At 43.4% G+C, this 115,343-nt stretch carries 96 protein-coding genes, 3 tRNA genes and 1 pseudogene (2 of these 100 cut by a window edge); 74 read left to right on the top strand and 26 right to left on the bottom strand.

The window, feature by feature from the left end; all coding sequences use genetic code 11:
- From cls to GJU82_RS10980, 4 genes are all read right to left on the bottom strand, one after another.
- A protein-coding gene (cls, locus tag GJU82_RS10990; RefSeq protein WP_153632182.1) for a cardiolipin synthase crosses the window boundary here: on the bottom strand, positions 1–1,226 show its 5' portion. The gene continues 232 nt to the left of window position 1, outside the view; 1,226 of the gene's 1,458 nt are visible here — the first part of the coding sequence; it begins with the start codon at positions 1,224–1,226; its stop codon lies beyond the left edge, outside the window.
- A 181-nt stretch (positions 1,227–1,407) separates the two neighbouring features.
- On the bottom strand, positions 1,408–1,950 hold the full coding sequence (locus GJU82_RS10985) for an isochorismatase family protein (protein WP_153632181.1): 543 nt from the start codon (positions 1,948–1,950) through the stop codon (positions 1,408–1,410).
- A gap of 11 nt (positions 1,951–1,961) precedes the next feature.
- Positions 1,962–2,117 (bottom strand): hypothetical protein, encoded by a 156-nt coding sequence (locus GJU82_RS17200; RefSeq protein WP_194831034.1) that lies wholly within the window; start codon positions 2,115–2,117, stop codon positions 1,962–1,964.
- Between the two features lie 163 nt (positions 2,118–2,280).
- Entirely contained in the window at positions 2,281–3,201 is a 921-nt protein-coding gene (locus GJU82_RS10980; protein WP_153630358.1) for an IS1595 family transposase, read from the bottom strand.
- Positions 3,202–3,233: 32 nt separating this feature from the next.
- Between GJU82_RS10980 and tnpB the strand changes: the two genes are divergently transcribed.
- From tnpB to GJU82_RS10955, 5 genes and pseudogenes are all read left to right on the top strand, one after another.
- Complete coding sequence (gene tnpB, locus GJU82_RS17765) at positions 3,234–3,422, top strand: IS66 family insertion sequence element accessory protein TnpB (protein ID WP_228488786.1); 189 nt, start codon at positions 3,234–3,236, stop codon at positions 3,420–3,422.
- 43 nt (positions 3,423–3,465) lie between these two features.
- Positions 3,466–3,706 (top strand): annotated as a pseudogene (locus GJU82_RS17500) (IS66 family transposase); the annotation flags it as partial.
- Positions 3,707–4,239: 533 nt separating this feature from the next.
- A complete protein-coding gene (locus GJU82_RS10965; RefSeq protein WP_153632163.1) occupies positions 4,240–4,407 on the top strand; it encodes a hypothetical protein in 168 nt (55 codons plus the stop codon).
- Between the two features lie 18 nt (positions 4,408–4,425).
- Positions 4,426–4,599 (top strand): hypothetical protein, encoded by a 174-nt coding sequence (locus tag GJU82_RS10960; RefSeq protein WP_153632178.1) that lies wholly within the window; start codon positions 4,426–4,428, stop codon positions 4,597–4,599.
- 173 nt (positions 4,600–4,772) lie between these two features.
- Positions 4,773–5,102, top strand: coding sequence for a hypothetical protein (locus tag GJU82_RS10955; RefSeq protein WP_153632177.1), 330 nt, complete (start codon positions 4,773–4,775; stop codon positions 5,100–5,102).
- A 186-nt stretch (positions 5,103–5,288) separates the two neighbouring features.
- Here the strand turns inward: GJU82_RS10955 and GJU82_RS10950 are convergent, their stop codons facing one another.
- Positions 5,289–5,426: a hypothetical protein gene (locus GJU82_RS10950; protein WP_153632169.1), complete on the bottom strand. Its 138-nt coding sequence runs from the start codon at positions 5,424–5,426 to the stop codon at positions 5,289–5,291.
- Positions 5,427–5,818: 392 nt separating this feature from the next.
- Here GJU82_RS10950 and GJU82_RS10945 point away from each other — a divergent pair, with 392 nt between their 5' ends.
- From GJU82_RS10945 to GJU82_RS10905, 10 genes are all read left to right on the top strand, one after another.
- On the top strand, positions 5,819–6,097 hold the full coding sequence (locus GJU82_RS10945) for a hypothetical protein (RefSeq protein WP_153632176.1): 279 nt from the start codon (positions 5,819–5,821) through the stop codon (positions 6,095–6,097).
- A 428-nt stretch (positions 6,098–6,525) separates the two neighbouring features.
- Positions 6,526–6,759, top strand: coding sequence for a LytTR family DNA-binding domain-containing protein (locus GJU82_RS17970; RefSeq protein WP_153632175.1), 234 nt, complete (start codon positions 6,526–6,528; stop codon positions 6,757–6,759).
- A 286-nt stretch (positions 6,760–7,045) separates the two neighbouring features.
- Positions 7,046–8,725 (top strand): nucleotidyltransferase domain-containing protein, encoded by a 1,680-nt coding sequence (locus GJU82_RS10935; RefSeq protein ID WP_153632174.1) that lies wholly within the window; start codon positions 7,046–7,048, stop codon positions 8,723–8,725.
- A gap of 261 nt (positions 8,726–8,986) precedes the next feature.
- The gene (locus GJU82_RS10930) at positions 8,987–9,334 is read left to right on the top strand and encodes a hypothetical protein (protein WP_153632173.1); all 348 of its coding nucleotides are present in this window, start codon (positions 8,987–8,989) and stop codon (positions 9,332–9,334) included.
- 244 nt (positions 9,335–9,578) lie between these two features.
- Positions 9,579–10,229 (top strand): CPBP family intramembrane glutamic endopeptidase, encoded by a 651-nt coding sequence (locus GJU82_RS10925; RefSeq protein WP_153632172.1) that lies wholly within the window; start codon positions 9,579–9,581, stop codon positions 10,227–10,229.
- 11 nt (positions 10,230–10,240) lie between these two features.
- The gene (locus tag GJU82_RS10920; protein WP_153630358.1) at positions 10,241–11,161 is read left to right on the top strand and encodes an IS1595 family transposase; all 921 of its coding nucleotides are present in this window, start codon (positions 10,241–10,243) and stop codon (positions 11,159–11,161) included.
- 372 nt (positions 11,162–11,533) lie between these two features.
- The gene (locus GJU82_RS10915; protein WP_255473965.1) at positions 11,534–13,312 is read left to right on the top strand and encodes a peptidase domain-containing ABC transporter; all 1,779 of its coding nucleotides are present in this window, start codon (positions 11,534–11,536) and stop codon (positions 13,310–13,312) included.
- Positions 13,282–13,716, top strand: a complete 435-nt coding sequence (locus GJU82_RS17690) for an ATP-binding cassette domain-containing protein (protein WP_255473964.1) — start codon at positions 13,282–13,284, stop codon at positions 13,714–13,716. Before GJU82_RS10915 ends, GJU82_RS17690 begins: the two co-directional genes overlap by 31 nt.
- Positions 13,717–13,783: 67 nt before the next feature.
- Complete coding sequence (locus GJU82_RS10910) at positions 13,784–14,143, top strand: hypothetical protein (protein WP_153632171.1); 360 nt, start codon at positions 13,784–13,786, stop codon at positions 14,141–14,143.
- A gap of 363 nt (positions 14,144–14,506) precedes the next feature.
- The gene (locus tag GJU82_RS10905) at positions 14,507–15,895 is read left to right on the top strand and encodes a CPBP family glutamic-type intramembrane protease (protein ID WP_153632170.1); all 1,389 of its coding nucleotides are present in this window, start codon (positions 14,507–14,509) and stop codon (positions 15,893–15,895) included.
- 155 nt (positions 15,896–16,050) lie between these two features.
- On the opposite strand, the gene GJU82_RS10900 is transcribed toward GJU82_RS10905, so the two are convergent.
- On the bottom strand, positions 16,051–16,188 hold the full coding sequence (locus GJU82_RS10900) for a hypothetical protein (RefSeq protein ID WP_153632169.1): 138 nt from the start codon (positions 16,186–16,188) through the stop codon (positions 16,051–16,053).
- An 874-nt stretch (positions 16,189–17,062) separates the two neighbouring features.
- Here GJU82_RS10900 and GJU82_RS10895 point away from each other — a divergent pair.
- From GJU82_RS10895 to GJU82_RS10850, 10 genes are all read left to right on the top strand, one after another.
- On the top strand, positions 17,063–18,217 hold the full coding sequence (locus tag GJU82_RS10895; protein WP_153632168.1) for an HlyD family secretion protein: 1,155 nt from the start codon (positions 17,063–17,065) through the stop codon (positions 18,215–18,217).
- Between the two features lie 14 nt (positions 18,218–18,231).
- Entirely contained in the window at positions 18,232–20,403 is a 2,172-nt protein-coding gene (locus GJU82_RS10890; RefSeq protein ID WP_153632167.1) for a peptidase domain-containing ABC transporter, read from the top strand.
- Positions 20,404–20,442: 39 nt separating this feature from the next.
- On the top strand, positions 20,443–21,363 hold the full coding sequence (locus GJU82_RS10885; protein WP_153630358.1) for an IS1595 family transposase: 921 nt from the start codon (positions 20,443–20,445) through the stop codon (positions 21,361–21,363).
- A gap of 150 nt (positions 21,364–21,513) precedes the next feature.
- Positions 21,514–22,782 carry a transposase gene (locus GJU82_RS10880; protein ID WP_194830920.1) on the top strand — a complete coding sequence of 423 codons (1,269 nt, stop codon included), beginning with the start codon at positions 21,514–21,516 and terminating at the stop codon, positions 22,780–22,782.
- Positions 22,783–22,842: 60 nt separating this feature from the next.
- The gene (locus GJU82_RS10875; protein ID WP_153632166.1) at positions 22,843–23,175 is read left to right on the top strand and encodes a hypothetical protein; all 333 of its coding nucleotides are present in this window, start codon (positions 22,843–22,845) and stop codon (positions 23,173–23,175) included.
- A gap of 74 nt (positions 23,176–23,249) precedes the next feature.
- Positions 23,250–23,402 carry a bacteriocin gene (locus GJU82_RS10870; RefSeq protein WP_153632165.1) on the top strand — a complete coding sequence of 51 codons (153 nt, stop codon included), beginning with the start codon at positions 23,250–23,252 and terminating at the stop codon, positions 23,400–23,402.
- Positions 23,403–23,517: 115 nt separating this feature from the next.
- Positions 23,518–24,711, top strand: coding sequence for an aspartyl protease family protein (locus tag GJU82_RS10865; protein ID WP_153632164.1), 1,194 nt, complete (start codon positions 23,518–23,520; stop codon positions 24,709–24,711).
- A gap of 651 nt (positions 24,712–25,362) precedes the next feature.
- Positions 25,363–25,530, top strand: coding sequence for a hypothetical protein (locus GJU82_RS10860; RefSeq protein WP_153632163.1), 168 nt, complete (start codon positions 25,363–25,365; stop codon positions 25,528–25,530).
- 18 nt (positions 25,531–25,548) lie between these two features.
- The gene (locus GJU82_RS10855; protein ID WP_153632162.1) at positions 25,549–25,722 is read left to right on the top strand and encodes a hypothetical protein; all 174 of its coding nucleotides are present in this window, start codon (positions 25,549–25,551) and stop codon (positions 25,720–25,722) included.
- A gap of 173 nt (positions 25,723–25,895) precedes the next feature.
- Positions 25,896–26,225, top strand: a complete 330-nt coding sequence (locus tag GJU82_RS10850; protein ID WP_153632161.1) for a hypothetical protein — start codon at positions 25,896–25,898, stop codon at positions 26,223–26,225.
- 186 nt (positions 26,226–26,411) lie between these two features.
- Here the strand turns inward: GJU82_RS10850 and GJU82_RS10845 are convergent, their stop codons facing one another.
- Entirely contained in the window at positions 26,412–26,627 is a 216-nt protein-coding gene (locus GJU82_RS10845; protein WP_153632160.1) for a hypothetical protein, read from the bottom strand.
- A 99-nt stretch (positions 26,628–26,726) separates the two neighbouring features.
- On the opposite strand from GJU82_RS10845, the gene GJU82_RS10840 reads away from it, so the two are divergent.
- From GJU82_RS10840 to GJU82_RS10830, 3 genes are all read left to right on the top strand, one after another.
- A complete protein-coding gene (locus tag GJU82_RS10840; RefSeq protein WP_153632159.1) occupies positions 26,727–26,918 on the top strand; it encodes a hypothetical protein in 192 nt (63 codons plus the stop codon).
- Between the two features lie 83 nt (positions 26,919–27,001).
- Positions 27,002–28,273: a radical SAM/SPASM domain-containing protein gene (locus GJU82_RS10835; RefSeq protein ID WP_153632158.1), complete on the top strand. Its 1,272-nt coding sequence runs from the start codon at positions 27,002–27,004 to the stop codon at positions 28,271–28,273.
- Complete coding sequence (locus GJU82_RS10830) at positions 28,270–30,081, top strand: hypothetical protein (protein ID WP_153632157.1); 1,812 nt, start codon at positions 28,270–28,272, stop codon at positions 30,079–30,081. Before GJU82_RS10835 ends, GJU82_RS10830 begins: the two co-directional genes overlap by 4 nt.
- Before the next feature lie 72 nt (positions 30,082–30,153).
- Here GJU82_RS10830 and GJU82_RS10825 read toward each other — a convergent pair whose 3' ends face one another.
- Complete coding sequence (locus tag GJU82_RS10825; RefSeq protein ID WP_153632156.1) at positions 30,154–30,336, bottom strand: hypothetical protein; 183 nt, start codon at positions 30,334–30,336, stop codon at positions 30,154–30,156.
- A 133-nt stretch (positions 30,337–30,469) separates the two neighbouring features.
- On the opposite strand from GJU82_RS10825, the gene GJU82_RS10820 reads away from it, so the two are divergent.
- The 5 genes from GJU82_RS10820 to GJU82_RS10800 all read left to right on the top strand — a co-directional run bounded on the left by GJU82_RS10820 (position 30,470) and on the right by GJU82_RS10800 (position 32,781).
- Complete coding sequence (locus GJU82_RS10820; protein ID WP_153632155.1) at positions 30,470–30,607, top strand: bacteriocin; 138 nt, start codon at positions 30,470–30,472, stop codon at positions 30,605–30,607.
- Between the two features lie 85 nt (positions 30,608–30,692).
- Positions 30,693–31,820: a hypothetical protein gene (locus GJU82_RS10815; protein WP_153632154.1), complete on the top strand. Its 1,128-nt coding sequence runs from the start codon at positions 30,693–30,695 to the stop codon at positions 31,818–31,820.
- A 145-nt stretch (positions 31,821–31,965) separates the two neighbouring features.
- Positions 31,966–32,151, top strand: coding sequence for a bacteriocin (locus GJU82_RS10810; protein WP_153632153.1), 186 nt, complete (start codon positions 31,966–31,968; stop codon positions 32,149–32,151).
- A 23-nt stretch (positions 32,152–32,174) separates the two neighbouring features.
- Positions 32,175–32,336: a hypothetical protein gene (locus GJU82_RS10805; protein ID WP_153632152.1), complete on the top strand. Its 162-nt coding sequence runs from the start codon at positions 32,175–32,177 to the stop codon at positions 32,334–32,336.
- A 97-nt stretch (positions 32,337–32,433) separates the two neighbouring features.
- Positions 32,434–32,781, top strand: coding sequence for a hypothetical protein (locus tag GJU82_RS10800; RefSeq protein WP_153632151.1), 348 nt, complete (start codon positions 32,434–32,436; stop codon positions 32,779–32,781).
- Positions 32,782–33,028: 247 nt separating this feature from the next.
- Here the strand turns inward: GJU82_RS10800 and GJU82_RS10795 are convergent, their stop codons facing one another.
- Positions 33,029–34,693: a peptide MFS transporter gene (locus tag GJU82_RS10795; RefSeq protein WP_153632150.1), complete on the bottom strand. Its 1,665-nt coding sequence runs from the start codon at positions 34,691–34,693 to the stop codon at positions 33,029–33,031.
- A gap of 232 nt (positions 34,694–34,925) precedes the next feature.
- On the opposite strand from GJU82_RS10795, the gene GJU82_RS10790 reads away from it, so the two are divergent.
- From GJU82_RS10790 to GJU82_RS10775, 4 genes are all read left to right on the top strand, one after another.
- On the top strand, positions 34,926–36,443 hold the full coding sequence (locus tag GJU82_RS10790; RefSeq protein WP_153632149.1) for an NAD(P)H-hydrate dehydratase: 1,518 nt from the start codon (positions 34,926–34,928) through the stop codon (positions 36,441–36,443).
- A 221-nt stretch (positions 36,444–36,664) separates the two neighbouring features.
- Positions 36,665–37,789 carry a DUF4831 family protein gene (locus GJU82_RS10785; RefSeq protein WP_194831032.1) on the top strand — a complete coding sequence of 375 codons (1,125 nt, stop codon included), beginning with the start codon at positions 36,665–36,667 and terminating at the stop codon, positions 37,787–37,789.
- Between the two features lie 246 nt (positions 37,790–38,035).
- Positions 38,036–39,724 (top strand): MFS transporter, encoded by a 1,689-nt coding sequence (locus tag GJU82_RS10780; RefSeq protein WP_228488667.1) that lies wholly within the window; start codon positions 38,036–38,038, stop codon positions 39,722–39,724.
- Between the two features lie 206 nt (positions 39,725–39,930).
- The gene (locus tag GJU82_RS10775) at positions 39,931–41,391 is read left to right on the top strand and encodes an aminoacyl-histidine dipeptidase (protein ID WP_153632147.1); all 1,461 of its coding nucleotides are present in this window, start codon (positions 39,931–39,933) and stop codon (positions 41,389–41,391) included.
- Positions 41,392–41,472: 81 nt separating this feature from the next.
- On the opposite strand, the gene GJU82_RS10770 is transcribed toward GJU82_RS10775, so the two are convergent.
- From GJU82_RS10770 to GJU82_RS10730, 9 genes are all read right to left on the bottom strand, one after another.
- Complete coding sequence (locus GJU82_RS10770; protein WP_153632146.1) at positions 41,473–42,573, bottom strand: alanine racemase; 1,101 nt, start codon at positions 42,571–42,573, stop codon at positions 41,473–41,475.
- Positions 42,573–44,018, bottom strand: a complete 1,446-nt coding sequence (locus GJU82_RS10765; RefSeq protein WP_153632145.1) for a nicotinate phosphoribosyltransferase — start codon at positions 44,016–44,018, stop codon at positions 42,573–42,575. The genes GJU82_RS10770 and GJU82_RS10765 overlap by 1 nt, the downstream gene beginning before the upstream one ends.
- Before the next feature lie 367 nt (positions 44,019–44,385).
- Positions 44,386–45,663 (bottom strand): adenylosuccinate synthase, encoded by a 1,278-nt coding sequence (locus tag GJU82_RS10760; RefSeq protein WP_153632144.1) that lies wholly within the window; start codon positions 45,661–45,663, stop codon positions 44,386–44,388.
- 227 nt (positions 45,664–45,890) lie between these two features.
- A complete protein-coding gene (locus GJU82_RS10755; RefSeq protein WP_025864342.1) occupies positions 45,891–46,337 on the bottom strand; it encodes a Fur family transcriptional regulator in 447 nt (148 codons plus the stop codon).
- Between the two features lie 82 nt (positions 46,338–46,419).
- The gene (locus tag GJU82_RS10750; protein ID WP_153632143.1) at positions 46,420–48,609 is read right to left on the bottom strand and encodes a bifunctional (p)ppGpp synthetase/guanosine-3',5'-bis(diphosphate) 3'-pyrophosphohydrolase; all 2,190 of its coding nucleotides are present in this window, start codon (positions 48,607–48,609) and stop codon (positions 46,420–46,422) included.
- Positions 48,610–48,863: 254 nt separating this feature from the next.
- A complete protein-coding gene (locus GJU82_RS10745; RefSeq protein WP_153632142.1) occupies positions 48,864–49,580 on the bottom strand; it encodes a nucleotidyltransferase family protein in 717 nt (238 codons plus the stop codon).
- 51 nt (positions 49,581–49,631) lie between these two features.
- The gene (locus GJU82_RS10740) at positions 49,632–50,210 is read right to left on the bottom strand and encodes an SIS domain-containing protein (protein ID WP_153632141.1); all 579 of its coding nucleotides are present in this window, start codon (positions 50,208–50,210) and stop codon (positions 49,632–49,634) included.
- Positions 50,211–50,229: 19 nt separating this feature from the next.
- Positions 50,230–51,252 (bottom strand): dehydrogenase, encoded by a 1,023-nt coding sequence (locus GJU82_RS10735; protein ID WP_153632140.1) that lies wholly within the window; start codon positions 51,250–51,252, stop codon positions 50,230–50,232.
- Between the two features lie 3 nt (positions 51,253–51,255).
- Positions 51,256–52,395, bottom strand: a complete 1,140-nt coding sequence (locus GJU82_RS10730; RefSeq protein ID WP_228488666.1) for a glycosyltransferase — start codon at positions 52,393–52,395, stop codon at positions 51,256–51,258.
- A gap of 215 nt (positions 52,396–52,610) precedes the next feature.
- Here GJU82_RS10730 and surE point away from each other — a divergent pair, with 215 nt between their 5' ends.
- The 7 genes from surE (at position 52,611) to GJU82_RS10695 (ending at position 60,133) form a co-directional block, all read left to right on the top strand.
- Positions 52,611–53,372, top strand: coding sequence for a 5'/3'-nucleotidase SurE (gene surE / locus GJU82_RS10725; protein ID WP_025864348.1), 762 nt, complete (start codon positions 52,611–52,613; stop codon positions 53,370–53,372).
- Between the two features lie 2 nt (positions 53,373–53,374).
- On the top strand, positions 53,375–53,689 hold the full coding sequence (locus tag GJU82_RS10720; RefSeq protein WP_153632138.1) for a hypothetical protein: 315 nt from the start codon (positions 53,375–53,377) through the stop codon (positions 53,687–53,689).
- A gap of 64 nt (positions 53,690–53,753) precedes the next feature.
- Complete coding sequence (lpxB, locus tag GJU82_RS10715) at positions 53,754–54,878, top strand: lipid-A-disaccharide synthase (protein WP_153632137.1); 1,125 nt, start codon at positions 53,754–53,756, stop codon at positions 54,876–54,878.
- Between the two features lie 24 nt (positions 54,879–54,902).
- Positions 54,903–57,320: a gliding motility-associated ABC transporter substrate-binding protein GldG gene (gene gldG / locus GJU82_RS10710; protein WP_153632136.1), complete on the top strand. Its 2,418-nt coding sequence runs from the start codon at positions 54,903–54,905 to the stop codon at positions 57,318–57,320.
- 150 nt (positions 57,321–57,470) lie between these two features.
- A complete protein-coding gene (gene dnaN, locus GJU82_RS10705; RefSeq protein WP_153632135.1) occupies positions 57,471–58,598 on the top strand; it encodes a DNA polymerase III subunit beta in 1,128 nt (375 codons plus the stop codon).
- Between the two features lie 78 nt (positions 58,599–58,676).
- Positions 58,677–59,486: a 3'-5' exonuclease gene (locus GJU82_RS10700; RefSeq protein WP_153632134.1), complete on the top strand. Its 810-nt coding sequence runs from the start codon at positions 58,677–58,679 to the stop codon at positions 59,484–59,486.
- A 32-nt stretch (positions 59,487–59,518) separates the two neighbouring features.
- Positions 59,519–60,133, top strand: coding sequence for a fumarylacetoacetate hydrolase family protein (locus tag GJU82_RS10695; protein WP_153632133.1), 615 nt, complete (start codon positions 59,519–59,521; stop codon positions 60,131–60,133).
- A gap of 55 nt (positions 60,134–60,188) precedes the next feature.
- Here the strand turns inward: GJU82_RS10695 and GJU82_RS10690 are convergent, their stop codons facing one another.
- Positions 60,189–60,887 (bottom strand): hypothetical protein, encoded by a 699-nt coding sequence (locus GJU82_RS10690; protein WP_153632132.1) that lies wholly within the window; start codon positions 60,885–60,887, stop codon positions 60,189–60,191.
- A gap of 238 nt (positions 60,888–61,125) precedes the next feature.
- On the opposite strand from GJU82_RS10690, the gene GJU82_RS10685 reads away from it, so the two are divergent.
- A complete protein-coding gene (locus tag GJU82_RS10685) occupies positions 61,126–62,415 on the top strand; it encodes an LVIVD repeat-containing protein (protein ID WP_153632131.1) in 1,290 nt (429 codons plus the stop codon).
- A gap of 76 nt (positions 62,416–62,491) precedes the next feature.
- On the opposite strand, the gene GJU82_RS10680 is transcribed toward GJU82_RS10685, so the two are convergent.
- A complete protein-coding gene (locus tag GJU82_RS10680; RefSeq protein WP_153632130.1) occupies positions 62,492–63,907 on the bottom strand; it encodes a nodulation protein NfeD in 1,416 nt (471 codons plus the stop codon).
- An 80-nt stretch (positions 63,908–63,987) separates the two neighbouring features.
- On the bottom strand, positions 63,988–64,743 hold the full coding sequence (locus GJU82_RS10675) for a menaquinone biosynthetic enzyme MqnA/MqnD family protein (protein ID WP_153632129.1): 756 nt from the start codon (positions 64,741–64,743) through the stop codon (positions 63,988–63,990).
- 321 nt (positions 64,744–65,064) lie between these two features.
- On the opposite strand from GJU82_RS10675, the gene purB reads away from it, so the two are divergent.
- Both purB and GJU82_RS10665 read left to right on the top strand, forming a co-directional pair.
- The gene (gene purB, locus GJU82_RS10670) at positions 65,065–66,414 is read left to right on the top strand and encodes an adenylosuccinate lyase (protein WP_153632128.1); all 1,350 of its coding nucleotides are present in this window, start codon (positions 65,065–65,067) and stop codon (positions 66,412–66,414) included.
- Between the two features lie 233 nt (positions 66,415–66,647).
- Positions 66,648–68,471, top strand: a complete 1,824-nt coding sequence (locus GJU82_RS10665; protein ID WP_228488665.1) for an ABC transporter ATP-binding protein — start codon at positions 66,648–66,650, stop codon at positions 68,469–68,471.
- Between the two features lie 88 nt (positions 68,472–68,559).
- Here the strand turns inward: GJU82_RS10665 and GJU82_RS10660 are convergent, their stop codons facing one another.
- The 4 genes from GJU82_RS10660 to GJU82_RS10645 form a co-directional block, all read right to left on the bottom strand.
- Positions 68,560–70,509 carry a dihydrofolate reductase gene (locus GJU82_RS10660; RefSeq protein ID WP_153632127.1) on the bottom strand — a complete coding sequence of 650 codons (1,950 nt, stop codon included), beginning with the start codon at positions 70,507–70,509 and terminating at the stop codon, positions 68,560–68,562.
- Positions 70,510–70,638: 129 nt separating this feature from the next.
- Positions 70,639–71,385, bottom strand: a complete 747-nt coding sequence (locus GJU82_RS10655) for a LytTR family DNA-binding domain-containing protein (protein WP_153632126.1) — start codon at positions 71,383–71,385, stop codon at positions 70,639–70,641.
- 90 nt (positions 71,386–71,475) lie between these two features.
- Positions 71,476–72,156 (bottom strand): RNA methyltransferase, encoded by a 681-nt coding sequence (locus GJU82_RS10650; RefSeq protein WP_153632125.1) that lies wholly within the window; start codon positions 72,154–72,156, stop codon positions 71,476–71,478.
- A gap of 55 nt (positions 72,157–72,211) precedes the next feature.
- Positions 72,212–72,484 carry an HU family DNA-binding protein gene (locus GJU82_RS10645; protein ID WP_153632124.1) on the bottom strand — a complete coding sequence of 91 codons (273 nt, stop codon included), beginning with the start codon at positions 72,482–72,484 and terminating at the stop codon, positions 72,212–72,214.
- Between the two features lie 320 nt (positions 72,485–72,804).
- Here GJU82_RS10645 and GJU82_RS10640 point away from each other — a divergent pair.
- The 22 genes from GJU82_RS10640 (at position 72,805) to GJU82_RS10540 (ending at position 107,526) form a co-directional block, all read left to right on the top strand.
- Positions 72,805–72,889 (top strand) — tRNA-Ser (locus GJU82_RS10640).
- Positions 72,890–72,894: 5 nt separating this feature from the next.
- Positions 72,895–72,967, top strand: a tRNA-Trp gene (locus GJU82_RS10635).
- 187 nt (positions 72,968–73,154) lie between these two features.
- Complete coding sequence (locus tag GJU82_RS10630; RefSeq protein ID WP_153632123.1) at positions 73,155–73,874, top strand: (Fe-S)-binding protein; 720 nt, start codon at positions 73,155–73,157, stop codon at positions 73,872–73,874.
- A 142-nt stretch (positions 73,875–74,016) separates the two neighbouring features.
- Positions 74,017–76,065 carry a molecular chaperone HtpG gene (gene htpG / locus GJU82_RS10625; protein WP_153632122.1) on the top strand — a complete coding sequence of 683 codons (2,049 nt, stop codon included), beginning with the start codon at positions 74,017–74,019 and terminating at the stop codon, positions 76,063–76,065.
- A gap of 117 nt (positions 76,066–76,182) precedes the next feature.
- The gene (locus GJU82_RS10620; protein ID WP_194831031.1) at positions 76,183–79,056 is read left to right on the top strand and encodes a two-component regulator propeller domain-containing protein; all 2,874 of its coding nucleotides are present in this window, start codon (positions 76,183–76,185) and stop codon (positions 79,054–79,056) included.
- A gap of 369 nt (positions 79,057–79,425) precedes the next feature.
- Positions 79,426–82,458: a TonB-dependent receptor gene (locus GJU82_RS10615; protein ID WP_153632120.1), complete on the top strand. Its 3,033-nt coding sequence runs from the start codon at positions 79,426–79,428 to the stop codon at positions 82,456–82,458.
- 27 nt (positions 82,459–82,485) lie between these two features.
- A complete protein-coding gene (locus GJU82_RS10610) occupies positions 82,486–83,940 on the top strand; it encodes a RagB/SusD family nutrient uptake outer membrane protein (protein ID WP_153632119.1) in 1,455 nt (484 codons plus the stop codon).
- Positions 83,941–84,032: 92 nt separating this feature from the next.
- A complete protein-coding gene (locus tag GJU82_RS10605) occupies positions 84,033–85,370 on the top strand; it encodes a glucoamylase family protein (RefSeq protein ID WP_153632118.1) in 1,338 nt (445 codons plus the stop codon).
- 84 nt (positions 85,371–85,454) lie between these two features.
- Positions 85,455–87,080, top strand: coding sequence for a glucoamylase family protein (locus tag GJU82_RS10600; protein ID WP_194831030.1), 1,626 nt, complete (start codon positions 85,455–85,457; stop codon positions 87,078–87,080).
- A complete protein-coding gene (gene bglX / locus GJU82_RS10595) occupies positions 87,067–89,352 on the top strand; it encodes a beta-glucosidase BglX (RefSeq protein ID WP_153632117.1) in 2,286 nt (761 codons plus the stop codon). Before GJU82_RS10600 ends, bglX begins: the two co-directional genes overlap by 14 nt.
- A gap of 61 nt (positions 89,353–89,413) precedes the next feature.
- Positions 89,414–91,684 (top strand): glycoside hydrolase family 3 N-terminal domain-containing protein, encoded by a 2,271-nt coding sequence (locus GJU82_RS10590; RefSeq protein ID WP_153632116.1) that lies wholly within the window; start codon positions 89,414–89,416, stop codon positions 91,682–91,684.
- A 275-nt stretch (positions 91,685–91,959) separates the two neighbouring features.
- Positions 91,960–93,126, top strand: coding sequence for a M13 family metallopeptidase N-terminal domain-containing protein (locus GJU82_RS17495; RefSeq protein WP_255473958.1), 1,167 nt, complete (start codon positions 91,960–91,962; stop codon positions 93,124–93,126).
- On the top strand, positions 93,113–94,006 hold the full coding sequence (locus GJU82_RS17490; RefSeq protein ID WP_255473957.1) for a M13-type metalloendopeptidase: 894 nt from the start codon (positions 93,113–93,115) through the stop codon (positions 94,004–94,006). The genes GJU82_RS17495 and GJU82_RS17490 overlap by 14 nt, the downstream gene beginning before the upstream one ends.
- Before the next feature lie 237 nt (positions 94,007–94,243).
- A complete protein-coding gene (locus GJU82_RS10580; protein ID WP_153632115.1) occupies positions 94,244–94,828 on the top strand; it encodes an RNA polymerase sigma-70 factor in 585 nt (194 codons plus the stop codon).
- Positions 94,829–94,933: 105 nt separating this feature from the next.
- Positions 94,934–95,920, top strand: coding sequence for a FecR family protein (locus tag GJU82_RS10575; protein ID WP_153632114.1), 987 nt, complete (start codon positions 94,934–94,936; stop codon positions 95,918–95,920).
- 175 nt (positions 95,921–96,095) lie between these two features.
- Positions 96,096–99,524, top strand: a complete 3,429-nt coding sequence (locus tag GJU82_RS10570) for a SusC/RagA family TonB-linked outer membrane protein (protein WP_194831029.1) — start codon at positions 96,096–96,098, stop codon at positions 99,522–99,524.
- Positions 99,525–99,536: 12 nt separating this feature from the next.
- Positions 99,537–101,063, top strand: coding sequence for a SusD/RagB family nutrient-binding outer membrane lipoprotein (locus tag GJU82_RS10565; protein WP_153632112.1), 1,527 nt, complete (start codon positions 99,537–99,539; stop codon positions 101,061–101,063).
- A 127-nt stretch (positions 101,064–101,190) separates the two neighbouring features.
- Positions 101,191–101,958 (top strand): family 16 glycosylhydrolase, encoded by a 768-nt coding sequence (locus tag GJU82_RS10560; RefSeq protein ID WP_153632111.1) that lies wholly within the window; start codon positions 101,191–101,193, stop codon positions 101,956–101,958.
- Between the two features lie 52 nt (positions 101,959–102,010).
- Positions 102,011–102,634 carry an endonuclease/exonuclease/phosphatase family protein gene (locus GJU82_RS10555; protein ID WP_153632110.1) on the top strand — a complete coding sequence of 208 codons (624 nt, stop codon included), beginning with the start codon at positions 102,011–102,013 and terminating at the stop codon, positions 102,632–102,634.
- 271 nt (positions 102,635–102,905) lie between these two features.
- Positions 102,906–105,533: a glycoside hydrolase family 2 TIM barrel-domain containing protein gene (locus tag GJU82_RS10550; protein ID WP_153632109.1), complete on the top strand. Its 2,628-nt coding sequence runs from the start codon at positions 102,906–102,908 to the stop codon at positions 105,531–105,533.
- A gap of 32 nt (positions 105,534–105,565) precedes the next feature.
- Entirely contained in the window at positions 105,566–106,528 is a 963-nt protein-coding gene (locus GJU82_RS10545) for an alpha/beta hydrolase (protein ID WP_153632108.1), read from the top strand.
- Between the two features lie 158 nt (positions 106,529–106,686).
- Positions 106,687–107,526: an endonuclease/exonuclease/phosphatase family protein gene (locus GJU82_RS10540; RefSeq protein WP_153632107.1), complete on the top strand. Its 840-nt coding sequence runs from the start codon at positions 106,687–106,689 to the stop codon at positions 107,524–107,526.
- Positions 107,527–107,685: 159 nt separating this feature from the next.
- On the opposite strand, the gene GJU82_RS17965 is transcribed toward GJU82_RS10540, so the two are convergent.
- On the bottom strand, positions 107,686–107,874 hold the full coding sequence (locus tag GJU82_RS17965; protein ID WP_373921460.1) for a serine dehydratase beta chain: 189 nt from the start codon (positions 107,872–107,874) through the stop codon (positions 107,686–107,688).
- 221 nt (positions 107,875–108,095) lie between these two features.
- Between GJU82_RS17965 and GJU82_RS10530 the strand changes: the two genes are divergently transcribed.
- From GJU82_RS10530 to GJU82_RS10510, 5 genes are all read left to right on the top strand, one after another.
- Positions 108,096–108,182 (top strand) — tRNA-Ser (locus GJU82_RS10530).
- Between the two features lie 141 nt (positions 108,183–108,323).
- The gene (locus GJU82_RS10525; RefSeq protein ID WP_228488664.1) at positions 108,324–108,731 is read left to right on the top strand and encodes a co-chaperone GroES family protein; all 408 of its coding nucleotides are present in this window, start codon (positions 108,324–108,326) and stop codon (positions 108,729–108,731) included.
- Positions 108,732–108,778: 47 nt separating this feature from the next.
- Positions 108,779–111,679 carry a triple tyrosine motif-containing protein gene (locus GJU82_RS10520; protein ID WP_153632106.1) on the top strand — a complete coding sequence of 967 codons (2,901 nt, stop codon included), beginning with the start codon at positions 108,779–108,781 and terminating at the stop codon, positions 111,677–111,679.
- Positions 111,680–112,120: 441 nt separating this feature from the next.
- Positions 112,121–115,186: a TonB-dependent receptor gene (locus tag GJU82_RS10515; RefSeq protein WP_153632105.1), complete on the top strand. Its 3,066-nt coding sequence runs from the start codon at positions 112,121–112,123 to the stop codon at positions 115,184–115,186.
- A 26-nt stretch (positions 115,187–115,212) separates the two neighbouring features.
- A protein-coding gene (locus GJU82_RS10510; RefSeq protein ID WP_194831028.1) for a RagB/SusD family nutrient uptake outer membrane protein crosses the window boundary here: on the top strand, positions 115,213–115,343 show its 5' end (the start). The gene runs 1,405 nt beyond the window's last position; only the first 131 of its 1,536 coding nucleotides appear in the window; it begins with the start codon at positions 115,213–115,215; its stop codon lies beyond the right edge, outside the window.

The raw sequence follows: 115,343 nt of genomic DNA, 5'->3' as shown, positions 1-115,343 counted from the left end.
ACGACAATTGTTTTCGAGTGAAGCATTCCTTTCTGGTAAAGGTGAATTTCCACATCGCTTTTTATCAACTCGCCCAGGTAGGTGTAGCTTGCCGCCGAAACAAAAAATGAATCACTCTCCTGGGGAAGAAGAAGAACTACCCGTATGCCCGATTTTGCAGTGGTTTTTAGCGCTGTGATGATGCTTTCGTTAGGGATGAAATAGGGCGTAGCAATAAATAATTCCTTCTGTGCAAGCGAGATTAACTGGAAGTAGGTTTCCATAATGTTAGGGCTGTCAGAATCGGGTTCGCTTCCCACGATAAGCGTTGGCGATGTCCCCTCGCTGTTTCCAACCGGGAAATAACGGGGGCCAATATTCAGCGCGATATTGCGGACGAAATACCAATCGAGGAAAAAAAGCAACTGCAATGAATAGCAGGCGTTACCTTCAATCATGCAGTGAACATCGCGCCACATCTTGGGACGCTGGGGCCATTTTCGTTTACCGTTCACATAGTTGTCTGATAGATTGATGCCGCCAGTGAATCCAACTTCCCCATCAATGATGACAATTTTTCTGTGTGTCCTGTAATTCAGTCGATTGGCAAAGCGTGGAAATAATACCGGGTTGTATTCGCCCATTTGTATTCCAGCCTTTTCCAGCCGTCTGAGTGTCTTATTTTTTACTTTTCGACTGCCGTAACTGTCATAAATCAACCTGACTTCCACCCCTTCACGTGCTTTCTGTTCCAGGATTTCACAAATCCGGTCAAATATTTTTCCTTCGGTAATGATGTAGTATTCAATATGAATGTGATGCCGGGCTGCCAGTAATTTTTCAAATAGTACGGGATATTTTTCCTCGCCATTGTTCAGTATGGTGACCGTATTCTGCAGAAAGAGCGGGGCAAAACTATTTCGCCACGACAGAAATGGAATTCGCCACTTATCCTGAAGTAGCTCGACCATGTCTGATTTGTTTTTCGACAGAAAGTCAGTATAATACCGGCTCCATTCTTTCAATAATCTCTGATCGGCGATAGCTTTTCGGGAGAAAAGTTTTCGTTTACGGGTATCAACACCAAAAAACAGGTAGATGATGATACCTAATATGGGCAGTAAAACCAGCAATAGCAGGTATGACTGAGTTTTGAGCGGGTTCTTGTTCCTCAGCAGGATAGAGAAGAAAAAAACGATAACGATTAAATAGTACAGAACCGTTAGATATGGTATTACTCCGGTCATTCAGGCGTTTGATGTGTCTTTTGTTTTCATAAAGATAAAGTAAATCGGGGAAACTGCTCTCACTTCAACGAAAGTAATCGATAGAGAGAATGAAGTAACATGGATTTGGAGAGGAGTATATAAAAGAAATGCCGCATCAGCATTTGACACGGCACACCGAAAGTACCTGAGGAGATAATTTTTATTTAATCAATTTCGATATGGTCTTAAATTCGGCAGCTTTGGCCGATGCAGTTAGTTCAAACAGGATGGATTCATAAGAGGTCATCATGATGCCTTCGTGCCGGAACCGCTCCATGGCCAGTTGTTTGGTGGCATTGGTCCGTGAATCGGTGCAATCCGTTACCACGATAGAATTATAACCTGATTGCTTCAGATCCACTGCGGTTTGAAGAACGCATACGTGCGATTCGATTCCGGCGATGATGACGTTCTCACAATTTTGCTGCTCCAGAAAGAGTTGGTATTCGGGCACATTATAGCTGCTGAAGTCCGATTTTTCGAAATACGCAAATCCGGGCGCCAGACTGGATATTTCATCCAACGTCTTTCCCAGGCCACTTGTGTATTGCTGCGTAAAAACGGTCGAAATTCCTAGTACCTGTAAGCCTTTTACAAGTATTTTTGAGTTTTTAAGTAATGTTTCTTTGTTATTCATCACCGGAAACAAACGTTCCTGGATATCAATGATTAACCCTGTTGTGTTTTCTCTTGTTATACGCATGATTCGTTGATTTATGATTTTTCGTTTGCCAGCCGTTCCATTCCGATGGACAACCAGCGTGATTTGTGTCTTAAGTAACCTCCGTGATGACGCTTGGCATATTCTTCGGCCGTAAATTCGGTTCTAAGCATTATCAGGTTTACCAGTGCGTCTTCAATAACTGTCATGACAGTCGTCGAAGTCGAAGGAGTAAGGCCTAACGGTCAAAGCGCTTCCGGATTTCCGATAGGCAGGACCACATCAGCCGTTAAGGCCAGTTGGCTTCCTTTGTTACCTGTTATTACGATGAGTGGTAGATTGGGATACAAATATTTTTATTGAATTAGGCATTTAAATAATACTTTGTTTATAAGGGAAGGGCTCTGCATTAACCATTCTGGTTAAAAGGCTATCGAAGATTCTTTCCTTCATATTACTTCGGTTAAACCGGTAGCAGTATTCATCAATATAGGCTTGCAAATTTTCGACTTGGTGGTGCATGCCCCGGAGCCAGCCTTTGAAGCCCATAATACACCTGTGCAAGTCAGGGAAGTTGCCGCCCTTTTTCCCTGAATCAACCTGCACAAGATTACTGAAGTCTTTTACCAAAGGGGAATATCCTCGCCATTTATCTGTCTTTATTTGTGCACTTGTCTCAATGGTCATTTTCATAAACCCACCAAGTTCCTTCGAACTGCTCTGCTTGATGACCTTTCCGTACATACGGCTAACTCCTTTGCCGTTTCTCTCAATGGCAAATACAACCAACTTCTTTTTGCCGTTTTTTCTCCCCACAACCCCTTCTTCCTGGCCGCCGACAACTGTTTCATCAACTTCGGCCTTGCCATCGATTTTATGGTTGCCACTGCTTTCCATGGCTTTCATTACCTTGCCTTTGAACTTCCAGCAGGTCTTTTGTCTTAACCCAAGCTTTCTGCTTAGTTCCGTACTGCTGATCCCTTTTTTACTCGTACTTACATAATAAACAATGTAAAAGGCCTTTAATACCGAGAACTTTAACTGGTGAAACAATGTCCCGCTCGTTGGGGAGGAGATTCGGTGGCAACTGGTACACTGTCTGTCGAATAGGCGCTTTCCGTTACAATAATTGGTGTGTCCACAATTGGGGCAAACAAAGCCAGTCCCCCATTTTAGTTCAGTCAAATATTGATAACAAGAATCTTCGTCAGGGAAACGTTCCTGAAACTCAAAAATAGTAAGGCTTCTGAATTTGTTCTCCATTTTTATAATATTTCCCCCTAAAGTAGACATTTCTATTGTATTTACAAAGAGCCTAATTCAATATTTTTATTTTTATCAACCGGAAATGTACCATCATGAAGATCCTGCATATGGAATGTGACGGGTTGGTCATCTACCACATGAAACTGGAATCAGGCTCTTTTAACCTGCCCGTTTTTGACCCTGGCACCAACACGTATCCAGACTACCAAAGAAGAACTTTTTGTACAGCAATTATTAGAGGAACGTGACGCTTTTTACCGGGAGACATCCAGGCTAAAAAGCCAATTGTCCGATTTCGATGGACTGGATTTATTGCCGGCAGAGAAAGAACAGGCCGAAGCAGCCCGGGCCGGGATTGAAAGCTACAAGACAGTTCGTGTAAAGGTAAAAGAAAAAAACACCCTGGAGCAAGCCCCTGCCGGAAAGTCTTCCCAGGGAAGAAGTCCATCTCTACCCGGAAAATATTGATCGTGAAAACAGCACCGAACTGCCCCCGGAAGTTACAGAAGTACTGGAACGTGAACCATCCAGGGCGATGAAATAACGGTCCCCATCATTAACGATAACGGTTACAGCAAAGACCTGGCAGAATTACTTCCCCACAATTTTAAGCCACACACCGGGAGCCTCTTAACAACGACGCTTAAATCGCTCAAAATCCCCTGAACATTTTAGGGAAACTACTAATCTAAACCGTATCTACTCTGAAACAAGACGTGGTTGGCCGAATGCTTACCCTCTTTTGGTACAAACGAAATGCCGACAGGGCCCCAGGAACAACCCGGCCATGGTGAAGGGAAAGTACGTGTTGATACGCCAGTAGGGTAAGTCAGTGCGTTGGATAGACTTTAATTCGTCCGAATCCCACCTTGAATCTTAACATCAAGATGTTGGTAGAAAGCTGACGATGTATGAATAAAAGGTGATTCTCTAAAAATAATTTTCCACAGTGCTTTTTTTGTGCACGCTACCCGGTTAATTTAGTAGATGAGTAACGTGCACAAAACTCAGGCGGAATCTGAAAAGCCTGGATAGAGTAGGAATTGTAATTAAACCTTTTATGTTATGAAAGAACTAACTAAAGTAGAATTGAAAAATGTTTCCGGAGGATATTTAGGGCCTATTGCTGCATTTTTCGCAGGAGTGGTTTTGTCCGGATTAGTTGGAGAGGTAATTCTTGATGGTCCATCAAAATGTATTGCCGAATTTAAGGATGGCTGGAATAATTATTAATCAAAAAATGTAGTTGCTATGGAAAAATACAACAATCATTCGTCGTTTTGTGAATTAGCTAAGGTCGAATTAGTTCATATTATTGGAGGTAAAACTTGGTGGTTTTGGCTGGGGCAGAATTTACATCGACTTAGTGATATGATGGCTAGTACCGATTGGGAGGCACCTCCGACATCAGTTGCTGCTTATTAGTGAGCGGATGTTTAGGGATACAATTGAGAAATGCCTATAAACTATCTGGTTAAATGCCCTTGGCCTCCGTTCCAAGGGCATTTGAAAAATCAATAATGAAAATATAATGACACCTAATCTTGAGACTTGAGTATTAGTATAAAAAAATCAACTATCAATCTAAAATTGAAGAGATGAAGGGCCAAAACACAAGAAAAAGATATTTGCTAATTGCGGGATTATATGTCATTACTGCGGTACTTTTAAAATTTATCATTGTCCATATAAATTTTTTCAGTAATGTAAGTTTTACTTCTTTTTTGCCATTAATCACGTTGGTTCCAATATTGTATTACTTCAGTGTTGGGACGGGGCTACTAGGTGAAAAGATAAAGAATGTTGTTGTTTTGACATTTGCAGCATTGTTGAGTCAACTATTTTGGGCTGATTTATATGATGTTGACTTTTTATATAAGGAACTAATAGTATTACTTGGAGGAGTTTTATGCAGATTCGGCCCTTGATATGAATAAATCATAGTGAAAAATCAAACCATCTCAGGGCTGTGTGGTGCTTTCGATGGGGGTTAAATGCAGCATACCTTTGGCTTTAGCCCATGGTAATTTAGTCAGGTATTATTCCTGTTTAGGCAAAAGAGAGGCACTCTGACAGTTCATGAGACCTCTCTTTCAATAATATAATCATATAGATTAAGCTTCGGATGCTCTTTCCAGCCTTTTCAGGATCATGAAAATAAAGGCTGCGGAGACCAGGCACATCACTACGAGGATGAGGAAGGACTGCCAAAGTTCCAGGGTATCCCAGAATTTGCCAATCAATCCGGCCATCAGGTTTCCAATTGCAGTTTACCTGATGGCTATAAGAAAAGAGGCCCTGGTGTTCCTGTCCCCTTAAAAAGTAGTTTGTTCTGTTGTTGTGGGTTAATATGCAGAATAATATGCTGTTATGTGGGGGTTATACTGTGTGGGTTGTGTGATTCTCAAAATATTTTCGAAAGAATGGGGTAACCTTTTCCCGAAAAAAGGTATTAATACACAACGGGAAGATAGATGTTTAAGGAGTTCTCCACTTCAATTTTTCCCGAATAGCATGTGTATTTAGAAGGGAAAGCTTTTTAGGATTTGAAGAAGGTTGACAGCTTAATAAAGGGCTTCACAAGCATGTCAGCCATGATTCTTTTCTGATGTTAATAATGAAGTGTAATCTTAAAATAAACAAGATGAAACGAAAATTTAATTACAATGACTTGCCGATATTGATTGCTGCTCAATTACGAACAGCTCGTGAGCCGGAAAAGGAATTTTTCATGGTCGAACACACATCAAGGACCAATTCACTCTTCTCTTATTTCAGTGAAAAGAAACAGATTGAGCGCGGTTATCACGCGAATTCGATTACTGGGGAAGATCTGCTGGATGAACTTGGTTATGCCGATTTGTGGGCAGTTACCGAAATTATCAATCTCGGCTGCCAATTTAGTCATCACTTTCCGTCATAATCTCACTGAAGAGTGGTGCACCGACATGGAAGTTCACGATGTGAACGCTGGCTGACATTAAGCATATTGTTGGTTATGTGGTCCTCTACGAGGTCAACATTCCCCAGTAAGGCCTGAAAAGGCAGTATCTGTAACATAGTTACTCATTTGAACAAGAAGTACCGGATATTTAGTTGCTTTTCTGGGCAAGTTAGTTGGAATTTGGACTAGAATATTTGAGCTATGTAATAGCTGTGTTGTTTTTTGGATCTGACGATTTCTATGCAAAGAAGGCAGAGATGAGTAGTTAATAAATGAGTTTTTGTAAAAATTAGGATAAGTATGATAGTTAATAATGTGATGGGTGATACATTTATTGTCGTTCGTAATTCAGATGTTATAAAGAGAATGGACACAAGGAAGATCTTGTTTGTGTCAGTTGATGGAGATTGTTCTACTTTTTGCTTGGAAGAAGGGGAGCGATTTTCATTTTCGAAATCACTAAAGGAGGTTTTGAAGGTATTTTACCGCAGCAATTTCTAAGAGTTCATCGTAATTATATTGTCAATGAGAAGAAAGTTTCGGAAGTCAACGTAAAGCAGCGTTGGGTTAAGTTATTTGACGGTACAAAATTGCCTGTTTCTTTTCGCAATATTAGAGAGACAGTTGTACGCCTGTCGTGAAATCTCCTACGCTTATCGATAGAATAATGTACGCTTACAGAATACTTACGACGGTTTACCCATTGAAGCTGCTGGTGGGGTATTTTTATACTTATTCTGTGGACAAATGGGCGGTTAGCTTCGGTAGTAAGTGAAGTTGTGTGTAGTTGCTAGATTGTTATTCAATAGTTCTTATATGACAGACATGATGGTATTTGAATAATAAGCTAATAGGATGTAAGGTTTCTTACAGGGTAGTTTGTATGCGTTAAGAAGTATTTAAATATAATTTTAATAACATATAGAAATGCAGGAAGAAATAGAAGAAATATCATTGAGCTTTATTGCAGAATATGCGCCGAATTGTTACTCAGCGATGGTGACAGGAAGCGCGTCTGTCGAGAATATGACTTTGAATTCAGATATTGATATCTTAATCATTGATAGCGTGATTTCAAGGGATTATTTTGAAAGCTTCTTTCATCGGGGGCGTAAAATCGATTGTATCGTAATGCCATTGATTGCCATTAAAGATATTTTAAAAGAGGAAAGTGAAAAAAATAGCATTACCTATATAGATATGCTATATAAAGGGACGGTCATAAAAGATACAAATCAATATCTACAGGAGCTAAAAAAATATGCGATAGAATTAAGAAAAAAAGGCCCTAAGCCTGTGAGTTTGTTTCATCAAAAGATGATGTTGTTTTATGCATATAACCTTTATGAAGATTTAATAGATGAGAGGGATTGGGGAGAATTATTATTTATTGCAGTTGACTTATTCAATCAACTAATTATTCTAAATAATGTACGACATAATTATTGGACGACCCACGGCAAATGGAAATATCGATATTTGGTTAACTATGACAAGAAATATGCAGAAGAACTTGTAAAAAGCTTTAATTCTTTTGTAGCAGAAAGAAATAAAACAGACTTTCTTCTGTTGGCAAAAGAGAATCTTACTGCGCTCGGACCAAAGCCCAGGCATATTTCATCTCGACTTAATTCTTTGACGGTAGGGAATGATTTTTTAACCGTTTCAATTAAAACTACATTGATAAACAAAGACGTTTATGAAGTTTTTTTGAAAGAAATAAAAAAGGAACTAGCACTGTATGATTGTTCTTTAGCAATGTTTTATATGAGGAATGATGGAGATATTCGTGATGAGAGTAGTTACCTCATTTTCATTCATGGAGATGAAGAAATACTGAATTTCGTGGTAAGGCCATTGATTGTGAGTTATATAAAGGGTAGAGGGGAGCATCTTGCTAAAAACGATATGGTTTTATCGTTGCCATATTATTTAGAACCTCATTCTTTATTTACCAATCAAGGAACATATGAATTAACTAAGTCGCTATTAATGCATTTCAATTCGATCTATGAATATGTCGGTGAATATGATGAGAATTTATTGTTAACCTATCTAATGAAATTTCATTTCCATGTTGGGATGAAATTAGGTTTCTCTATTGAGAATTATATTCAATTCAATGAATATCTGACCCAGTTGTGGCTCCCCTTTATGCTAGATAAAGAGTATAGAAAGAGTTTCAGAGAATTAGAAGAAGACAAGGCCGTCAAAATTGGAGAGTACAAACAGCTCTATGGTCAACAGAAAGAAGCATTTGTTGAAAACTATTCTGGCATATTAAAAAACTGGAAAGAAGATCAGGAGAATGACAGGCTAATTGATGATTATACGGCAAAGGCATTAAGCTTAATGCGTGATATATTTGATACTCTGAATGATGATTTTTTCCGAAGAAATCAAATACCTCAATTTAAACTTAATCAAATTACGGCAGATATTAGTGACTTGGAGAAAACGCGTTGGTTATCACTATCTGAAATACTTAATAGATTATACGGTTCCGTTTTGCTTTCCTCAAACCAGAAAACCTATTTAGCCTTTGCCTGCAGTTCAATGCTTGGTGGAGTTATGGAATTGAACATTATCGTTGAGAATGAGAATTAGCAAAAAGAGATAAAGAACCACGACAGGCTGGCCATCTGTCGTGGTTTAACTGCACAAAATAATTGCAATTTAAATAATTACCGGCAAACATTTGAACATGGACAATAAGTTATCTAGTAGACAATGATTTGTATTACAAGTAGCCATGGTGAGCTTTCTGCCATGTGAGCAAAGAAGCCGGGTATTAGAAATTTCCTTCGTTACGTGAAATCCCCGTGTGCCGAAAAAGGGTAAGAGTAGGTTTCCTATAAATTTAAACTAATGAAAAACAATAGACTTGAGAAGTTGAGAATAAACAAAACGATAGATTTTACAATTATCGGTGAAGCAGAACAAAAATCTATCAAAGGAGGATATACTGTTGCTCAACTTGAGCAGATGTTGTATGATGGCACCTGGGAAGGTGGCTATGTTGATGGTATGGGGTATGTTTTTGGAACAGTAACCATTACGGCCACAGAGCATTGTACGATTTGCGAAACTTTCGATAACTATGGGAGTTTCACCTCTGGTGGGTGGTACAATGAGGCGGGAAATAGGTTTTTCCATATGTTAGGTTTACATGACAATCAGAGTACTACCTACTATACGTATAGTACTAATCCTTAGTGAATCATTGTAACGAGGTTGTTCATAAAGGACAAGACGATAAATTGAAAGCTGCTTAAATTTTACTCAACACCAAGGTTTTGGAACCATGAATATGGGTTAAAACAATATTATAGTGGAGGTTTGTAAGAGTAATCATTAGGTAGTTTTAAATTCATAAATTGAATTTTTCTAGTGTTCTATTTATTGGACAACCTCGTATGAACAATATTATTGTCAAACCTTATTATGTTATTAAATTCAAATGGAAAAGCAAATATATCCCAATTTCAAACAGGCTCTATTTCTTTTTTTAATCTTGGTTTCTTCTTTCTTTATTTTTTTCCTGATAGCGTCCGGCATTCCAAAGCTATTTGATTGTGATGTATCATTGTTGTACATGAATACCGTTAAAAATATTGCTGCGTTTATTCCACTTTTCTTTATTTTATACGGACAGAAACGGGCTAAGGTCAACGTTTGGAAGATGATTGACCTTAGAACTATTTCCTTTCAAAAATTTATATTCCTTTTTCTTATTGCAGCTTCGATTGGAATAATCATTCACCCCTTAGCGAAACCTATATATTTTTTTAAATCTTTATTTGTCAATAAACTGTGGGTTTTTACCCTCATGAGACCAGCAGTTGACGCCAGTTCTATATTTAGTTTTTTAAGCTTGGTAGTGGTTACACCAATATTTGAAGAAGCTTTGTTGAGGGGAATTATTTTAAGACAATTCTTGAAAAGATATTCGGTTCCTTTTTCCATCTTAATAACCAGCTTCTTTTTCGCATTAGGACATATAAGTCTTCAGCATTTTCTTGAGTATTTTGTTTGGGGAGTAATTTTAGGCATCTTATATTTCAAACTAAGGTCATTATCATTTTGTATTATTGAATTAGGCTCTTTGTAAATACAATAGAAATGTCTACTTTAGGGGGAAATATTATAAAAATGGAGAACAAATTCAGAAGCCTTACTATTTTTGAGTTTCAGGAACGTTTCCCTGACGAAGATTCTTGTTATCAATATTTGACTGAACTAAAATGGGGGACTGGCTTTGTTTGCCCCAATTGTGGACACACCAATTATTGTAACGGAAAGCGCCTATTCGACAGACAGTGTACCAGTTGCCACCGAATCTCCTCCCCAACGAGCGGGACATTGTTTCACCAGTTAAAGTTCTCGGTATTAAAGGCCTTTTACATTGTTTATTATGTAAGTACGAGTAAAAAAGGGATCAGCAGTACGGAACTAAGCAGAAAGCTTGGGTTAAGACAAAAGACCTGCTGGAAGTTCAAAGGCAAGGTAATGAAAGCCATGGAAAGCAGTGGCAACCATAAAATCGATGGCAAGGCCGAAGTTGATGAAACAGTTGTCGGCGGCCAGGAAGAAGGGGTTGTGGGGAGAAAAAACGGCAAAAAGAAGTTGGTTGTATTTGCCATTGAGAGAAACGGCAAAGGAGTTAGCCGTATGTACGGAAAGGTCATCAAGCAGAGCAGTTCGAAGGAACTTGGTGGGTTTATGAAAATGACCATTGAGACAAGTGCACAAATAAAGACAGATAAATGGCGAGGATATTCCCCTTTGGTAAAAGACTTCAGTAATCTTGTGCAGGTTGATTCAGGGAAAAAGGGCGGCAACTTCCCTGACTTGCACAGGTGTATTATGGGCTTCAAAGGCTGGCTCCGGGGCATGCACCACCAAGTCGAAAATTTGCAAGCCTATATTGATGAATACTGCTACCGGTTTAACCGAAGTAATATGAAGGAAAGAATCTTCGATAGCCTTTTAACCAGAATGGTTAATGCAGAGCCCTTCCCTTATAAACAAAGTATTATTTAAATGCCTAATTCAATTGTATTATTATTCATTCATTGTTGAATTTATTTAGTATGATTGTTGATTCCAAACCTGTTGCAGTTTCTCTTGATAAGCTGTCGATTAGTATCCTTACCTACTGTTTGGCTATTGTTGTGGTAGTTGTTGGAATATTTTTGTTGAAAAAGATAGAACGGAAACAACATAACCGATCCTTATAGATCGCGATGATTTCCTAATTCGTTAACCGGTTCTTGGTTTTCATATGTCTTAGTTGAGCTTTGTATCAGAACAACACATGGATTATGGTTTTTATCCCAAATGATAGATATTCACTTTTTGATAATATTTACTAATCCCAGGATTATAAAAAATGGAATTATCTTTTTGTAAAATATGATAAAATTTTCTAGCTATATACAATATGACCAAATGGACTGTGGCCCTGCTTGTCTTAAAATTGTATCAAGGTACCATCAAAAAAACTTTTCATTAAAATACCTGCGCGATCGCTGTTACATAACACGGGAAGGTGTTTCACTGTTTGATATTGCCAGGGCTGCTGAAGATATCGGGTTTCGGACACTTGCTATAAAAATGCAATTTGAAGACTTGGTACTTCGAGCTCCACTACCAGTGATTGTACACTGGGAGAAAAATCACTTTGTTATTGTATATAAAATTAAAAAGGGTAAAGTTTTCGTTGCTGATCCTAAGAAGGGAAGATTATCATATAGTGTTGATGATTTTAAAAGAAAATGGCTCCCTAATGGTGCAGATGTTGGATATGTACTGTTTGCTGAGCCCACTCCTCATTTTTATGAAATTGATGAACCAGGGACTAAAAGCTGGACCTATTTTTTTAGGTATTTACAACCTCATCGAAAACTTCTCTATCAAATATTTTTTGCTCTAATTTTTTCCAGTTTAGTTAGTTTAGTCACTCCTTTTTTTACCCAATCACTCGTCGATGTTGGAATTAGTGGTAAAAATATGGAATTTATTTACCTGATTCTGCTATCTCAGATATTACTTATTATTGGAGGTGCATTTGTCAGTTTTATACAAAGCTGGATCGGTTTGCATGTTGGAACCAAAATCAGCATAGAGTTTATCTCTGATTTTTTACAAAAGCTTTTAAAGCTTCCACTTTCTTTTTTTGAGACAAAGTCAGTTGGAGACATTCTTCAGCGAATGGGAGATAATTCCAGAATACAATCTTATATTACCGGTTCGTTATTTACTATTGTTATTTCTATTATTAATTTTATAATATTTAGCATTATATTGCTTTATTATAATGTGGTTTTGTTCTCTGTCTTCTTGTTGGGCAATATATCATATGTGGCCTGGATATTGATCTTTATGAAAAAGAGGAGACAATTTGATTTTAAGAAATTTGATCTTAATTCAAAGAGTAAGAATGTTTTGCTTCAGCTTTTTAATGGGATTGAAGAAATAAAATTAAATAATATAGAGCAGGTAAAAAGGTGGGAATGGGAAAATATACAAGCAAAAAAATTTAAACTGGGGATAAAGATATTAACTTGGGGGCAGATTCAATCATCCGGCTCTTTATTAATTAATAGCTTAAAGAACGTTCTGATTTCATTTATCTCGGCGAAGGCTGTGATTGATGGTGAGATGAGTTTAGGGATGATGATGTCAGTTCAGTTTATAATCGGACAATTGCAAGGTCCTATTAAAGCTTTTATTTCGTTAGCCTATTCACATCAAGATGCGAAGATAAGTGTAGAGCGATTGAGTGAGGTTCATGATACTGAAGATGAGGAGAAAAGTTCAAATTCCATTAACTGGAAAATTAAAACTAGTTCGATACATCTGAAAGATGTTAGTTTTCAGTACGAAGGTCCGGAATCTCCATTCGTTCTTAAAAATGTTAGTCTTGAGATTCCTAAGAATAAGGTAACTGCAATTGTTGGAGAGAGTGGGAGCGGAAAAACAACATTAGTAAAGCTGTTGCTTAAGTTTATTGAACCGACAACGGGTTCCATTAAAGTTGGGGATACTCATTTCACGAGCATTAAAAATTCAGTATGGAGAGCATATTGTGGGGCAGTTTTGCAAAGTGGATTCCTGTTTTCTGATACAATTAGAAACAATGTATTGCTTGGGATAAGAATGTGGATTTTAATCGCTTTCTCGAAGCACTAAAGAATGCAAATATACTGGAGTGGGTTGAATCATTGCCTTTAAAATACGAATCGTTAATTGGTGCTGGTGGACAGGGACTCAGCCAGGGCCAAAAACAGAGAATACTTATTGCGAGACTGTTTTATAATAATCCTGACTTTGTATTCTTGGATGAAGCGACAAATTCTTTAGATGCTAACAGAGAATACGTTGTTATGAATAACCTTCATGAATTCTGCAAGAATAAAACAACCGTAATAATTGCACATAGATTGAGCACCATAAAGAATGCGGATCAAATTATTTTGTTGGATAATGGAGAGATATCTGAGGTAGGAACACATGACGAATTGATTAAAAAGAATAGCGCATATTTAAAGCTAATAAAGAAGCAATTGAATAATTTACAATATGAAATATATTGATTATGACGTCTATCATATATGGTTTATCGATGAACTATTTATTAATCTTTAACTTAAATTAAACAAAATGAAACGTTTAAAATCGTTAATTGAAGTGGATTTTGCTCCCTTATCGAGCGTTGAGGCGCTAGCCGCAAAGGGGGGAGGCCAATGGGTTATGATGAATGGGCAATACACCTATTTACTTGATGAGGTTACCGTAACCGGACAGGACCAATCTTTTGATTATGGCGAGTTTTTCACTGCAATGGCGGCAGGTGCTGCTGGTGGAGCAGTAAGCGGAGCTATGTATGGAGGTGCTGCAGGTTCCACAATGGGACCAGCAGGAACAGTCGGAGGTGCAGTCGGAGGAGCCATAATTGGAGGAGTAACCATTGCAGTTGGAGCTGGAATTACTGACTACATTATGCAGCAATACGGTTATTGATTGTTAAAAAAGAGGGTGTCCGAAAAGTTGAATTGGAAAAGTGTTTACTTTCAAATTGAAAGCAATCTTGGATTTACCCCTCCAAACCTCCCCTAAAGGTGAGGCTTAAAGTCCCCTTCAGGGGATTTAGGGGTAAATAACTAAAGCTGTACTTACAATTTGATAGTTCTGAAAATGCTCTTTGGACTTTTCGGACACCCTCTTAAATTTTGAGATCTCCTTCTTATTACAAATATTTACTTATTTTTAATAGATATTTAGTGATGGCGTTTCAGATATCATGAGTATAGTAACAGGGGTATGTATTCTTTTAAGGGCGGATACCTATCTTTGAAAAACTATTAAAGCATTTGAAATATACATATGAATAGTTTAAAGAATTATTGGGATTTTCTTTTACAACCAAATCTGGAGCAGAATACGTTCCGATTCAGGATTAAGCTTTGGAATTTTTTAGTTGTGTTGGGATTGGATGTGGTTATTGTCGCTATACTGTTAGGAGTCATCTATAGCGTTAAATATTTTGGGTGGCTTGATATTAATTTATATAATGAGCCTGATGTTCCGAATATGATAATGTTGGTTTCATGGGTGTTGTCTGTTACGCTAGTCATCCCTTTAATTGAGGAGTTAGTTTTTAGATTACATCTACGACCCACGAAAGTTAATTTAGGCATATCTGTTGTTGCCATTATTATCTACCCCATTGTAAACTTCTTTCCAAAGAATTGTTCAGCTGCGCTTATGACCATTATTGGGGCATCGGTAGTTCTGCTTTTGGTCTTATACTTCGCTTTTTCGGGAAGAATTAATCGCATGATAGAGGAGCAATGGCATAAAAACTATTTAATTGTATTTTGTATTACGGCTTTGGTTTTTGGTGGAGTTCATATTTTAAATTACAAGCTAACCCTATCCCTCTTAATTTTTTCTCCGCTTGTTGTTGCGCCTCAACTCTTTTTAGGGGTGAATATTGGTTATTTAAGAGTTCGTTATGGATTTGGTTGGGGCCTGCTACTGCATATTGTACACAACATAGTTTTTGCTGTCATTCCTATTGTATTGATTAATCCGGCGATACTTGGTTTCTCTTCCAATAAAAATGCTCTTGTGTTAGGATATCCGCCAGAGGTAGCTGCTCCTGTCGCTTATCATTTAAGAATAGAGGAGGGTAGAGAGAGTATTTTTAATACTTACAAGTTATCTCCAGAAGAAATATTGTTTGAGGGAACGAAAATGAAAGCGGTTTTTTCCCGGTTAGCAAATGCAGATAGCGCAAAAGTGTTTTTTGAAGAGCCAGCCATAGGAAGAAAGATTTTGAATGTAAAATTCCTCAATGAATCTCAAGGTACTCCCATGAGCTACACAAAAACACGTCATTTTCTTATTGGGAGATTACTTAAGAAATACAATCTTAAAGGAGAACTGTTTATTATTCCTGCAGGGAACTGGATATTAACTTGCAAGCAGTATTCAGAAATAATACCTGGTTTGCCTGACAAGGGAAATATAAAAGCGAAGTCAGGTAATATTACTGTTAAAGATGCAACAATAAGCGATTTGGCAGAAAAGATTGAGTCGCTGTATCACGTGAGGATTACCAGTCTGGCAAATAATAGGGAGGAGCATACGTTCATTATTCCAAAGAATGATATCATGGCACTTCGGGAGGTGCTATCAAGGAATTATGGTCTTGATATGAACAAAACAGAAACAAAAACAACGAGATTTTATATTAGTTCCCGGGAATGAAAATCGTATTTAATCAGGACGGGACAGGTGTATCTTTTAAAAGGCCGTCAACTGATTGGGGCAGTCAATTACAGATGTTAGTACTTGAATAGAATAAAAAAAGGTCGCTCGATGGTTCAGAGCGACCTTTTTCAGTAAAAATATAATCATATAGATTAAGCTTCGGATGCTCTTTCCAGCCTTTTCAGGATCATGAAAATAAAGGCTGCGGAGACCAGGCACATCACTACGAGGATGAGGAAGGACTGCCAAAGTTCCAGGGTATCCCAGAATTTCCCAATCAATCCGGCCATCAGGTTACCAATGGCAGTTTACCTGATGGCTATAAGAAAAGAGGCCCTGGTGTTCCTGGCCCCTTAAAAAGTAGTTTGTCCTGTTGTTGTGGGTTAATATGCAGAATAATAGGATGTTATTGGGGGTTATGCTGTGTGGGTTGTGTGATTCTCAAAATATTTTCGAAAAAATGGGGTAACCTTTTCCCGAAAAAAGGTATTAATACACAACGGGAAGATAGATGTTTAAGGAGTTCTCCACTTCAATTTTTCCCGAATAGCATGTGTATTTTGAAGGGAAAGCTTTTTTAGGATTTGAAAAAGGTTGACAGCTTAATAAAGGGGTTCACAAGCATGTCAGCCATGATTCTTTTCTGATGTTAATAATGAAGTGTAATCTTAAAAATATACTACATGCGAAGAATATTCAATAACAGTAATTTTCCAAAGTGGATAGTCGTCACTGGGGGGACGGGCAATTTCGGGCATAAAAAGGCCCTTTGTTACTCAAAGGACTTTGTTGTCCAAATTTATTTACGTCCTTCTTCCGGGGGAAAATCCAGCAAATTTATACTCCGTCATACGTCTCAATCCTAAATTTCTGTTGCGAGCTCACATCATGTGGAACAATTCCTGGTCTAAACCCAATTAAGCAGACCATAATTCTGATTTGTCCTTTGGCTCCAACCTTCCTATTCCTATCAGGATTTTTCTCCAGCTCGGGGATGGGAATCTGATAAGAGCTGTTGCCTGGTGGCCTGGAGTACTCCGGTTAGAGGGTGCTATGGTTATTGGAGCCAGGAGCAAATGATGTTGTAAGGATGATGATTCCAGACGTTTCCGAAACTAACAAAGACAGGACAATAAGAATAAACTAAAAGCCAGTAAACCGATTATGAAACAAAACATTTTTCCCAAAGAAATTATCCAATTCTCATTGGAAAACCACTATTTCCGGTTTTCCAGGCATTCAAAAGCAATTTATATTCTACTGGTTGGAATGGTATTCATCAGTTTGGTGCTACTGCCTTTTATTATGGTGGATGTTACCGTTCAATCAAGGGGCGTAATTCGTTCACGGGAGGAGGTTACCACCATACAGGCCCCCATAACCGGGCAGGTAGAGAAGGTATTTATTATGGAAAATATGAAAGTGGCAGTAGGAGACACGATACTTCGACTGGCACCTGAAAAAATCTCCGACCAATTACGGGTACTCGAAGAGAAGATAAAGCTGTATTCCGGCTACATCAAAGACATTCAAAGCCTGTTGCATAAAAGCAAACCACAACTTCATACCGACCTGATGCGAAGCAGTTACCAGGAATACGGGCAGAAATTAATGGGATATAAACTTAGGCTGGAAACGACAAAAAAGGATTTTCAGCGAACGCAGTTGCTGTATAAAAAGGAATTGATAGCGGCTGCTGAGTTCGAAAAGAAGGAGCTGGAGTTGAATCAGCTCCTGAAAGAGCGTGATTTTTACATTAGCCAGAAGAAAGCTGACTGGCAGCAGAAGCTTTTTCAGTACAAAATTGAAAGAAAGAATCTCAGTAATAATCGCGATCAGCTGGCTTTTGAAAAACGGTTTTATGTGGTACTTGCCCCGGCAACTGGATATATTTCCAATTTCCAGGGCATCCATACAGGTAGCTTTATCCTCACAAATCAAAACATTGCCAGTATCACACCAACCGATAGTCTGATTGCGGAATGCTATGTGGGGCCCGAAGATATTGGTTATCTCCGTACTGCTATGTCTGCAGCTTTTCAGGTGGATGCTTATAATTACAATCAGTGGGGGCTCGCTCACGGCAAAATCATTGATATTTCCAACCAACCTTACCAGAAAGAGAATGCGGTTTATTTCAAAGTAAAGTGCCGGTTGAGTCAGGAGTATCTTTCTCTGAAATCTGGTTACCGGGGAGAATTAAAAAATGGTCTGACATTGACCTCCCGTTTTAAAGTAACCCGCCGGAGTTTATACGATATGTTATTCGACAAAGCCGATGACTGGTTGAACCCTAAAATCCTTACTGCTAACAACTAAAACTGAAGAGAGATATGAGTGTGAAGATTAAACAACATGATATTACCGACTGCGGAGCTGCCTGCCTGGCATCCGTTTCGTCTCATTATAAATTGAAAATCCCCATAGCACGAATCCGGCAGTGGGCCGGAACCGATAAAAAGGGAACAAATGCCTGGGGCTTGATTAAAGCGGCAGAGAAGCTGGGATTTTCGGCCAAGGGGGTGAAAGGCGAAGTGGAAGCATTGAGTGAAGTGCCCCTGCCTGCCATTGCGCATGTTGTTGTGAAAAAGGTCCTGCAGCATTATGTAGTGATATACAAATTCACAAAAGATTATGTAGAATATATGGATCCGGGAGACGGGCAAATTCATCGTAAATCACATGAGGAATTCAGGGAAATGTGGACTGGTGTACTGATCCTTTTGTCACCCAACCAGGAATTTATTGCCCGGAATGAAAAGGTTCCGGTTTTCACCCGTTTTCGTTTTTTACTCCATCCGCACCGGAAAGTCTTGGTCCAGGCATTGATAGGAGCCATCGTTTACACGGTTTTAGGATTGTCGACATCCATTTATATTCAAAAGATTACCGACTTTGTTCTTCCGGATGGGAATCGAAATCTGCTCAATCTGCTGAGTGTGGGAATGGTCATTATTTTACTGTTGCAAATTGTCATCGGTTCCATTCAGACGGTGTTTGTGCTTAAAACCGGTCAGTTAATCGATGCCCGTCTAATTCTGGGATATTATAAACACTTGTTAAAGCTCCCTCAGCGCTTTTTCGATACCATGCGTACTGGTGAAATCATTTCACGTATTAACGATGCCGTCAAGATTCGGGCGTTCATCAACGACAGCATGATTACCATGTTGGTGAATATCTTTATTATCGTTTTTTCATTTACCCTGATGTTCATTTACAGTATGAAGCTGGCATTGATTATGGCCATTGTTATTCCGCTTTATGCGTTGGTGTACTGGGGAACCAATGTGCTTAACAAAAAGCGGGAGCGGAAAATCATGGAAAATGCGGCGGAACTGGAAACACAACTTGTAGAGTCGCTCAATTCCGTCAAAACGATAAAGCAGTTAAACCTGGAAGAATTTAACAACCTGAAAACGGAAACCCGTTTTATCCGGTTACTCGACAGTACATACAAATCGGGTTTGAACAGCATATTCACGGGCAATGCCTCGCAATTTCTTACCCGCAGTTTTACCATTGTCCTGTTATGGGCCGGCAGTTACCTGGTAATTGACCATACCATTACTCCGGGAGAACTGATGTCGTTTTACGCCATCATCGGGTATTTCACCGGGCCGGTAAGCTCATTGATTGGAATGAACAAAACAATACAGAATGCCCAAATTGCAGCGGACCGCTTGTTTGAGATTATGGACCTGGAACGGGACGGGGAGATGGAAAATGCCATTGAGCTAACCGAAGAAATGCGTGGCGACATTGTTTTTCAGAATGTCTCATTCAGCTATGGTACCCGTACTGATGTTTTCGAGGAATTTAACCTGAGATTAAGGCAGGGGCAGTTAACTGCCATCATTGGCGAGAGTGGTTCGGGGAAGAGCACGATTGCTTCTTTAATCCAGGGACTTTATCCATTAAACAGCGGGCAGATATTCATCGGAGATGTAAATATTCGTTATGCCAGTTCCGAAAGCCTCCGGAATATGGTAGGAATTGTTCCGCAAAATCTTCAACTGTTTGCCGGGAATGTGGTCGAGAATATTGCCGTTGGCGAAGTAGCTCCTGATATGGAGAGGCTGGTGAAAGTGTGTAAGCAGTTGGCCATTATAGATTTTATTGAAAAACTGCCTAACGGATTTCAAACCTACCTGGGAGAGAACGGCGCTACCTTATCTGGCGGACAAAAGCAACGACTGGCCATTGCCCGTGCACTATACCGTCAGCCTCACATCCTGATAATGGATGAAGCCACCTCTAACCTCGATTCGGAGTCGGAACAAGTCGTGCAGGAAACAATCCATGAGTTAATTGCGGATGGCAAGACGGTCATATTGATTGCACACCGGTTAAGTACAGTAGTGGATGCCGATGAAATTATCGTATTGAGAGAAGGGCAAATCATCGAAAAAGGAGATCATACAACCCTTTACAAAAGGGAAGGCTACTACTATCACATGTGGAAGCGGCAAATGCCGCTAGTCGGGCAATTGAAAGTCAGTTAAAAAATTAATTGAATTAGGCTCTTTGTAAATACAATAGAAATGTCTACTTTAGGGGGAAATATTATAAAAATGGAGAACAAATTCAGAAGCCTTACTATTTTTGAGTTTCAGGAACGTTTCCCTGACGAAGATTCTTGTTATCAATATTTGACTGAACTAAAATGGGGGACTGGCTTTGTTTGCCCCAATTGTGGACACACCAATTATTGTAACGGAAAGCGCCTATTCGACAGACAGTGTACCAGTTGCCACCGAATCTCCTCCCCAACGAGCGGGACATTGTTTCACCAGTTAAAGTTCTCGGTATTAAAGGCCTTTTACATTGTTTATTATGTAAGTACGAGTAAAAAAGGGATCAGCAGTACGGAACTAAGCAGAAAGCTTGGGTTAAGACAAAAGACCTGCTGGAAGTTCAAAGGCAAGGTAATGAAAGCCATGGAAAGCAGTGGCAACCATAAAATCGATGGCAAGGCCGAAGTTGATGAAACAGTTGTCGGCGGCCAGGAAGAAGGGGTTGTGGGGAGAAAAAACGGCAAAAAGAAGTTGGTTGTATTTGCCATTGAGAGAAACGGCAAAGGAGTTAGCCGTATGTACGGAAAGGTCATCAAGCAGAGCAGTTCGAAGGAACTTGGTGGGTTTATGAAAATGACCATTGAGACAAGTGCACAAATAAAGACAGATAAATGGCGAGGATATTCCCCTTTGGTAAAAGACTTCAGTAATCTTGTGCAGGTTGATTCAGGGAAAAAGGGCGGCAACTTCCCTGACTTGCACAGGTGTATTATGGGCTTCAAAGGCTGGCTCCGGGGCATGCACCACCAAGTCGAAAATTTGCAAGCCTATATTGATGAATACTGCTACCGGTTTAACCGAAGTAATATGAAGGAAAGAATCTTCGATAGCCTTTTAACCAGAATGGTTAATGCAGAGCCCTTCCCTTATAAACAAAGTATTATTTAAATGCTTGACCATCTCCCGAAAAATGGATTGATCAAGCCCTACAATCCAGTCATATCAGGGGTTTAAAGATGTTTATATATGAGGAAAGCTGGTTTAAAAAGGTTATTTTTATTGTGCAAACAAAAGCAAATAATCTCTAAAAACCAGCTCATGTCAAAAGTATTAACAAAACAGGTACAGAACAAGATCAGTCGCTATTTTCTTAAGCTTGAGGGTCAATTAACAAAACCGGAAGCCCGATGTATCAGGGAAATGACCACCGGGATACTCAAGACAGGTACAGTATTGGTCAATAAGATAGCCACAGGCATTTGCGATACGATCTCGTTGAGCCAGACGACCAAGCGCTTTAGGAACCATTATAACAAGAAAGATTTTTTCATGAAGTTATTCCGGGGACATATGAACAGTGTAAAAAGCAAAATCTGTCATGGGGACTACATCCTGTTCGATGGCTCTGATATCCAAAAGAAATATGCCAAGATGATGGATGGGCTGGACTATGTGAAAGATGGCGATAAAGGAACCATTGGCCTTGGGTATTGGCTGATGAATGTTGTCCACTTTAGCAAAGACCAGGAAATGACTCCCCTGTACAATAAGCTTTACAGTTTTGACCATGGCGCAAAAAGTGAAAACAAGGAGGTTCTTGAAGCAATGGGCGAAGTAGGGGCAATCATTAACAAAGATGTCACAACAATATTCGACCGGGGAATGGACCGTCCCATTTGCAGGGATTTCATTATTGCCAATGAAGGCAACTTTAACCTGCGCCTGAAGAAAACCACAAAGCTGATGTACAAAGGCGAAGAAATGGCAGTGAACAAAATAAGCCAGAAAGTGCCGTTGTTCATGAAATTAACGGCTACAAGGATACAGAAAAGCAAGAAGCGCCAGTTGGTCTATGAATGCGGGGCGATAAAGGTCCAGTATCAAATCAAGGGCAAGATGCATGATCTTTGGCTTGTTGTAACCAAAAGGGCCAATGGCGGATATTGCTGGCTACTGACACGTTCTCCAAAAGACAGTATTGTTGAAGTAATCAAAGAAGCATTTACAGCCTATGGTTTTAGGTGGAAAATAGAGGAGTACCACCGACATATCAAGGAATGTTACAACCTGGAAGACATACAAATCAAAACATTCGAAGGCTTACAAAGCATGCTGGCAATACTGACAATAGCCATGAGCATCATATACTCATCGCTTTCATCCCTGCACACAAGGCTGTTGCTTGAAAGTGGGGTAAAAACACTAAACAAAGAACGTATGTACGAACTACGCAATTTTATCTATTACAAAATCAGCACGATAATAAAAGTATTGCTGGCCAATATGACACCAAGGGCTTTCCTTCCTCAATCAGATCCATCTCCTAATGACGGACAGTTAAGCCTTTTACTAAATTTTGAAAACTAAAAACGGGAGATGGTCAAATTATTTAAATGCCTAATTCAAAAAATTAAAATCCATATAGCTATGAAAGCATTTGAACAGATGGAACGGCTAAAGCGAATGAACCAGTTGATCAAACGGGAACGGACAGGGGCACCCGATGAGTTTGCCCGAGACCTACGAATCAGTCGCAGGCAATTGTTTAACTACCTCGATGAAATTAAATCACTGGGAGTTGAGGTCGGGTATTCAAAAATCAAAAGGAGTTATTATTTCAGCAACGGGCACGAGTTGGAGCTGGATTATTCTGTCAAGGTGTTGTCGAAAGAGGACATAAGTAAAGTAGAAGGCGGTTTTTGGAAACTAAATCTCCACAGTGCTTTTTTTGTGCACGCTCCCCGGTTAATTTGGGCGTGAGTTATGTGCACAAAACTTAGGCAGAATCCGAAAAGCCTGAAATAGAGTAGGAGAGCGATTAAATCTTTTATGTTATGAAAGAATTAAATAAAAATGAATTGAAAAAAATTGATGGTGGTCGTTATGTTGTGAAAATTGATCTTGATGGTGATGGATCATGGGATGCGAAATACATATACCATAACGATGGAACGTATACGATTAAATTAAGAGACGCTGCGCTTTAGTGGCATAAAATAGATTAGGAGGATTGATTCCTCCTAATCTATACCTCTCAATAATTTACATTGCCCAACTATAACGAACAGTGGCAGAAGTTTTGTATCCTATCAATAAATTCATATGATGAGAAAAACTATCTATCTATTCCTTTGCTACATCATGCTTTTGAATTCAACGTTTGCCCAATCGGTAAAAAAATTTCAGAAATGTAGCCTTGCATCATCCCATTTTGTGGAAGAATTGCCGACTGATTTCAATAACGTCATCATTATTTCAAACGTGCGAATTGATGGAGTAGATCGTCCTCTTCGATTTATTCTTGACAGTGGCACCAGCTATTCTATGTTATCGAAAGACATTGCTGATGAAATTGGTTTTAAGCCAACTAATGGTGTCGCTGTTAATGATGGTAATGAGAGAGAGTCACTTAAGCTTGGGATGCTAAATGTCTACCTCGGAAACGTCTCATTCCACAATGTAGGCTTTGGTATTGAGGCTAGTAAAACGGGCCCATGGTGCGATATCGACGGAATTATTGGTTACAATGTGATGCGAACCTGTGTTTGGAAGTTGGGAATCGGTCAAACGATTATTACAGATAATAAAAAGAGCTTTCGCGACATTAGTTCATATTACCAAGGCAAACTTACCTATGGTCCATTGGTTGTTGCCGGCTTTGAGAATGGCTACCGTGCTACCATGTTCCTGGATCTTGGCGATGATGGAACGGTTGAAGCTGCGACGTCAAGGCTGAAATATATCCGACAGAAAAAAGTAGTAACAGGCGTTGGACAACCCTATCTGACGATGGTCGGTTCTGGTCATGGTAGTAAAGATGCCCAGTCGGTAACGAAATTATTGGAAGTACCGGGCTTTGAGTTCGGAGGAAAAACCGTTAAAAATGTGGTGGTTTATACAGATGATAATCCACTCTTTGCAGTTGATGCCATTGGGGCAGGTATCTTAAATTACTATCAGATGATACTGGATTTTCCGGGGAAAAAAATCTACTCGCTAAACATTGCAGACGAATATATCAACAAGGGATTTAAAACGTTTGGATTTAAATATGAACGGGAAGGCAATGAGTTGCGAATTAGGTTTTTATGGAACAATTCGTCTGCGCAACGGGCCGGGTTGAAATTGGGAGATAAAATTGAGGCGATAAATAACATCGCCGTAAAGAAGCTTTTGCAGACCGATCCGTGCAATGTGTATGAGCAATTCAAAGATGTCACATCCATCCAATTGAAAGTCGCCGGACACAATGCGCCCATCACATTGAAGAAAGAACCGCTTTTTAACAATGAGTAGGTGCCTGGTAAAGAGAAGAACAAACGAAACTGAGTGAAACTTGAGAAGCAAGGAGAAAAATTGTCTACGGAATTTGGCTAAAGCCAATACACTCCCTACGATTTAATCCCCCTACTGAAGTCGGGGGCAATCGAAATGATGAATTATAGTAGCCCCACCTCATTGTGCTGGAATTTACAATTGCCCATGTCCCGAGAAATCGGGATAGCCGTGGGGTGGAAATGCTGTGTAAACGCTGGGCTTTAGCCCAAAATAAAACTCACGGTTAGTTCAAACAAAAAGAGGCCACCCTTTTGCCGGGCGGCCTCTCTTTCAGTAAAAATATAATAATGTAGATTAAGCTTCGGATGCTCTTTCCAGCCTTTTCAGAATCATGAAAATAAAGGCGGCTGAAACCAGACACATCACCACCAGGATGAGGAAGAACTGCCACAATTCCAGGGTATCCTATAATTTTCCAGTCAATCCGGCCATCAGGTTACCAATGGCGGTAGCTTCGAGCCAACCTTCCTGTGCCAAACCTTTGTATTTGGGCGGTGCTTTTTTTGTGCACGCTCCCCGGTTAATTTGGCAGTGAGTTACGTGCACACAACTCAGGCGGAATCTGAAAAGCCTGGATAGAGTAGGAATTGTAATTAAACCTTTTATGTTATGAAAGAACTAACTAAAGTAGAATTGAAAAATGTTTCCGGAGGATATTTAGGGCCTATTGCTGCATTTTTCGCAGGAGTGGTTTTGTCCGGATTAGTTGGAGAGGTAATTCTTGATGGTCCATCAAAATGTATTGCCGAATTTAAGGATGGCTGGAATAATTATTAATCAAAAAATGTAGTTGCTATGGAAAAATACAACAATCATTCGTCGTTTTGTGAATTAGCTAAGGTCGAATTAGTTCATATTGTTGGAGGTAAAACTTGGTGGTTTTGGCTGGGGCAGAATTTACATCGACTTAGTGATATGATGGCTAGTACCGATTGGGAGGCACCTCCGACATCAGTTGCTGCTTATTAGTGAGCGGATGTTTAGGGATACAATTGAGAAATGCCTATAAACTATCTGGTTAAATGCCCTTGGGCTCCGTTCCAAGGGCATTTGAAAAATCAATAATGAAAATATAATGACACCTAATCTTGAGACTTGAGTATTAGTATAAAAAAATCAACTATCAATCTAAAATTGAAGAGATGAAGGGCCAAAACACAAGAAAAAGATATTTGCTAATTGCGGGATTATATGTCATTACTGCGGTACTTTTAAAATTTATCATTGTCCATATAAATTTTTTCAGTAATGTAAGTTTTACTTCTTTTTTGCCATTAATCACGTTGGTTCCAATATTGTATTACTTCAGTGTTGGGACGGGGCTACTAGGTGAAAAGATAAAGAATATTGTTGTTTTGACATTTGCAGCATTGTTGAGTCAACTATTTTGGGCTGATTTATATGATGTTGACTTTTTATATAAGGAACTAATAGTATTACTTGGAGGAGTTTTATGCAGATTCGGCCCTTGATATGAATAAATCATAGTGAAAAATCAAACCATCTCAGGGCTGTGTGGTGCTTTCGATGGGGGTTAAATGCAGCATACCTTTGGCTTTAGCCCATGGTAATTTAGTCAGGTATTATTCCTGTTTAGGCAAAAGAGAGGCACTCTGACAGTTCATGAGACCTCTCTTTCAATAATATAATCATATAGATTAAGCTTCGGATGCTCTTTCCAGCCTTTTCAGGATCATGAAGATGAAGGCGGCCGAAACCAGGCACATTACCACCAGGATGAGGAAGGACTGCCAAAGTTCCAGGGTATCCCAGAATTTACTAATCAATCCGGCCATCAGGTTACCAATGGCAGTAGCTCCGAGCCAACCTCCCTGGCCAAACCTTTGTACTTGGGCGGTGCTTTTTTTGTGCACGCTCCCCGGTTAATTTGGCAGTGAGTTACGTGCACACAACTCAGGCGGAATCCGAAAAGCCTTACATAGAGTAGGAAAAACAATTTAATTATGAGAATTATGAAAAAGAATACGATTGTTATAGGTAAACAACCTTTAAAGTTTTCAGATAAGCTGTATTCCATGAGTAAAGTTGAACAAAAGGAAACATCAGGAGGTAGTTTGCCAACTTTTTCGTGGATGTGTCCTGCTCTTGCTTTACTTATTGAATCTGAGAAAGATCCTCTTCCATCGGGGACACAGTATGCATAGATATTTATGAGAGTATGCATGGCAGTTGCAAAAACATAAGCCATGCTGCTCCTTTTTTATAATGACATTCAAAATTTCGGTATATGAAATGGTCATATTATAATGTTGAACGAGAGATTGTTGATGGGGGTAAGATATTGGTCTTTAATACCTTGTCTCAATTGCTGGTTGTTTTAGATAAAAGCACTGTTCAGAGCCTTAAAAATATTGGTCGCAGTAAGGATAAGGATGTTGATAATGAATTGATTCGGTATAAAATACTTGTGAACGATGATGAGGTTGAAAAACAAAAAGTGAAAATCAATATACTTAAGGCTCGATTTGAGCAAAGGTTTTTAGATTTAACAATTTTACCGACTTATCTCTGTAATTTTACATGTGATTATTGCTTTGAAAAATCAATTAGAGATAGTGCTGTTATCGCCAAATCTACGATTGATAAAATTATAGAATTTATAAAAAAGTTTACAGCTGTTGAAGATTTGTGTATAAGATGGTATGGTGGTGAACCGACTTTGGCTATAGACCAGATGGAAGAGATTACTAGAAAAATTGAAAAGCTGAAGAAAAATTTTTATGCGATATTAATAACCAATGGGTATTTGATTGATCGATTAGTGCCGGATAAGATTAAAGATTTAAAAATTAAGGTTATACAAGTAACGATTGATGGGGGAAAAGATACACATAACAAAAGACGTCAACATAGTTATGATAAGGATACATATTCCAAAATTATTCTAAATTTGCAGAAAATTATAGAGTGCAATAATGATGTGGAAATAATTGTTCGTGTTAATGTTGACGAGAGTAATAGCTCGGATATTAAACGATTTAAGGAGGAGGTGGAAGGTCTTTTCCCTTCACAAAGAGTTAAAATAATTCCTGGATTTGTTACCTCATTTTCTGAAGGCTGTGCTACCGGAAGCACATGTTACATAAACACTGAAGAAAAAATTGATTTTTTAATTGATAATTTTCAACAAGAGGGCTCTCAACATCCGACACTCATACCCAAAGCAGTTTCAGAAGGATGTATCGCAAGACATATAAACAGTTTTGTGTTTGATCCTCACGGTCACATATATAAATGTATGGCTGTTGTTGGCGATAAGAATCAGATGATCGGTGATATAAATAATGAAGATTGGTTGAAAGATGAAGATGTTCTCATGAAATTTCTGAAAAAAGATGACTTTCTGGATAATCCCATCTGTAATGATTGCAAATTCTTTCCGGTCTGCAATGAAAATTGTATCTTGTCAAATGAAGAATTATCAGTAAGATGTAGAGCAACAGCCAAGATTGTAGACAATTATATGAATAATATGTGCAAGGAGATAATTGACGGATGAATGCGTTAGAGTATTACAAAAAGAAAGAGCATGAATTAGTCTTATTGGAAGGTAAACTTCAGAAGAAAAGGAAGATTTTGGTAGTTAATAGAGTAATTTCCTTTTTTTGTTCTTTCATTATTTTGGGACTGTTTTATTGGGTGGGAGAATCCATTTTGCTGTTGTTACCTATTGGCTTGATGGTCTTTTTCTATTTTGTAAGAAAAGACTATTTACTTGGGATAAACTTAGAAAATGTCCAGGCGGCTATAAGGGCTGTCAATAATGAAATTGCGTCATTGGAAAGTCAAAAATATTCTGGTTTCAATGGCGAGTGTTTTAAGTCTAATAGTCATCCATATACTTCAGACCTTCATGTTTTTGGTGAAAACTCTTTGTTCCACTTTTTGAATAGAACATTTACTTTGAGAGGCCAGAGGAAGTTAGCAAAATGGTTGTCGTCTGCCGCTTCTGACACAGAAATCGTTGATAGACAGAATGCAGTAAGAGAGTTAGCTTCGTTGCCAGACTTTTTGCTGAATATTTTGGCATTGTCAGAACTAAATAAGGAGTATCAGGTTACAGAATCATTGGAAATATTAGAAACATGCTCTTCATCTGTAATTTTAAGGAAATTGAAATATGTGAGATTCTTGTCTTTTTTTCTGAGTTCTATTAATGTGGGGGTGTTCGTTTTATGGATTATTGGCTATGCTAGTTTTATTTTCCCGTTAATTATTATACCGGTAACTTATTTTCTCATACATGTTATTGCTGACAGATATTTGAACAGTGAATTAAACGAAACAGCAAAACTTTCAAATCAACTTCTTTTTTTCGAGCAATTTATACTCGTTTTTGAAAAGAGGGAATTTCATTCAAAGCTTTTAACTGGATTATCTTCTCAGTTTTCTTTGGGTGGGACGGGAGGCGCAGCAGTTATTAAAATGATTAGAAAAGCACTGGAGCGGAATGATATCAGATTGAACTTAGTGATTCAGTTGATGGTCAATTCATGGCTGCACACGGATATTTGGTTCTTTTATAGTTTTTACGCTGCAAGAGAGAAGTACAATAAAAGATTTAGTTTGTGGTTCTCTGCTATTGCTAAACTTGAAGCGCTTATTAGTTTAGGGGTACTACAATTTAATAATAATTGGTGTTTTCCGATTGTCGATGAAAATAAACTTCAACTTGACGCTGAAAATTTTGGACATCCTCTGATATCACCCAATCAGCGTGTTCTCAACTCAGTAAGCATGGACGCGGAAGGAAGGCTAATTGTTATTACAGGTTCTAATATGTCAGGCAAAAGTACGTTATTGAGAAGTATTGGGATAAATATGGTACTTGCTTTAGCTGGAGCACCTGCTTGCGCTCAAAAGTTTTCTATTGGGAATTTTGTTCTTATGACGTATATGGTAATCAGCGATTCTCTTGATGATAATATTTCTACTTTTCAGGCTGAATTGATAAAGATTAGACATGTTTTAGAGGCAATTAAAGAAAAAGAAAATGTTTTCGTGCTACTTGATGAATTGTTAAGAGGTACCAACACCAAAGATAGAGAATTAGGGAGTAAAGCTATCGTAAGTAAACTTATTCAAGATAAGGTATTTTCAATTGTATCTACTCATGATCTCAATCTTGCGACGATTGAGCTGCAATATCCAAAGAAGGTAAAGAATATGCATTTCGATATTAAAATTGAAGACAATAGTATGTTTTTTGACTATAAGCTTAAGGATGGAATTTGTAATAATTTCAATGCAAGCTTATTATTAAAAGAGATTGGCCTAGACCTGAATGATATTAACGGAGATATGTAAAGAAAGAAATTAAAAAAGAAGTGGACAGTATCCCTGGCGGCCGCTCTTTCAGTCAAAATATAATAGCATAGATTAAGTTTCCGAAGCTGTTTCCAGTCTTTTCAGGATCATGAAAATAAAGGCTGCGGAGACCAGGCACATCACCACCAGGATGAGGAAGGACTGCCAAAGTTCCAGGGTATCCCAGAATTTACTAATCAATCCGGCCATCAGGTTACCAATGGCAGTCGCTCCGAGCCATCCTCCCTGGGCCAAACCTTTGTACTTGGGCAGTGCTTTTTTTGTGCACGCTCCCCGGTTAATTTAGTAGATGAGTAACGTGCACAAAACTTAGGCGGAATCCGAAAAGCCTGAAATAGAGTAGAAGAGCGATTAAATCTTTTATGTTATGAAAGAATTAAGTAAAAAAGAATTGAAAAAAGTTGATGGCGGTTTTAGACTAAACCTGTTTGGAATTTATTATATAGAGGGGGTCTTGGATGGAGTGAAGGGTAATACTCGTGGGCATTGGTCTTGGGAACCATAATTGAGATGGTTCAGAAGGAATGTATTTGTTCCTTCTGAACCTGAAAAAAGTATACCTATATAGTCTTTTTTAATAGTAACGAGAATTGGAAATTAATACCTCAAAAATGGATTGTCGACAATTAAAGTTCATCATTTCTATTGCTTTCTTGCTTTTATCTTCAACCTCGTTTGCTCAAATCCGTATTGAAGACAAGGTTACTTTTTCTTCTATCCCTTTTGCTCAGTTGATTGCCCCCGACGGCCGGTTGGTCGGCAGTTCCGATATGGGAGGAAAGATAGATACGGCATTAGTTGATCGTTTTGTTAAAAGTAGTGATACGTTGGAGGTGCAACATATCAGTTATGAAAATCAAGCGATGAAATGGAAAGATATAAAACAGAACGGTATAATTCGATTGGTTCCCAGAAAGGTTGTTATTCCTGAAATAACTGTAACCAATAAAAAAGAGAAGATGGTGTTGGTACTGGAAGGTTATTTCCGGTGTTACCAGTTAAAAGATAGTGTCCCGGAATATTATGCCGACGGTTTGGTTAAATATTACATCTGGAACGATGGTAAGCGGTTCAAAAATAAAGTGGAGGCCTATCGCCTATTTCGCAATCAAGAAATACTAGACAAAATAAAAAAGCGTTCAATTACTTTGACAGAGGGAGCACCTGCTATTCCATACATAGAACCAACGTCAATTTTAAAGCAACTAAATACTCATTATGTATTTAAAGATAGTATTGGGGAACAGGTGATTTTAAGAGAAAATTCAGTAGTTGGGCATATCCGAATGAATGAAGCCCAGAAGCAGATCCAGATTAATATCGATTGGATTGCTCCTGCAAAGGCCGAAGAAAGAAACCTGTTTGGATATGAGATTAAGTTGAGTCATAACGATATTTATGAAACATATCGAGCGAAGGGGCAATCAATGGTCTCAAAAGCCAATTTGGAATGTTGGCGAAGATATTACCAATATTTTTTTAAACACAAAAAGGAAAAGAGGTACAAGAATATTCAAATATCGAGCGAATTTTATGTGTTGAAGAGTTATTATTTGCCCAAATCTGTGATGAATGAACGAGAACCTACTTCTGGATTTGGATTAAAAGAGTCACACTTCTATACAAGTGAATATTGGACCCAGTTGGGAAAAACAGTCCCACCATTGAATTCCAATATCCAAAAATTGTTGGGGACGAAGCTGACGATGTATGAATAAAAGGCGATTCTCTAAAATTAATTTTCCACAGTGCTTTTTTTGTGCACGCTCCCCGGATAATTTAGTATGTGAGTTACGTGCACAAAGCTCAGGCGGAATCCGAAAAGCCTGTATAGAGTAGGAGAGCGATTAAACCTTTTATGTTATGAAAGAATTAAGCAAAAATGAGCTTAGGAAAATTGATGGAGGAGGTATTGGAACTGTTATTCGTCAGGTGCTAAAAAAAGTCCCGGGCCCCGTCGGTTGGGGGGCTGCAGCAGCTTTTTATTTGTGGGATAACTGGGACGATGTATCTGAAGGATGGAATTCTTATGATGCACAGCATATGTAAAACAAGCTATAAAGGAAAAAACTATGAAAACTAAAATATTAGAATTATCAAAAGTTGAATGTAAGATGGTGAATGGAGGTGGTAGTAGATTTGCTAAGTTGATCGGTTATGTAGCACATTGGACTCTCGATCAGCTCGTTTATCATGCAGAAACAGATGCTAAATATCAAAGTATGCCATATTAAAATTTGGTATATTTGGGAGAAGAATTATTTTTACGATACGAAAATAAAAGAAGCTGATTCATATTCTTGAACAGCTTCTTTTTGAATAGATCCCATAATGGAAAAGATTGAGCAGTTTAAAAAACATCTTCAGCATGAAGAATTTTCTTTTCAGCAACAAGCTAATGTGTTGATTGTGAAAAGTAAAGCTGGTAAATTGAAAATTGATTTTCAAGAAGAATATTACTCAATAAGAAAGCTGAAGTCCATAAATCAGTATAGTTCAATTTTGGGAACTATTTTTTTCTTTGTAGTAGCTATTAGTGAGCGTCATCAACCGAAGGCGATTATTTATGTGTTGATAGTATTGTTCGGGGTTCTTCATCTCATATATAGTGATATTATTCTAGAAATTCGAGGAAATAGAATTCATTCTATTTTGGAACGAATTTATTATCATAAATAATAATAGGGTGGCGGATTTGATGATATAGTTTATTTTAGACATACTCTCCAATTTAATCTGCTTTATTTCCATACAATTAGTGCGTCCGGTAATCCATTTTAATAAGTCATTTCATTTTCCTTCCCCATGGGGATAAATGCTGTGTAAACAATGGACTTTAGCCCAAAATAAAACCCACCGTTAGTTCAAACAAAAAGAGGCTACCTGTCGGGCAACCTCTCTTTCAATAAAAATATAATAATATAGATTAAGCTTCCGATGCTCTTTCCAGCCTTTTCAGAATCATGAAAATAAAGGCAGCTGAAACCAAACACATCACCACCAGGATGAGGAAGAATTGCCACAATTCCAGGGTATCCCAGAATTTACCAATCAATCCGGCCATCAGGTTACCAATGGCAGTCGCTCCCAGCCAGCCTCCTTGTGCCAAACCTTTGTATTTGGGTGGCGCCACTTTCGATACAAACGAAATACCGATAGGGCTCAGGAACAACTCGGCAATGGTGAGCGTGAAGTAGGTGCTGATTAACCAGTACGGCGATACCAGTGAATCAGAAACGTTTCCGTGCAACGCTCCGGGCGACATCAGGTTGCGCGATGCCAGAATAAGCAAGGTGAAACCAAGCGCTGTCAGGATCATCCCTATACCAATCTTCTTCGGTGACGAAGGTTCTTTGCCCATTTTACGCAGCATGGTAAAGAATCCCACAATCAACGGTGTCAGGAAGACGATGAAAATCGGGTTGAAGTGCTGGAACAACTGCGGCGAGATCTTCATGGTGTCATCGTAACTGTTGTAAACCATTCCGGTAATAATTGAACCTACAACGAAGACTCCGAAACCGATCAAACGGAATTTGGATGCCAGTTTCCGGCTAAACGTCATAATCAATCCGATGATAGCAAACAGCAACGGCAGGAACGCACTTAAGTCGAAGAACATGTAAGTGAATCGGCTAACCAGGCTTTGCGTGTAGTCACGGGCAAATACAGTCATGGTAAATCCGTTCTGATGGAAAGCCATCCAGAAGAACATGACTACAAAGAATACCAGCAACAGTGCAACCAGACGTTTGCGGGTTGCCTCGGGCGTCATGTGAACCATTTTGTCCTTCATGTTCACATCCATCGATTTTTGCTTCTCTGTCACATCCGCCGTTTTGTAGTATTTACGGAATCCGATGAAAATAAGCAATGAGACGACCATACTAATGGCGGCCAATGCAAATCCTGCATTGTATGATTTGGAAAGCGTATCGAGATATAAATGGCTGAACTGGGTTAAATCGGTGAATTTATCACCCAGTTGCTGGTGTGCCAGCTTCAGTAATTCAGCGGTATCTTTTAATTTACCATCGAGATACAGATGGGCCATGTTTGGAATCTGGGTGTTATAAAACAAACCACTTTTCTTCAGAATCAGGTTGCTGATACCGGTGGCTGCAGAGGGAGCAAAGAACGCACCAATATTGATTCCCATGTAAAAAATGTTGAAGGCGTTATCGCGGTTGGCACTGTATTTCGGGTCGTCGTACATATTTCCGACCAGGGCCTGCAGGTTTCCTTTAAAGAATCCTGTTCCTAAAGAAATAACAGCAAGGGCACTGACCATCAGTATTAGCCCTTGTCCGGGAATGGCGAGCAACAAATAGCCGAGGAACATAACCACGGTTCCAATGGTAATGGTTTTCCCGTAGCCCCACACCTTGTCGGCCATAATACCACCAATGAGGGGGAGGAAATAAATTCCAAACAGGAAACCACCGTAGTAGTGCCCTGCTGTAGTTGTTGAGAAGCCGAATTTTGCCTGGAGGTAGAGGGTGAAAATGGCGAGCATGGTATAATACCCGAAGCGTTCCCCCATGTTGGCAAAAAACGCTACATATAGTCCTTTCGGATGTCCTTTAAGCATAAACGTATGATTTTGATAGATTAGTTCGAAAATTTGCAATCAGACAAATATAATTAACTTTTTTTTCCATAAAAGAGAGCCATGTCATACATGAACATGTTGTTAGAAAGAAAATGAGCAGCATCGGCCTTTAGCCATATGGAAAAACGCCGCCGATTTTGTAAATTCGTTCAACATGGATTACACGGACGGATGATTGTTACATAGACTTCCGAAGATAAAATTACTTGTTATGAAACTTTTTGCGACCAGCCAGATTGCCGGCATTGATAAGTATACGATTGAGCATGAACCCATTTCTGATATCGATTTGATGGAACGGGCTGCATCCACGTTGGTTGATTGGATTTTGCACCATGCCCATCCTGACCAACATATGGTATTTTTTGTGGGGCCAGGTAATAATGGCGGCGATGCCCTGGCTGCCGCCCGGATGCTGGCATGGGCCCTTCCCGGTATCGATGTGTATGTGATGGATTTGGGAAAAAGAATGTCCGAATCGGCCAACACCAACCTCGAGCGTTTACAGCAGCAGGACCGCACACAAATCGTGTATCTGGACGCTGATACACCGATTCCGGAAATCAAAGCAACCGACTGGGTGATTGACGGATTGTTTGGTTCGGGCCTGTCACGCCCGCTGAACGGATTGCCATCGAAAATTGTCAAACACATCAATGCTTCCGGCGCCATGGTGGTTGCCATCGATATCCCGTCGGGCCTGATGGGCGAAGACAATCGTGAAAACGATCGGGATTCGATTATTCGGGCTGATGTGACGCTTACTTTCCAGTTTCCAAAAATAAGTTTTCTCCTACCGGAAAATGCTCTGTTTACCGGGAGCTGGCTTGTGCAGGATATTGGTTTGCACCCCGATGCAATTGAGAAAACAAAGACCCCCTTTTTCTATACAGACCATCAGGTAGCCCGAAAACTTTTAAAGGACCGGAGAACTTTTGCCCATAAAGGAAATTTTGGACACGCATTGTTGATTGCCGGCAGTTACGGGAAGATGGGAGCAGCTGTCCTGGCATCGCGGGGATGCCTTCGTTCGGGAGTCGGTTTACTCACGGCCCATGTTCCACGCTTGGGATATAGCATCTTGCAAAATAGCATACCGGAGGCCATGGCCAGCATCGACCAGTCGGATTTGATGTTCACCCAGCATCCCGATTTGGCCCCTTTCGATGTGATTGGCATTGGGCCCGGTTTGGATACGAAGTGCAATACCGGGCGTGGTTTTCAGCGTATGCTGGAAGAAGGGCCGAAGAAGCCCATGGTGATCGATGCGGATGGATTGAATTTGTTGGCGAAAAATCCGGAGTCGTTGAAGATGCTTCCCCCGGAAACGATTCTCACACCGCACCCCGGCGAATTTGCCCGTCTTACCCATCCGGTGAAATGTGGGTACGAGCGTCTACAGCTGGCCATGGACTATGCCCGGGAGAACGGCGTCGTATTGGTATTGAAAGGGGCACATACAGCCATTACTTGCCCCGACGGAACCTGTTGGTTCAACAGTACCGGTAATCCGGGAATGGCTACAGCCGGCAGCGGCGACGTCCTGACGGGAATTCTGCTCGGGTTGCTGGCGCAGGGATATGCAGCCAAAGATGCAGCCATTCTGGGCGTTTATCTTCATGGGATGGCGGCTGATTTAGCTGTGAAAGAGAGTTCTCAGGAAGCATTACTGGCAGGAGATATCACTCAACACCTGGGATTGGCATTTGCCACACTTAAAGATTCTTAAAGATTTTGTGAAAGCAAAAAAAACTATCAAATTTGGGGATATTTGTTTCTGATAATCTCTCTTTTTCAGGATGAAAAACTGAAAATTGATTTGCTGGTGTTTTTGATGTCGGAAACGAATGCCCCTAAAATGAAAAGACAAAGCAGAATTTTGTGTTTCCCCGGTTGGGAATTTACAATAAACTGCAGATTCTATGTGGTTTAATGAATAATTTAAATAAAATGAAAAGCATATATCTTACGTTATTGGGTTTGCTGTTTGTTGCCGGACAGGTAATGGCATCACCCAAAGATGAAAAACCAGTTCCTTTTACAGGGGGCGTTGTATATTCGTTACCGGAAACGGGGATACGGGTAACCGTTGAAGCGGAGCAAGTGAAATTTGTTCATGGCCCGTATTACCAGTATGCAGAGAAGTACCTGGGTATTCCGAATGCACCTTCAGCTGACAGGGAAAGCTGGAAAATTACGAATGTGCGTTTGAGTACTTACGGAGAACCTGACCCCACAGAAATCCATACTGCATCGGGCCCATTTGCTTCGGCTTTAAGCCTGACGGAAGATGGTGTTTTGATTGGCATTAATAGCGATGTGAAATCCGGAAAGGATTCTGTCGCTAGTTCGGTTTACACACCTGATGTTGAGGTGCCGGCGGAGCCCTGGCCCGATCGTTCAATGCACTCATTTTTGAACAAAGTGGATACGATTCGACCAGAAATGTTCACATCCAAAACATTGCAGCAAAAAGCGCTGGAAACCGCTCATGATATTACCAAAATCCGGAAACGGGAATTCAAATCACTCGCTTTTGGATACGACAAAGCTTTACCTGATGGTGAGGCCTACAATACGATGGTGGCTCAACTGGACAAGTTGGAAAAAGAATATGTCGGGCTCTTTATCGGAAAGTCGTATAAAGCAAAACACACCTATGTTTTCAACGTCGTACCCGATGCAAAGAATGGTAAAAGTGCCATTGTTTTTAGGTTTTCAACATCCAAAGGGGTGGTTCCTACCACCGACCTCTCGGGAAAACCGGTGATGTTGGAAATTGATCGAAATATCGGTTTAGAAAAAAGTAACGGTCAGATAGCGGGGCAGCAAACGGCTACACCCGGAACAAGTAACAGTGGTTTGTTCTACCGGATTCCGGGAAATGCCGGCGTACGTCTTTTGGATGGAACCCATATTTTGCTGGAATCACATCTGACGCTTGGGCAGTTTGGCAAAGTAGTCCCGATTCCTGAAGGACTGCTCAACGGAAGTTATGCCATCCGACTGCACCCGGCTACCGGGGCAATTCAGAGAATAAAAAAAATAATGGAAAAGAATAAAGAGGAACAGTAAGATATCGAATGCGGACAATCGTCCGCTTTTTTTGCCCTTGTACCATTTTTTTGATGTTTCCCAACACTTTGTTGGAATGTGGATTTTTTTATAAGCCATGGGGTTTTAGGAGCTTACGTTTTTAGGGTCACGTTTTTTTTGTCAAAATATGACGTAAGCCGCCTTTATTGAGCAGAATATCTTCCGGTTTTTATTGTATTTTGGGCTGCCAATAGGAAAATATTATAAGTAAGTAAATAGATAATTATGACTGAAGAAATTCGTAAATCGTTAAGGGAATCACCAAAAGCGAGATGGACGGCCATGGTAGTCGTTTCTCTTTCCATGTTTGGTGCATATTACTTTAACTATGCTTTGTCGCCTGTGAAGCCAATTTTGGAAAGTGCTTTGGGGTGGACAAGTTCTGATTTTGGTGTGTACACCTCTGCCTATGCCTGGTTCAATGTGTATTTTTTTATGTTGATTTTCAGCGGTATCATTCTCGACCGGTTGGGAATTAAGATTACAGGTTTAGGTGCAACCGTTTTAATGGTGCTGGGTACGGGTGTAAACTATTGGGCCATTACGGCACCTTTCCCTGTCGGCGCTCAGGTTACTCTTCCTTTAATTGGTAGTATCAAAACTGACGTATTTCTTTCATCCATCGGATTTGCCGTTTTTGGTGTAGGTAGCGAGGCGACCGGAATCACGGTTTCTAAAGCGATTGTGAAATGGTTCAAAGGGAAAGAGATGGCGCTGGCGATGGGATTGCAGATGTCAATTGCGCGTTTGGGAACGGCATTAGCTTTGGCCATTTCCCTGCCCTTGGCTATTCATTTTACTTACCGTGCTCCTGTTTTGTTTGCATTCATTCTGATGCTTGTCGGTGTAATCGCTTTTATTACATACGTCGTATTGGATATAAAACTCGATAAATCGGAAGCACACATTGAAGTGGAAGACGAGGAACCTTTCCGTTTGAGAGATATTGTGATGATCATCTCAAACAAAGCTTTCTGGTATATTGCCATTCTTTGTGTACTCTTTTATGGTGCGGTTTTCCCATTTTTGTTCTATGCTACTGACTTTATCATTAACAAATATCATGTATCACCATCGTTGGCCGGTTTAATTCCAAGCCTGCTGCCGTTCGGGACTATTTTCCTGACTCCTTTCTTTGGTGGCCTTTATGATAAAAAGGGGAAAGGGGCAACCATTATGATTATCGGCTCCATTATGCTGATTGTTGTTCACGGATTCCTGGCTATTCCGACCCTCGATAACTGGATATTTGCCGCCTTCATGATCGTTATCCTGGGTATTGCATTCTCTCTGGTACCTTCGGCTATGTGGCCTTCAGTACCGAAAATCATTCCCGAAAAACAGCTGGGTACTGCTTATGCCGTTATCTTCTACATTCAGAATATTGGCCTGATGGCTATTCCGCTTCTGCTCGGAATCGTGTTGAATTCAACCAATCCCAGCGTTTCACCGAATAAAACAGTTATTCGAAAAGCCGTTGAGATGAGTTACACCAAAGCGCTGCAGGAACAAAACATTACACTGGATGCAAAAGCGCTGAATATTGCGATTGAGAAAACAACCAGTGGTGTTGTCGATTCAATTGTTGAGTCAGTTTCCTACGTTCCTGCTCCGCAAAGTGAAATCAATCCGGAGAAAGTCGAAAATACAATTGTTGCCAACAACCTCAATAAACTTGGCAGTCCTGAATTAGGAGTAACCCAGGAGAAAGTACTGGATAAAATGGGCTCCACGTTCAAAAAGGCTACTTTTGAAGTTGTGACCAACGAGAAGCTGAATATCCGGTACAATTATCAATATGATATCCTCATGTTTACCCTGCTGGGGGTTCTGGCCTTGTTATTTGCCTTCTTGCTGAAAAGGGAAGATCGCATAAAAGGTTACGGACTCGAGAAACCAAATATCGAGAGTTAATACCTCAGCATATTAATAAATCCAAAGGGCTGACCGTTTTTCGGTTGGCCTTTTTTGGGTGTTCCCTTTCGGCAAAATCATGAGTTTTGACAGGCCCAACGTGAAACCGATTTGTTATTTTTAAGGATTAAAAAGAAACTTCCTATATTCATTCGCTGTTCAGGACAGTAGAAAATCTGTTTTAAACATTATAATAATCAAAAATTATGAGTAAAGAGATTACCAATCTGGAGCCCAAAGCACTCTGGGAACATTTTTACCAATTGACTCAAATACCAAGACCATCCAAAAAGGAGGCAAGAATTCAGGAGTTCATGATGAACTTCGGAAAGTCGCTCGGACTGGAAACAATCAAAGATGCAACCGGAAATATTATTATCCGGAAACCGGCTACACCCGGAATGGAAAACCGGAAAGGCGTTGTGCTGCAAGGTCACCTCGACATGGTGCCGCAGAAGAATAACGACACCAGGCACGATTTTGAGAACGATCCGATTGATGCTTACATCGATGGCGATTGGGTAACAGCTAAGGGTACTACGTTAGGAGCTGACAATGGAATTGGTGTGGCAGCAGCTATGACCGTTCTGGCTGATAAAACAATGCAACACGGCCCGATTGAAGCGCTCTTTACCTGCGATGAAGAGACTGGTATGACAGGTGCTTTCGGGTTGAAGGGCGATGTCCTGAAGGGGGATATTCTTTTGAATATGGATTCGGAAGATGAAGGTGAACTGTATGTGGGTTGCGCCGGTGGTGTTGACGCCAATATCAAGTTCGAGTTCGACCAGGTGGTTGTTCCGTCCGGCGTGAAAGCTTTTGATTTAGTTGTTTCCGGACTGAAGGGGGGCCACTCAGGAATGGATATCATTCTGGGTTTGGGAAATGCCAACAAGTTACTGGTTCGTTTCCTGAAACATGCGGTTACCGAACTGGATGTTCGTTTAGCCGAAATCAATGCCGGAGGGCTGCGCAATGCGATTCCCCGCGAAGGTTCGGTCAGGGTAGTTGTCCCTGAAGAAAATGTAGATGCGCTGAAAAAGGCAGTAGCCGAATATGAAGCTATTTATAAAACTGAGCTGAGCAGTCGTGAACCGAACCTGAGCTTTGTCGCAAAAGAGGCAGATATGCCGAAATCGCTGATTGACGAAGCTGTTCAGGACGGTTTGATTGACTCCGTGAACGCCTGCCCGAATGGAGTTATCCGCATGAGTGATGATGTACCCGGTTTGGTGGAGACATCAACGAACCTGGCTTCGATAAAATCGGAAAACGGAACAGTAAGCATTCAGTGCCTGCTGCGTAGTTCGGTTGATTCGGCCAAACAATATCTTTCCGAGCGCATCGACAGTGTGTTCTCGCTGGCAGGAGCAACGGTTGTATTTGCCGGTGGATACCCCGGATGGAAACCTAATATGGCTTCCCCGATTTTGAAGCAAATGCAGCAGATTTACAATGATAAGTTTGGTAAGGTGCCCGAAATTAAGGCGATCCATGCCGGGCTGGAGTGTGGCCTGTTGGGAGCCGTCTATCCTAACTGGGACATGATTTCGTTTGGTCCGACCATCCGTTCTCCTCACTCACCTGACGAAAAAGTATACATCGAATCAGTGAAAAAGTTCTGGGACTTCCTGGTGGAAACCTTGAAAAGTGTGGAAGAAAAATAGGAATTGATTCCTGATCTGACTAAAATAAAAGCTTTCCTCTTTTTGGGAAAGCTTTTTTAATATCGCAGGTTTTGAATATTTTCAGTATCGGGGCATGGTGTCAATGATTTCTCCTTCGTCAGTGAGATACCATCCCATTGCATGCGCTGTCAGGCAGGCGTGAACCGGGAAAATTTCGACCAAATCGCCAATTTTAAATTTATTAAACTCTTGTGGCGAAACCTTTAATATGCCATGTTCCTGCGAGAGGTTGTGCAGGTAATTCATTTCGTTTAGAAGAATACGTTTATTTCCGTCCCTTCTGACGATGCGTCCGTACAACTTTTTCCCATCAATGTTCATGATATAATCTTTCGAGAAATGCACGGAACCGCCATGGATGACTACTTCATTTCTTGATTGATTCTTGGAAACAACCGGGCAAACCATCCGAATGGCAATCTGATCATATTTGCAGGCGCTAAGCTGCTGTTGCATTAAATCGTAGAATACAAAGTTACCGGGCCGGATTTCGTCAACTCCCCGGAAATCATCGCTGATGCTGCAGGAAGGGGTATCGCCTATCGAGATTTCCAGGTCGGGGAATATCGGGGAAAATTTTGTCTTCAGCCGGTTTAGTTTCATCAGCTCATCGAAGTGGATATTGTAAATGGTATGACGGGCTTTCGTGTGGTACGTATGACCTGAGTGGGAGAGAAATCCTTTGAATTTCATATTCTCCTTATAAATCAACGCATATTCCAGCAAACTTTCGATTTGTCGTTCCCGGTCAGCTTCAATTCCGGTCCGCCCGTGACCCGTATCAATTTTCACATAAAACTCGACAGGCGATGTTAGCTTGCTATTCAAAATTTTTAGGATCTCGTGTGTTTCAACAACAAGATTCAGTTTAATCTTCGCTGCCAAAGCGTTGATGTTCCCCATCTCAAGCGGATTGACCGGAAAGGCAATGGTAATGTCATCCCATCCATTTTCGGCAAAATATTCGGCCATTTGCACGGACGATACCGTAATGGCAGTGACTCCATAATCGCGAAACCAAGAGCCCACCTTGGCTGACACATGGGTTTTAAAATGTGGCCTGAAACGGAGTTTATTAGCTTTGGCCTTGTTGGCCATGAGCTCAATGTTCGACAGACATTTCTGCTTATCAAGTACTAATGTCGGGCGAATGATTTCCATTAATTCGGTTTTATTTCGGTCTGACAGAGTTTGCTATTCACTTTCTTCATTAACTCACATCGTAAATTATATAAGTTTTTCGAAATTCCAACTTTATAGATGTGAGCTTTGATAAAACGTTTATGTTCGGAAGGTAATAAGGCTGAACGCGACATCAGGTAGTTGTGTATTTCGGTAAGCGATGGTTGTTTTTCGGTTGACTGGCCATCTTCGTAAACCAAATGCAACAGCTTTTCCTTTTTCAGATGGGACACCCTGGTATATTTTTCGGGATGATGCGGATGATAAATGTATTCAGCTTCATCAGGATTTTCATTTGCCAGAAGAATTCCATCCCGGTAGAAAAAGCCTTCTTCATCGTAATAGCGATAGACCTCTTTCTTTCCCGGAAGGGTAACTTTTTCAATATTCTCCGAAATTTTCATTCGGGGAGTCCCATTACATTCGGCCAGTTTGTATACCCCGTCGAGAGCTGCTTCGGGCTTGCCGGTAACCATTTCGGTACCAATGCCGAATGCGTCGATAGGAGCTTCCTGTTCGTCAAGACTTTTCACCACATGTTCGTTGAGCTGGTTGGAGGCAAATATTTTTACATAATCCAAACCGGCTGCATCCAACTGTTTACGGGCCCGTTTGCTGAAGTACGCCAGGTCGCCACTGTCGAGCCGAATGCCAATCATTTTTTGACCCTTCGGTTCCATTTCCTTTGCAATCTTTATGGCATTGGGAACGCCGCTTTTCAGGGTATCATATGTATCAACCAGCAGGATCGTGTTGTCGGGGTGGATTTCGGCAAATGTCCGGAATGCTTCCAGTTCATCGTCGAAACTCTGAATCCAGCTATGCGCAAGCGTTCCGGAAACGGGAATGTCAAATATTTTTGCAGCCAGCACATTTGAGGTGGCAGATGCGCCCCCAATAACAGCCGCCCTCGATGCATGAATTCCACCCAAACCATGTGCACGACGTAAGCCAAAATCGATAAAGGTTTTGGCTTTGCTTACCAGTTTTATCCGGAAAGCTTTGGTGGCCACCAATGATTGGAAATTGAGCAAATTCAACAGCATGGTCTCAATCAGCTGCGCCTCAATGATATTGCCTTCAATGCGAAGAATTGGTTCTCCCGGGAAAACAATCTCGCCTTCCCGCATGGATATGATTTTTCCGCGAAAGCGGAAGTGACGTAAATACTTGATAAAATCAGGATGAAGTCCTGTTTTTTCCAGGTATTCAATATCTGAATCGGAATAATTGAAATATTCCAACAATCGTAAAACTTCACCCAAGCCGGCAAACACCAGATAACCTCCATCGTAAGGGTTGGTCCGGAAGAAATAATCAAATGTAACTTGCTCGTCTTTTTTCCCGGATAGAAAATATCCCTGGGCCATGGTGAGTTCGTAAAAGTCTGTATATAATCCCAATTGGTCGTTCAAAGTTTGCATAATAGGTCACGAAGTATGATAATGGTTAAATATACTGATAAATTGACGAAACCAGCTATCTGCCTTGATTTTTTCGTATGATAGAGATGCAAAGGTTTCATACGTTTAAAATTTATAATTATGGTCCATAATTTAATCCTAAATTTGAGAACGTATGGAACCGCTTCGCTCTCACATGAACTTTTTTTAATCATTGCCTTTGGCGAACTTTTGATTAAAAAAGTTCATGTTCGTTTCATTAGGCAAATTTGCAGAAAGGTAATAATTATAATTTTACGATAAATGCGACTGAGTGTGCGTTGGGAATGGAATAACAAAATAAAAAATCCCGGTTTTTGGGAACCGGGATTTCTGCGTTTATCGGGTGTTAAGCATTTTCGCGGACAATGGTTGCAGCTCGGTTGGGGCCAACTGACACAATGTGAATGGGCACGCCCACTTGTTTCTCAATAAAACGAATGTAAGAGCTTAACGCTTTTGGAAATTCCCCCTCATGAGTAAAATGACTGATATTGGTGTGCCATCCGGGCAATTCGGTATAAACCGGTTCAACATGCTCGTCCAGCTCGTACGGGAATTCATCCGTCTCTTTTCCGTCAATACGGTAAGCGGTACAAATTTTAATGGTTTCGAATTCGTCCAGAACATCCGCTTTCATCATGATCAGTTCGGTTACACCGTTAATCATGATGGCATATTTTAACGCGACCAGGTCGAGCCAGCCACAGCGACGGGGACGGCCGGTTGTTGAACCGTATTCGTTTCCTTTGTCCCGAAGTTTCTGGCCTTCGTCGTTGAAAAGCTCTGTCGGAAAAGGCCCCATTCCAACGCGAGTGCAGTACGCTTTAAAAATTCCGAATACTTCACCAATCCTGTTGGGGGCGATTCCCAGTCCGGTACAAGCCCCGGCACAAACTGTATTTGAAGAGGTAACAAACGGATAAGAGCCAAAATCAATATCCAGCAGCGTTCCCTGGGCTCCTTCGGCAATTACCGTTTTACCGGCGGCCAGCAGATTGTTGATGTAGTTCTCGCTGTCAATCAGTTGAAACTGTTTCAAGGTTTCGATGCCAGCAAACCATTCTTTTTCGTATTCTGCGAGTTCCGCTTCGTAATCGTAGTGGTAGTAGTTCTTTAACTGATCGGCATGCTGTTTGACGCGATCGTTGTATTTCTGTTTGAAATTGCTGAGAATATCACCAACACGGAGCCCTTCGCGGCCAATTTTATCGCGGTAGGTTGGACCGATTCCTTTCAACGTGGAACCGATTTTTCCTTCTCCTTTGGCTGCCTCTGATGCCGCATCTAAGAGCCGATGGGTTGGCAGGATCAGATGCGCCTTTTTGGAAATGAATAAATTTTCGGTGATATCGAATCCTATTTTCTTAAGCGAGTCGATTTCTTTCTTAAAAATACAGGGGTCAATGACTACTCCATTACCGATGATGTTGATTTTGTCGCCACGAAAAATCCCGGATGGAATGGTGTGAAGTACGTGTTTGATGTCATTAAATTCAAGGGTATGACCTGCGTTGGGACCTCCCTGGAAACGAGTAATTACGTCGTAGCGGGGGGTGAGTACATCCACAACTTTTCCTTTACCTTCGTCACCCCATTGAAGGCCTAGAAGTACGTCTGCTTTCATCTGCAAAATGTTAAGTATTCAGGCTCTGATTAGCGGAACCGGTTTTGATTTAATTTGATATGTAATTAACTCAGAACCATTTGCTACTTAGACTGTAGCTGGCCGGTAGGCACATCGACGGCTGGAAAATTACAGCTAAAATTACAACTTTTTTCCGAGGGGACATAAAAAATCCCGCTCAATGGCGGGACCTGGTATTGATAATGAAACTATTTGCGTCAATAAAATCAATCGTTATCAGTGCGCTCACCATACAGGTAAAGCGAGTGGTGAGACAACTTGAAATTGTGCGTTTTGCAAGCTTCTTCAATTATTTCACGAATCCGCGGGTCGTAAAATTCCATTACTTCCCCTGTTTTAAGGTCAATCAGATGATCGTGCTGCGAGGATGCGAATGTTTTCTCGAATTGCGCAATGTTCTTTCCAAACTGATGCTTAACAACTAGTTTGCAATCGAGAAGTAATTCGATCGTATTATAGAGCGTAGCACGGCTCACCCGATAGTTTTTATTCTTCATCGAGATGTATAGTGACTCAATGTCGAAATGTCCTTCCCGGGAATAAATTTCATCCAGAATGGCAAACCTCTCAGGTGTTTTACGGTGACCTTTTTTTTCAAGGTACTCCGTAAAAATATTTTTTACTGTTTCTTTGGTTTTCTGTGGATTATTCATACTTAAACCAAGTTTAAATAGAGGGGTAAAAATATAAAATTTAATTCAAACAAGTATAAATTTTAGGAGCCTATTTTTAAAATTAAAGCTCTTTTCGTTCAACCGAGTCAATTCCCTTAATCTCTTTTAGCTTCGAAAGCAGGTTTTCCAGGTCTTCTGTATGATGGACGTAAAGATAGAGGTTCCCTTCGAAAACACCATCGTGTGTGTCAAAATTTATGGAACGCATATTGATCCCATATTCATTGGAAATCACATTGGTAATCTGGTTGACCATTCCCTGTCGGTCAAATCCCCTGATGTAAATATGGGAAAGATAGGAGAGCACTTTAAAACGGGTCCATTTAGCCTCAAGAATGTTGTCCCCCTGGCTCGACATGAGTTTGATAGCCTCCGGGCAGGTTTTTTTGTGGATTAAAATATTTCCGCTGTCGGCTATGTAGCCAACCACATCATCGCCAGGGATCGGATTGCAGTCGGTTGCTAGTATATAGTTATTCTGTTCCGGATCTTCCTCCAGAAGGAAGGGTTTCTTCTTGTCGATCACCGGACCGGTTGATTTTTTCTTAGACGAAAAGGTTAATTTCCAGAATTTGACAAACTTGTTTTCCGACTTTTTTTGCAGAATCTCTTCCAGTTTATCCAGTTTCAAAAGCCCCATCCCAATCTCGGCATATAGCTGTTCCTTGGTGTGTAAACCAAAGTGGTTAATGAGCTTTTTCAAGGTATTGGCCGATGGAAGCACGTTTAGTTTTCCCAGTTCGTCGCGTAAAATTCCCTGTCCGTTTTCGATGTGTTTTTTTTGCTCTTGTTTGAATGAATCCTTGATTTTGGATTTGGCGCGCGCAGTGACGGCAATTTCCAGCCACGACGGTTTGGGGTGCTGTTTGTCGGACGTGAGGATTTCTACCTGATCGCCACTGCTGAGCACATGGCTCATGGGTACCAATTGGTGATTTACCTTGGCCCCGATGCATTTGTTTCCCAGTTCGGTATGGATATCGTAAGCAAAATCGAGAACGGTTGTATCCTTGGGCATCATTTTCATATCGCCTTTCGGCGTGAAGATGATGATCTCCTGAGAATAAAGATTGAGTTTAAACTCATCGAGAAAATCGAGCGCATCCGATTCCGGATTTTGTAATAGTTCCCGAATTTTTTCCAGCCAGCGGTCAATTTCGCTTTCTGCAGTATTATCGCCTTTGTATTTGTAGTGGGCTGCAAAACCACGTTCGGCAATTTCGTCCATCCGTTCGGTCCGAATCTGCACTTCTACCCATTGCCCTTCCGGCCCCATCACGGTAACGTGTAGCGCTTCGTAACCATTTGCCTTGGGAATGGTAATCCAGTCACGAATTCGGTCGGGTTTTGGTTTGTAAATATCGGTAATGAGGGAGAGGATATCGAAACATTGTCGTTTTTCGGAAAGGCCGGGTTTGGGTTTAAATACGATGCGTATGGCGAGGAGGTCATAAATTTCGGAGAAGGAGACTTTCTTGGTTTGCATCTTATTCCAGATGGAATAGATGGATTTCGGCCGCCCGCTAATGGTGAAATCAAATTTCTCCTCGTATAGTTTCTTTTGGATGGGCTTGGCAAATACATGCACCAAATAATTGATGCGCTCTTCCTGGTTGTGCAGCTGCAGGTCAATCTGCTGGTAAGCTTCCGGATGTTTGTATCGAAGGCTCAGATCTTCCAGCTCTGTTTTGATGGAGTAAAGTCCCAAACGATGAGCCAGCGGGGCAAATACGTACAAGGTTTCACCGGCAATTTTCAGCTGTTTGTTCCGGGGCATCGAATCGAGGGTACGCATATTGTGCAACCGATCGGCCAGTTTGATTAGAATCACGCGTACGTCGTCTGACAATGTGAGCAGCATTTTCCGGAAATTGACCGCCTGTTTGGAATCGAAGGTTCCCGAAAGCTTGGTCAATCCATCTACCAGGTTGGCTACTTTCGTACCGAACATATTTTCGATGTCCTGAAGCGAGTAGTCGGTATCTTCTACGACGTCGTGCAGGATGGCGGCTGTTGCGGATTTGGCTCCAAGGCCAATTTCACTGGTTACTATTTTAGCTACCGCGATGGGATGGAGAATATAGGGCTCCCCCGACTTCCGGCGTACACCCATATGAGCCTTGTTCGCGAAGTTAAAGGCCTTAATAATAAGAGCCTTTGCCTCGTCGGTCATTGGACGGTTGAACGATTTTAACAAATCGTCGAAGAGATCCTGGATGTATCGTTTTTCGGCTTCGGTCTGTAAACCCATTCATTCGCTGTTTAAAAATTTTTATGGCCAGCTATTTCGAATTGGTAAAAATAAATTTTTACCGGTTAAATATTTCATTCCTGCAGATTATAATTTACTCTTCGCTTCGCGTGAAGCGAATATATGGATCAGAAATCCTGCAAATTTTTGCCAAAATGTAATTCCGGGTGATTGCCGAAAGGTTGTTTCTCGGTGAAACAGCGCGAAAGTTTGTTTTGTTTCAGGATCAATGTTGCGGGATGGTGAATTTTCATCTATTCGCCACTGTCCAGCCGGCGAAAGTCATTTTGCGCCTGCTCGTAGGTTTCCGGGATACCGATATCCAGAAAATACCCGTTGGCCGGAAAAGCTCCGCAGGAAATTTGTCCAGGCTGAATCTGTTTTTCCAGGAAGTCCTTTTCAAATGAAAATTTGTTCGGATAATTTCCTTTCAGCAGGATATCTTTTTCCATCAGGTAAACGCCGCCATTAATAAAGCCCTGCTCTACCTTTTGTTTTTCGTGGAATGCCCGAATTTTCCCACCACTGATTTCCACGCATCCGTACCGATCAAAATCGATCAATTCTTTCACTGCCAACGTTAAAGCAAAGTTGCCGTTCAGGTGAAAAGTTTCCAATTCAGACAGCGGTACTTTGAAAAACGTATCTCCGTTGAGAAGAAAGACCCGTTCTCCTTTCACGTGGTTCATTGCCAGTTTTATTCCGCCACCGGTTCCAAGCGGTTCGGGCTCGATGGCATATTTTAGTTCCATTCCGGCATAACGGTGTCCGAAATAGGCTTCAATCATTTTGTATTTGTATCCTACCGACAAAATGGCTCGCTCAACCCCCTGTAATGACAGTTCATTCAGAAGATAGGAGAGGAACGGTTTGCCGTTTATCGCGGCCATGGGTTTGGGCATATCGTAAACAACATCCTGAAGGCGGGTACCCAACCCGCCGGCTAATATAATGGCTTCAACGGTTTTCATTTCTTTGCCTGGTGTTACGGTTATACATTGATATAACGCATAACATACGAATTAATTACCTGGTTGACCAAACAGGTTATTTTCTACGATTTCGCAGAAAATATGTCCCATCAGTATGTGGGCTTCCTGAATGCGTGGCGTATCGGTTGAAGGAACATTGAGTAAGATATTAGCCAGCGCTTTCAGTTTTCCGCCGTTTTCGCCCGTCATCGCTATGGTGTGCATACTTTTGCTTTGCGCAGTTTCCATCGCCTTCACGATATTTTCCGAGTTCCCACTGGTGGAAATGCCTACCAGCACATCGCCTTTTCTCCCGCTTGCTTTAACGTATCGGGCATAGCTTGATGCAAAATCGTAATCATTGGCGACAGCTGTTAAAAACGACGTATTCACATGGCAGGCTTCTGCATCGAGTGGTTCGCGGTCGAGATAAAACCGGCCGGAGAGTTCGGCAGCCAGGTGTTGCGCATCGGCAGCGCTTCCGCCGTTTCCACAGAAAAGAACTTTTCCTCCTTCCCGGTAGGTACGGGTAATCAACGCAGCAGCCAGTTCTATTTTGGCAAGCAGCTGATCATTTTTCAGGATGCGCTGTTTTACTTCTAATGCTTCGGTTATGCGTTTTCGTATCATGATTTAAATTGCGTACTGTTTAACTGGTCCAGGTACTCAGGCCGTGTTTGGTAAAACCATACCGTTTTACCTGTCCACCAAATTTAAGCAGGCGCTCCACTACCTGGTAGCGTGTGTTTCCCGGACAATAAAAAAACATAAATCCACCACCACCGGCTCCCGAGATTTTTCCCCCGGTAGCTCCTGCCTTTAATGCAGTGGCGTAAATTTCGTCAATTTGCGGATTGGAAATCCCTTCCGCCATTTTTTTCTTGTTCTGCCATCCAAAATCGAGAATCTTACCCACCTGATCCAAATTGCTTTTCAATAACGCTTCCTTCATCAAAATGGCCTGTCGCTTAATGTTGTGCATGGCTTCGATGGAAGAGATATTGTTTTTGGTTACATTTTCCCGCTGCTGCTCGATGATGGTCGAAGATAAGCGACTTGTTTCGGTATAGTAAAGGACAAGATTGAAAGCCAGTTCGTCCAATACCCGCTGACTGATACGCAATGGATTGACAATGACCTTGTCTTCTTTGTAAAACTCCATAAAGTTTACCCCGCCAAAGGTTGCGGCATACTGGTCCTGCTTTCCTCCCGCCTGATTTAAGTCGACACGTTCGATGGCATAGGCCAGTTGGGCAATGTCGTATTCGCCAAGCGGAAGTTTTAACCATTCGGTGAAAGCCCCGAGAACGGCTGCTACCAATGTTGAAGAGGAGCCCAAACCTGAACCGGGAGGTGCATCCACGAAAGTGGTGAGGGTAAATGATAGTGGCTCTTTGCTGAAGTCGCGCACGACCCGGTTGTAAATGCCTTTCAGCAAATCGAGCCGGCCATCGATGCTCAATTGCTTTATAGAAGTTAAGGTGAGATATTCACCTTTATCGATAGCATTCAGAACAATCTTCCCGTCGTTCCGGGGTTCGATGGTGGCATAGGCGTACATGCTGATGGTGGCATTCAGGATGGCGCCGCCGTACAGGTCGGAGTAAGGCGAAACATCGGAGCCGCCACCGGCCAGCCCAATACGCAACGGGGCTTTACTTCGGATGATCATACGCTAAACGATTTGTTGATAAACTTCGCTGATGATTCCCACCATCCGCTTCCATGAATATTTTTTCTTCTCTTCTTTAACTTGTTCTTCAAATTCTGACTGACGGCTATTTTCATAAAAATCAACCAGCGCATCGGCAATGGCTTTCACATTTGGTTGCACCACGTAGCCCACTTTTTGGTCAGGAATAATTTCGGACAAACCCCCCACATCGGTTACCAGCATGGGCTTCTCGAAGTGGTAGCCGATTTGTGTCACGCCACTTTGCGTAGCCGACTTGTACGGTTGAACGATCATATCTGCCACGCTAAAATATTTTGCAACTTCACTGTCAGCGATGAAATCCGTATGAAGAATGAGATTTTCATTCAGTTGAAGTTTTTCAATAAGCTTTAGATAACTATCAGGGGGAGAGTAAAATTCTCCGGCAACCAGTAGTCTGACCGGGAATTTTCGTAGCCTTTCATCTGCAAAAGCTTCCAATAGCCAGTCGAGTCCTTTGTAATCACGAATAAAGCCAAAGAAAAGAAGGTATCGAAAATTAGGATCCAACTCCAGCGATTTGATGGCTTCTTCCCGCGAAAGCGGAGCTCCGAAATTATCGAAAAGCGGATGAGGGCAAAGGCCCCGGGGTTTGTTCCGGTCGAATTTTGCAATGTCGTTGAAAACACTCTTCGACATGGCCACAAATCCATCAACTGCCTTGGTGAAGAAATGCGTGAATGGTTTATCTCCCGGACGTGGTTCGTGCGGAATGATATTGTCGGCAATTGCAATTACCTTTGTTTTTTTGTTCTTCCGAACTCTCCGGCCAATGGTGCCAAAGCAGGGCGCCATAAAGGGCAGCCAGTACTTAAAAATAACAATGTCGGGAGCTTCTTTCCGGATGCGGTTGCCTACTTTTAACCAGTTGAGCGGATTAATGGAATTAACCGTGGCCTGGATATTGATATCTGCCGGTGCTTCCCAATCTGCATATTGAGTTTTCCCAGGGAAAAGAAAGTTGGGATACTGCAGGGTAAACGTTTCGATGCGAACCTCGTATCCAGCGGACTGAAATTCACGGGCAAGACGCTCGTTGTATGCGGCCAGTCCGCCTCTGAACGGCCATGCGGTTCCGATAATGACGACTTTTTTCTTCAACACATGAAAATTTACAAACAAAAGTACGATTTTCAGCATGATGCCAAAACAGAAATAAGATTCAACCGATAATTCCCGAGAATCATACCTAACGGGCTGAAGTTTATCTGAAGTTAACTGCATAAGAAATCACGTAACTTTTTCGGTCGGATGGTAGTTGTTAGCCGTGAACGATTATCTTTGTTTTCTTGTTGAAAAATGGAAAAATTCGGAAAATGAACGAACGACCACTGATATTACTCACTAATGATGATGGTGTTTATGCCAAAGGTTTAAAGGAGGTTACTGAAGTAATGCGCCTTTTCGGCGATATTGTTGTCGTGGCCCCCGACAGTCCTCGATCCGGAATGTCGCATGCCATTACGGTGGATCGGCCTTTGCGTGTGAATAAGCTTGAGGAAGAAGACGGTTTAACCATCTATTCATGTACCGGAACGCCGGTTGATTGCGTGAAACTGGCCTGTAACCAGTTGCTCGATCGTTTACCCGATTTTGTTATTTCCGGTATTAACCATGGCGCCAACAGCTCGGTTTCTATTCTTTATTCGGGAACGATGGGCGGCGCTATCGAAGGTTGCATTCATGGAATTCCATCTATCGGCTTTTCGCTAAATGACTACGATACAGATGCTGATTTTGGCCGCTCTAAAATGGCCGTTGCCCGCATCTTTCAGGTGGTGGTTGAGCATGGCCTGCCCGATGGCGTTTGCCTGAATGTGAACATCCCGAAAGGCGACGTGAAAGGCATTAATTTTTGCCGTCAAACGCGGGGTAAATGGGAAGAGGAGTTCGAACACAGAACCGATCCGCATGGACGAAGCTACTACTGGCTGACTGGTTATTTCAATAACGCTGAGGCGGAAGCTCGCGACACAGACGATTTTGCCCTGAAAAACGGATATGTTTCGGTGGTACCGGTTACTATCGATTTGACGGCTTATCAGGCCTTTCAGCATATGAAAACCTGGAAATTTTAATCATGGAAAATCAGGAACAACAAAAGCAGCCGAAGAAGCAGAATAACATTTGGTTGGGCACGCTGGCTGGCGCGCTGATGCCTTTAGTGTTTTTTATGCTTTACTATTTATTTCGGTTTGGCTATATGCCCTTTTCCACATTTATCCGCCATTTGTTGGTGGCGGATACGATTATTCATGTGTTGAGCCTGGCCGTTTTTCCCAACATGGGACTCTTCATGTTGTTTGTCCGGGGAAATCGTTTACGTTCGGGACGTGGCGTATTATTAGCAACCATTATATATGTGGTCGTAGCATTTATCGTCAAGCTGTTATAAACGATTTTATCGAATATTCATTCGGAATTTAATTCGATTGCCCTAACTATAAATTTTCCTACGCGTGAAGTATTTTTTCATTGCCGGTGAAGCATCGGGCGATTTACATGCCTCGCATCTGATGCGTGAACTGAAAAATGAGGATTCGCAAGCTGAATTCCGCTATTTCGGTGGCGATTTGATGGAAGCCGAAGGTGGCAGGTTGTTGAAACACTATAGTGAAATGGCTTACATGGGGTTCATCACGGTAGTGAGAAATCTGGATAAGGTTAAAGCAAACTTCCAGTTGGCTGAAAAAGAGTTGCTGGCCTGGAAACCCGATGTATTGATTTTAGTCGATTACCCGGGTTTTAATCTGCGTATGGCTAAATTTGCCAAAAAGCACAGTATTCGTACCTACTATTATATCTCTCCTAAAATATGGGCGTGGAAGACCAAACGTGTTAAGAAGGTGAAGAAGTTCATCGATGAGATGTTTACGATCTTTCCTTTCGAAACAGAGTTCTATGCCCAATATGACTATCCGGTCCGGTATGTGGGCAACCCCACGGTTGACGAACTGGCCGTGCGTCCCAACCAGGATGAGCCATTTGACGCTTTTGTTTCACGAAATCATCTTTCCGGGAAACCGTTAATAGCGTTGCTTGCCGGAAGCAGGAAACAGGAAATCAACAATATTCTCCCGGTGATGACGGATGCCGCTGCCCGTTTTCCTGAATACGAATTTGTGCTGGCCGGTGCGCCTTCGCAGACGGAGGAATTCTACCGTCAGGTTTTGAAGGGCAGAGATATACCGGTTGTCTTCAATCAAACCTACGAATTGCTGCAACAGTCAGCGGCGGCGTTAGTGACCTCTGGAACGGCGACCCTTGAGACAGCAATCTTGAATATTCCCCAGGTGGTTTGTTATAAAATGGAGATGGGGAAAATTGCCCGCTGGGGAAGGCCGTTTTTGCTGAAGATTCCTTATTTTTCGTTGGTCAACCTGATTGTGGGACAGGAAATTGTGACGGAGTTGTTCCAGGACCATTGTACCGTCGATACGGTAAGCACGGAATTGAAGCAAATTCTTGACAACAAACCTTACCGGGATAAAATGTTGGCTGGTTATGATGAAATGCGCCAACGTTTAGGAGAACCCGGATGTGCTGCGCGGGCTGCCAAACAGATAGTTGAGCTGTTGAAATAATTCATTCGAAAAATATTGCCATATATGTACAGTCTGTTCAGAAAGGAAATCAACCAGTTTTTCGGTTCGCTGATCGGTTACCTGGTGATTGCCGTTTTTCTGCTTTCCACTGGTTTATTTCTTTGGGCCTTCAATGGGAATTACAACATTCCGGATAGTGGTTATGCCACGTTGGATGGACTTTTTTCCATGGCTCCGTGGGTGTATTTGTTCCTGATTCCGGCGGTTACCATGCGGATGTTTGCCGATGAAAAGCGCACGGGGACCTTGCAGCTATTGCTCACCCGACCGCTTTCTTCATTTCAGTTAGTTGGGGCGAAGTATTTGGCAGCGTTGGTCGTCGTTGCTCTTTCGTTATTGCCTACCCTGCTCTATTTTTTCTCGGTATACCAATTAGGAAATCCTGTAGGAAGCATCGATACCGGTGCCACCTGGGGAAGTTACCTGGGGCTTTTCTTTTTGGCGGCTATTTATCTTTCCATCGGGCTTTTTGCCTCCTCTCTGACAGATAACCAGATTGTGGCTTTTATCCTGTCGTTGTTTTTGTCATTTTTCTGGTACACCGGATTTGATTTTGTGGCAGGTTTGCCCATCCCTTCCGGGGTTGCCGAAACCCTTTCGTCGTTGGGGATTAATCGACATTACGAGTCGGTGAGCCGTGGTGTCCTCGATTCCCGCGATTTGTATTATTTCCTGGTGATGGTTGGCTTGTTTTTATTGCTAACGCAGATTTCGCTCTTTTGGAAGCGTTATTCGAAAAAGCAAGCCATTTCCCGTTTGGGAATTTACGTTGTGGCGGCCACATTTGCAGCCATACTGATGACGAATCATTTTTTCCGTATTGACTTTACTGCGGAGAAGCGTTTCACCCTGGCTGAGCAGACCCGTGAAATCATGGAAGAGGTTGACCAACCAGCTATTGTGAATGTTTATCTAAAGGGAGATATGTTGCCGGCAGGGTTTCGGAAGCTCGCTGGGGCCGTGAAGGAAAAATTGCTCGATATGAAGGTGTATGCCGGGGTTCCGGTCCACGTTCAGTTCATCGATCCTTACCAGGATGTGAAACCTTCGCAACGCAAAGGATATTTTGATTCATTGATTGATGAAGGTCTGAAACCGACAGACTTGCGCATTAAAACCGATCAGGGAACTTCTACCCGGCTTATTTTTCCATCGGCAGTTATCCGGCTTCATGGGCGTGAAGTGGTGGTAAATTTTCTGCAGAATGATCCTTCGTTGCCGGCTGAGGAAAACCTGAATCGCTCAACTGAACTACTGGAGTACCAATTTGCCCGTGCTTTCCGCGTGCTGATGCAGCACAAAAAGCAAAAAGTGGCTTTCCTGACCGGCCATCATGAACTGAGTAAATGGCAGGTAAAGGATTTCTCCAATGCATTGAGTGAGAATTACGATGTCGTCCGAATCACACCCGATGACTTGCTGGCGGCACCGGATAGTTTCCGTGCAGTGATTGTTGCCGGCCCGGGAAAAGCTTTCCCTGAAAGGGACAAATTTGTTCTCGATCAATACGCCATGAAAGGTGGCCGGTTGATGTGGCTTATCGATCCGGTGCAGGTAAGCATGGATAGTCTATCCGAGGGCATGATGACGCTGGCGTTTTCACGAAACCTGAATTTGCAGGATCAATTGTTTCATTACGGTGTTCGGCTCAATCACGATTTGATGCAGGATGTGCAGTGCCGGATGATTCCGGTGAATACCGCTTTGACCGGACAACCTCCCAAATTTACACCGGCGCCCTGGTATTTCTCGCCACTGCTGATGCCATCTCAGAATTCACCGGTAGGGAAAAACCTGAATCGTTTGATAGCGGATTTTGTCAGCTCACTCGAACTGGTTAGTGAAAACCAGGATGTGAAAAAGACAGTGCTGCTGACTTCTTCGGCGTATGCCCGAACAACGGAAACACCTATGGAAGTGAGCCTGGATATGATTAATCAACCGCCGGCCCGTGAACTTTTCACGCAGCATTACATCCCGGTAGGTGTTTTGGTCGAAGGAAAGTTTTCATCCGTATTCAAAAACCGGATGTTAAGCGAATTGCATTTGCCGGCCGGACTGAAACCTCGATATGAAAGTCCGCAGACGAAGATGATGGTTTTTTCGGATGGACATCTGATTGCGAATAAGGTGCATGAAACGCCAAAGGGTGTTCAGATTTTACCATTGGGATACGATCGTTATGCGAAACAAACTTTTGGAAATAAAGCTTTTTTTGTGAATGCGGTACAGTATTTATGCGACGATTCGGGACTGATGGAATTACGTACCCGAACGGTAAAACTGCGCCTGTTGGACAAGGTGAAACTACGCGAAGAAAAATTGAAATGGCAATTACTGAACCTCCTTGTGCCGGTGCTGTTTATCTTATTGTTTGGTGTTGTTTTCAACTTTATCAGACGAAAACGTTATGCACATTAAGTTAATAAATTGAAAGAAAAACGTATATTGCGAGGTAGGCAAAGCAGGCGAATGTTTGTATCTTCGTAATGTATGAGTTTTGTCTGGATCGACTGCCGCAAATGAAAGGTAAGTAATTGAGAATCGTTTAAAAACTAAGAATAAATACCCATGAGATTTGTCGTTTCGAGTACCGAATTACTGAGGCATCTTAATGCAATCAGCAGGGTCATCAGCAATAAAAATACCTTGCCTATCCTCGATAATTTCCTGTTTCAACTCGCGGGCAATACCCTAACGGTTACTGCTTCCGATTTGGAAACAACGCTTATTACCACACTTTCGCTGGGAAATACTGAGGGAGATGGAAATATTGCCATCCAGGCTAAGATTTTAATTGATACCCTGAAAGAGTTTCCCGAACAGCCACTGACTTTTAATATTAACATGGATACCATGGCGGTGGAGATTCTTTCCGAAAACGGTAAATTCTCGATTGTCGGGCAAAACGGTACCGATTTTCCGCAGTTGCCGGAGCTTGGAGATGGGGCAACCAGCCTAAACATGCCGCATGATGTGCTGTTGAGTGGAATTAATAAGGCCCTGTTTGCTACTGCAGACGATGAGTTGCGTCCGGTGATGAATGGTATTTACATTGAGTTATCGGAAGATGATTTGACATTTGTAGCATCCGATGCACACAAACTGGTTCGTTACAAACGGAGCGATGCCCGGGCCGATGTTCAGTCATCCTTCATTCTCCCTAAGAAACCGGCTTCATTGTTAAAGAATTTGCTGCCACGCGAAGATTTTGATGTAACGCTCGCGTTTGATGATAAGAATGCATTTTTCAGCCTGACTGGGTTCAAAGTAGTTTGCCGTCTGGTGGAAGGAAATTATCCGGCCTACAATTCAGTTATCCCGGTGAATAATCCGAACAAACTGACGGTTGACCGGGTAGAGTTTTACAATACACTGAAGCGTGTATCGGTTTTCTCGAACCAGGCAAGTAACCTGGTGAAACTGGCCCTCACGCCTACTGAGATGGTTGTGTCGGCACAAGACGTTGATTTTGCAATTTCTGCTGTTGAGCGAATCAAATGCCAGTACGAAGGCCAGGAAATGGAAATTGGTTTTAAGTCGACTTTCCTTCTTGAAATTCTTTCCAATTTGTCTTCTACAGAAGTTCAGGTTGAACTTTCTGACCCGACAAGAGCCGGAATTTTACTGCCTGCAGAGAAAGAAATCGAAGAAGAAGATGTGCTTATGCTTCTGATGCCGATGATGATCAATGCGTAAACGGGATTTTTGTTGAAATAATCATAGATAAACCTGGCAGAATCCGCTTCTGTTAGGTTTTTTGTTACACGTAGTTTTATGGAACTGAATTTGAAAAATCCGCTGGTATTTCTCGACCTGGAGACCACTGGTATCAATATTGTCACCGACCGGATTGTCGAAATTGCCTTGCTTAAAATACTTCCCGACGGGAAACAGGCGGAGAAATTGATGTTGATTAATCCGGAAATGCCTATTCCGGCCCAGTCATCCGCGATTCACGGAATCAAAGATGAAGATGTGAAAGATGCACCGACGTTTAAGGAAGTGGCCAAGATCCTGGCAAAATTTGTAGAAGGCTGCGACCTGGCCGGATTCAATTCTAACCGTTTTGACATTCCGCTGCTTTCGGAAGAGTTTCTTCGGGCAGAAGTGGATATTGATTTAAAAAAACGGAAATTCATTGATGTTCAGACTATCTTCCATAAAATGGAAAAACGTACGCTGGGTGCAGCATATGAGTTTTATTGCAACAAGGAGCTGGAAAATGCGCACAGTGCTATGGTTGATACCGTTGCTACATACGAAGTGTTGAAATCACAACTTGACCATTATTCGGCGGCAGAAGCAGAAGCCAGGGGCAAGAAGTTTAGTCCGCTGGTAAATGATGTGGATAAATTGTCGGAGTTTTCGTCGTTCGATAGGAATGTAGATTTTGCCGGACGCATTGTGTATAATAGTGATGGCGTTGAGGTTTTCAATTTCGGAAAACACAAAGGGAAACCCGTCGAACAGGTGCTGAGGGAAGAACCCGGTTATTATGGATGGATGTTGAACGGAGAGTTTCCGTTGTATACGAAGAAAGTGTTGACAGCTATTCGGTTGCGGGCGTTTAGTAACAATGGCTGATTCAGATAATTTTAGCTAAATCGACAAAACATATGAAAATCATTTGCATCGGGCGGAATTACTCGGAACACACTAAGGAACTGAAGAATGAAGTTCCTACCGAACCGGTCTACTTCATGAAGCCGGACTCGGCACTTTTGTTGAGGAACCGTCCTTTTTACATTCCTGATTTTTCCAATGAAATACACCACGAAGTGGAACTTGTGGTAAAAATAGGGCGTTTGGGGAAGAACATCCAGGGAAAATTTGCCCACCGGTATTACGATGAAATTGGATTGGGTGTAGATTTTACGGCTCGTGATATTCAGCGTGAATGCAAGGCGAAAGGTTTGCCATGGGAAAAGGCAAAAGGATTTGATTCATCGGCGGTGCTAAGCAATGAATTTTTACCCAAATCGGAATTAGGGGATGTGAATAACATTGCATTTTCGATGAAGAAGAACGGCGAAGTGGTCCAGGATGGAAATTCATCGGACATGCTTTTCAGTATCGATACGGTTATCGCTTATGTTTCCCGGTTTATGACGCTGAAAATGGGTGACCTGATTTATACCGGAACACCTGCTGGCGTTGGGGCGGTGGCCATTGGTGATCGATTGGAAGGTTTTATCGGTGACAAGCAGATGTTCGATTTCCAGATAAAATAACTGCTTTGGCAGTACAAAAAGAGCCGGAATTCAAGTTGATTCCGGCTTTTTATGGTTAGCGGAAGAGCAGGCCAACCCGTAACGATAACCTGTTGATATCCCTTTCTTTCTTGTAATAATTGGTGTCGCCTTTTTCTCCCTGTTGGTAGGTCAGTCGTTGAAAGCGATAGCCACAACTGAAAATCCAGCCCACGTCATTGTTCATCATGCGCATGATGGAAAACTCAGGATTCAAACTGGTTCCCCCTTTTGTTTCCAGCTTCAGTCCACCGTAGTAAGAATTATTATAATAAAAGTCGGAATAATAAGTGTTGACAGCTTTTTCACGCGCCAGCGGTATACTCCAACCTCCTTTTACGCTAAGGATGGGGGTAAACTGTCCGGTTGAGAAAAAGAAGCTGGCTGTTGCATGCAGGGGCATAACACCGTCGTCGAAGAAATCGATTCCTGTCTCAAATCCCGGGGCAAACCATGCATTCAAACGGTATCCCTGTAAAATACTAAAGCTAAAGGGAGCATCGTTTTTTTCACTTCGGTTTCCCAGCAAGATTCCAGCCTGTACCGTTCCAAAGTATCCTTTCTGATAACTGGATATCTCCGGACGGCTGACTGCTGCTATCCCGATGTGTGGACCCTGTTTGTTGGTTAATAGCACGCTGCCACCGGGGAGCCATGATTTCCCGTCTCTTGAAATCAGATAAAATTTATTCTCTCCGTCGACGATCCGTAATACGCGACCTTTTCTTACCCTCATAACCCTTCCGTTCAGAGTGTCGAGCGTGATTCCTTCGGAAATGATTTTTACATTTTGCGCTGACAGGTGAGAGATAAAAACGCAAGTGAATACTAAGAGGCAAATTCTTTTCATTGTTAGTTCGGGTTTTAGTTCATTTGATAGACGAAGCCGATCCATATGAAGGTTGCGTATCATTTTTTGACGCAACCGAAAATTTGTTTTCTGCATCTTTCAAACGAACTAAAACCTGACCGCTATGAGAAAACTATTATTTCCTTTACTCATCCTGTTAAGTTTGATTTCAGGTAGTTGTAAGGATAAGTTCGCTGTAGAATACACCGCATTGGAGCCGGTATATATGTCTTATGAAGATCTGCGTTCGGCAATTGTCAACGAGGGTCCTGTTCGGCTGAAACACCCCGGGAAAATTTATTTTAAGGATAACTACATTTTTGTGAATGAATACATGGAGGGAATTCATGTTTTTGATAACAGTGATCCCGCTAATCCGGAAGAAATTACTTTTATTGACATTCCCGGAAACATCGATATGGCCGTTCGGAATCAGACATTATTTGCCGATAGTTATATTGACCTGGTGGCTATCGATATTTCTGATCTGCAAAATGTGAAAGAAGTTAGCCGGCTTGAAGCTGTTTTCCCTTATACGGTGCCTTCTTATGAGGTCGGGGCGAGATTAGGTGCAATTGATCAAACCAAAGGAGTGGTGATCGATTGGAAGAAGAAAACCATCCATGAAGAGATTCCGGAAACCTCAAACTATTATCCGGTCCACCCATCATGGAATGATCTTTCTAATGGCGATTATGCGACTACTTCTGGTGGTGGAATATCAGGTGGGGAAGCTACGGGAGCGGCTACATTCGGCGTGGCAGGCTCACTCGCTCGTTTTGGACTGTATAATAATTATCTGTTTGCACTTTCCAATTATTCATTGAAACGATTTGATGTGTCAGATGATACAGCTATAGAAGATCTGGGCTCTTACTCAATTCCTGATCCGGAAACCGTTAGTATATACAATAATTTACTTTTTATTGGAGGAAACAGCAGTGTATCCATTTATCAGATAGGCGAAACAGGTGACCTGGAAGCGAAGGGGTTATTTGAGCATATCTCCAGCTGCGATCCGGTGGTTATCCAGGGAGATTATGCTTTTTATACGCTACGTGGAGGAACCCGATGCGGGAGTACAGTGAACGAACTCGATGTGTTGGATATTTCAGATATTACTCAGCCTGTAAGAATATCAATTGTCCCTATGACTGAACCTTACGGTTTGGGGATTGATGATGATATGTTGTTTATATGCGATGGTTCGGACGGTTTGAAAATTTATGATGCAGCTGATAAAAAACATATTGCTTTACACCAATTAGGACACTTCAAAGATATTCAGGCACGGGATGCTATTCCAGTGAACGGGTATCTGTTTGTGACAGGAGAAGATGGCTTTAGTCAGTATGACTATAGTGATCCGGCGCATATTGAGCGCGTCAGTTTTATTCCGGTTCAAACAGAATAAGAATATTTTAGCTGAAATATGAAAAGCGCAATCATTTTTCCTTCCTGGAAAGAGATTGCGCGTTTATCATATCATCTTATTTTTTCCGGGTAACGTGTAATTGTCCCGCTTGATACTGGATAACTTCGATCTCTTCTCCTCGCTCGATGAATCCGGATTCAGCCCGGGCATCGTAGATGTCATCTTCTACCTGTACCTTTCCGGCAGGACGTAAAACAGTAACCGCCACACCGGATTTGCCAATCATCTGGCTGGTCCCGGCATCAACTCCTATAAAGCCATCTTCTTTATTCTCCGCTGTGTTAAGGGCAAGATTCCGGAATGGTCCACCATGCGAAGCGAATATGAGCTTGGTAGCATATAGCGCGAAGAAAAATACAATGATGAAAGCTCCTAAAACTGTCACGATTGCCCGGCTAAGTGCTTTTGCGGGAACATTGTCGAAATTGAAATTATCGTTACCTACCATGCTTAATATTAAGCCGGACATGGTTAAAATAATTCCGGCTATTCCGGCAAAGCCAAAACCGGGTATGACAAATATTTCGACGGCAATGAGTATTAATCCGACAACAAAAAGGAGGATCTCCCAATTAGCCGCCAGACCTTCTAAGTAGAGTGGAGCGAAGTACAATGAGGCTGCAAAAATAGCCACTCCCAACGGGAAACCGATTCCTGGCGTTTGTAACTCAAAATAGATTCCTCCAAGAATTGCCAGAATTAATATTCCGGAAACCATCGGGTGTACCAGAAAACCGATAAACTGTTCCAGGATGGTAGGTTTATATTGTTTGACAACATAGTTTTCCAGACCAGCCTTATCAATTACCTGCTGAATATTGCTTACCATGCCCTCGCAAAAGCCATATTTAATTGCTTCGGTCGGTGTCATGGTCAATACTTTCCCGGTATCGATAATTCCGGGAATATACAGACTTTGGTCAACCATAGCCTCGGCAATTTTCGGATTACGCCGCCACTTGATGGTGGTATCCTGTCCACTGACAATGGTATCTTTTCCTTGCGCCTCGGCGGTAGCCCGCATAATGGAGCGCATGTAGCTCTGATACTTGTCGGGCATGGCCTGGCCGGTTTGGTTGACGACAGTAGCCGCTCCCATATTCGCTCCTTCGCGCATGTAAATACTGTCGCACGAAAGTGCTATAAGTGCGCCGGCAGAGGCGGCGTTGTTATCAATAAAGGCATAAACCGGTATTGGTGAATTCAGGATTTTCGTCCGGATGGAATCGGCATCTAAAACGGTTCCCCCATAGGTATTCAGGTGGATGACAATTAAACTGGCATGAAGTGAATCAGCTTCGGCGAAAGCCTGTTTGGTTTTACGCCAGACTGCCGGAGCTATATTCTCATTGATGTTAAACCGTAGTACCACTTTGGGACTGTTGGCTGTTGATAGTGAGCCAGCATCGTCAGCCTTCGACGGAAAATAAGCCAGGAACAATATCAGTAAGGTAAGGAGTCTGATTTTCATCTGCAGTGTTCATTAGTTAACACGAAAACCGCTTAGCCTTCTTATCTTTTTATGTCAGGATATGTCGGAAATTCGTTTACCTAAGATTCCAATTTTTTGGCGTAATTCCAAAATAATTTCAACCCCTTTCGTTTGGAGCCATCCAACGGGTAACTGATGTCGCGGCTGTAATATTTTTCCAGGTTATAAGCAGGATATTGTGGTGCAATTTCTTTAATAACGTCGGACATATTGTCGATGCCTACTGCAAGCGCCTCGTTGAGGGCTTTCTTGAATTCTTCAGGCAACGGTTTATTGGCTGTCCAGCAGGCGAAAACAAAATCCAATCCGGTGTAGTTGGCCCATTCCTGGCTTAAATCGTAAACATGCGGATAGTGCCCGTCAATTTCAAAAACCCGATCGCCAATGACCACGCCGGCTGTTTTTCCTCTGATATCGCGGATGTGATATCCCGGTTCACTTTTCAACCATTTCACCTCTTTTTTCCAGAAGAACCGGGCCAGTACACGTGCCAGCATGACCGAGGTTCTCGATTGGTAATCGAGAATAATGGTGTCAACCTGTTCCAGCGGAACTTCGCTTACCAGGACAACCGTCCGGACCGGTCCACACGCTCCGATACAATAGTTGGAAATAATTTCAGCTCCGGGAATTTGAGGAATAACGGCAACCGGGACCAGCCCTACATCCACTTCATCCTCGATGAGCTTGGCCGCACAAAGCGAAGGCATGTCCAGCGAGAGCTCAATTTCATTGACAAATCCCGAGTGTTCAAGTCCGTAAATAAATGGTTTAGTATTTAGGTAGGAAACGGCTGATATTTTAACTTTTTTCATTGTCGTAATACTCCAAAATTGCTGCTAAAAGTATAAAAAATATTGGGTGCGATACCTGATATTTTACCATTCCGGATAAGATTGTCTGATTTATTTCGGAAGGTCGCTTTATCATTAACTCAAATTTAATGCTACTTGTTTTACCTATTTCAATGAGTCAGCCATCTGTGATATTGGTGTTTGGATAATTGTTCACCTTTTTTTAGTAGAAGTGTGAGAATTAATTTGGGTTGTGGGGCAGGTTAACTTGGTCGTTTTCATCAGGCTAAAGCGGAATTTATTAATTTTGCAGCGGTTATTAATCTGAATTTAAATCGCTTTATGGATCTTCAAATACTTACTGCCATTTCGCCCGTTGACGGTCGTTACCGTGAAAAAGTAGATGAACTGGGTGAATATTTCTCGGAGTTTGCTTTGATAAAGTACCGGGTTTTTGTGGAAGTTGAATATTTTATTTCGCTGACCGGGATACCGTTACCCCAATTGAAATCTTTCGACGGTTCGCTGAAAGAAAAATTACGGGCCATCTATGAAGATTTCACTCTGGAGGAGGCGCAGCATATTAAGGATATTGAGAAGGTGACCAATCACGATGTAAAAGCGGTGGAGTATTTTGTGAAAGAGAAATTTGATGCACTTGGCCTGGAGAAATTCAAGGAGTTCATTCATTTCGGACTTACTTCGCAGGACATCAATAATACCGCTGTACCGTGTTCCATCCGCGATGCCATTCAGAATGTGTACATTCCTTTGTTTGATGAATTGGTCGCCAAACTGGACGAACTATCGTTGGCCTGGGAAGAAATCCCGATGTTGGCCCGTACACATGGACAACCGGCATCGCCTACCCGTTTGGGAAAAGAACTGAAAGTTTTCATCGAGCGGTTAAATGTGCAGGTGGAGTTGTTGAAAGTGATTCCCTGCTATGCCAAGTTCGGCGGTGCAACTGGTAATTTTAATGCCCATTTTGTTGCTTACCCGAAAATTGACTGGGTCAGTTTTGCCAATAATTTTGTACAAAATTCGCTCGGACTAGAGCGTTCGCAGGTAACAACCCAGGTTGCCCACTACGATAATTACGGGGCGATTTTCGACAACCTGAAACGCATCAATACCATTATTCTGGATTTGGACCGCGACATGTGGACTTACATTTCCATGAATTATTTCAAGCAGAAAATTAAGGAGGGGGAAGTTGGTTCTTCGGCTATGCCACACAAAGTAAATCCCATTGATTTTGAGAATTCAGAAGGGAACCTGGGAATTGCCAATGCAGTTTTCGAACACTTATCGGCTAAATTACCGGTTTCGCGGTTGCAGCGTGACCTGACTGATTCGACGGTACTGCGTAATATTGGTGTTCCGATTGCTCATACGGTTATTGCCCTGAAATCGACACTGAAAGGATTGGGTAAATTACTGATCAATATAGAAGCGATTGAGGAGGACCTGGAAGAAAACTGGGCTGTTGTTGCCGAGGCAATCCAGACAATTCTGCGACGCGAGGGGTATCAGAATCCTTATGAAACTTTAAGGGAATTGACTCGCGTAAATCAAAAGATCAACCGCGAATCGATTCACGGATTTATTGAGACCTTACATGTGGATGAGAAGGTGAAGGCTGAACTTAAGCGGATTACACCACAAAATTATACCGGAATTCTCATCTAATAAAATTTTATGCGGTTGAAAAAATGGATGCCTCTACAGGTATCCTTTCTTAAATTTTATTCAGGATTTCTGTTCCTGAAAGTTTTGCTACTTTTGGAGCGCAAAGTCTGAGATTATTACAGGCAGACGGCGGTTTTATGAATGTATTGGAAATGGATCCGGATGTATGGCAAAACGAATGGTTCGTGGAATCGTGAAAATACATCGCTCCGTTTTGGAACTGAAATCAAGTTATGATGAAAGGTCTTTTCAAACTTCTTCGTAGATATATTCCTCCTTACAAGAATTATGTTATTTTGAATGTGGTTTTTAACCTGTTGGGAGCAATCTTCGGAGCATTTTCTTTTGCTGCCATTAGTCCGGTACTTGGCGTATTGTTTGGTACCCAGAAGATGGTGGACCAACCGGTAGAGTGGGCGCTCACGCTGGATAGCATCAAGCACAACTTCTTTTATCATATCAGTCATGTTATCGAATTGCACGGAAAGGAATCGGCACTGGTTTACATTGGCGGATTCATGGTAATTGCAGTGTTGCTGAAGGTAGGCTTTACGTACCTGGCCAGTTTCATGATGGTACCCATCCGTAACGGCGTTGTTCGTGATATCAGGAACCGGATTTATCACAAAATACTTTCTCTTCCTATTGGCTTCTTTACAGAAGAGCGCAAGGGAGATATTATTGCCCGCATGACCGGCGATGTTCAGGAGATTGAGAATTCCATCATGAACTCGTTGGAGATGATGTTCAAGAACCCCATCCTGATTATCATCTCATTGGTGGTGATGATAACCATGTCGTGGTCGTTGACAATTTTCGTCTTCGTGCTGTTGCCGATAGTTGGATATTTTATCGGTAAGGTGGGGAAGAGCCTGAAAAAACCGTCGATGAGTGGCCAGAATAAAATGGGCGAACTCCTGTCAACCATTGAGGAATCGCTTTCCGGACTACGCATAATCAAAGCTTTTAACGCCGAAAAGAAAGTAACCCAGCGTTTTGAAAGTGAAAACCAACAGTATTACAACATCATGAACAAGCTGATGTGGCGTCGTTACCTTGCCCATCCCATGAGTGAATTCCTGGGGACGTTCGTCATTGTTATTGTTCTGTGGTACGGCGGCAGGTTAGTCCTTCATCATCAGGGAGGATTAAGTGCACAGGGATTTATCACCTATCTGGTTTTCTTTTACAGCATTATCAATCCGGCGAAAGCCTTTTCAACGGCACTCTATTCCGTACAAAAAGGTCTCGCTTCGATGGAACGGGTGGATATGGTATTGAATGCGCAGAGTAATATCCGTAACCGGGAAGGTGCGAAGCGGGTTTCTGAATTTAAAGATCGGATTAATTATCAGGATGTTACTTTTCGGTACAACGAAGATAATGTGCTGAAGAAGGTGAATCTCGAAATTGAAAAAGGAAAAACAGTTGCATTGGTTGGACAATCGGGATCCGGAAAATCGACCTTTGTCGATCTCCTGCCACGTTTTTACGATGTAAAAGAGGGACAGATTAAGGTAGATGGAGTGGATATTCGGGATTTGAATATTACTGATTTACGAAGTTTGATGGGAAACGTGAACCAGGAACCTATCCTGTTTAATGATAGTTTCTTCAATAACATTGCTTTTGGTGTTGAAAACGTGACCGAAGAAGATGTGATGAATGCTGCCAGGGTGGCAAATGCTCACGAGTTTATTATGAATACTCCTGACGGTTATCAATCGAATATTGGCGACCGGGGAGGAAAACTCTCGGGAGGACAACGTCAGCGCATTTCCATTGCCCGTGCTGTTCTGAAGAACCCGCCGATTATGATCCTGGACGAAGCTACATCGGCGCTGGATACCGAATCGGAGAAACTGGTGCAGGAGGCATTGGATAACCTGATGAAAAACCGGACTTCCATCGTTGTTGCCCATAGGTTATCAACCATCAAGAATGCCGATTTAATTTGTGTGTTCCAGAATGGCGAGATTGTGGAACGCGGTACGCATGACGAATTGATTGCCAAAGATGGTATTTATAAAAAGCTGCATGGCATGCAGAACTTTTAATAATTAGGAGATTAAAAAAGAAGCCGCACAACTTCCGGGTTATGCGGCTTCTTTTTATGATTGTGATTGTTTCTGAAGTTCGGTCTGATTAATTCACAATGGGCAGAAAGCTGTGATTCTTTGAATAATCGAGCATTTGCTCGGCAAAGTTTTCCGGGTACGAAATTGTGATGTCTGTTATTTCACCATCTTCCTCAGTCACTTCGTAATTGGGATTCAGGAAACCGGCATAGGGAGCTAAGTTGAGCTTCTTGTAGCGCTCCGACACTTCGTCGTGTAAATCACGAATCACTTTTACACCATAGTTTTCGACCAATGCTTTCCCGGCTTCGTAATCGCCTTCCGATTTAATGCGCTGAACTTCTTTCAGCAGTTCACCAAACAGTTCGCGTAAGCGCTGGTAGTCATTGATGACGAAGAAGGTTTTATCGTTTCGCTCTTTTCGTTCGATCACATTTTCCGTACTTCCTTTATCGTAAACCCAGCGGGCAATCAATTGGCGGTTACGCATGTGCGACTCTTCCAAATCTTTTCCCGGTTCAATTCGGACCAACTGGGTTAAGAGTCCGTTGCGGATGTAGGCGTCGTATTCTGCTTTGGCGGTTTCGTCAGACTCCGTAAGGCCGAGTTCAATTAATTTTGGATCCATAATGAAATAGAGAGCAAACAAATCGGCCCTGGTTTCTTCCAGTGTTGAGTAGTAGTTTTTTAACGCGTCAACGGTTACTCCTTTTTTCATCCTGCCGGAACCGTGCCCGAGGCATTCGTGCAAATCGGTGTGCAGGTTATTCCCCAGGTATCCGTGTTTTCGTGTGCGCTCTATTTCCTCTTTATCCCAGCAAAACTCTTCCAACATGCCGTCACCCAGCGAAGCCTGATGGTATGCGTAAGTGATATTTTCGATGGTTACGGATTTGGAACCGTATTGTTCCCTAATCCACTCAGCATTTGGGAGGTTAATCCCGATAGGTGTCGCCGGATGGCAATCACCGCCCAACATGGCTACCGTAATTACTTTTGCTGAAACTCCGGTGACTTTTTCTTTTTTGAATTCGGGCGAAACTGGTGAATGTTCTTCAAACCACTGAGCATTGTTGCTGATGATTTCGGTGCGTTTAGTCGCTTCGTCGTTTTTAAAATTGACGATAGATTCCCAGCTGCCTTTGATTCCCAGTGCGTCGCCATACACTTCAATGAAGCCATTTACAAAGTCAACTTTACTCTCGATATCTTTCACCCATTCAATGCTGTGTTCGTCGAAACTCTTTAAATCACCGGTTTGGTAAAAGATGATGAGTTTGGCAATACTTCGCTGTTGGGTCGGTGACTCAGCTACTTCCTGTGCTTTCTTCAACCACTTGACAATTTCCTCGATAGCTTCCGAATACAAACCATTTTCTTTCCACTTCTTTTCAACGAGTTCACCATTCTCCTTGGTGAGTTTCGAGTTTAATCCGAATGAAGGCGGATTTTTACCAGCGTTACTGTTTAGCTGAGTGTAAAATAGCTCAGCTTCGGTCTGTGTCACATCGCTGTAAAAGTTATTAGCCGATTCGAGTAGTAAATCTTTTGTTGAATCGAGGGAAACTCTCTTGCTGTGGTGTGCCGGATCGAAAATTACCGGGAGTAACTCGTGTATCAGTTTCTGTGGATGCTCAAAATCGGACCAGTTGGAGTGCCCAATGAGGTGTAGGAAATACTTTTGGGAAAACTCAGGATTGATTTTATCCATCGAATAATGATGGTGCATCCCGTTGGAAAACCAAATACGCTTCAGATAGACTTCAAATTGCTTGTACTCTTTAGTCTTACGGTCTCCGTCGAATGTGAGGTAGATGGTTTCTAGTATTTTACGTAGGCGCAGATTGTACCCGTTGTTTTGATCCCATAAAATATCGCGGCCAGCCAATGCTGCACGACTTAGGTAATATATTAGTTTTTTCTGTTTCAGGCTAAGTTGCTCAAATCCATCGACCTGATAGCGAAGGATTTTTAAATCAGCAAACTTCTCGCAGAAAAACGTGAAATCGTCAGTCATGAATATAAAATTTCTGTTAGAACTTGAATGATATCCTGTTAATGGGGTATTTATGCAAGGAAAACATCTGGTAATGCAAATTGTTTTCCCCGAGTGCAATAAGCTAATTTACGGAACTTTCCATATCTCCTATTGCCCGAGTACGTGAAGTTGGTTAATTAACAGTTCGCGGTGTGATTTACTAAATGGCAGTGAGTGGGTACCATCTTCTGTTTCTACTTCGAGTGTGTTTCCAAGAATGCGTTTAATTTTCCTGATATTGACAATGTAAGAACGGTGAATCCGGATAAAAAGGTTTTCCGGGAGTTTTTCATCGATGAGTTTAAGTGGATAATGCGTGATGTATTTCTCACCAAACGTGACAAATTGTGCATAGTTCTCTAAGGATTCGATGTAAATAATGTCCTCGGGATTGACCGGATCGAGCTTTGAGTTGTTTTTGATCCATAACGTTTTTTTTCCCCATTTGTCATCTGAAAAAATATCTTCATGCTCTTCCATCTTAGCCTTTGTATCTTTATGAATGTTCGCAATGCCCCGGTTGACAGAACGAATAAAACGAGGAAAAGTCACTGGCTTTAGAAGGTAATCGGTGACATCATATTCAAATGCCGTTAAAGCATATTTTTCACGGGAGGAGACGATGATAACCTGAGGTGAATTATCCATCACACTCAGTAATTCCATACCATTCATCTCCGGCATTTCAATGTCGAGAAAAAGAATATCAATTTTGGTTTTCCCTTCTTGCAGGAGTTTCAGTGCGCCTACGGCACTTTCCAACGAAAAATATTTTTCAAAAAGTTTTGTCCGATCGATGTATTTCTCCAATACTGTCCTGCAAACCCGGTCGTCATCAACGATTAAGCAGTTCATAAGCCCATTAATCTTGTTTCAAAGATAGAAAAATCAGGGTAATTGAATTCGGATTGAATATCAAAAACTGAAAACTATTTAATCAGTGGGTTATATCGCTTTCATGTTGTCTTCATGAAATTTCTTTTCGATAAGCCCTGCTCTTTTGATGGTTTTCCGTAACCAGGCGAGATGGATATCATCTTTTTCGTCATCGTTAAGAAGGTAATCAATATTACTCTGCCGAAGGCGTAAATTAAGGTGGTGGAGAGTGATGGCAGCTGAAACAGATATGTTAAAACTTTCGGTAAAACCGAGCATGGGGATTTTGAGAAATTCATCGGCGTTATTTTCAACGATCTCTGAAATTCCGGTTAATTCGGTTCCGAAAATTAAGGCTGCTTTGCCCTTTCTTAAATCGAAATCTTCCAGGTTGGTATCGTTCGCGTGGGGCGATGTGGCTACAATTCGGTAGCCCTGATTGCGCAAGTGATGAATGCAATCCATGGTATTTTGCTCTTTTTCACGGTAGTGATGCAGGTTTAGCCATTTGGTTGAACCTAATGTCACTTCGGGGTTCACTTTAAACTGGTTTTGATTTTCTATAATATGTACGTCCTGAATCCCGAAACAATCACAGGAACGCATGACGGCGCTGGCATTTTGGGATTGATAAATATCCTCCAGAACAACGGTCAGGTAACGTGTTCTCGAACTCAATACTTTTTCAAAAAGTTCTTTCCGTTCCGGTGTGATGTATTCAGAAAGATAATTTATTAATTCTTTGCCCATGGGTATCAATAAAAAAGGGAGCCTTGGCTCCCTTTGAAATCTTTTTTGCCATTGTTTACTGAACACTGTCAGTCAATTCGCTACCAGCTTTGAACTTAACAATCTTCTTGGCAGGAATGTTAATCGTAGCACCCGTTTGTGGGTTACGGCCCTGACGAGCAGGACGTTCGGTAGTTGCAAACGAACCAAATCCGATTAAAGCAACGCGATCACTTTTTTTCAGTGCATCAGTTGTGGTTTTTACGAAAGCGTCAAGAGCTTTCTTTGTGTCCGCTTTAGTCAGTCCGGCTTCAGCAGCAATGGCATCAATTAATTGAGCTTTGTTCATAGTACAGAAAGTTTAGAAACAACAGGTTAAATAAAATTCGTTTAATACTTTTTTTAACGCTAGTGCCTAATATAAAGAGTTTTAATTATTTTTCACAGCAAACCATACGAAATGTGTTGTTTAACATATGATTTCCTGCAAATTTGTCTCAAATACCAGTAAAATCAGCTTGTGCAAGCTTAATTATTTTGATTTCACTAAATTGAAAAGATTGAAACGAAAAACAAAATTTTTTTTATCTTTTTTTCTTAATAATGCTCTTAATTTTTTGGATAGAAACTTTTGACAGACAGAAAAAACTTCTACTTTTGCATTCGCTCGGAGAGATGGCAGAGTGGTCGAATGCGGCGGTCTTGAAAACCGTTGTGCCGCGAGGTACCGGGGGTTCGAATCCCTCTCTCTCCGCACTTACGGGTGTAGCTCAGTTGGTAGAGCACTGGTCTCCAAAACCAGGTGTCGGGCGTTCGAGCCGCTCCTCCCGTGCAAAAAGCCGGCTCATTTTTGAGCCGGCTTTTGTTTTTAGTCTGCTTACTTCTTGATTCGATGTTTGTTGCAGATTTTTGCTTGTTGCGGTTTTTGTTTTGGTTAATGAGCAAGGCCTAATATTCTTATGCGCATTTAAAATCGCTTCGTGTATATAATCGGTATATTTGTGCAAAATATTTTTTACATGGAAGTCGACTTGTTTATTCCTTGTTTCATCGATCAGTTATATCCGAAGACCGCCTGGAATACTTTGCGTGTTTTGGAGCGGGCCGGATGCAAAGTGCATTATAATCCGGAACAAACCTGTTGCGGGCAGCCGGCTTATAACAGTGGATATTTTGATGAAGCAAGAACTTTGGCAGTCAAATTTCTGAAAGATTTTCGTGGAAAACGTCCTATTGTTAGTCCCGGAGCTTCTTGTTCGGGCTATGTCCGCGACGGATTTGCTGATCTGTTTGATGAAACATCCGGGGAATTTCAGGAATATATTCACCGCAAGGAAAAGGTGATTGAGTTGACCGATTTTCTGGTCAATCATTTGGGCGTTACCAATCTTGGAGCTTCCTTCCCTCATAAAATAACTTACCACGATGCTTGTTCCGCTTTGCGCGGATATGGAATACGTGATGAGCCGCGTCAGCTTTTACAACATGTCGATGGACTGGAACTTGTCGAGATGGAGGAAACGTCCGAATGTTGCGGGTTTGGAGGTACGTTTGCCGTAAAGCACAAAGCTATCTCGACGGTGATGACACAAAACAAGGTGGAAAATGCCCTGAAGACCGGAGCTGAATATATCGTCTCGACCGAGGCTTCCTGTTTGATGAACATTTCCGGCTATATTAAACGTCAGTCACTTCCTGTAAAAGTAGTGCACATTGCCGATGTACTGGCCTCTTTTTAAAAACATCCGTCAGAATTCCTTCCTGGTTTGTCATTTCGAATGGCTTCATGCTGTCAATTCGTCAGCCAATTCTATCTGGCACAACCTTTGAATTTCCGGTTCGCGGTATATCGAAAAATTATCAACTTAAAATAATATTACAATGGAAGGAAGAATTGGTGTTACCAGTGAAAACCTGTTTCCGATTATTAAGAAATTTCTCTATTCCGATCATGACATTTTTCTTCGGGAAATCGTGTCGAATGCTGTTGATGCAAGTCAAAAGCTCAAAACATTAGCCTCGGTTGGCAGTTACAACGGTAACGTTGAAGACCAAAGGATCCGGGTGAAACTTGATAAAGAGGCCGGCACGGTTACCGTTTCGGATAATGGTATCGGTATGACCGAAGAGGAGGTAAATAAATACATCAATCAGATTGCCTTCTCCGGGGCGAACGAATTCCTGGAAAAATACAAGAATGATGCAAATGCCATTATCGGTCACTTCGGATTGGGATTCTATTCCTCATTTATGGTATCGGACAAAGTGGACATTATCACGAAATCATACCAGGATGGAGCCAAAGCAGTGAAATGGAGCTGTAATGGTAGTCCGGAATACACCATGGAAGAAGTTGATAAAGAAGAGGTCGGAACCGACATCGTAATGTATATCAACGACGATTCCAAAGAATTTTTGGAGGAAAACCGTATTTCCGAATTGTTAAACAAATACTGTAAGTTCCTTCCCGTTCCTGTTTTGTTCGGTAAAAAGAAAGAGTGGAAGGGCGAAGAATATGTCGATACGGATGAGGATAATCAAATCAATGATGTGGCTCCTGCCTGGACGCGCAAACCGGTTGATCTGACGGATGAGGATTACGATAAATTCTATCATCAGCTTTACCCGATGGCCGATGAACCGTTGTTTAATATTCATCTGAACGTCGATTATCCATTTAATCTTACCGGTATCCTGTATTTCCCGAAAATAAAGAATACCATTGAAGTACAGAAGAATAAGATTCAGCTCTACAGCAACCAGGTGTTTGTAACCGATTCGGTTGAAGGCATCGTTCCCGAATTCCTGACGCTGTTGCATGGTGTACTCGATTCACCGGATATTCCGTTGAATGTTTCCCGTTCGTACTTGCAAAGCGATTCGAATGTGAAGAAAATCAGCAGCCACATTACCAAGAAAGTGGCTGATCGTCTGGAGGAAATATTCAAGGAAAAACGGGAAGACTTTGAGAAAAAATGGGATGATTTAAAGCTCTTCATTGAGTACGGAATGTTGACCGACGAGAAGTTCTATGAGCGTGCGCTGAAATTCTTCCTGTTAGGAAATACCGAGGGTAAGAAATTTACGTGGGAAGAGTATGAAAACCTCATCAAGGAAAACCAGACCGATAAAGACAATAAACTGGTTTACCTCTATGCTAACCACCACGAAGATCAATACAGTTTTATTGAAACTGCGAAGGAAAAAGGATATGACGTATTGTTGATGGAAGATCCGCTGTCAACGCACCTGTTGAACTTGTTGGAGCAGAAATATCCTGAGAAACGCTTCGTTCGTGTGGACGCCGATGTGGTGGAAAAACTGATTCCTAAAGGAGATGAAGATAAAGAGAAGCTCTCGTTGGAAGAGAAAAACGAACTGAGCCCGGTTTTCCAGGCGATTGTTCCTAACGGGAAAGGCAATTTTATTGTCGACTTTGAGGATTTGGGCGAGTCTGCTAATCCGATGGTCATTACCCAGAATGAATTCATGCGCCGGATGAAGGATATGTCCCAACTTCAGGCGGGAATGAGTATGTACGGGGACTTGCCCGACAGCTACAACCTGGTGGTGAATATTGGTCATCCATTGGTGAAACAAGTGTTGGCAGACAAAGATGCTTCGCTCAATGCTGAGCTGGAAAAAATTAATCGGGAGATTGCCAAACAGCAGCATGAGAAAGAGGCGCTGAACAAGTTGAAGGAGGGTAAGAAAGATGAAGAGGTTCCTCAGGAAGAAAAAGACAAAATGAAGGAACTGGATGACAAAATTACTTCTCTTGAAGCCGACAAACGCTCGAAACTCGAAGCCTTTGGACGAGGAAACCAGTTGGCAAATCAATTGGTGGATCTCGCCCTGTTGGCCAACAATATGCTGCGGGGTAGTGATTTGAACAAGTTTGTTAAACGTAGTATTGAATTGATAAAATAAGCACTGTAATAGGATGCTAATGAAGGGGAGGCTGTTGTCTCCCTTTTTTTATACTCCTTGTATACGTATCTTTATGGCCCAATATTCGGTTGGTATATGAAAAATGTTAGAGGGGTAATGAAGATCCTGAAAAGGGTATTGGTGTTAGTGTTTTTTTTGCCGGCCCTGGCCATCGCCCAGCCACTGGTGATTCATTATTCGAAAGATGTTTACGGGGGAGGGAATCAAAACTGGTCGATTGCGCAGGACAAGCAAGGCTTGATGTATGTCGGAAATAACGATGGGCTTCTTCAGTTTGATGGTACCAACTGGAAGCTTTACCCGCTTCCCGATCGAAGTATTGTCCGCTCCGTGGCCGTAGGTCCGGATGGAAAAATATATACCGGTGCCTTCGAAGAATTTGGTTACTGGCAGCCCGATAAAACGGGGCAGCTGAAATATACTTCGATTTCGCATTCGTATCCCAACCTAAAGTTGCATAATTGGGAGTTCTGGCGTATCCTGTTTTCGCACGACAAAGCTTATTTTCAATCGTTCGGGGCGCTTTTTTCCTTCGATGGCGATACTGTTCGAAAAATTCCTCTTCCTTCCAATGTCATTTTGATGTCGCAGGTTGGGAATCGGTTGATTACCCAGGAAGATGGAGGTGGATTGATGGAGCTGATAAATGATCAGCCGGTTCATATTCCCGGTTCGGATTTTCTGTCATCCACGCAAGTGAAAAGTATTATTCCCGGAGGAAAGGATACATTGCTCGTTTGCACTTCATCGAGAGGGATTTACCAGCTCGCTTCCGGAAAATTCTCTCTATGGGGGGGCGATATCCAGGAATTCACGAAGCACAACGAATTGAATGTGGCTATTCCGCTGAAAAACGGATACGCTTTCGGGACCATTTTGAACGGAGTGGTGATTACCGGCCGGAAGGGAAATATTAAAACCCGGATTAACACGGAAAGCGGACTTCAGAATAATACGGTCCTGGCGTTGAAAGAAGATAAGAAGGGTGGTTTGTGGGTAGCGATGAACAAGGGGATTGACTATGTGGAAATCAATTCGCCGCTATCGGTTTATCGCGATAAGGATCAACGAATAGGAGCTCTGACTTCAGCCGTTCTATTTGAGGGAAAACTGTTTGTTGGTTCAAACCGGGGTGTTTATTATCGCAATTTAGTTGATGGAGATCCCCGGCAACCGCTTGGTAATTTTCAATTCCTGGATGGGACACAAGGACAGGTGTGGGATTTGCAGGTACATTCCGGCTCACTGATTATTGGGCACAACCGTGGCACATTCACATATAAAAATGGTCGGCTCCGCCAAATTAGCAATGTTTCCGGCGGCTATATGGTGAAACCTTACGAGCGCGGCGGAAATAAATACATGATTCAGAGCACTTATACCCGCTTGGCCATTTATCGGCTGGTAAATGGTAGCTGGCAGTTCGATCATCAGGTTACCGGATTTAACGAACCTTGCCGGTTTGTCGAAATTGGGCCGTTTGGGTATGTATGGGTGAGCCATCAGCAGAAAGGCGTGTACCGGTTGAAGCTGGATGCCAATTATCAAAAAGTTCTTGATACTCGTTATTTCGGACGTGTTTCCGGTTTGCCTGGCGATTTCAATGTTCATGTTTTCAAGGTTTCGAACCGGATTGTTCTGACTTCTCCGGAAGGACTTTATACGTACGATGACCTGCATGAGAAGGTTGTTCCGATGGATGATTTGAATCGTCAGCTGGGTGAACTTTCTTCTGCGCACCGCATTATTCATGTCGGCGATAACCGATATTGGTTGATTAGTCGTGATATGCTTGGGTTGGTGGATATTCGCGATAGTGGGGCGATGCTGATACGGAAAATGAATCCCGATCTTTATGGTTTTTCCATGGTGGAACGATACGAAAATATTGTGCCGCTCAACAAACATATTCAGATGGTATGCCTTGATGAAGGCTATGCTCTTGTTGATTTGAACAATAAGGTAAATGACACGTCCGGGCAGCAATTATTTTTCAGAGATGCGATCGTGTCTGATAGTAAGGGTAAAAGCAGGCGGTTGACTATTTCACCTGTCGGCTCACCTGCAATAATTCAATTACAACCCTGGGAACGGAATATCAAATTTCGGTTTGCCTCTTTGCGTTACACACCCGATGGGGAGTCCTACCAGTATTATTTGAAAGGTTTGAAGCCTGATGAGCACTGGAAATCTACTTTTCCCGAAGGTGAGGCGGCCTATGAGCGGCTAGCGGCCGGAAGTTATGTTTTTCATGTTCGGAATGTCGACGCATTTGTCCATACCATTTCTGAAATATCGTATCCATTTATTATCAGGCCATACTGGTACGCATCATCCATGGCTTACTTCTTTTATGTCATCATTGGCATCCTCATTATTATCATTTCTCAGCTGGTTTTGTATCGACGTTTTAAACGACGTGAAGAGAGAGTTCGCCATGAAAGGCAGATGGGGCTGGAAAGACGAAGAGAAGAAGAGCGTGAACATGCAGAAAATGAAATTATCAAACTGCGAAACGAAAAACTGCAGGCAGAACTCTCTCATAAAGACGTGGAACTGGCCAACTCAACCATGTCTATTATCCGTAAAAACGAGTCGCTCATTGAGATAAAGAATGAGATTGAGCGGCAAAAGAAACAGTTGGGAACGCGTTATCCCAGGAACATGTACGAAAAATTAGTGGGTTTGGTCGACAAGAACCTGACCAATGAAGATGACTGGTTGGTATTTGAATCTCATTTTGACCAGGCCCATGAGAATTTCTTCCGGCGACTGAAAAGTGAATATCCCGTGTTAACCCCTAGTGATTTAAAGCTCTGTGCTTATTTAAGGCTGAACCTGGCCACCAAAGAAATTGCACCCCTACTGAATATTTCAGTACGTGGCGTGGAAATACGCCGTTACCGTTTGCGGAAAAAACTGGAGTTGCCCCAGGAAAAAAATCTGGTGGAGTTCATGATAGAGTTTTGACAAACATTTTCGGCTCCCATTGCAGATTTATGACATTTCTTGATTCCAGTCAAACGTCTTTTTGGCCCAAAACTTAATATGTGAACGGTATTTGCATGCATTGAACGTTAAACATTCTTTGTATAATCTTTTCATTCCTTAGTCTGATTTAGCATTTATTTAATCTTAATTATAGAAATTGGATGCATTCATATATATTGATAATTAGATGGATGTGTGGATTGAGCTGTGTATTGATGTAGTGATGTGAAAGCCGAAATTTGCATGTTTTTTAACATGACGTAGGGAGGTAGGGGTAGCTTTCTTCCTTTTTACTCTGCGAGGGGGTTCTTTTGCTATGTATTCAAATTGTCAAAAAAGACTGAGCGAATGAAAAAGAGTTTATTAACCTTTTTGGTCGTCTTCCTTGGATATACCGTGATGGCACAGAACATCACAGTAACCGGGAAGGTAACTGGCGCGGACGATGGAAAGCCCATTCCGGGAGCCAGTATTTTAGTGAAAGGTACCACAACTGGTACCATTACCGATTTTGACGGTAACTATTCGTTAAGCGTTCCGTCTGACGGTACACTGGTATTCTCATTTTTAGGAATGAAGAATGTCGTTAGGCCTGTTAACGGGCAGAAAAAAATTAATGTAACCCTTACCACTTCTACCACGGATCTGAGTGAGGTCCGTGTGGTGGGTTATGGTGTTCAGCGTAAGCAGGACATCACCGGTTCCATTGCCGGAGTGCAGGGAGCCGATTTGGTAAAACAACCGGCTTTAACAGCAACCCAGGCTATCCAGGGTAAAGTAGCCGGTGTCCAAATTGTTAACTCCGGAGCTCCGGGGGCCGATCCGCAGGTTCGTATCCGGGGAACAGGAACCATTCTGGGGGGGGCCAATCCGCTTTATGTTGTTGACGGTGTAATTACCGACGATATTCGCAATATCAATAACTCCGATATTGTCTCGGTAGATGTGCTGAAAGATGCTTCGGCTGCCGCTATCTACGGTGTGCGTGGTGCAAACGGTGTGATTATTATTACCACCCGTGCCGGAGAAAGAGGAAAAATGAAGATTTCGTACGACGGCTATGTCAGTGCTAATGTAGCAGCCCACAAGGTGAAAATGGCAGATTCGAAATTGTATGCAGCTTATACCAATGAGGCATTAGGCTACGACGGAAAAGCCCCGGCTTTCGATCTGAATAACCTGCCTCCATATAATACCGACTGGTTCGATGCGATTACCCGGACAGGGATTAGCCAGAACCACAACCTTTCGGTAAGTGGTGGAACTGATAAGGCAACGTACTACTTCAGTATGGGATATAAAAGCGATCAAGGAATCCTGGACGGAAACAACTACGACCGTCTGACATTGCGTTCAAACAATACTTACAAGGTGACCGACTTCCTCGAGATTGGGAATAATATTGGCCTGTCGCGTTACAATTCCGACAACAAGCCTTACTCCGCTTTTACAGCAGCTTATCGCCAGGCTCCAACTGTACCGGTGAAAGACGCAGACGGCAACTATGGTTATACTGACATTAACAATGTGGGTAACCCGCGTGCGACGCTTGATTATACCAATAATCAAAGCTGGGGAACCCGCATCCAGGGATCGGTGTATGCCAAAGTTGATTTCACTAAACATCTCCAGTTTAAATCCAACATGGGTGTTGATTTTTCAGAAGGCCACGGCCGTATTTACAATCCGGTTTATACCGTATCCGCTACCCAAAAGAATGAAATTTCCAAGTTGACCCTGAATCAAAGTACTAATGAGCACTGGGTATGGGACAACTATTTCACTTACAACAACCGTTGGGGAAATCATCGGTTGAAGCTGATGGGAGGTACGACCGCTGAAAAGTACCGGACAAGATTTATGAATGCTTCCCGCCAGAATGTGCCGGCACAGAAGAATTACTGGTACCTTGATTTGGGGGATGCTGCTTCGGCAACCAATGGTAGTAACGGCACAAAAAATACCCGTAACTCTTATTTGGGACGTGTCAATTATAGTTTTGCCAATAAATACCTGTTTACCGGTACCATTCGTTACGACGGTTCTTCCATGTTTCCTTCCAATAATCGTTGGGCAACATTCCCATCTGTTGGGCTTGGTTGGGTACTTACCCAGGAGAATTTCCTGAAAGACAATGCATGGTTGAGCAACCTGAAATTGCGCGCCAGCTGGGGTAAAATTGGTAACGATAATATACCTGCAGATGCATTTACTTATCTTATCAATTCTGATTTGGCGTATGTTTTGGGCCCCGATCAGGCTTATATTAATGGTGGAACGATTACGGATATCAAAGACCCGAATTTGAAGTGGGAGGTAACCACTGAAACCGACCTTGGACTGGAATACGGATTGTTTGACAACCGTCTTTCCGGTGAGATTGATTACTATAATAAATTGACTTCAGATGCGTTGATTTATGCTCCGATTGCCGGGACATTTGGTGACAAAGACGGACAGTTCCTGACCAATAAGGCCGATATCCGGAATACCGGATTTGAATTCTCGGCGAACTGGCGGGATAAAATCAACTCTGATTTCAGTTATAATATCGGTTTCAATTTGACAACTAACAAAAACCGCATAGAGAAAGTGGGCGGCGGATTGCCAATCACCAGTGGTAGCTTAAACAATGGCCAGGTGACAACCCGTACCAAAGAAGGCGAGCCGATTGGTGCCTTTTGGGTGTACCAAACCGATGGTATTTTCCATAACCAGTCGCAGCTGGACGCTTATGTGAACAGCAATGGCGATCCGCTGATGCCGAATGCTCAGCCGGGTGACTTGAAACTGGTCGACCGGAATCATGATGGGGTTATCGACGATAATGACCGTTATTATGCCGGTTCATATAACCCGAAACTGATGGTTGGCCTGAATCTCGGACTGAACTATAAGAGCTGGGATTTATCGATCGATGCGTATGGTAACTTTGGCGGTAAAATCTATAACGGTAAAAAAGCACAACGTTGGGGCGGCGAAAACATTGAAGCATCGTTGGCTAATCGCTGGACACCCGACAACCATAACACCAATATTCCAAGGGCTTCCAATGCCGTACCGGTGGCTTCCGATTACTATCTGGAATCGGGCGACTTTTTCCGCGTCAATAACATAACTTTGGGATATACGCTTCCCAAAGCATTGACTGAGAAACTGTCAATAAGCCGTTGTCGTTTCTATGTGGCTGCACAGAATGCTATTACGCTGACGGGCTACAGTGGTTATAATCCGGAGTTACCGGGACTGATATCACGTAACTCAGGAAACTCAGACATCGGATCTAACACAACCAACTCCGGAAGTCTAAATTCCGGAATTGAACTGAGCTCTTACCCTGAAACGGCTTCTTACCTCTTGGGGCTCAACATAACTTTCTAATTTATATTGGATATGAAAAACAGAAAGATGAAATTATTATATATGGGAGCTGCAATCGCTGCAGCCCTGCTGACCTTCTCGGGATGTTCGGGCAATTACCTGGATGTTCCGCCGGAGGGAAATATGACTCCGGCAGACTATTATTCTGATCATCCTACTGAAGTAGTGAATGCAGTTTACAATAAACTGCTCGACTGGAACGAAAGTTCCTTCTCATGGCTTGGCGTTTCCAGTATTACTTCCGACGATGCTGATAAAGGTAGCGATCCGGGCGATACCGGAACGGACAAAAATTTGCTGGATAACTTCACGTTTGGAGCCGATGCCTTGTCATTTAACGATGTGTGGCAGGGAAACTATGAAGGAGTTGCCCGTGCCAACCAGGCATTAAAAGTGCTCGGCGAAGTGACCATCAGCGATACGCTGAGAAATCGCCTGCAAGGAGAAACTCGTTTCCTTCGCGCTTATTTCTATTGGAACCTGGTACGTTGTTTTGGAGACGTTCCACTCATCGATCGGGTGCCAGACCCAACCAATGCCGCGGACATTGCCATGGGAAATACCCGCGTTTCGAAAGATTCGATTTACGCATTCATAAAAACCGATTTGCAGTATGCTGTTGCAAACCTTCCGCTGAAAAGCGAATATGCTGCCGCCGATTTGGGGCGTGCAACCAAGGGGGCTGCACAAACCTTCCTGGCCAAGGTCAATCTGTATCAAAAGAACTGGTCGGAAGTATTGACGCTGACTAACGTGGTGATCAACTCCGGCGAATATTCACTGGTAAGCGATTACTCAACCATCTGGCGTGAAATTGGAGAGAACAACTCTGAATCTATTTTCGAAATCCAGGGACGTGGTCAGACACCTAACAAAGGGGTTCAGGGATATGTCGATGTTCAAAGTGTCAGAGGTCAGTTTGGATGGGGCTTCAATGTACCATCGCAGGATTTGGCCGATACTTATGAAGCAGGTGACCTCCGGAAAGATGCAACGATTATCTACCCCGGGGAAACCATGTGGGACGGTGTGGTGATTAATTCCGATACCCCGAACCCGATGTACAACCAGAAAGCGTACCTGAGCCGTACACAGGAAACGTATAACGGAAACTCCTGGGAGTCAAGTAAGAATGTCCGGATCTTCCGTTACGCCGAAGTGTTGTTGATGAAAGCTGAAGCAGCTAATGAAACCGGTGATCCGGCTACGGCGCTGGCAGCGTTAAACCAGGTTCGTGAACGGGTAGGTTTACCCGATTACACTGATAGCAATCAGGATAACCTCCGGATGAAGATTTATCACGAGCGCCGTGTGGAACTGGCATTCGAAAGCGACCGTACCTTTGACCTGATTCGTGAGGGACGGGCAGCAACGGTACTGGCCAAAGAGGGATTTGTGGCTGGTAAGAACGAATTGTTCCCCATTCCGCAACGGCAGATTGAGCTGAGTGGCGGTTTATTAACGCAAAATCCCGGATACTAAAATTTTTCATAGAAGTTAGGATGAACTTCCCGGAAGGTGTAAATTTACCTTCCGGGAAGTTTCTTCCTGTTTGTTAGGCTCACATTATCCGAATGTACAAATACCTGTTCTTCATATCAATCTGGATGGCTTTTGCCATGGCTTCCTGTTCAAAGAAGGAGTCTGTTTCAGGTGGAGGAACCGTACCTGAGCCACCCGTTCGGCTTACGGATGCGGAACTGATGGATACCGTTCAGCAAGCCACCTTTCGGTATTTTTGGGACTTTGCCCATCCGGTCTCCGGCCTTATCCGCGAACGAAGCAATGGCAACGATGACATTGTCACCACCGGAGGCTCCGGTTTTGGCGTTATGGCGATTATTGTCGGTGTGAAACGTGGTTACATTAACCGTCCGGAAGCCGTTGCGCGGTTGTTGAAGATGGTCACCTTTTTGCGTGATAAAACGACCCGTTATCATGGTGCCTGGTCGCACTGGATAAATGGTGCCACCGGCGCAACTATTCCTTTCTCGCAAAAGGATGATGGCGGCGATTTGGTCGAAACGGCTTACATGATTCAGGGCTTACTCACTGCAAGGCAATTCTTCAATGGTTCGTCAGATGATGAAACACAGTTGCGGGGTATGATTACCGGGCTGTGGCACGATGTGGATTGGAAATGGTACACCAACGGACAGAATTACCTCTATTGGCACTGGTCACCCAATTACGCATGGGACATGAATATGCCCATCCGGGGATTCAATGAAACGATGATCACTTATTTGCTGGCCGTCGCTTCTCCCACACATCCAATCGAACCGTCGCTGTATGATGCCGGTTGGGCTGGCGATAATTACAACCGGACCTTAATTGTTGACAAGTATGGTTATTACGGTGGACCGTTATTCTTTGTGCATTATTCGTATTTGGGAATGGATCCGCACTTTTCAGACCAATACATTAGCGCCAGTAACTTCGCTTCCTATTTCGTCCGGAACAAGGAACAAACCCTGTTGAACCGGGAATGGTGCATCGGCCGGGCTGCAACTTATTCTTACTACAACGAGAATTGCTGGGGACTAACAGCGTCTGATGATCCGGTAAACGGCTACATGGCTCATGAACCTACAACGGCCAATGATAACGGGACCATTACACCCACGGCAGCCATTTCGTCGATTGTTTATACGCCCACCGAATCGCTGGCGGCCATGCGTTACTTCTACGAATATTACGGTTCGAAAGGTCTTTGGGGAAAGTATGGTTTCAAAGATGCTTTTAATATTCATGAAAACTGGTATGCCGCTTCTTACCTGGCGATAGACCAGGGCCCCATTATTGCGATGATTGAGAATTACCGCAGCGGAATTTTGTGGAACAGCTTTATGCAGGATCCTGATGTGCAGACGATGTTTAGTAAGCTGGGTTTTGAGAAGACAAACAATTAAAAATAATCAACAAGATTTTTCGCCGGAATCCGGCTTTTTTACCGTTGAAATGATTGCCTTTCGGGCAAAAAAAGTAATCATCTAATGAAAAAATTCTTCAGTGTCATAATCATTCTCCTGCTGGTGAAAGGTGTTTCAGCCCAGGATCATCTCAACCAATACCTCACCAAACCTGAACATTTTACAGCCAAAGGATATGACAGCCACGTGGAATTGCGCTGGCCCGATTTGAAAAATGCTGTGTCCTATCGTTTGTATGCAGCAACCGGCAACAATTATCAGTTGCGGACTGAAACGAAGAATAACTACTACCTCGATTTTGTGACCGACCTGGGGCGAAACATCTCCCTAAAATACAAACTTGTTCCGGTAAACCGGAAGGGAAGAGAGCTGACTTCCGAAGCGGTGGAGGCCAATACCGCGATTCATGACTTCACTAATGAGGAGCTCATGAACATGGTGCAAAAGTACACCTTCCGTTATTTCTGGGACTTTGGACGGGCCGATTTGGGCATGGCCCGTGAACGGGATAACCATTCGGATGGTGATATTGTCACCATTGGTGGCTCCGGATTTGGGGTAATGGCCTTGATGGTGGGTGTGAAGCATGGCTGGATTACCCGCGAACAAGCCGTTGGCCGCTTATTGAACCTCACGAAATTTTTGAGTGCCGCCGACCGTTTTCACGGAATGTGGGCGCACTGGTACGACGCGAATACGCAAAAGTCTTATCACTTCAGTAAATACGATGATGGCGGTGATATTGTCGAATCTTCCTTCATGATGGAAGGTTTACTGGCAGCCCGTCAGTTTTTCAACCGCCCGACGCCTAAAGAAAAATTTCTGCAACGGCAAATTACCGACCTGTGGAAATCGATGGACTGGAACTTCTATACCCGCGGGCAGGAGGTTTTGTACTGGCACTGGTCTCCCAATTTCGGATGGAAAATGAACCATGCTATTCATGGGTACAACGAGTGTTTGATTACCTACATCCTCGCAGCCTCTTCGCCCGGTCATGCTATTTCACCGGAAGTGTACCACAAAGGTTGGGCCGGAAACAACTGGGATACATTCGCCAATAATTCCACGTATTACGGCATAATGCTGCCGCTGGGAAACCGGAAATGGATGGGCGGTCCGTTGTTTTTTGCGCATTACTCTTACATGGGGCTCGATCCGAAAGGCCTGCGCGACCGATATGCCAATTACTGGCAGCAAAACAAACGGCAAACATTGATTAACCGTGCCTACTGCATCGATAATCCTTACGGCTGGAAAGGCTATGGCCCCGGTTTCTGGGGGCTCACCGCCGGCGATATGGTTCCGGATGGATATACGGCGCATGCCCCGGGCTTTCAGCGCGATTTGGGAACGATTACGCCGACCGCTGCGCTGTCGTCGATGCCGTACACCCCGGAAGAATCGATGAAAGTGCTGAAGAACCTTTACCGGAATTACGGTAAATACCTGTTTGGCCCGTTCGGCTTTTACGACGGAATCAACCTTTCGGTAGCCGACAAACCCGAAGAACAGGTGCGCAAAACTTACCTGGCCATCGATCAGGGACCGATTGTAGTGATGATTGAAAATTACCGCTCCGGCCTGGTGTGGAAATCCTTCATGAAAAATGAAGACGTACTGGAGGGATTGAAACGATTGGGTTTTACGATTGACGATAAACCTATTCAGGTAGATGAAACCAAATAAGCCGGGGAAGCGGCGAAAAACCGGAGTGCGGGCGATTACTGCTTTTGCGGTTGTTATATTGGCCATGTCGGGGTGCCAGCCTTCCGGTAAAAAAAAGTCTACGGCGGCACATCCGGGGAGCCGGTACTTCACCGATCCGGTGATAGCACACAAAGTGGATTCGGTGTTATCGTTGATGACACTGGAAGAAAAGGCTGGTCAGCTTTGTATTATGGGAGCCGGCCATCCACACCTGGAACAGCTGGTTAAGGAAGGCAAACTTGGAGGGACCAACGGTGTTCTTCCCGATAGGAATGTGGCCCGCTATACGCGCCAAATGCAAAAGTTGGCGATGCAGTCGCATTTGAAAATTCCGCTGCTGTTCATGGGCGATGTGATTCACGGTTTTCAAACCGCATTTCCGGTTCCGTTGGCGTTAGCGGCTTCGTGGGACCCCGGGTTAGTCCGAAAGGCCGATAGCATATCGGCTGTTGAGGCGACAGCCTCCGGTGTTAGCTGGACGTTTAACCCGATGATTGATATTGCCCGCGATCCGCGTTGGGGACGTATCGTGGAAGGCGCCGGCGAAGATCCGTACCTCGGTTCGTTGATGGCTGCGGCTGCTGTAAGAGGATATCAGGGTGAAAGTCTGGCCTCTCCGCATACCATGATGGCTACCGCGAAACATTTTGTGGGTTATGGTGCCGTGCAGGCCGGCCGCGATTACAACACCGTGAATATGCCGGAGCGGGAACTGAGGGAAGTGTATCTGCCCCCTTTCAAAGCAGCAGTTAAAGCCGGAATCGGGGCCGTGATGCCTGCCTTTGTGGCGTTTAATGGCGTCCCGGTGACCGCTAATCGTTTTTTGCTTCACGATATTCTCCGTAAGGAGTTAGGGTTTAACGGCATTGTGGTGTCGGATTACGACGCGGTGCCCGAACTGGAGGAACATGGGGTGGCTGCATCTTCGGCGCAGGCCGATGTGTTGGCCATGAAGGCGGGTGTGGATATCGATTTGCACAGCGGCTCGTACCTGCAGAATTTGCCAAAGCTGGTTAAGGAGGGGAAAATACCGGAATCGGTGGTGGATGATGCAGTGCGAAAAGTGCTGACCATGAAGTTTGAATTGGGATTGTTCGATAATCCCTTTCGCTACAGCGATTCCACATTGGTCGTCAATTATATCCTTCCGGCAGGGCACCGGGAAGCGGCCAGGAAAGCCGCCCGTGAAACATTCGTATTACTGAAAAACGAGAAAAATATTTTGCCGCTGGGCAAAAAACTTCACTCCATCGCGGTAATTGGGCCTGCAGCCGACAACCAGTTGAATTTGCTGGGACCTGTTCATGCACTGGCCCGGACGGAAGACGTGGTGACCGTGTTGCAGGGAATTAAAAACGCCGTTTCACCATGGACGAAGGTAAGTTATGCCGAAGGAACCGGTTATGATATGGATTCGGAAAGTGGTTTCCCGGAAGCGGTCCGGGCAGCCCGGAACGCTGATGTGGCCGTGATGGTGCTCGGCGAAAATAACGGCATGTGCGGAGAAGGCGACAGCCGCGCTTCGTTACAACTGCCCGGTAACCAGCTCGACCTGGTGAAAGCGGTGGTGAAAACCGGCAAACCGGTGGTGGCCGTTTTGGTGAATGGCCGGCCGCTGGCAGTAAATTGGCTGAACAACCACGTGCCGGGTATTTTGGAAACGTGGTTTCCGGGTACGGAAGGAGGAAATGCCATTGCCGATGTGCTGTTCGGCGATTACAACCCGTCGGGGAAGCTGCCCGTTACCTTCCCGCGAAGTGTGGGACAGGTGACCATCTTTTACAGTCACCTGAATACCGGACGGACGTTTGACCCGGACAACAAATACACGACGCGTTATGTGGATATGCCCAATACGCCGCTCTACCCGTTTGGCTATGGGTTGAGTTACACCGCCTTTTCGATTTCTCCGGTGAAACTGAGCATGCAGAATATGAGTTGGAACGATACGCTGAACGTATCGGTTTCGGTCGTCAATACCGGCAAACGGGCAGGAACGGAAGTGTTGCAGTTGTATACCCATCAGCAGGTGGCCAGCGTGAGTCCGCCGGTGAAGAAACTGAGGGCGTTCAGACGGGTACGGCTGGCTCCCGGCGAGGTGAAGGAAATTACCTTTCCGCTAACGCGAAAAGATTTGGCCATTCTGAACCAGGACATACAATGGAAGGCCGAACCCGGCACTTTCGATGTGATGGTGGGAAGCAGTTCCGGAATGACCATCTCTGCCGGCTTTACATTGAATAAACCTTGATATCCCTGGTAAGAAGACAACAATACATTGTGAACCTGAAATTAGATTAGTAGTGAAAAAGATGACACAAAGACTGACGATGTTGCTGACTGCCGGAGCGGTTTTGCTCCTGTCGTCCTGTCAGCAGCCTGCCTCGAAAAAGGTGGCAACAAAACGTGAGGCATCGAAGTATTTTAACGATCCGGTGGTTACACACAAGGTCGACTCTGTGCTTTCGATGATGACCCTGGACGAAAAGATCGGGCAGCTGGTGCTGTATTCCAGCGGCTGGGATAAAACCGGCCCGAGTATGAACGAGAATTACATCAACGACATAAAAGCCGGACGGTGTGGAAATATCTTCAATGCATTTACGCCGGATTACAACCGGAAATTGCAGAACATTGCCGTGGAACAGACCCGGATGAAAATTCCGTTGCTGTTTGGTTATGACGTCATTCACGGACAGAAAACCATCTTCCCCATTCCGTTGGGCGAAGCGGCTTCGTGGGATTTGAACACCATTCAGAAGACTGCCTCTGCCGCTGCTGCCGAAGCCGCTGCCGCCGGTATTCAGTGGACGTATGCCCCGATGTGCGACATCTCCCGTGACCCTCGATGGGGACGCGTAACCGAAGGCGCCGGTGAAGATCCGTACCTCGGAAGTAAGATTGCTGCGGCCCGGGTACACGGTTTCCAGGGAACCGATTTGGCCTCGGATACAACCGTTGTGGCTTGCGTGAAACACTTTGCTGCTTATGGCGCCCCCGAAGCCGGCCGTGATTACAACACCGTCGATATGTCGATGCGGAAACTTCGCGGCGTTTACCTGCCTCCTTACAAAGCGGCTGTCGATGCCGGGGCAGGAACGGTGATGACTTCGTTCAACGATTTGAACGGTGTTCCGGCAACGGCCAATCATTTTCTAATGACCGACGTCCTGCGAAACGAGTGGGGCTTTAACGGTTTCGTGGTAACGGATTATACTGCCATTAACGAACTGGTGCCTCACGGCATTGCCAAAGATGAGAAAGATGCCGCTGCACTGGCGATGAATGCCGGCGTAGACATGGACATGCAGGGCGGAACGTATTCCAAATACCTGAAAGAGTTGCTGAAGGAAGGCCGTGTCAGTAAGGACGAAATTGACAACGCCGTGCGTCGCGTGTTGCGGATTAAATTCCGGTTGGGATTGTTTGCCAACCCGTATAAATACTTCAATAACGAGCGCGACAAAAAACTGACGTATTCGAAGTATCACCTGGCCCTGGCCCGCCAGATGGCGCGTGAGTCGATGGTGTTGCTGAAGAATGATAAGGAAACACTGCCGTTGAAGAAGGGACAGCGGATTGCGTTGATTGGCCCGTTGGCCGGTTCGCAGCGCGATTTGTTAGGTTCGTGGCATGCTGCCGGCGACTGGAAAATCAACAAGACGGTGAAGGAAGCCATGGAAGACCAGTTTGGAAGAAAAAATGTTCAGTATGCCAAGGGATGCGACCTTCAGGGGAATAATCGTTCCGGATTTGCTGCGGCAGTTTCGGCTGCCCGTCGTTCGGACGTGGTGGTGATGGTGTTGGGCGAATCGGCTGAATGGAGCGGCGAAGCTGCCAGCCGTGCGCACATCAATTTACCAGAAGTTCAGTCGGAATTACTGAAAGCCGTTCACAAAACCGGGAAGCCGGTGGTTGTGGTACTGATGAGTGGTCGCCCGCTGGCGCTGCAAAAGGAAGTGCCGATGACCGATGCGCTGCTCGAAGCGTGGTTCCCCGGAACGGAGGGAGCGCCGGCGCTGGCTGATGTCCTTTCGGGAAAATACAACCCGTCGGGGAAGCTGCCGATGACCTTCCCGCGGATTACCGGTCAGATTCCGATTTATTACAGTGCGAAAAATACAGGCCGTCCCTACTCCAAAACCGGAAAAGAACAGAAATACCGTTCGCGCTACCTGTTTACACCGAATACACCGGAGTTTGCCTTCGGTCATGGATTGAGTTATACGACTTTCAGTTATACCGGACCGAAATTGAGCACGGCAAAACTGGCCATGGGCGACACACTTCACGTTAGTGCCACCATTACCAACACCGGTAACTACGACGGGACCGAGGTGGCCCAGCTGTACATCCGCGACATGGTGGGCAGTGTCACCCGTCCGGTGAAAGAACTGAAAGGCTTCCGCCGAATATTCCTGAAAAAGGGTGAAAGCAAAACCGTCAGCTTCGATTTGACCATGAACGATCTTTCCTTCTACCGTAAGGATATGACCTGGGGCGCCGAGCCCGGCGATTTCAAGGTATTTGTCGGGGGCGCATCGGATGATGTAAAGGAAGCAGCATTTACGTTGGTGAAATAGGTTGGATTTAATATCATAGACTACTAAACACCGAACCGGTTGGCGTTATGCCGGCCGGTTTTTTTAGTGTTAATGCTCATTTAACGACTGTCAAAGCGCATTCAACGAATGTCGGTGAAGGTGTTCAAAAAATGTGGTTTGTGTTCATTTACCGGCGTCAGGAAAGGGGGTTCTTCTACTGGAAGGGAGAAAAACCGGGCAAAACTTGTAATTTTATTAACCGGTAACCGACCTATCGGGTATTCCACGAAAATCTATTAATCTGCTTATCATATATGAAAAAACGCAATCTTGCTTACATGTTTGTCGGAGTGATGGCTATGGGGTTGGCATCGTGTCAGCCCAACGTATCGTCATCCGAAAGCGATGCCCTGGTGTCGCACATTGACTCGACTGTGAAGCCGGGCGATGACTTTTTTATGTTTGCCAACGGAAAATGGTTCAAGGAACACCCCATTCCGGCCAGCGAGCAATCCAATGGCATCTTCCAGATTATTCAGGATACGGTTAACACCCAGGTTCGTGACATCTGCGAATCGTCGGCAGCCATGGCCAACGCCGAAAAAGGGAGTAACCGGCAAAAAATTGGCGACTTTTTTTACCCGGGAATGGACAGTGTGTCGCTGAACAAGAATGGAATCACGCCGCTGAAAGCCGATTTCGGGCGCATTGATAATATTCGGAACAACAAAGATTTGTTTCAGGAACTGGCTTACATCCAAACGGTGGCCGGTTCGCCGATGTTTGGTTTCTATGTGGGCCAGGACGATAAAAACAGTAGTAAAAATGCGGTGTTTGTTTCGCAGGGCGGATTGAGTTTGCCCGACCGCGACTACTATTTTGCTACCGATGACCGCGCCAAAATGATTCGGACGAAATTTGTGGCCTATCTCGACAGCATGTACACCATTATGGGGTACGATAAAGCAGAAGCTACAAAGGCTGCTGACAATACCATGAAGTTGGAAACGGCGCTGGCAAGATCTTCGCGGAAGCGTGAAGATACGCGCGACCCGTTGAAGAATTATAATAAAATGTCTTTTGCCCAACTGAATCAGGATACACCCAATATTGACTGGAACGTTTTCACTGAAGGCATGGGATTGGCACAGGTGGACTCGGTGATTGTGGGTCAGCCCGAATTTCTTACCGCGCTTAATGGCTACCTGAAAACTTTCCCGATGAGCGTTTGGAAAGATTACCTGAAATTCCACTTACTGAATGGCCTGGCTTCCTATCTGGATGACCATACTTATATGACGGCTTTCAACTTTTACTCGAAAACCCTGCGGGGAATACAGGAGCCGCGTCCGCGCTGGAAGCGGGTGGTTGGTCTTACCAATCGTGCATTGGGCGACCTGGTTGGTCAGGTGTACGTGAAGGATTACCTGCCGGCCGGTACCAAAGAGAAACTGCTGGAGATTGGTCATGCTATTAAGTAAGGTGTATGCCGAGCGCATCAAAAATCTGGACTGGATGACCGAAGGTACCAAGAAGAAAGCGCTGCACAAGCTGGATGTGATGATAATGAAGGTGGGGTATCCTGATAAGTGGAAAGACCTGAGCGCATTGCATGTCGACCGCGCTTCCTACGTGCAGAATGTGATCAACGCCAACAAGTGGTACACTAATTACATGATCTCGAAATATGGAAAGCCGGTCGATCGCACGGAATGGGGCATGGAGCCGCAAACCTATAATGCGTATTACAATCCATCGAACAACGAGATTGTGGTACCGGGCTGTAACATCATGGTTCCGGGGTACGAGCGTAAGATGGCCGACGATGCTATTCTTTACGCTATCATTGGTGGTTCGACGTTTGGGCACGAGATGACGCATGGTTTCGACGACCAGGGTAGCAAGTACGATGAGCAGGGAAACCTGAACAACTGGTGGACGCCGCAGGACAGCGCTAAATTCTACGCTAAAACCCGGATGATTGTGAAGCAGTTCGACGGTTATGTGGCAGTTGACAGCCTGCACGTCAATGGTTCGATGACACAGGGCGAGAATATTGCCGACCTGGGCGGTATTATGATGGGATACCAGGCCTTTCAGCAAACCAAACAGTACCAGGACCATGAAATGATTGCCGGCTTAACGCCGAACCAACGTTTCTTCCTGGGGTACGCCATGGCCTGGATGTTGAACATGCGTCCGGAAGCTATTGCCAACCAGGTGCGTAGCGATGTACACTCTCCGGCTAAATTCAGGGTGAACGGCCCGCTGTCGGACATGACGGCTTTCTACAAAACATTCGGCGTGAAAAAGGGCGATGGCATGTGGCGGCCCGACAGTTTGCGTGTGAAAATCTGGTAAACGAATTCCTGATAATAATAAATGAGCCCGCTGATTTTTCCGGCGGGCTTTTTGGTTAAATGTATTTTGTCAGACTTTATGTTTTACAACATTGAAAATTAACTGTATCACAAAAAGAGTGAGTAATAAGTTACTTTTGCTAAAATTCAATCGATTTTTGGGGTAGCATGAAAGTTGCGATTTTTTTATTCTGCAGCGCTAAAGATTTTCAATTTCTAAAATGATATTTTTGCTTATATGCAGCTGATAAAGGGCATACAGGAGAGGAATATTATCGAGCGGTTGAGGAGCGGAGACCGAACCGCTTTTGAGCTGTTGTTCCAATTTTATTATCCGGGCCTGGTGATATATGCCACTCAATTTGCTGTTGATGAGTTGCAGGCCGAAGATATCGTGCAGAATATGTTTATCAAGCTTTGGGAGAAGCGGCAGCGTGTGAAGTTGGTTGACTCGCTGAAAAGCTACTTTTTTACATCGGTTCGGAATAGTTGTCTGAATTCGCTGAAACATCAACAGGTCAAGAGTAAATACATCGGGCAGCTATATGATATGTCGGAGAAAAACCTGCTTTACCAACCCAACCTTTACATTGCCTCGGAACTTCAGGAGATTATTCGTCAGGCTATTGACGAACTACCTGAACGGTGCCGCGAAGTCTTTGTCATGAGCCGCCTGGAGCAAATGAAAAATGACGAGATTGCCGAAAAACTGAATCTCTCGAAAAGGACCGTTGAGACACACATCAGTCATGCATTAAAAATACTACGGGTAAAGCTCAAGGATTACCTGCCGTTACTCATACTTCTTGGGTTTAGATTGTGACCTCATTAACTTTCTTAAACAATTTTTTGTTTTTGTTTACGTGTGACCCCAAAGTTGATTGTATTTGATGTAAAACAACACGAGAAGAGGGAAGTGCACCACAGTATGCAAAAAGAAGATAAAAATAGAGAGATTGCTGCCTTTGTTGAAAGACGAGAGTGCATGGATACGCAGGAGCAGGTATCCGAAGCGGTGAATGTAATCGACTTGATTGATCACGTAGATGTCCCCGGTGCTTTTTTCAAGGTCAGCAATCGTTTACCGGGAGACGATAAATGGAGATTTTATCTTCGGCGTTTAAGCAATGTGGCTGCGATTTTATTCCTTCCTATACTACTGTTCGCCATTTGGCAATATTACTTCCCGCATGGAGATATTTCCGGTGACCACATTGCGATGCAACAGATATCCAGTCCGCCGGGGACCCGTTCTCAAATCGTTCTCCCCGACGGCAGTAAAGTGTGGCTTAACGCTGAGAGTACCATTCGCTTTCCTATACCTTTTTCCAGAAAAACACGGAATGTTTCACTGGTCGGACAAGCTTTTTTCAGTGTGCAAAAAACTCCGGAAGTCCCTTTTATTGTCAAGGCTGATAACGTTCAGGTGAAAGTGTTGGGAACCGAATTTGATGTAAATGCGTATCCGGATATGACCAAGGTGGGAGTAGTATTGGCCAGGGGAAAAATCAGCCTGACAACACAAAATCAAGATCATACTTCGTCGAAGTCGGTAATTCTGCATCCGGGGGAGCGAGCTGTTGTCGGTCGTCAGTCGGGTGAAGTTCAACTTTCGAAAGGGGATATTAACAAATACATTGCCTGGCATAACGGTCGTTTGGTATTTGATGAAACGCCTATGAAAGAGGTGGCCAGACAACTGGAATTATGGTATGGAATAAAGGTTATTATCAAAGACCCGGAGATTCTCAATTACCATTTTTCCACCACGTTCGAGAACGAATCGCTTTACCAGGTACTTGAATTGCTAAAACTGTCTTCTCCTATCGACATTGATTATCAGAATGCCCACTATGACCGTGGAGAAAAATCATACACAAAATCAATCGTTTATATCAAAAAGAAAACTAAATAGATTTTGCCAATGAGAAACAAGTTGTAAAAAAGAAAGGAAGTGCGCCAACACTCCCTTTCGAAACCCATTAAGGGTTTAATTATTAAAGTAATAATTAAAAGCATTCAAATCTATGAAAAAAAAAGCTAACTATTTGCCGTTGTGGTATCACAGCTGCAAAAAACTTCTTGTTATTATGAGACTAACAGCGGTGATACTTCTAATATCGACATTGCAGACTTTTGCCGTTAAAAGTTATGCACAGTCAACCCGCTTGTCACTCAATCTGACTAATACTACTGTAAAGCAAGTCTTATCTCAGATTGAGTCACAAAGTGAGTTTTATTTTCTGTATAACAGTGACTTGATTGATGTTGACAGAACGGTAAGTGTCTCAGCAAAAAATGAACGTGTAGACCAAATTCTGCACCAATTATTTGATGGGGAAAACATCAATTTTATTATTAAAGATCGGCACATCGTGCTAACTCCGGATGCAGAAACTCAGCAGCAGATAGGTGTAAAAGGCCATGTAACGGACAAATCCGGCGGGCCGCTACCCGGTGTGACAATCGTTATTAAAGGAACGTCAAAGGGTACCATAACCGATACGAACGGTAACTATGAGATGGACGGTGTTCCGTCTAATGCCACGCTTGTTTTTTCCTTCGTAGGTATGAAATCAAAGGAAATTGCTGTGGAAAGCAGAAATACCATCGATGTTCAGATGGAGGAGGAAACAATTGGTGTGGGGGAAGTCGTTGTAACAGCACTCGGTATCAAGCGAGAAGAGAAAGCGCTGGGTTATTCTGTCCAAACTGTTCAGGGCCAGAGCTTACAAAAAGTTTCCGGCATTGATGTAGGAACATCGTTGACCGGTAAAGTAGCCGGAGTTTTGGTTCAAAACTCAACTGATTTTAACGTAGCACCTACCATCTCGGTCCGAGGTGAAAGTCCGTTGATTGTGATTGATGGCGTCGCTTACGCCAATAAATCCCTGAATGATATCGCTGCAGATGATATTCAGTCAATGAGTGTTCTGAAAGGGGCAACTGCTTCTGCTCTTTACGGTTTCCGCGGGGAAAATGGCGCCATCCTGATTACGACCAAAAACGGTAGTACCAGTCAATTGGGAGTATCCGTTGATCTGAGTTCGAACACCATGTTTAGTGCCGGATTCCTGGCCATTCCCGAGAAGCAGAGTGTGTATGGTCGTGGTACCGCCGATATCTATGATATCAACTCCGATCAGTCCTGGGGTACCTTCATGGATGGAACGGTCAGAACCCAATGGGATCCGATCGCTAAGGAGTTCCGGGATTATCCTTACCTCCCGGTAGGTAAAAACAACTTTAAAAACTTCCTGGAGCCGGGTTACATAACCAACAACAACGTCAGTGTCGCTTTTAAGACGGACAAAATTGCCCTGAGGAGCTCACTGAACTGGATCCAGAATAAAGGGCAGTATCCGAATTCCTGGTTGAATAAGTACACTTATACCCTGGGTGGCGATATCACCCTGGATAAGTTCAAGTTCTCATCGAACATGTCGTATACCAAACGGGAAACCCCGAACATGAGTTCCAACGGTTATACTTCGTATGACCCGATGTACACATTGTTGATCTATTCATCGGCTGACTTCAACATTCTCGATTACAAAAACAACTACTGGCTGATACCCGGCCAGCTGCAGAACAACCAGTTCGGATACGATTTTGCCACCAATACCTACAGTGGTAAGAATCAAAACGATCCGTATTTCGATCGGTATCAACGTACCAACGAGCAATCGCGTGATATTTTCAATGCCGATTTGACCACCAGTTATGATATTGCTCCCTGGTTGACTGCTACCCTCCGCGGGGGACTCGATTTCTTTATCAATCGGGGACAATTGAGGATATCAGAGGGTTCATACACTTCTTCAGGTAACACGGGTATTCCCGGAAATCCTTATACCTGGAATGGTAGCCGGACCGGGGCGTATTTGACTGGTAGGACGCAGGGATACAGTATTAACAGTGATTTCCTGTTGACTGGTAGCCGGACTTTCCTCGATGATTTTGATGTGGATTATCTGGCTGGGGGAACCATGTTCTACGACCGCAGCGATAACATTAACGCTGAGACCGTCGGCGGTATCTCAATCCCGGAGTATTTCTCACTGAATGCATCGGTCAATCCGGCAGCTGTAGGGGAAAGTACCAACCGACGGCAGGTTAATTCCTTGTTTGGCCGGGTCGCACTTTCGTGGAAGAAGATGCTCTTCGTGGATTTTACCGGACGTAATGACTGGGTTTCCATGCTGGCCAATCCGAATGTGCCCAAAGCCAACCGTTCCTATTTCTATCCATCGGTATCGGGTAGTTTTGTGATTTCCGAGCTGATGCCATTGACCCATAACTGGTTGGATATGATGAAGGTGAGAGGTTCGTGGACACGGGCTAAAACGCCGCCAGATCCGTATGCCATTAACAGTGTATTCAGTGTGAACCCGGGTACCTGGAATGCCCTGAACGGAGCTACCGCACCATCAGCGCTTTACCTGAATACCTACAGTCCGAACTCGTACACCACCACTGAGGTGGGTTTTCAGGCGATGACCTTTAAGAAGCGCTTTACCGTGGATGTGACCTATTATGCCAAGCATATTTTTGATATCCTGAAACTGGGGCCATTGTCATCTGCTACCGGATATACCGGTATCTATCTGAATACGGATGAACAACGCTCGAACCGCGGATGGGAAGTGGCCGTAACAACTACTCCGCTGAAGAAAACGGATTGGCAGTGGGATATCGGTGTGAACTGGTCGACCTACAAGCAAGTGTATACCAAACTCGATTCAACCTATACATCCAACTTTGGAAAACCCTGGGTGGAAGTTGGCAACCGTACGGACGCTTTTACACTCCAGAAATATCTGCGCGTCCCTGACGGCGAGTACGCCGGACAGCTGATTTACAATACCAGTGGGCGGGTGATGAGGAGCAGTTATTATACGCTTTACGGGTATAGCAATCCGGATTGGATCTGGGGCCTGAATTCAACCCTGCGGTATAAAAACTTCAGCCTCTACATGTCGTTTGATGGTGTGGTTGGTGGTTTAATGCCTACCCGTACTGAAAGTTACATGTGGCAAACAGGTGTCCATCCGGCATCGGTTACCGAAGCACGTAAACAGGATGTCGAGGATCCGAGTACTCCCCACTACGTTGGTAAGGGTGTACAGGTTACCTCCGGTACGGTGACCTTTGATACCAACGGTAATATTCTTACCGATACCCGTCAGTACAAACCTAACGATGTGGCGGAGACCTATAAACAGTCGGTTATCGATTTCCACAACTCCAGTGCATGGGGAGGAAGTGCTAATCCTAATGATGTTTACTCCAGAACATTCCTGAAGCTCAGAGAAGTTAACCTGACCTATACCGTTCCGGATCGCATCCTGAATAACTGGGGGCGCGGCGTGATTAAGGGTGCATCTATTGCCTTTGTCGGACAGAATGTATTGTTCTGGGCCAAGGATTTCAAATATTCTGATCCGGATGGTGGTAATGAAGATTTTGCTGACCCATCAGTACGATATCTGGGAGCTAATATTAAACTAACATTTTAATTAAGTAGCGCTATGAAGAATATAACATATATTTTGGTATTGATAGCTTTTTTCGTTATGGCTTCGTGCAGTAATTTTGAGGAGATCAATACGGATCCAAATAAAACAAATAAGGTTACATCTTCCATGCTTGCCACGCAGGTTTTGAAAGATACATACCGGTTTTGGAACCCCAACCCATCGGATTTTACCTCCGGCAACCTGTTTAACAAACACATTGCCATGCTGGAGACCAACCCGAATCCGTATCAATATTATTACTCTTATTATCCTTACGGTAGTTTCGGAGCGTATTCCCGGCTGACGGATCTGCAATTTATGGCACAATATGCCCAAGGTTCAAAATTTGAATCTTCATATAAAGGATTGCAGCTTTTCATGAAAGCCTGGTTTGGATTCCGGGCGACCCTGGACATGGGAGATGTTCCTTACTCGGAAGCCGGAATGGCGACTGGGGGGATCACCCTGCCTAAATATGACAAACAGGCGGATGTATTTGCCGAAATCCTGACAGATCTCCAAAGCGCGGAGGCTGACTTTGCCCGGGGATCCAACTTCGATGGTGATATTATGTACGGTGGTGATGTGACCAAATGGCGGAAGCTCTGTAATGCCATGCAGCTAAAGGTCATTCAAACCATGAGTAAGCAAGGGACTTCCGCACAAAAAGCGCGTTTTGCCGCAATTGTCAATGCCGGAAACTTGATGACCGGTAATGACGATGACTTTAAACTGGTTTACTCTGACAACCCAAATGCAACCTACCCGATGTATAATGGGGAGGAGCGCCGGAAATACACAGGTGTTACCCAGCTGGTGGTTAATTCACTGAAAAATTTGAACGATCGCCGCTTGTTCTATTTTGCCGAACCGGCACAGGCACAAATTGACGTCGGCCTGACCGCGTCAGATTGGGATGCTTATGTAGGAGCCCCTTCTTCCATGTCAGCTGACCAGCTGGCACTGAACAATGCCGATGGTGATTATTCCCTGGTGAATAAACGCTATGTTGCTTTCATGGATAACGACCCGATGCTCTACTTTACTTATTCAGAGCAGTGCTTCATCATTGCGGAGGCTATCGAAGAAGGCTGGGTGTCGGGTGATGCACAGCAGTATTATGAAAACGGGGTCAAAGCCCAGTTGGAGTATTACATGAACCTTCCTCATACAGAGGGGTATGTGCACGGAATGGCTATCGATCAGAACTATATCGATAACTATTTTACCGGTGCGGCAGCTTATGCTACCGGCGGAACCAAAGAGGATCGCTTGCATCAAATCTGGACACAACGCTGGTTGATTGATTTCTTCCAGGGCAACGGAGGAAACTACCCGCAATTCCTGCGTACAGGTTACCCGGTCTACCCGCTGAATCCTTCAACAAGCCTGGATCCGGATGACCCGACCGTATATCCTAAACGCTGGATGTACCCAACGGATGAACAAACTAAAAATCCGGTCAATTATCAAAAAGCCATTGATGAGCAGTATAATGGTTACGACGGAATCAACCAGGTTCCCTGGTATTTGAAGTAAAGGGTGAATTTGATTAGTAAAAATGTGAATCAAAGGGGAGAGCTAAGCCTCCCCTTTTTTTAAAGGCATGTATAATATTGTTCGGATAACACTCCGGTAAATCGAGTAAAAAGAAACACCAAACACCATGAAACATAAAATAATATTCTTTTCAGTCATTTTTAGTCTTGTTTCTTTCAGTGCATTTTCTCAATCTACTGAAGGTTACAAATTGGGTTGGCAAGACAATTTCGACGGAAACTCGCTTGACACAACTTCGTGGAATAACCGGGTAATGAAACCGGGAACGGTGAACAACGAACTGCAGCGTTATACAGACGGTAAAAATGTGGAGGTGAAAGATGGAAAACTTTTCATCGAAGCCCGGCATGAAAATAATGAATATACTTCCGGACGAATCAATACAAAAGGCAAACACACATTCACTTATGGAATTGTGAAGATGAGAGCTAAATTGCCGGCGGGTGTGGGCACGTGGCCTGCATTATGGATGCTGGGAGCGGACATTAAAGTAGTAGGTTGGCCGGCTTGCGGAGAGCTGGATATCATGGAGCATGTTGGTAAAAAGCCCGGCTATATCCATTCATCTATCCATAATCCTTCGGGTTATGGAGCAACACCTTACACGGGAATCGTGGAAATACAAGATCCTTACACCCAATTTCATATTTACAGTATGGAATGGACAAAAGATTTTATAACCTTTTATGTGGATGGTAAAAAAGTCTATCACTACCAGCCGAAAGATAAAAACATAAAGAACTGGCCGTTCGACAAACCTTTCTTTCTGATTTTTAATATTGCTATCGGTGGCAACATGGGAGGTCCCAAAGTTGACAACCAGTGTTTCCCAACTGACATGGTTGTTGATTGGGTAAAAGTGTATCAGAAATGATATCCAGAAGAAGGAGTATTTTGAATCGATTAATAAACAATAAGATATAAGCATGAAGAAGCTGTTTTTTCTGATTCTGGCTTTCTGTTTTATTCAGGCAACACAGGCCCAGAACCTTAAATTGATGACCTATAATCTTCGGTTGGCCCTGGCTTCTGACGGGCCGAATTCGTGGGAAAACCGGAAGAATTTTATGGTCGACCAGCTCAATTTCTATGCACCCGATATTTTCGGCACGCAGGAAGGATTGCCCGGTCAGATTGAATATTTGAATGAGGAACTGAAAGGTTACCAGTCGATTGGGCAGGGACGTGAAGGTGGCAATAAAGGAGAACATACAGCGGTTTTTTACAACGCTAACCGATTTAAAGTCTTGGTTCATCATACTTTCTGGTTGTCGGATACACCCGGCAAAGTATCGAAAGGCTGGGATGCAGCATACCTGCGGATTTGCACGTATGGCCTTTTCTACGACAAGCTGACACACGGATCGTTCTGGGGTTTCAATACCCATTTGGATAACAAAGGCGAGCTGGCTCGTAAATATGGCGTAGCATTATTGTTGAAAAAGATGGACGAAATCAACAGCGCTAACCTGCCGGTTATTTTCATGGGCGATTTAAATTCACTTCCGGGAAGTGGTGTCATTCAGGAAATAGACAAGAACTTTAACTAATCCAAAGCACTAAGCGAAACCAACCCGTTTGGTCCTGATGCTACCTTCAACGGTTTCCATCCGACCATTTTCCGGTTTTCACCGAGGTTACTTTCACAAACGATAAATAAAGTTCGGACACTTACATAGTACATTTATTTTCATATAGTTTATCTGATGGGTTGGGTATTTCTTGCTGTGCAGGATTTACCGTAATCATTACGGTTAAATTATCTTGCTGGGAAAACCTGTTCTTGCTAAATTCAAACCTTCAATAAAATTGCCGTAAATTATGAGCCGACGATTGCTAGGTCTAACTTTTTTCCTGTTTCTGACCGCCTCTGTTTGGGCCGCCCCCATCATCAAAACAAGCTTAAACAACGGCTGGTTTTTTCAGCGAGCCGATCATCCCGACAGTACACAATGGAAAGCGGCCGATATTCCGCATTCCTGGAACGCGAAAGATGCGTTTGACGATGAACAGGGCTATTACCGGGGAACCGGCTGGTACCGGCGCAACCTCTATGTGGATGCCGGTTGGAAAGGACAGAAGCTTTTCCTTGATTTCGAAGGCGTAAACAAAATAGCGACTGTCTATTTGAACGGAAAGAAAGTTGGCGAACATAAGGGTGGTTACACAGCTTTCAGCTTCGATATTTCACCGTATGTGCACTACGGTTCGGAAAATGATTTGCGCGTGGAAGTGAGCAATGCACCCGATCCGGAGATTCCGCCGCTGAGCGCCGATTTTACCTTTTACGGTGGCATTTACCGTGATGTGTGGCTCAAAGTGGAAAACCCGGTTCATTTTGCTTTCGCGAAATACGCGACTCCTGCGGTTTATGTGAGTACGCCGCAGGTTTCTGCTGAATCGGCTCAGGTGAAGGTCCGGGGAACCGTTCGAAACGAGACAGGAAAAACCAATCGACTGTTGGTCCGTTCCGAGATTTTTTCCCCGGAAGGGAAGCGCGTGGAAGTGCTGAACAAGGTTTTTACGGTGAGGCGGAACAGCGACCGCGATTTTGAAATGCTGTCGAAACCGCTGGACCAGCCGCAGCTTTGGTCGCCCGACGAACCGAACTTATACACGGTAAAAACCACGTTGCAGTTTTACCGGAGCGATGATGTGCTCGACCGGGCGGAGAGTCCGCTGGGTTTCCGTTGGTTCAGGGCCGATCCGGATTTAGGCTTTTTCCTGAACGGGAAACCTTTAAAACTGCATGGATTGAACCGCCACCAGGATTATCCGGGATTGGGAAATGCCTTACCCAATGATTTGCACAAAAAAGATTTTGAACTGATAAAGGAAATGGGGGCCAACTTCGTTCGGTTGGCTCACTATCCGCAGGCGCCGGAAGTGTATCGCGAATGCGATAGATTAGGTATTTTGGTTTGGAGTGAAATTCCGGTAGTGAATGAAATTACTGAATCGAAGGAGTTCAGGGAGAACTGTCTGAATATGCAACGGGAACACATTCATCAAACCTACAATCATCCTTCGGTGGTGATGTATGGTTATATGAATGAAGTGCTGATTAAGTTGGCATATGCGAAGCAACTTTCAGACAGTGTTCGTAACCGGATGATTGAAAATACAGTAAAGCTGGCCCGTCAGCTCGATTCGCTGACCCGAAAAGAAGCGTCCGGGCGGTTAACCGTAATGGCCTTGCACCAGCATCTGATTTACAATGAATCGGGAATTGCCGATATTCCGCAGGTGATTGGCTGGAACCTGTACATGGGCTGGTATGGCGGCAAGTACGCCGATTTAGGCGCTTTTCTGGATAAACAGCATGCTGAACATCCCAAACGCTGTATTATGCTTTCGGAATATGGCCCCGGAAGCGATGCCCGGCTGCATGCCGATCATCCGGAGGTCTGGGATTACTCGGAAGAGTATCAGTTTCTGTCACATGCCAGTTACCGTTTCCAGGTGGATGAACGACCGTTTGTGATGGGCATGGCTGCCTGGATTTTTGCCGATTTTGGCTCCGAAGGACGCGCCGATGCCATTCCGCACGTCAACCAGAAAGGCCTGGCGACATATAACCGTACTCCGAAAGATGTGTATCACTATTATCAGGTGATGAACGATAGGTTGCCGCGGGTAGCTATTGCCGGAACCAATTATGCCAGCCGGACTAATGTGGCCGATGAAAACGGAAAGTCGATGCATCAGGTTTGGATGTTTACCAATTCCGGTCAGGTAACACTGTACCGAAACGGAGAGTGGATCAATTCACAGAAACCGGTCGACGGTATTGTGAAGATGGACGTTCCGTTTGTTTCAGGTCCGAATAAGCTTTTGGCTGTAACCGATATGGCGGAGGATTCGCTTATTGTGAACGTTCGTATGATTCCGCACAAGCTGACAGCGGGCGAGTTCCACACCATTCGGGTGAATGTGGGCAGCAATTGCAATTTTCGTGATGAGTTGACCGGTGAGAACTGGGTTCCTGACCAGCCCTATCAACCGGGCAGTTTTGGTTATGTGGGGGGCGATGTTTATCATTCCGTTTCCTGGAAGGCGTTAAGTACACAATCGAATATCAAAGGGACGGACGATGATCCGCTTTATCAAACCATGCGCGAAGGATTGAAGAGCTATCGGTTCGATGTGGCGGAAGGTTGTTACCGGGTAACATTATTATTTGCCGAACCTAATTCCAATGCCGGTCAGCCTCAGTTGATTTATAACCTGACGAATGAGAAGGAGCAAATCAATGCCGATGCACGGAGTTTTGGCATTTCGATAAACGGAGAGAAGCAACTCAGCCATTTTAACATGGCCCGCGATTATGGCGCTTTGAGGGCAGTAAAGAAGACTTTTGTAGTCGATACAAAAAAAGGCCTTTCGGCCGAATTTCATCCCGTGCAGGGAAAACCGGTGTTAAGCGGTATCCGCATTGAGAAACGTTGAATCCAATCATAAATCAGATAAATTATTAAAGCATGGAAAAAAGAATACTGACCTTGCTGGCGTTGTTCGTCGCGGTCGTTGTATCGGCGCAAACCCGCTACAAAGATGAAATTGCAACGAATTACACCAGGCAAACGTACACCTATGCCGTGAAAGACGGCCAGGAATTGAAAATGGATATCTATTTCCCGGAAGGGGATAAAACGACTGACCGGGCGGCCTGGATCCATGTTCATGGCGGCGGATTTTCCGGCGGAAGCCGCGATGGCAAAAGCGATGTGAATCTTTGCACCCATTTGGCAAAGAAGGGGTATGTAACCGCCTCTATTTCGTACCGGTTAACCCGGAAGCAAGACGGTTTTGGTTGCGAAGTCCCGGCCGATAAAAAGATGGAAACCTTCCGGAAGGCGGTGAGTGATTTGCGCAGCGCTACGGCTTTTATGCTGAAGAATAACGCAAAATTCGGTATCGATACCAGCCGCATTATTATTTCGGGAAGTAGTGCGGGTGCCGAAACCGTTTTGAATGCTGCATACCGTCCGGTTACGCAATGGGTGGAAGGGAAACAGGAATTGCCTACCGGATTCCGTTATGCGGGAGTGATTTCTTTTGCAGGCGCTATGGTGAATGCTGCCAACATTACGGACGAAACAGCCATTCCAACAATGATGTTTCACGGAACGGCTGATAAGCTCGTGCCTTATACTACCGCACCGCATCACTACTGTAGCGTCGACAGCCCGGGTTACATGATGCTGGATGGTTCGTATACCATTGCCAACCGCTTGCGTAAACTGGGGAAAACTTACTGGCTGGAAACCCGCTGCGGCGCAGGCCACGAAATGTCGGGATTGCCTATGACCCAATCGGTGGGTGACATTGTCGATTTTGCTTACAACTACATCATTTGGGATAAAAAGGCGCAGATTCATACCATCGACAAGAGTCCGAACTACAAAAAAGGCGGTTCCCTTTACGATTTTTGCGACAACTAAGTAGAAAAGCATCAAAACAGGCAAGAGGCAGTTTCCCGGAAACGGAGACAGCCTCTTTTTATGGGGAGATCAATATTGATTTTAGTCCTTAAAGCATTATGAAAAATGGAGAAAAACAGCGATCATTGTATGGTATCCTAACAAAAATCCATTTTATCATGCGAAAACTCCTGACTTACTTTCTTTTTCTTTTTCTGACCATACCGGTTTTTGGGCAGGAAACAATGAACATCATCACTTACAATATCCGGTATAATAATCCCGATGACGGAGTGAATGCCTGGCCCAACCGGAAAGCGGATGTTATTGCTCTTTTTAAATTTCATAAAGCAGACGTTTTTTGTGTGCAGGAGGCTTTGCACGATCAGATTGTCGATTTGAAAAAGGGCATGCAGACTTTTGATTACGTGGGTGTTGGTCGTGATGATGGCAAAGAAGCCGGCGAATATTCAGCAATTTTTTACGATACCCGCCGTTACCGGTTGCAGGAGCAGGGACACTTTTGGTTGTCGGAAACTCCCGATAAGCCTGGATTGGGATGGGATGCAGCGTGCGTAAGGATTTGTTCCTGGGCCAAGCTGAGGGATCAGGAGAACAACCAGTCCTTTTTCGTTTTTACCACTCATTTCGATCATGTCGGGGGAAAAGCCCGGGAAGAATCGGCGAAACTGATTTACAAAAAAGTGCAGGAACTTGGAGGCGGCCGGTTACCGGTTTTTCTGACCGGAGATTTTAACCTGGCCCCCGAAGCCAATGCGATTGGCTTAATTCGCAGTCAGTGGAAAGACTCGCGCCTGGCGACACTTTCGCCACCTTACGGTCCGGTTGGCACGTTCGAGGGATTTGATTTCAACTCACCGTTGAAGGACCGGATCGACTATATTTTTGTCACCGATAAGGTGAGGGTGTTGCGTTATGGCGTTCTCTCCGATTCAAAGGAGCAACGCTATCCGTCTGATCATCTTCCCGTACTGGTGGAGGCCAAATTTATTGATTGATACGAGTTTAGAAGAGATAAAAAAAGAGCCGGAATTCCTGTCATAGATTCCGGCCCGTGATTGTTCTAGCTGTTGTTTGATTCGTTTTGGTATGTGAAACGTACGGCTTTAGTGCGTTAGGATGACGTTTTAAAAATGCTCCCGGTTTCCACAGAATGGTTATTCTGTCAGCACCCAACGCTTTCTGTATGGCACATCGGTTGGGTGGCCCCTGCCAGTGGCAGCCAGGCTTCCGTATAACGTAACCTGATAACTTGAGGCGCCAGGTGTTTTGGACAGAAAACGTTTGGCGGCTTTTTTTGGTCCCATCGTATGACTGGACGAGGGGCCATTACCAGTTCGGAAAATTTCTTTGATGGATTCCGTTAGCGGTGATATTTGTTGTGAAATAACGGTCTTTCCACGTAGCAGTGATGAAAATTACTTGTTTTTTTATGAGCTTTCCGTTTTCAGGTTTCTACTGATTTCAACGTTTTTTAAAAGATGGGTTATGCTTGTCTCTATTACTGGCTTTTTTGAGACGAGATTGTTTGATATTGTCGAATATTCTTAACTTTGTCACCGCTTTTGGAGAGTTGCCGGAGTGGTCGAACGGGGCAGACTCGAAATCTGTTGTACCCTTCGGGGTACCGGGGGTTCGAATCCCTCACTCTCCGCATTTATTTCTGAGTTGGGCCTCGCATTGATGCGGGGCTTTTTGTTTTTCCATTGCCCTTCATCTAAATTCACCCTGTATTTTATGGCCCAGGTATCTATACTGGACCTCAGAAGTTAGTTCCTGACAAAATAGTATATTTGTGCCAACAAACGATTTAGCTGACATGACGCTGGATATTGATAAGAAGGATATTGCGAAATTTATCCTGGTAGGAGATCGGGTATTGGTAAAGCCAAAGAATCCGAATACGCAGACAAAATCCGGGTTATATCTTCCCCCTACTGCTGTAGAGAAAGAAAAAGTACAAACCGGTTACATCATTAAAGTTGGTCCGGGATTTCCTATTCCGGCTATGGCCGACGAAGATGAGCCGTGGAAGGATAAAAAAGAAGAGGTAAAATATGTTCCTCTTCAGGCGCAAGCTGGTGATTTAGCCATCTATCTTAGTCAATCGGGTTACGAAATCGAATTTAACCAGGAAAAGTATGTTATTCTCCCGCACTCAGCGATTCTGATGTTGGTGAGAGACGAAGGCCTTTTCGAATAAGTGATTTGATATACCCGGATATAAAGACCGGGAATAATGGGAGGCTTATGATGGATAAAAGGATAATATCCGTTTTTTTCGTATTGCTTTTATTTTTTGGTGAATCGCTTCAGGGAGCGATAAAGAGTATTGGTCTGCCCGTTATTAAAAATTTCACCAAGCAGGAATATAACGCCGGCACGCAAAGCTGGGCTATCGCCCAGGGGAGGGACGGTAAGCTTTATTTTGCCAATAATAACGGGCTTTTACAGTTCGATGGCGTCAATTGGAACACCTATCCCTTACCCAATTCATCCATTGTACGCTCGTTGTTGATTGGCGATGAAAACCGGGTTTACGTCGGCGGCTTCAACGAATTTGGTTATTTTCATCCTGACCAGCAGGGATGCATGACTTATCATTCTATGTCTTTTCATCTTCCGGATAACGAAAAAAACTTCGGCGAGGTTTGGCGTATATACAAATATAAAGGCCAATTGGTTTTTCAGTCATATACCAGCCTTATGATTTGGGATGGCAAAGCGTTCCGGATTTTGCATGCGGGGAACGATGAGCTGTTCCATTTTTCTTTTAAAGTGAATGACCGATTTTGGATCGACAATCGAGCAAAGGGATTACAGGAGCTGGTTAACGGACGGCTGGTTACGCTTCCCGGGATGGAAAAAATAATTGGTCAGGAAATCTGGGGAATATTACCGTTTTCTGGAAACCGGTATATGGTTGCGACACAGAATAAAGGCGTTTTTTTGTATAACGGCAAAGAGATGATGCCTTGGAATACTCCTGCTGACAAGCTTTTGAAGGCAAACCGTGTAATGGGGATAGCCCAAATTGACGGCGGCCACTATGCTTTTGGGACCATTTCTCATGGAGTACTTATTACCGATTCGAAAGGGAATATTATTCAGGATATTAGTCGGGAGGAGGGATTACAAAACAATACGGTTCTCTCTGCTTTCGTCGATAACGATCACAATCTCTGGCTTGGGCTCGATAATGGTATTTCCCAGATAAAAATTAACTCTCCGCTTTCGCTCATCGGTTTTAACAACGGTGTCGGTGCGACTTATTCTGCAGCAATTTATAAGGGTAAAATATTTCTGGCGACTAATCAGGGAGTGGTGTACCACGGCTGGGATTCGAATGAGAAAATTAAGCGTTTGGGACGATTTGCCATGATGAATGCAACCCGTGGCCAGGCTTGGTCGTTGGGCGTATTCGACAACATTTTGCTAGTTGGGCACAATGCTGGAGCGTTTCAAATAACGAACGGAAAGCCGCAACAGATTTCGTCTGTTATCGGATATTGGGGGTTTAAGCAAGTCCCGGGGCATCCTGAGCTGCTGATCGGGGGGCATTATAATGGTTTGTCGCTTTTTAAGAAAGGTCGGCAAGGCTGGAAATACGTAAACGAAATTGAGGGTTTCAAAGAGTCATCACGGCAGTTCGAGTTTGATGACAAGGGAAATATCTGGATGGAACACGGTTATCGGGGGGTTTTCCGGATAGAAATCAGCGATGATTATACACATGTCATTCGTACTGAGTTGTATGGAAAGAAAGAGGGACTGCCTCAAGCCACCAACGTGGGAATTTATCGGTTGAAAGGGAGCTTGGTTTTCCTGACTACCGATGGCGTATATCAATATTTTCCCGGTACGAACAGCTTTCGTAAAAGTCAAACCTATTCCGGGTTATTTGGGAAATTAACCGGATTAAGCTACATCCGGGAAGACAAACGTGGTAACATCTGGTATTTCCGGAATAATCAGGCGGGTGTGATGCAGAAGCAGCCTGACGGAACTTACCGTAGTGTTGAAATGCCTTTTCGGAGTTTGTCGGGAAGGTTTCTTCCTACTTTCGAATTTGTTTTGCCGGTCGATGAGCAGGATGTTTTTATTGGCTATGACGACGGCGTTGCTCATTACGACCCAAGTTTCATTAAATCGTGGAACAACAAGTTTTATACGTTGATTAGTAAAGTGTCGGTTATTAAAACCGATTCGGTGATTTTTTACGGTAACGGGGCGCAAAAGCAGGTCCCATCTATTCCCTACCGGGAAAATGACCTTCGTTTTTATTTCGCAGCTGCCGACATGGAAAACATCGGGCATGTGACTTACCAATTGAAGTTAGAGGGATTTGATGATGACTGGAATAATTGGTCGGGGCGTACCATGCGCGATTACACCAACCTGCCGGAGGGAGACTACACTTTCATGGTACGGGGGATCAACCGTTACGGAGTTGAGAGTGATCCGGCTACGTATCGCTTTACGATATTACCTCCGTGGCACCGAAGTGTGTGGGCTTATCTTGTCTACGGTTTCTTGTTTTTGCTGCTTGTTTGGGGCGTTTATCATGTTGTTCGATTGAAAATGAAACGTTCTAAAGAGAAAGAGGCTAAACGGCAACGGGAACTTTATGCCCGGCGGGAGGAAGAACTGGGACGAAAACAGTTGGAAGCTGATAAAGAAATCATCCGGTTACGGAACGATAAGTTGCGCAATGAAATGGTTCATAAAGAAAAAGAGTTGGCAAATGCTTCAATGGAGATGATTCAGAAGAACAAGATGCTCATCAAAATCAAAAACGATCTCAAGAATGCGACGGAGAATGTAATAGATGAAAATCTACAGGCCCGGCTAAGGAGTATTTTGAGACGCATCGACCGCCAGGTAGACAACGAAAAGCAATGGCAGGTGTTTGAAACGCATTTCGAAACTGTCCATGAAGATTTCCTGACGCGGATAAAAGAGCAATTTCCTGAGCTTTCTCCTAAAGAGCTTAAATTATGTGCTTATCTGCGGATGAATGTTTCCAGCAAGGAAATTGCCGCCTTGATGAATATTTCCGTCAGGGGAGTTGAAATTAGTCGATACCGGTTACGTAAAAAACTGGGCTTGCAACGTCACGATAATCTCACCGACTTTATTCTTCGTTTTTAGAATATTGCTAGAAAAATACGCCTCTTTCCCTTTGCGTCTTCTCGTTGTAGTACAATATATTTCTTTCCTGTTCAATACGCTTTATCTGGATTTGCTGATGGAGAGTGTTTTTGCTTGTATTCTGCACAAAAAGCCCCTGTTTCTTACAATACTGGTAGTTCACATTTGCTTAATATTGGTCATACCTCTGTCAACCTTCCCTGTTTTTCTATTTGATGTAGTCAAAACCAGTGTGTGATATTGCCATTTTTGAGTTTTAATAATCTTAAAATTAGAGCATTAATAAATATATGATGAAAAAATGATGTATTGTTAAAAAGTGTTTGATGAGTTTTTGTTGGGGGGTAAAATTCTTTCGGGCACTATATGAAGACTTTTTTTGTGACTGTATTTGTAAAGTCAATGTTAAATCGATGTTGTTTTAAACTTTGATCCTACTCTATGAAAAAAGTCTTTATGTTAACGTTTCTGGTCCTTTTGGCAACAATGGGATTTGCGCAGGAACGAAATGTACAGGGAACGGTGACCAGCGCTGAAGATGGTTCGCCGGTTCCGGGCGTTAGTATTTCGGTAAAAGGTACCACAACAGGAACCATCACCGATGTTAACGGTAACTATTTTATTAAGGTGGGCGACAACGCCACCCTTGTGTTTTCGTTTATCGGATTGAAAACACAGGAAGTTCCTGTTCAGGGACAATCGGAAATCAACGTCAGCATGCAAAATGAAACGTTGGACGTCGATGAAGTAGTGGTTGTTGGATATGGTACACAAAAGAAAAGTGTTGTAACCGGTGCCATTGCCAAGGTAAACTCTTCTGATATTAATAAAACAGCTAATCTTCGGACCGAACAAGCCCTTCAAGGACGTACCGCCGGTGTTATTATTACCAGCAACTCTGGTCAACCCGGTGCCGGGCTGGACGTGAAAGTCCGCGGTACTTCATCCATTAACTCAGGTACACAGCCTTTGTATGTTGTCGACGGTGTTCCGGTTGACGGGGGAATTGATTACCTGAACCCCGGTGATATTGAATCCATCGAGGTGCTGAAAGATGCCGCTTCTGCTGCTATTTACGGTTCGCGCGGTGCGAATGGTGTTGTACTGATTACGACCAAAAATGGTAAAGCCGGCAAAATGAGGGTTTCATACGATGGTTATTATGGTGTGCAGAATCCCTGGAAGAAATTGTCGCTTCTGGATGCAACCCAGTACGCGGTGATTATGAACGAAGCCTCTGTGAATGGTGGCGGCCAGCCGATTTTTTCGGATCCATATTCTTATGGAAAAGGTACTGACTGGCAGGATGAGGTGTTTAACTACGATGCCCCTATCCAAAATCATCAGGTGACTATATCGGGTGGAAACGACAGGTCGAAATACCTGACTTCCATTTCTTACTTTAAACAAGTGGGTATTGTTGCCAAGGGACATTCTAATTACGAGCGTTTGACTCTTCGTTTTAATGCTGACCACAATGTTTCCAAAATCTTCAAATTTGGTCACAACTTTGGTTATTCCCGCACGAAAAGCGAAGGAGTACAAGAGAATACTGAGTGGGGATCCCCGCTGGGCCGCGCACTCAACATGGATCCGATTACCCCGGTCGTGGTAACCGATTCAACGGCTGCTTCTGCATTGCTGGCGAACTATCCCAATGCAGTGACCAACACCAACGGACAACCTTACGGAATTTCTCCCTATGTGACTTCCGAGATTGTGAACCCGGTAGCTGCACTTGCTATTCAGCATAATAAAGGCTACTCCGATAAATTCGTAGGAAACCTGTACGCTGAATTGACGATTCTGAAGAATATCAAGTTGCGGTCGACCTTCGGTGCTGATATTGCTTTCTGGGGTGACGATAGTTCATCTCCGGTTCACTATTTGAACGCTACCAATTATCAGGATTACAACAGTATGCACCGCGCTTCCAGCAAGTCATTGAACTTCAACTGGGAAAACACAATTACTTATCATAATCTGTGGAATGATACGCATGATTTTACTTTTCTGTTAGGTAATACCATTTATAAAGCTGAAGGGAATACCATGGGCGGTTCAAAACAGGGAATGCCCTTCTACGATCCCACGATGAATTATTTTGACTATGCACAGAACGAAACCAGTGAAAATCTGTACGGCTATGCATGGCACTCATCGTTGCTGTCGTACTTTGGCCGTTTGAACTACAGCTACAAAGACAAGTACCTGTTTACCGGCACGGTTCGTATGGACGGTTCATCGAAGTTCGGGCCGAACAACCGTTATGCAGTATTTCCCTCATTCTCTGCCGGATGGGTGCTTTCGCAGGAAGATTTCATGGCTAACAGCAGCGTCGTTAATTTCCTGAAGATTCGTGCCAGCTGGGGACAAAACGGGAACCAGCAAATCGACGATTATGCTTATACATCGCTGATTGGTAGCGGAAGCCGTTATACTTTTGGTGTTGATCAAACACTGACTCCCGGTGCAAGTCCCACGAAAATTTCGAATCCCGACCTGAAATGGGAAACAGTTGAGCAGACTGACATCGGTTTGGATATCGGCTTGCTGAAAAATAAATTCCGTTTTGCACTCGACTATTATCATAAATTAACCCGTGATATGTTGGTGACTGCACCGATCCCTGCACTGGTCGGTAATGCGGCCCCGCTAACTAACCTGGGTGATATGTTGAACACTGGTTTTGACGGTGAATTCAGCTACAAAGCCAAGATTGGTCAGGTGAGTCTGGATACCCGACTGACGGTTTCTTATCTGAAGAATGAGGTTCAGAAAATCGGTAATCAGTCAGGTTACATTACAGGACAGGTATGGGGACCAGAGGGTATGCAGATTACCCGCATCGAAGAAGGGAAACCGATGAACTATTTCTACGGTTACAAAACCAACGGTATCCTGCAGAACCAGGCAGAAGCCGATGCTTACAACTCAAAATACGGTCAAAGTGCTGTCCCGGGCGATGTTCGCTTTGTTGATGCAAACAATGATGGAACCATCAGCGACCTGGACCGCACCATGATTGGTGACCCGACTCCAAGTTGGACATACGGACTGAATATCGGAGCAAGCTACCGTCGATGGGATTTCAACCTGTTCCTGCAGGGCGTAACCGGAAACGATATTTATGACGCTTCGCACCGTTATGACCTGGCTAATGCCAATTATACCACTGATGCATTGAATCGCTGGACCGGTGAGGGTACATCGAATACGCATGCCCGTGTGACGTTGAATGATACCAACCGTAACTATCGTTCGTCTGACGTTTATGTACACAACGGCGATTACCTTCGCATCAAAAACCTACAGATCGGCTATTCATTGCCGACGGGGGCCACCAATTGGTTGCATATCTCCAGACTGAGAATCTATGGTTCAGCACAGAACCTCTACACCATTACCGGTTACAAAGGTTTTGACCCCGAAATCAATGGAGGTATTGACCGTGGTATCTATCCGCAGCCGCGTACCTACATGATGGGTGTAAACCTTACTTTCTAATGCTTAACAGGAAAATGACAAGAAAGATGAAAATTCAAAATATTCTCAAAGTTGCCCTTTTCTCCCTGGTGATCCTGTCCTCTACGTCATGTTCCGATTACCTGGACATGAAGCCGCTCAACACACGGGTTGAGGAGAACTTTTACCAGAATCAACA

The sequence above is a fragment of the Prolixibacter sp. SD074 genome (genome assembly GCF_009617895.1).
In the GTDB taxonomy this organism is placed as follows: Bacteria; Bacteroidota; Bacteroidia; order Bacteroidales; family Prolixibacteraceae; genus Prolixibacter.
Note: the sequence above shows the minus strand (reverse complement) of the source record. Positions and strands in the feature narration are given on the sequence as shown.

What these genes read in the sequence shown, in the direction of transcription:
- GJU82_RS10960 (WP_153632178.1), top strand. Translation starts at nt 4,426, where the DNA reads ATGGAAAAATACAACAATCATTCGTCGTTTTGTGAATTAGCTAAGGTC.
- GJU82_RS10680 (WP_153632130.1), bottom strand. Translation starts at nt 63,907, where the DNA reads ATGAAAATCAGACTCCTTACCTTACTGATATTGTTCCTGGCTTATTTT.
- GJU82_RS10620 (WP_194831031.1), top strand. Translation starts at nt 76,183, where the DNA reads ATGAAGATCCTGAAAAGGGTATTGGTGTTAGTGTTTTTTTTGCCGGCC.
- GJU82_RS10880 (WP_194830920.1), top strand. Translation starts at nt 21,514, where the DNA reads ATGTCAAAAGTATTAACAAAACAGGTACAGAACAAGATCAGTCGCTAT.
- GJU82_RS10930 (WP_153632173.1), top strand. Translation starts at nt 8,987, where the DNA reads ATGAAAAACAATAGACTTGAGAAGTTGAGAATAAACAAAACGATAGAT.
- GJU82_RS10745 (WP_153632142.1), bottom strand. Translation starts at nt 49,580, where the DNA reads ATGAAAACCGTTGAAGCCATTATATTAGCCGGCGGGTTGGGTACCCGC.
- GJU82_RS10920 (WP_153630358.1), top strand. Translation starts at nt 10,241, where the DNA reads ATGTCTACTTTAGGGGGAAATATTATAAAAATGGAGAACAAATTCAGA.
- GJU82_RS10915 (WP_255473965.1), top strand. Translation starts at nt 11,534, where the DNA reads ATGATAAAATTTTCTAGCTATATACAATATGACCAAATGGACTGTGGC.
- GJU82_RS10865 (WP_153632164.1), top strand. Translation starts at nt 23,518, where the DNA reads ATGATGAGAAAAACTATCTATCTATTCCTTTGCTACATCATGCTTTTG.
- GJU82_RS10520 (WP_153632106.1), top strand. Translation starts at nt 108,779, where the DNA reads ATGATGGATAAAAGGATAATATCCGTTTTTTTCGTATTGCTTTTATTT.
- GJU82_RS10560 (WP_153632111.1), top strand. Translation starts at nt 101,191, where the DNA reads ATGAAACATAAAATAATATTCTTTTCAGTCATTTTTAGTCTTGTTTCT.
- GJU82_RS10765 (WP_153632145.1), bottom strand. Translation starts at nt 44,018, where the DNA reads ATGCAAACTTTGAACGACCAATTGGGATTATATACAGACTTTTACGAA.
- GJU82_RS10820 (WP_153632155.1), top strand. Translation starts at nt 30,470, where the DNA reads ATGAAAGAATTAAGTAAAAAAGAATTGAAAAAAGTTGATGGCGGTTTT.
- GJU82_RS10700 (WP_153632134.1), top strand. Translation starts at nt 58,677, where the DNA reads ATGGAACTGAATTTGAAAAATCCGCTGGTATTTCTCGACCTGGAGACC.
- htpG (WP_153632122.1), top strand. Translation starts at nt 74,017, where the DNA reads ATGGAAGGAAGAATTGGTGTTACCAGTGAAAACCTGTTTCCGATTATT.
- GJU82_RS10780 (WP_228488667.1), top strand. Translation starts at nt 38,036, where the DNA reads ATGACTGAAGAAATTCGTAAATCGTTAAGGGAATCACCAAAAGCGAGA.
- GJU82_RS17490 (WP_255473957.1), top strand. Translation starts at nt 93,113, where the DNA reads ATGCTATTAAGTAAGGTGTATGCCGAGCGCATCAAAAATCTGGACTGG.
- GJU82_RS10860 (WP_153632163.1), top strand. Translation starts at nt 25,363, where the DNA reads ATGAAAGAACTAACTAAAGTAGAATTGAAAAATGTTTCCGGAGGATAT.
- GJU82_RS10785 (WP_194831032.1), top strand. Translation starts at nt 36,665, where the DNA reads ATGAAAAGCATATATCTTACGTTATTGGGTTTGCTGTTTGTTGCCGGA.
- GJU82_RS10610 (WP_153632119.1), top strand. Translation starts at nt 82,486, where the DNA reads ATGAAATTATTATATATGGGAGCTGCAATCGCTGCAGCCCTGCTGACC.
- GJU82_RS10955 (WP_153632177.1), top strand. Translation starts at nt 4,773, where the DNA reads ATGAAGGGCCAAAACACAAGAAAAAGATATTTGCTAATTGCGGGATTA.
- GJU82_RS10600 (WP_194831030.1), top strand. Translation starts at nt 85,455, where the DNA reads ATGAAAAAATTCTTCAGTGTCATAATCATTCTCCTGCTGGTGAAAGGT.
- GJU82_RS10910 (WP_153632171.1), top strand. Translation starts at nt 13,784, where the DNA reads ATGAAACGTTTAAAATCGTTAATTGAAGTGGATTTTGCTCCCTTATCG.
- GJU82_RS10540 (WP_153632107.1), top strand. Translation starts at nt 106,687, where the DNA reads ATGCGAAAACTCCTGACTTACTTTCTTTTTCTTTTTCTGACCATACCG.
- GJU82_RS10900 (WP_153632169.1), bottom strand. Translation starts at nt 16,188, where the DNA reads ATGGCCGGATTGATTGGGAAATTCTGGGATACCCTGGAACTTTGGCAG.
- GJU82_RS10515 (WP_153632105.1), top strand. Translation starts at nt 112,121, where the DNA reads ATGAAAAAAGTCTTTATGTTAACGTTTCTGGTCCTTTTGGCAACAATG.
- gldG (WP_153632136.1), top strand. Translation starts at nt 54,903, where the DNA reads ATGTACAGTCTGTTCAGAAAGGAAATCAACCAGTTTTTCGGTTCGCTG.
- GJU82_RS10810 (WP_153632153.1), top strand. Translation starts at nt 31,966, where the DNA reads ATGAAAGAATTAAGCAAAAATGAGCTTAGGAAAATTGATGGAGGAGGT.
- GJU82_RS10760 (WP_153632144.1), bottom strand. Translation starts at nt 45,663, where the DNA reads ATGAAAGCAGACGTACTTCTAGGCCTTCAATGGGGTGACGAAGGTAAA.
- GJU82_RS10945 (WP_153632176.1), top strand. Translation starts at nt 5,819, where the DNA reads ATGAAACGAAAATTTAATTACAATGACTTGCCGATATTGATTGCTGCT.
- GJU82_RS10950 (WP_153632169.1), bottom strand. Translation starts at nt 5,426, where the DNA reads ATGGCCGGATTGATTGGCAAATTCTGGGATACCCTGGAACTTTGGCAG.
- GJU82_RS10935 (WP_153632174.1), top strand. Translation starts at nt 7,046, where the DNA reads ATGCAGGAAGAAATAGAAGAAATATCATTGAGCTTTATTGCAGAATAT.
- GJU82_RS10695 (WP_153632133.1), top strand. Translation starts at nt 59,519, where the DNA reads ATGAAAATCATTTGCATCGGGCGGAATTACTCGGAACACACTAAGGAA.
- GJU82_RS10650 (WP_153632125.1), bottom strand. Translation starts at nt 72,156, where the DNA reads ATGGGCAAAGAATTAATAAATTATCTTTCTGAATACATCACACCGGAA.
- GJU82_RS10755 (WP_025864342.1), bottom strand. Translation starts at nt 46,337, where the DNA reads ATGAATAATCCACAGAAAACCAAAGAAACAGTAAAAAATATTTTTACG.
- GJU82_RS10855 (WP_153632162.1), top strand. Translation starts at nt 25,549, where the DNA reads ATGGAAAAATACAACAATCATTCGTCGTTTTGTGAATTAGCTAAGGTC.
- GJU82_RS10550 (WP_153632109.1), top strand. Translation starts at nt 102,906, where the DNA reads ATGAGCCGACGATTGCTAGGTCTAACTTTTTTCCTGTTTCTGACCGCC.
- GJU82_RS10905 (WP_153632170.1), top strand. Translation starts at nt 14,507, where the DNA reads ATGAATAGTTTAAAGAATTATTGGGATTTTCTTTTACAACCAAATCTG.
- GJU82_RS10675 (WP_153632129.1), bottom strand. Translation starts at nt 64,743, where the DNA reads ATGAAAAAAGTTAAAATATCAGCCGTTTCCTACCTAAATACTAAACCA.
- GJU82_RS10655 (WP_153632126.1), bottom strand. Translation starts at nt 71,385, where the DNA reads ATGAACTGCTTAATCGTTGATGACGACCGGGTTTGCAGGACAGTATTG.
- GJU82_RS10565 (WP_153632112.1), top strand. Translation starts at nt 99,537, where the DNA reads ATGAAGAATATAACATATATTTTGGTATTGATAGCTTTTTTCGTTATG.
- GJU82_RS10885 (WP_153630358.1), top strand. Translation starts at nt 20,443, where the DNA reads ATGTCTACTTTAGGGGGAAATATTATAAAAATGGAGAACAAATTCAGA.
- GJU82_RS10685 (WP_153632131.1), top strand. Translation starts at nt 61,126, where the DNA reads ATGAGAAAACTATTATTTCCTTTACTCATCCTGTTAAGTTTGATTTCA.
- GJU82_RS10570 (WP_194831029.1), top strand. Translation starts at nt 96,096, where the DNA reads ATGAGACTAACAGCGGTGATACTTCTAATATCGACATTGCAGACTTTT.
- GJU82_RS10735 (WP_153632140.1), bottom strand. Translation starts at nt 51,252, where the DNA reads ATGATCATCCGAAGTAAAGCCCCGTTGCGTATTGGGCTGGCCGGTGGC.
- GJU82_RS10770 (WP_153632146.1), bottom strand. Translation starts at nt 42,573, where the DNA reads ATGGAAATCATTCGCCCGACATTAGTACTTGATAAGCAGAAATGTCTG.
- GJU82_RS10790 (WP_153632149.1), top strand. Translation starts at nt 34,926, where the DNA reads ATGAAACTTTTTGCGACCAGCCAGATTGCCGGCATTGATAAGTATACG.
- GJU82_RS10605 (WP_153632118.1), top strand. Translation starts at nt 84,033, where the DNA reads ATGTACAAATACCTGTTCTTCATATCAATCTGGATGGCTTTTGCCATG.
- dnaN (WP_153632135.1), top strand. Translation starts at nt 57,471, where the DNA reads ATGAGATTTGTCGTTTCGAGTACCGAATTACTGAGGCATCTTAATGCA.
- GJU82_RS10555 (WP_153632110.1), top strand. Translation starts at nt 102,011, where the DNA reads ATGAAGAAGCTGTTTTTTCTGATTCTGGCTTTCTGTTTTATTCAGGCA.
- GJU82_RS10850 (WP_153632161.1), top strand. Translation starts at nt 25,896, where the DNA reads ATGAAGGGCCAAAACACAAGAAAAAGATATTTGCTAATTGCGGGATTA.
- GJU82_RS10870 (WP_153632165.1), top strand. Translation starts at nt 23,250, where the DNA reads ATGAAAGAATTAAATAAAAATGAATTGAAAAAAATTGATGGTGGTCGT.
- GJU82_RS10830 (WP_153632157.1), top strand. Translation starts at nt 28,270, where the DNA reads ATGAATGCGTTAGAGTATTACAAAAAGAAAGAGCATGAATTAGTCTTA.
- GJU82_RS10835 (WP_153632158.1), top strand. Translation starts at nt 27,002, where the DNA reads ATGAAATGGTCATATTATAATGTTGAACGAGAGATTGTTGATGGGGGT.
- bglX (WP_153632117.1), top strand. Translation starts at nt 87,067, where the DNA reads ATGAAACCAAATAAGCCGGGGAAGCGGCGAAAAACCGGAGTGCGGGCG.
- GJU82_RS10775 (WP_153632147.1), top strand. Translation starts at nt 39,931, where the DNA reads ATGAGTAAAGAGATTACCAATCTGGAGCCCAAAGCACTCTGGGAACAT.
- GJU82_RS10660 (WP_153632127.1), bottom strand. Translation starts at nt 70,509, where the DNA reads ATGACTGACGATTTCACGTTTTTCTGCGAGAAGTTTGCTGATTTAAAA.
- surE (WP_025864348.1), top strand. Translation starts at nt 52,611, where the DNA reads ATGAACGAACGACCACTGATATTACTCACTAATGATGATGGTGTTTAT.
- GJU82_RS10750 (WP_153632143.1), bottom strand. Translation starts at nt 48,609, where the DNA reads ATGGGTTTACAGACCGAAGCCGAAAAACGATACATCCAGGATCTCTTC.
- GJU82_RS10615 (WP_153632120.1), top strand. Translation starts at nt 79,426, where the DNA reads ATGAAAAAGAGTTTATTAACCTTTTTGGTCGTCTTCCTTGGATATACC.
- GJU82_RS10925 (WP_153632172.1), top strand. Translation starts at nt 9,579, where the DNA reads ATGGAAAAGCAAATATATCCCAATTTCAAACAGGCTCTATTTCTTTTT.
- GJU82_RS10795 (WP_153632150.1), bottom strand. Translation starts at nt 34,693, where the DNA reads ATGCTTAAAGGACATCCGAAAGGACTATATGTAGCGTTTTTTGCCAAC.
- GJU82_RS10720 (WP_153632138.1), top strand. Translation starts at nt 53,375, where the DNA reads ATGGAAAATCAGGAACAACAAAAGCAGCCGAAGAAGCAGAATAACATT.
- GJU82_RS10545 (WP_153632108.1), top strand. Translation starts at nt 105,566, where the DNA reads ATGGAAAAAAGAATACTGACCTTGCTGGCGTTGTTCGTCGCGGTCGTT.
- GJU82_RS10630 (WP_153632123.1), top strand. Translation starts at nt 73,155, where the DNA reads ATGGAAGTCGACTTGTTTATTCCTTGTTTCATCGATCAGTTATATCCG.
- GJU82_RS17200 (WP_194831034.1), bottom strand. Translation starts at nt 2,117, where the DNA reads ATGACAGTTATTGAAGACGCACTGGTAAACCTGATAATGCTTAGAACC.
- GJU82_RS10645 (WP_153632124.1), bottom strand. Translation starts at nt 72,484, where the DNA reads ATGAACAAAGCTCAATTAATTGATGCCATTGCTGCTGAAGCCGGACTG.
- GJU82_RS10805 (WP_153632152.1), top strand. Translation starts at nt 32,175, where the DNA reads ATGAAAACTAAAATATTAGAATTATCAAAAGTTGAATGTAAGATGGTG.
- GJU82_RS17495 (WP_255473958.1), top strand. Translation starts at nt 91,960, where the DNA reads ATGAAAAAACGCAATCTTGCTTACATGTTTGTCGGAGTGATGGCTATG.
- GJU82_RS10800 (WP_153632151.1), top strand. Translation starts at nt 32,434, where the DNA reads ATGGAAAAGATTGAGCAGTTTAAAAAACATCTTCAGCATGAAGAATTT.
- GJU82_RS10690 (WP_153632132.1), bottom strand. Translation starts at nt 60,887, where the DNA reads ATGAGGGTAAGAAAAGGTCGCGTATTACGGATCGTCGACGGAGAGAAT.
- GJU82_RS10875 (WP_153632166.1), top strand. Translation starts at nt 22,843, where the DNA reads ATGAAAGCATTTGAACAGATGGAACGGCTAAAGCGAATGAACCAGTTG.
- GJU82_RS10985 (WP_153632181.1), bottom strand. Translation starts at nt 1,950, where the DNA reads ATGCGTATAACAAGAGAAAACACAACAGGGTTAATCATTGATATCCAG.
- GJU82_RS10965 (WP_153632163.1), top strand. Translation starts at nt 4,240, where the DNA reads ATGAAAGAACTAACTAAAGTAGAATTGAAAAATGTTTCCGGAGGATAT.
- GJU82_RS10980 (WP_153630358.1), bottom strand. Translation starts at nt 3,201, where the DNA reads ATGTCTACTTTAGGGGGAAATATTATAAAAATGGAGAACAAATTCAGA.
- GJU82_RS10890 (WP_153632167.1), top strand. Translation starts at nt 18,232, where the DNA reads ATGAGTGTGAAGATTAAACAACATGATATTACCGACTGCGGAGCTGCC.
- GJU82_RS10895 (WP_153632168.1), top strand. Translation starts at nt 17,063, where the DNA reads ATGAAACAAAACATTTTTCCCAAAGAAATTATCCAATTCTCATTGGAA.
- GJU82_RS10740 (WP_153632141.1), bottom strand. Translation starts at nt 50,210, where the DNA reads ATGATACGAAAACGCATAACCGAAGCATTAGAAGTAAAACAGCGCATC.
- GJU82_RS10575 (WP_153632114.1), top strand. Translation starts at nt 94,934, where the DNA reads ATGCAAAAAGAAGATAAAAATAGAGAGATTGCTGCCTTTGTTGAAAGA.
- purB (WP_153632128.1), top strand. Translation starts at nt 65,065, where the DNA reads ATGGATCTTCAAATACTTACTGCCATTTCGCCCGTTGACGGTCGTTAC.
- GJU82_RS10580 (WP_153632115.1), top strand. Translation starts at nt 94,244, where the DNA reads ATGCAGCTGATAAAGGGCATACAGGAGAGGAATATTATCGAGCGGTTG.
- GJU82_RS10840 (WP_153632159.1), top strand. Translation starts at nt 26,727, where the DNA reads ATGAAAAAGAATACGATTGTTATAGGTAAACAACCTTTAAAGTTTTCA.
- GJU82_RS10590 (WP_153632116.1), top strand. Translation starts at nt 89,414, where the DNA reads ATGACACAAAGACTGACGATGTTGCTGACTGCCGGAGCGGTTTTGCTC.
- GJU82_RS10665 (WP_228488665.1), top strand. Translation starts at nt 66,648, where the DNA reads ATGATGAAAGGTCTTTTCAAACTTCTTCGTAGATATATTCCTCCTTAC.